Annotated in this window: 97 protein-coding genes and 2 pseudogenes (2 of these 99 only partly in view); 62 read left to right on the forward strand and 37 right to left on the reverse strand. The window is 71.7% G+C overall.

The features are described 5' to 3' along the window. The 10 genes and pseudogenes from scpA to HBH26_RS05655 all read left to right on the forward strand — a co-directional run. A protein-coding gene (gene scpA / locus HBH26_RS05610) for a methylmalonyl-CoA mutase (protein WP_168133633.1) crosses the window boundary here: on the forward strand, positions 1–1,662 show its 3' portion. Its footprint begins 552 nt before the window's first position; only the last 1,662 of its 2,214 coding nucleotides appear in the window; its start codon lies beyond the left edge, outside the window; the stop codon is at positions 1,660–1,662. 92 nt (positions 1,663–1,754) lie between these two features. After that, the gene (locus HBH26_RS05615) at positions 1,755–2,111 is read left to right on the forward strand and encodes a lysozyme inhibitor LprI family protein (RefSeq protein WP_168133634.1); all 357 of its coding nucleotides are present in this window, start codon (positions 1,755–1,757) and stop codon (positions 2,109–2,111) included. Then, positions 2,048–3,115, forward strand: coding sequence for a biotin synthase BioB (bioB, locus tag HBH26_RS05620; protein WP_168133635.1), 1,068 nt, complete (start codon positions 2,048–2,050; stop codon positions 3,113–3,115). The genes HBH26_RS05615 and bioB overlap by 64 nt, the downstream gene beginning before the upstream one ends. Positions 3,116–3,202: 87 nt before the next feature. Further along, positions 3,203–3,349 (forward strand): annotated as a pseudogene (locus tag HBH26_RS20615) (DUF4160 domain-containing protein); the annotation flags it as partial. Next, positions 3,333–3,593 carry a DUF2442 domain-containing protein gene (locus HBH26_RS05630; RefSeq protein ID WP_168133636.1) on the forward strand — a complete coding sequence of 87 codons (261 nt, stop codon included), beginning with the start codon at positions 3,333–3,335 and terminating at the stop codon, positions 3,591–3,593. The pseudogene HBH26_RS20615 and the gene HBH26_RS05630, both read left to right, overlap by 17 nt. A gap of 20 nt (positions 3,594–3,613) precedes the next feature. Beyond that, positions 3,614–5,719: an acetyl-CoA carboxylase biotin carboxylase subunit gene (locus tag HBH26_RS05635; RefSeq protein ID WP_168133637.1), complete on the forward strand. Its 2,106-nt coding sequence runs from the start codon at positions 3,614–3,616 to the stop codon at positions 5,717–5,719. 195 nt (positions 5,720–5,914) lie between these two features. After that, a complete protein-coding gene (locus HBH26_RS05640; RefSeq protein ID WP_168133638.1) occupies positions 5,915–7,393 on the forward strand; it encodes an efflux transporter outer membrane subunit in 1,479 nt (492 codons plus the stop codon). Beyond that, the gene (locus tag HBH26_RS05645) at positions 7,393–8,796 is read left to right on the forward strand and encodes an efflux RND transporter periplasmic adaptor subunit (RefSeq protein ID WP_168133639.1); all 1,404 of its coding nucleotides are present in this window, start codon (positions 7,393–7,395) and stop codon (positions 8,794–8,796) included. Before HBH26_RS05640 ends, HBH26_RS05645 begins: the two co-directional genes overlap by 1 nt. A 122-nt stretch (positions 8,797–8,918) precedes the next feature. Further along, entirely contained in the window at positions 8,919–9,632 is a 714-nt protein-coding gene (locus tag HBH26_RS05650) for an ABC transporter ATP-binding protein (RefSeq protein WP_168133640.1), read from the forward strand. 133 nt (positions 9,633–9,765) lie between these two features. Then, positions 9,766–10,974, forward strand: a complete 1,209-nt coding sequence (locus tag HBH26_RS05655; protein ID WP_168133641.1) for an ABC transporter permease — start codon at positions 9,766–9,768, stop codon at positions 10,972–10,974. 7 nt (positions 10,975–10,981) lie between these two features. On the opposite strand, the gene HBH26_RS05660 is transcribed toward HBH26_RS05655, so the two are convergent. Continuing rightward, positions 10,982–12,547 carry a long-chain-fatty-acid--CoA ligase gene (locus tag HBH26_RS05660; RefSeq protein ID WP_168133642.1) on the reverse strand — a complete coding sequence of 522 codons (1,566 nt, stop codon included), beginning with the start codon at positions 12,545–12,547 and terminating at the stop codon, positions 10,982–10,984. 180 nt (positions 12,548–12,727) lie between these two features. Between HBH26_RS05660 and HBH26_RS05665 the strand changes: the two genes are divergently transcribed. The 9 genes from HBH26_RS05665 to HBH26_RS05705 all read left to right on the forward strand — a co-directional run bounded on the left by HBH26_RS05665 (position 12,728) and on the right by HBH26_RS05705 (position 24,597). Beyond that, a complete protein-coding gene (locus tag HBH26_RS05665; protein ID WP_239024598.1) occupies positions 12,728–14,458 on the forward strand; it encodes a DUF1800 domain-containing protein in 1,731 nt (576 codons plus the stop codon). Positions 14,459–14,472: 14 nt separating this feature from the next. Next, on the forward strand, positions 14,473–15,861 hold the full coding sequence (locus HBH26_RS05670; protein WP_168133644.1) for a DUF1501 domain-containing protein: 1,389 nt from the start codon (positions 14,473–14,475) through the stop codon (positions 15,859–15,861). A gap of 42 nt (positions 15,862–15,903) precedes the next feature. Then, on the forward strand, positions 15,904–17,904 hold the full coding sequence (locus HBH26_RS05675; protein WP_168133645.1) for an ATP-binding protein: 2,001 nt from the start codon (positions 15,904–15,906) through the stop codon (positions 17,902–17,904). Between the two features lie 91 nt (positions 17,905–17,995). After that, positions 17,996–18,913 (forward strand): cytochrome c oxidase subunit II, encoded by a 918-nt coding sequence (gene coxB / locus HBH26_RS21150; RefSeq protein ID WP_338057256.1) that lies wholly within the window; start codon positions 17,996–17,998, stop codon positions 18,911–18,913. After that, positions 18,910–21,435, forward strand: coding sequence for a cytochrome c oxidase subunit I (ctaD, locus tag HBH26_RS05685; protein ID WP_168133646.1), 2,526 nt, complete (start codon positions 18,910–18,912; stop codon positions 21,433–21,435). Before coxB ends, ctaD begins: the two co-directional genes overlap by 4 nt. Then, a complete protein-coding gene (locus HBH26_RS05690; protein WP_168133647.1) occupies positions 21,432–21,836 on the forward strand; it encodes a hypothetical protein in 405 nt (134 codons plus the stop codon). The genes ctaD and HBH26_RS05690 overlap by 4 nt, the downstream gene beginning before the upstream one ends. Continuing rightward, positions 21,833–22,384 carry a cytochrome c oxidase assembly protein gene (locus HBH26_RS05695; RefSeq protein ID WP_338057257.1) on the forward strand — a complete coding sequence of 184 codons (552 nt, stop codon included), beginning with the start codon at positions 21,833–21,835 and terminating at the stop codon, positions 22,382–22,384. The genes HBH26_RS05690 and HBH26_RS05695 overlap by 4 nt, the downstream gene beginning before the upstream one ends. Next, entirely contained in the window at positions 22,381–23,466 is a 1,086-nt protein-coding gene (locus HBH26_RS05700; protein ID WP_168133648.1) for a c-type cytochrome, read from the forward strand. The genes HBH26_RS05695 and HBH26_RS05700 overlap by 4 nt, the downstream gene beginning before the upstream one ends. Before the next feature lie 24 nt (positions 23,467–23,490). Beyond that, positions 23,491–24,597, forward strand: coding sequence for an S-(hydroxymethyl)glutathione dehydrogenase/class III alcohol dehydrogenase (locus HBH26_RS05705; protein ID WP_168133649.1), 1,107 nt, complete (start codon positions 23,491–23,493; stop codon positions 24,595–24,597). A gap of 191 nt (positions 24,598–24,788) precedes the next feature. Here HBH26_RS05705 and HBH26_RS05710 read toward each other — a convergent pair whose 3' ends face one another. The 3 genes from HBH26_RS05710 to HBH26_RS05720 are packed head-to-tail and all read right to left on the reverse strand — an operon-like array spanning position 24,789 to position 28,317. Next, the gene (locus HBH26_RS05710) at positions 24,789–25,976 is read right to left on the reverse strand and encodes an acyl-CoA dehydrogenase family protein (RefSeq protein ID WP_168133650.1); all 1,188 of its coding nucleotides are present in this window, start codon (positions 25,974–25,976) and stop codon (positions 24,789–24,791) included. Then, positions 25,973–27,004 (reverse strand): acyl-CoA dehydrogenase family protein, encoded by a 1,032-nt coding sequence (locus HBH26_RS05715; protein WP_168133651.1) that lies wholly within the window; start codon positions 27,002–27,004, stop codon positions 25,973–25,975. Before HBH26_RS05715 ends, HBH26_RS05710 begins: the two co-directional genes overlap by 4 nt. Then, on the reverse strand, positions 27,004–28,317 hold the full coding sequence (locus tag HBH26_RS05720) for a flavin-containing monooxygenase (protein WP_168133652.1): 1,314 nt from the start codon (positions 28,315–28,317) through the stop codon (positions 27,004–27,006). The genes HBH26_RS05715 and HBH26_RS05720 overlap by 1 nt, the downstream gene beginning before the upstream one ends. A 99-nt stretch (positions 28,318–28,416) precedes the next feature. On the opposite strand from HBH26_RS05720, the gene budC reads away from it, so the two are divergent. From budC to HBH26_RS05735, 3 genes are read left to right on the forward strand one after another with little or no spacing between them, the layout of a single operon-like run. Next, on the forward strand, positions 28,417–29,193 hold the full coding sequence (gene budC / locus HBH26_RS05725) for a meso-2,3-butanediol dehydrogenase (protein WP_209308356.1): 777 nt from the start codon (positions 28,417–28,419) through the stop codon (positions 29,191–29,193). Then, entirely contained in the window at positions 29,193–29,501 is a 309-nt protein-coding gene (locus HBH26_RS05730) for an EthD family reductase (protein ID WP_168133653.1), read from the forward strand. Before budC ends, HBH26_RS05730 begins: the two co-directional genes overlap by 1 nt. Further along, positions 29,498–30,391: an alpha/beta fold hydrolase gene (locus HBH26_RS05735; protein WP_168133654.1), complete on the forward strand. Its 894-nt coding sequence runs from the start codon at positions 29,498–29,500 to the stop codon at positions 30,389–30,391. Before HBH26_RS05730 ends, HBH26_RS05735 begins: the two co-directional genes overlap by 4 nt. A 60-nt stretch (positions 30,392–30,451) precedes the next feature. Here the strand turns inward: HBH26_RS05735 and HBH26_RS05740 are convergent, their stop codons facing one another. After that, complete coding sequence (locus HBH26_RS05740; protein ID WP_168133655.1) at positions 30,452–31,078, reverse strand: opacity protein; 627 nt, start codon at positions 31,076–31,078, stop codon at positions 30,452–30,454. Between the two features lie 219 nt (positions 31,079–31,297). Next, entirely contained in the window at positions 31,298–31,627 is a 330-nt protein-coding gene (locus tag HBH26_RS05745; protein ID WP_338057258.1) for an HNH endonuclease, read from the reverse strand. Between the two features lie 102 nt (positions 31,628–31,729). Between HBH26_RS05745 and HBH26_RS05750 the strand changes: the two genes are divergently transcribed. Together HBH26_RS05750 and HBH26_RS05755 are read left to right on the forward strand one after the other, a co-directional pair. Further along, positions 31,730–31,912 (forward strand): hypothetical protein, encoded by a 183-nt coding sequence (locus HBH26_RS05750; protein WP_168133656.1) that lies wholly within the window; start codon positions 31,730–31,732, stop codon positions 31,910–31,912. Continuing rightward, positions 31,909–32,169, forward strand: a pseudogene (locus HBH26_RS05755) (type II toxin-antitoxin system RelE/ParE family toxin); the annotation flags it as partial. The gene HBH26_RS05750 and the pseudogene HBH26_RS05755, both read left to right, overlap by 4 nt. Before the next feature lie 76 nt (positions 32,170–32,245). Here the strand turns inward: HBH26_RS05755 and HBH26_RS05760 are convergent. After that, the gene (locus HBH26_RS05760) at positions 32,246–33,304 is read right to left on the reverse strand and encodes a ribonucleotide-diphosphate reductase subunit beta (protein WP_168133657.1); all 1,059 of its coding nucleotides are present in this window, start codon (positions 33,302–33,304) and stop codon (positions 32,246–32,248) included. A 48-nt stretch (positions 33,305–33,352) separates the two neighbouring features. Next, positions 33,353–33,568: a hypothetical protein gene (locus tag HBH26_RS05765; protein WP_168133658.1), complete on the reverse strand. Its 216-nt coding sequence runs from the start codon at positions 33,566–33,568 to the stop codon at positions 33,353–33,355. A gap of 62 nt (positions 33,569–33,630) precedes the next feature. Here HBH26_RS05765 and HBH26_RS05770 point away from each other — a divergent pair, with 62 nt between their 5' ends. Next, positions 33,631–33,888, forward strand: a complete 258-nt coding sequence (locus HBH26_RS05770; RefSeq protein WP_168133659.1) for a DUF2171 domain-containing protein — start codon at positions 33,631–33,633, stop codon at positions 33,886–33,888. Positions 33,889–34,261: 373 nt separating this feature from the next. Here the strand turns inward: HBH26_RS05770 and HBH26_RS05775 are convergent, their stop codons facing one another. Continuing rightward, positions 34,262–36,157, reverse strand: coding sequence for a ribonucleoside-diphosphate reductase subunit alpha (locus HBH26_RS05775; protein ID WP_168133660.1), 1,896 nt, complete (start codon positions 36,155–36,157; stop codon positions 34,262–34,264). A gap of 470 nt (positions 36,158–36,627) precedes the next feature. Here HBH26_RS05775 and HBH26_RS20390 point away from each other — a divergent pair, with 470 nt between their 5' ends. Beyond that, the gene (locus HBH26_RS20390; RefSeq protein ID WP_209308357.1) at positions 36,628–36,957 is read left to right on the forward strand and encodes a hypothetical protein; all 330 of its coding nucleotides are present in this window, start codon (positions 36,628–36,630) and stop codon (positions 36,955–36,957) included. Here HBH26_RS20390 and HBH26_RS05785 read toward each other — a convergent pair. Continuing rightward, a complete protein-coding gene (locus tag HBH26_RS05785; protein ID WP_209308358.1) occupies positions 36,936–37,832 on the reverse strand; it encodes a class I SAM-dependent methyltransferase in 897 nt (298 codons plus the stop codon). The genes HBH26_RS20390 and HBH26_RS05785 overlap by 22 nt on opposite strands. Before the next feature lie 44 nt (positions 37,833–37,876). Here HBH26_RS05785 and HBH26_RS05790 point away from each other — a divergent pair, with 44 nt between their 5' ends. The 4 genes from HBH26_RS05790 (at position 37,877) to HBH26_RS05805 (ending at position 43,303) form a co-directional block, all read left to right on the forward strand. Beyond that, positions 37,877–38,749, forward strand: a complete 873-nt coding sequence (locus tag HBH26_RS05790) for a glycosyltransferase family 2 protein (protein ID WP_209308359.1) — start codon at positions 37,877–37,879, stop codon at positions 38,747–38,749. Beyond that, positions 38,728–39,690 (forward strand): glycosyltransferase family 2 protein, encoded by a 963-nt coding sequence (locus HBH26_RS05795; RefSeq protein WP_338057259.1) that lies wholly within the window; start codon positions 38,728–38,730, stop codon positions 39,688–39,690. The genes HBH26_RS05790 and HBH26_RS05795 overlap by 22 nt, the downstream gene beginning before the upstream one ends. Before the next feature lie 183 nt (positions 39,691–39,873). Next, positions 39,874–41,943: a right-handed parallel beta-helix repeat-containing protein gene (locus HBH26_RS05800; RefSeq protein WP_168133661.1), complete on the forward strand. Its 2,070-nt coding sequence runs from the start codon at positions 39,874–39,876 to the stop codon at positions 41,941–41,943. 136 nt (positions 41,944–42,079) lie between these two features. Beyond that, on the forward strand, positions 42,080–43,303 hold the full coding sequence (locus tag HBH26_RS05805) for a polysaccharide pyruvyl transferase family protein (RefSeq protein WP_168133662.1): 1,224 nt from the start codon (positions 42,080–42,082) through the stop codon (positions 43,301–43,303). Positions 43,304–43,384: 81 nt separating this feature from the next. Here the strand turns inward: HBH26_RS05805 and HBH26_RS05810 are convergent, their stop codons facing one another. The 8 genes from HBH26_RS05810 to HBH26_RS05845 all read right to left on the reverse strand — a co-directional run bounded on the left by HBH26_RS05810 (position 43,385) and on the right by HBH26_RS05845 (position 55,406). Beyond that, entirely contained in the window at positions 43,385–44,332 is a 948-nt protein-coding gene (locus tag HBH26_RS05810) for an SMP-30/gluconolactonase/LRE family protein (RefSeq protein ID WP_168133663.1), read from the reverse strand. Then, the gene (locus HBH26_RS05815) at positions 44,332–45,423 is read right to left on the reverse strand and encodes a Gfo/Idh/MocA family protein (RefSeq protein WP_168133664.1); all 1,092 of its coding nucleotides are present in this window, start codon (positions 45,421–45,423) and stop codon (positions 44,332–44,334) included. Before HBH26_RS05815 ends, HBH26_RS05810 begins: the two co-directional genes overlap by 1 nt. 114 nt (positions 45,424–45,537) lie before the next feature. After that, positions 45,538–46,845: a xylose isomerase gene (xylA, locus tag HBH26_RS05820; RefSeq protein ID WP_168133665.1), complete on the reverse strand. Its 1,308-nt coding sequence runs from the start codon at positions 46,843–46,845 to the stop codon at positions 45,538–45,540. Then, entirely contained in the window at positions 46,842–48,293 is a 1,452-nt protein-coding gene (gene xylB / locus HBH26_RS05825) for a xylulokinase (protein ID WP_168133666.1), read from the reverse strand. The genes xylA and xylB (HBH26_RS05825) overlap by 4 nt, the downstream gene beginning before the upstream one ends. A 48-nt stretch (positions 48,294–48,341) precedes the next feature. Further along, positions 48,342–49,427 (reverse strand): glycoside hydrolase family 43 protein, encoded by a 1,086-nt coding sequence (locus HBH26_RS05830; RefSeq protein ID WP_168133667.1) that lies wholly within the window; start codon positions 49,425–49,427, stop codon positions 48,342–48,344. 83 nt (positions 49,428–49,510) lie between these two features. Then, complete coding sequence (manD, locus tag HBH26_RS05835; protein WP_168133668.1) at positions 49,511–50,722, reverse strand: D-mannonate dehydratase ManD; 1,212 nt, start codon at positions 50,720–50,722, stop codon at positions 49,511–49,513. An 8-nt stretch (positions 50,723–50,730) separates the two neighbouring features. Continuing rightward, positions 50,731–53,067: a glycoside hydrolase family 3 N-terminal domain-containing protein gene (locus HBH26_RS05840; RefSeq protein ID WP_168133922.1), complete on the reverse strand. Its 2,337-nt coding sequence runs from the start codon at positions 53,065–53,067 to the stop codon at positions 50,731–50,733. 29 nt (positions 53,068–53,096) lie between these two features. Beyond that, positions 53,097–55,406 (reverse strand): glycoside hydrolase family 3 N-terminal domain-containing protein, encoded by a 2,310-nt coding sequence (locus HBH26_RS05845; protein ID WP_168133923.1) that lies wholly within the window; start codon positions 55,404–55,406, stop codon positions 53,097–53,099. Positions 55,407–55,579: 173 nt separating this feature from the next. Here HBH26_RS05845 and HBH26_RS05850 point away from each other — a divergent pair, with 173 nt between their 5' ends. The 5 genes from HBH26_RS05850 to HBH26_RS05870 all read left to right on the forward strand — a co-directional run bounded on the left by HBH26_RS05850 (position 55,580) and on the right by HBH26_RS05870 (position 63,696). Next, positions 55,580–57,694, forward strand: coding sequence for an alpha-glucuronidase family glycosyl hydrolase (locus tag HBH26_RS05850; RefSeq protein ID WP_168133669.1), 2,115 nt, complete (start codon positions 55,580–55,582; stop codon positions 57,692–57,694). 41 nt (positions 57,695–57,735) lie between these two features. Further along, positions 57,736–58,800: a LacI family DNA-binding transcriptional regulator gene (locus HBH26_RS05855; RefSeq protein ID WP_338057260.1), complete on the forward strand. Its 1,065-nt coding sequence runs from the start codon at positions 57,736–57,738 to the stop codon at positions 58,798–58,800. Positions 58,801–58,883: 83 nt separating this feature from the next. After that, positions 58,884–60,653 carry an IlvD/Edd family dehydratase gene (locus HBH26_RS05860; RefSeq protein WP_168133670.1) on the forward strand — a complete coding sequence of 590 codons (1,770 nt, stop codon included), beginning with the start codon at positions 58,884–58,886 and terminating at the stop codon, positions 60,651–60,653. A gap of 11 nt (positions 60,654–60,664) precedes the next feature. After that, entirely contained in the window at positions 60,665–62,125 is a 1,461-nt protein-coding gene (locus tag HBH26_RS05865) for a sugar porter family MFS transporter (protein WP_168133671.1), read from the forward strand. Further along, the gene (locus HBH26_RS05870) at positions 62,122–63,696 is read left to right on the forward strand and encodes a DUF5597 domain-containing protein (protein ID WP_168133672.1); all 1,575 of its coding nucleotides are present in this window, start codon (positions 62,122–62,124) and stop codon (positions 63,694–63,696) included. Before HBH26_RS05865 ends, HBH26_RS05870 begins: the two co-directional genes overlap by 4 nt. A 136-nt stretch (positions 63,697–63,832) precedes the next feature. On the opposite strand, the gene HBH26_RS05875 is transcribed toward HBH26_RS05870, so the two are convergent. From HBH26_RS05875 to HBH26_RS05885, 4 genes are read right to left on the reverse strand one after another with little or no spacing between them, the layout of a single operon-like run. After that, entirely contained in the window at positions 63,833–64,723 is an 891-nt protein-coding gene (locus HBH26_RS05875) for an SMP-30/gluconolactonase/LRE family protein (protein ID WP_168133673.1), read from the reverse strand. Further along, positions 64,707–65,489, reverse strand: a complete 783-nt coding sequence (xylB, locus tag HBH26_RS20620; protein ID WP_338057263.1) for a D-xylose 1-dehydrogenase — start codon at positions 65,487–65,489, stop codon at positions 64,707–64,709. Before xylB (HBH26_RS20620) ends, HBH26_RS05875 begins: the two co-directional genes overlap by 17 nt. Positions 65,490–65,503: 14 nt before the next feature. Then, entirely contained in the window at positions 65,504–66,622 is a 1,119-nt protein-coding gene (locus HBH26_RS20625; RefSeq protein WP_338057264.1) for a fumarylacetoacetate hydrolase family protein, read from the reverse strand. Then, positions 66,619–68,670, reverse strand: coding sequence for a GDSL-type esterase/lipase family protein (locus HBH26_RS05885; protein ID WP_168133674.1), 2,052 nt, complete (start codon positions 68,668–68,670; stop codon positions 66,619–66,621). The genes HBH26_RS20625 and HBH26_RS05885 overlap by 4 nt, the downstream gene beginning before the upstream one ends. Positions 68,671–68,814: 144 nt before the next feature. Here HBH26_RS05885 and HBH26_RS05890 point away from each other — a divergent pair, with 144 nt between their 5' ends. Genes HBH26_RS05890 through gmk form a run of 3 tightly spaced genes read left to right on the forward strand, consistent with a single transcriptional unit; the run spans position 68,815 to position 70,730 of the window. Further along, positions 68,815–69,204, forward strand: a complete 390-nt coding sequence (locus HBH26_RS05890) for a VOC family protein (RefSeq protein ID WP_168133675.1) — start codon at positions 68,815–68,817, stop codon at positions 69,202–69,204. After that, positions 69,204–70,034, forward strand: coding sequence for an S-formylglutathione hydrolase (gene fghA, locus HBH26_RS05895; protein ID WP_168133926.1), 831 nt, complete (start codon positions 69,204–69,206; stop codon positions 70,032–70,034). Before HBH26_RS05890 ends, fghA begins: the two co-directional genes overlap by 1 nt. A gap of 45 nt (positions 70,035–70,079) precedes the next feature. Next, a complete protein-coding gene (gene gmk / locus HBH26_RS05900; protein WP_168133676.1) occupies positions 70,080–70,730 on the forward strand; it encodes a guanylate kinase in 651 nt (216 codons plus the stop codon). An 89-nt stretch (positions 70,731–70,819) separates the two neighbouring features. On the opposite strand, the gene HBH26_RS05905 is transcribed toward gmk, so the two are convergent. The 3 genes from HBH26_RS05905 to HBH26_RS05915 are packed head-to-tail and all read right to left on the reverse strand — an operon-like array spanning position 70,820 to position 72,356. Next, positions 70,820–71,497 (reverse strand): ATP12 family protein, encoded by a 678-nt coding sequence (locus tag HBH26_RS05905; RefSeq protein ID WP_168133677.1) that lies wholly within the window; start codon positions 71,495–71,497, stop codon positions 70,820–70,822. Beyond that, positions 71,494–71,703 (reverse strand): hypothetical protein, encoded by a 210-nt coding sequence (locus tag HBH26_RS05910; RefSeq protein WP_168133678.1) that lies wholly within the window; start codon positions 71,701–71,703, stop codon positions 71,494–71,496. Before HBH26_RS05910 ends, HBH26_RS05905 begins: the two co-directional genes overlap by 4 nt. Continuing rightward, on the reverse strand, positions 71,700–72,356 hold the full coding sequence (locus HBH26_RS05915; protein ID WP_168133679.1) for an HAD-IA family hydrolase: 657 nt from the start codon (positions 72,354–72,356) through the stop codon (positions 71,700–71,702). Before HBH26_RS05915 ends, HBH26_RS05910 begins: the two co-directional genes overlap by 4 nt. 151 nt (positions 72,357–72,507) lie before the next feature. On the opposite strand from HBH26_RS05915, the gene HBH26_RS05920 reads away from it, so the two are divergent. Continuing rightward, positions 72,508–72,708, forward strand: coding sequence for a hypothetical protein (locus HBH26_RS05920; RefSeq protein ID WP_168133680.1), 201 nt, complete (start codon positions 72,508–72,510; stop codon positions 72,706–72,708). Positions 72,709–72,734: 26 nt separating this feature from the next. Here the strand turns inward: HBH26_RS05920 and HBH26_RS05925 are convergent, their stop codons facing one another. Both HBH26_RS05925 and HBH26_RS05930 read right to left on the reverse strand, forming a co-directional pair. Then, positions 72,735–73,193, reverse strand: a complete 459-nt coding sequence (locus HBH26_RS05925; protein ID WP_168133681.1) for a group I truncated hemoglobin — start codon at positions 73,191–73,193, stop codon at positions 72,735–72,737. 1 nt (position 73,194) lies between these two features. After that, positions 73,195–74,079 (reverse strand): DUF3034 family protein, encoded by an 885-nt coding sequence (locus HBH26_RS05930; protein WP_168133682.1) that lies wholly within the window; start codon positions 74,077–74,079, stop codon positions 73,195–73,197. 87 nt (positions 74,080–74,166) lie between these two features. On the opposite strand from HBH26_RS05930, the gene HBH26_RS05935 reads away from it, so the two are divergent. Next, positions 74,167–74,757, forward strand: a complete 591-nt coding sequence (locus HBH26_RS05935; protein ID WP_168133683.1) for a cupredoxin domain-containing protein — start codon at positions 74,167–74,169, stop codon at positions 74,755–74,757. Next, complete coding sequence (locus tag HBH26_RS05940; protein ID WP_168133684.1) at positions 74,754–77,051, forward strand: putative bifunctional diguanylate cyclase/phosphodiesterase; 2,298 nt, start codon at positions 74,754–74,756, stop codon at positions 77,049–77,051. The genes HBH26_RS05935 and HBH26_RS05940 overlap by 4 nt, the downstream gene beginning before the upstream one ends. A gap of 113 nt (positions 77,052–77,164) precedes the next feature. On the opposite strand, the gene HBH26_RS05945 is transcribed toward HBH26_RS05940, so the two are convergent. Continuing rightward, positions 77,165–77,935, reverse strand: a complete 771-nt coding sequence (locus HBH26_RS05945; protein ID WP_168133685.1) for a sulfite exporter TauE/SafE family protein — start codon at positions 77,933–77,935, stop codon at positions 77,165–77,167. Between the two features lie 149 nt (positions 77,936–78,084). On the opposite strand from HBH26_RS05945, the gene gnd reads away from it, so the two are divergent. The 4 genes from gnd to HBH26_RS05965 are packed head-to-tail and all read left to right on the forward strand — an operon-like array spanning position 78,085 to position 80,985. After that, a complete protein-coding gene (gnd, locus tag HBH26_RS05950) occupies positions 78,085–79,068 on the forward strand; it encodes a phosphogluconate dehydrogenase (NAD(+)-dependent, decarboxylating) (RefSeq protein WP_168133686.1) in 984 nt (327 codons plus the stop codon). Beyond that, entirely contained in the window at positions 79,068–79,901 is an 834-nt protein-coding gene (locus HBH26_RS05955) for a Cof-type HAD-IIB family hydrolase (RefSeq protein WP_168133687.1), read from the forward strand. The genes gnd and HBH26_RS05955 overlap by 1 nt, the downstream gene beginning before the upstream one ends. Further along, complete coding sequence (locus HBH26_RS05960; protein ID WP_168133688.1) at positions 79,902–80,648, forward strand: HAD-IIB family hydrolase; 747 nt, start codon at positions 79,902–79,904, stop codon at positions 80,646–80,648. Positions 80,649–80,658: 10 nt separating this feature from the next. Further along, complete coding sequence (locus tag HBH26_RS05965; RefSeq protein WP_338057265.1) at positions 80,659–80,985, forward strand: hypothetical protein; 327 nt, start codon at positions 80,659–80,661, stop codon at positions 80,983–80,985. A gap of 15 nt (positions 80,986–81,000) precedes the next feature. Here the strand turns inward: HBH26_RS05965 and HBH26_RS05970 are convergent, their stop codons facing one another. Beyond that, on the reverse strand, positions 81,001–81,423 hold the full coding sequence (locus tag HBH26_RS05970) for a nuclear transport factor 2 family protein (RefSeq protein ID WP_168133689.1): 423 nt from the start codon (positions 81,421–81,423) through the stop codon (positions 81,001–81,003). Between the two features lie 163 nt (positions 81,424–81,586). Between HBH26_RS05970 and HBH26_RS05975 the strand changes: the two genes are divergently transcribed. Further along, positions 81,587–82,189: an anthrone oxygenase family protein gene (locus HBH26_RS05975; RefSeq protein ID WP_168133690.1), complete on the forward strand. Its 603-nt coding sequence runs from the start codon at positions 81,587–81,589 to the stop codon at positions 82,187–82,189. An 11-nt stretch (positions 82,190–82,200) separates the two neighbouring features. On the opposite strand, the gene HBH26_RS05980 is transcribed toward HBH26_RS05975, so the two are convergent. Genes HBH26_RS05980 through HBH26_RS05995 form a run of 4 tightly spaced genes read right to left on the reverse strand, consistent with a single transcriptional unit; the run spans position 82,201 to position 86,992 of the window. Beyond that, the gene (locus HBH26_RS05980) at positions 82,201–82,995 is read right to left on the reverse strand and encodes an inositol monophosphatase family protein (RefSeq protein ID WP_168133691.1); all 795 of its coding nucleotides are present in this window, start codon (positions 82,993–82,995) and stop codon (positions 82,201–82,203) included. Continuing rightward, positions 82,988–84,334: a TldD/PmbA family protein gene (locus HBH26_RS05985; protein WP_168133692.1), complete on the reverse strand. Its 1,347-nt coding sequence runs from the start codon at positions 84,332–84,334 to the stop codon at positions 82,988–82,990. Before HBH26_RS05985 ends, HBH26_RS05980 begins: the two co-directional genes overlap by 8 nt. Before the next feature lie 49 nt (positions 84,335–84,383). Next, on the reverse strand, positions 84,384–85,304 hold the full coding sequence (ubiA, locus tag HBH26_RS05990; protein ID WP_168133693.1) for a 4-hydroxybenzoate octaprenyltransferase: 921 nt from the start codon (positions 85,302–85,304) through the stop codon (positions 84,384–84,386). A gap of 17 nt (positions 85,305–85,321) precedes the next feature. Continuing rightward, on the reverse strand, positions 85,322–86,992 hold the full coding sequence (locus HBH26_RS05995; protein ID WP_168133694.1) for a hypothetical protein: 1,671 nt from the start codon (positions 86,990–86,992) through the stop codon (positions 85,322–85,324). Positions 86,993–87,318: 326 nt separating this feature from the next. Between HBH26_RS05995 and HBH26_RS06000 the strand changes: the two genes are divergently transcribed. From HBH26_RS06000 to HBH26_RS06015, 4 genes are all read left to right on the forward strand, one after another. Further along, positions 87,319–87,720 (forward strand): DUF2147 domain-containing protein, encoded by a 402-nt coding sequence (locus HBH26_RS06000; RefSeq protein WP_168133695.1) that lies wholly within the window; start codon positions 87,319–87,321, stop codon positions 87,718–87,720. A gap of 7 nt (positions 87,721–87,727) precedes the next feature. Continuing rightward, complete coding sequence (locus HBH26_RS06005; protein WP_168133696.1) at positions 87,728–87,889, forward strand: hypothetical protein; 162 nt, start codon at positions 87,728–87,730, stop codon at positions 87,887–87,889. Further along, positions 87,886–88,629, forward strand: a complete 744-nt coding sequence (locus HBH26_RS06010; protein WP_168133697.1) for a 16S rRNA (uracil(1498)-N(3))-methyltransferase — start codon at positions 87,886–87,888, stop codon at positions 88,627–88,629. Before HBH26_RS06005 ends, HBH26_RS06010 begins: the two co-directional genes overlap by 4 nt. 297 nt (positions 88,630–88,926) lie before the next feature. Beyond that, complete coding sequence (locus HBH26_RS06015) at positions 88,927–90,300, forward strand: glutamate--cysteine ligase (protein WP_168133698.1); 1,374 nt, start codon at positions 88,927–88,929, stop codon at positions 90,298–90,300. On the opposite strand, the gene HBH26_RS06020 is transcribed toward HBH26_RS06015, so the two are convergent. Continuing rightward, positions 90,279–91,574: a methyltransferase family protein gene (locus HBH26_RS06020; protein ID WP_168133699.1), complete on the reverse strand. Its 1,296-nt coding sequence runs from the start codon at positions 91,572–91,574 to the stop codon at positions 90,279–90,281. The genes HBH26_RS06015 and HBH26_RS06020 overlap by 22 nt on opposite strands. Positions 91,575–91,624: 50 nt before the next feature. Beyond that, positions 91,625–93,031, reverse strand: coding sequence for an FAD-binding oxidoreductase (locus tag HBH26_RS06025; RefSeq protein WP_168133700.1), 1,407 nt, complete (start codon positions 93,029–93,031; stop codon positions 91,625–91,627). 117 nt (positions 93,032–93,148) lie between these two features. Between HBH26_RS06025 and HBH26_RS06030 the strand changes: the two genes are divergently transcribed. From HBH26_RS06030 to HBH26_RS06085, 12 genes are all read left to right on the forward strand, one after another. After that, positions 93,149–94,372 carry an NAD(P)/FAD-dependent oxidoreductase gene (locus HBH26_RS06030; protein WP_168133701.1) on the forward strand — a complete coding sequence of 408 codons (1,224 nt, stop codon included), beginning with the start codon at positions 93,149–93,151 and terminating at the stop codon, positions 94,370–94,372. Positions 94,373–94,424: 52 nt separating this feature from the next. Further along, entirely contained in the window at positions 94,425–97,496 is a 3,072-nt protein-coding gene (locus HBH26_RS06035) for a PAS domain S-box protein (protein ID WP_168133702.1), read from the forward strand. A 143-nt stretch (positions 97,497–97,639) separates the two neighbouring features. Continuing rightward, positions 97,640–100,966, forward strand: a complete 3,327-nt coding sequence (locus HBH26_RS06040) for a M10 family metallopeptidase C-terminal domain-containing protein (protein ID WP_239024601.1) — start codon at positions 97,640–97,642, stop codon at positions 100,964–100,966. Positions 100,967–100,994: 28 nt separating this feature from the next. Further along, on the forward strand, positions 100,995–102,392 hold the full coding sequence (pelG, locus tag HBH26_RS06045) for an exopolysaccharide Pel transporter PelG (protein ID WP_168133703.1): 1,398 nt from the start codon (positions 100,995–100,997) through the stop codon (positions 102,390–102,392). Further along, the gene (locus tag HBH26_RS06050; RefSeq protein ID WP_338057266.1) at positions 102,389–103,246 is read left to right on the forward strand and encodes a glycoside hydrolase family 191 protein; all 858 of its coding nucleotides are present in this window, start codon (positions 102,389–102,391) and stop codon (positions 103,244–103,246) included. Before pelG ends, HBH26_RS06050 begins: the two co-directional genes overlap by 4 nt. Before the next feature lie 61 nt (positions 103,247–103,307). After that, on the forward strand, positions 103,308–104,918 hold the full coding sequence (locus tag HBH26_RS06055; RefSeq protein WP_168133704.1) for a tetratricopeptide repeat protein: 1,611 nt from the start codon (positions 103,308–103,310) through the stop codon (positions 104,916–104,918). Then, a complete protein-coding gene (locus HBH26_RS06060) occupies positions 104,915–106,384 on the forward strand; it encodes a hypothetical protein (protein WP_168133705.1) in 1,470 nt (489 codons plus the stop codon). The genes HBH26_RS06055 and HBH26_RS06060 overlap by 4 nt, the downstream gene beginning before the upstream one ends. Next, positions 106,381–107,313 carry a hypothetical protein gene (locus HBH26_RS06065; RefSeq protein ID WP_168133706.1) on the forward strand — a complete coding sequence of 311 codons (933 nt, stop codon included), beginning with the start codon at positions 106,381–106,383 and terminating at the stop codon, positions 107,311–107,313. The genes HBH26_RS06060 and HBH26_RS06065 overlap by 4 nt, the downstream gene beginning before the upstream one ends. Further along, positions 107,310–108,110: a hypothetical protein gene (locus HBH26_RS06070; protein WP_168133707.1), complete on the forward strand. Its 801-nt coding sequence runs from the start codon at positions 107,310–107,312 to the stop codon at positions 108,108–108,110. Before HBH26_RS06065 ends, HBH26_RS06070 begins: the two co-directional genes overlap by 4 nt. After that, positions 108,107–109,576, forward strand: a complete 1,470-nt coding sequence (gene pelF, locus HBH26_RS06075) for a GT4 family glycosyltransferase PelF (protein ID WP_168133708.1) — start codon at positions 108,107–108,109, stop codon at positions 109,574–109,576. The genes HBH26_RS06070 and pelF overlap by 4 nt, the downstream gene beginning before the upstream one ends. Before the next feature lie 103 nt (positions 109,577–109,679). Then, entirely contained in the window at positions 109,680–111,992 is a 2,313-nt protein-coding gene (locus HBH26_RS06080; protein ID WP_168133709.1) for a TonB-dependent receptor, read from the forward strand. Between the two features lie 32 nt (positions 111,993–112,024). Then, a complete protein-coding gene (locus tag HBH26_RS06085; protein ID WP_168133710.1) occupies positions 112,025–113,677 on the forward strand; it encodes an alkaline phosphatase D family protein in 1,653 nt (550 codons plus the stop codon). Here the strand turns inward: HBH26_RS06085 and HBH26_RS06090 are convergent. Together HBH26_RS06090 and HBH26_RS06095 are read right to left on the reverse strand one after the other, a co-directional pair. Next, positions 113,620–115,152, reverse strand: coding sequence for a sensor histidine kinase (locus tag HBH26_RS06090; protein WP_168133711.1), 1,533 nt, complete (start codon positions 115,150–115,152; stop codon positions 113,620–113,622). The two genes, HBH26_RS06085 and HBH26_RS06090, sit on opposite strands and share 58 nt — an antisense overlap. After that, a protein-coding gene (locus tag HBH26_RS06095; protein ID WP_168133712.1) for an alpha/beta fold hydrolase crosses the window boundary here: on the reverse strand, positions 115,139–115,343 show its end. Its footprint extends 599 nt past the window's final position; only the last 205 of its 804 coding nucleotides appear in the window; its start codon lies beyond the right edge, outside the window; the stop codon is at positions 115,139–115,141. The genes HBH26_RS06090 and HBH26_RS06095 overlap by 14 nt, the downstream gene beginning before the upstream one ends.

Consider the following 115,343-nt stretch of genomic DNA (forward strand, 5'->3'; position numbering starts at 1 on the left):
GCCTTCTTCATCGTCGCCGGCGAGGAGCAGGGCGTCTCGCGCGAGAAGCTGGACGGCACCATTCAGAACGACATTCTGAAGGAGTTCATGGTCCGCAACACGTACATCTACCCGCCCGAACCGTCGATGCGGATCATCAGCGACATCTTCGCTTATACCTCGGCGGAAATGCCGAAGTTCAACAGTATCTCCATCTCCGGCTACCACATGCAGGAGGCCGGGGCGACGCAGGTGCAGGAGCTGGCCTTCACCATCGCCGACGGCATGGAATATGTGAAATACGGCGTCGCCAGCGGGCTGGATATCGACAAGTTCGCGGGGCGCCTGTCGTTCTTCTTCGCGATCGGCATGAACTTCTTCATGGAGGTGGCGAAGCTGCGCGCCGCGCGCGTGCTGTGGCACCGCGTCATGACGCAACTGGGTGCGAAGGACGAGCGGTCGAAGATGCTGCGCACGCATTGCCAGACCAGCGGCGTGTCGCTGACCGAGCAGGACCCGTACAACAACGTCGTGCGTACCACGATCGAGGCGATGGCGGCGATGCTGGGGGGCACGCAGAGCCTGCACACCAATGCGCTGGACGAGGCGATCGCGCTGCCCACCGATTTCTCCGCCCGTATCGCGCGCAACACGCAGCTGGTGATCCAGGAGGAGACCGGCATGTGCAACGTCGTCGATCCGCTGGGCGGCAGCTATTACGTCGAGGCGCTGACGAAGCGGCTGGTGGACGAGGCCTGGGCGATCATCGAACGGGTGGAGCGCGAGGGCGGCATGGCCAAGGCGGTCGCGGCGGGCTGGCCCAAGGCGATGATCGAGGAAGCCTCCGCCGCGCGCGCCGCCCGGGTGGACCGGGGCGAGGACGTGATCGTCGGCGTCAACAAGTACCGGAAGGACAACGAGGATCCGATCGAGATCCTCGACGTCGACAACCACGCCGTGCGCGAGGCGCAGATCCGCCGCATCCAGCGAGTGAAGGCGGGGAGGGACGAGGACGCCTGCCAGATGGCGCTGGCCGCACTGCGCGACGGGGCGGCGGGCAAGGAGAACCTGCTGGCGCTGGCCGTCGAGTGCGCCCGCGCGCGCGCGACGCTGGGCGAGATCAGCGCGGCGATGGAGGTCGCCTTCGATCGCTACGGCACGCAGCCGACGCCGGTGAAGGGCATCTACGGCGGGGCGTATCGCGAGGATGCGCGCTGGGCGCGATTGCTGCGCGGCGTGGAGGCGGTGGAGCGGCGGCTGGGTCGCCGCCCGCGGATGTTCGTCGCGAAGATGGGACAGGACGGGCACGATCGGGGGGCGAACCTGGTCAGCTCGATGTTCGGCGACCTGGGCTTCGAGGTGGTGCCGGGACCGCTGTTCCAGACGCCGAAGGAGGCGAGCGAGCTGGCGCTGGACAGGCAAGTCGACGTGGTCGGCGCCTCCAGCCTGGCCGCCGGGCACAAGACGCTGATCCCCGAGCTGATCGGCCACCTGCGCGACGCCGGGCGGCCGGATATCAAGGTGGTCGCGGGCGGGGTGATCCCGGCGCAGGACTATCAGGCGCTGTTCGACGCGGGCGTGCAGGCGATCTTCGGCCCCGGCACGAACCTCATCAAGGCGGCGGAGGATGTGCTGCGGCTGCTGGGCCACAACATGCCGCCCGAAGAGGAGGAGGCGGCGTGATGCGTCCCCACTTCCGTCACGCCGGGCCTGTACCGGCATCCCGGGCCGCGAGCGCCGGCGTTCCTGGCTCTGGATGCCGGCACAAGGCCGGCATGACGTCACTGGCACTGGCCCTCCTCCTCGCCAATCCCGCCGCGGCGCAGACGCAGGCGCAGATGAATGCCGATGCCGGCGCGGCGTGGAAGCGCGCGGATGCGACGATGACGGCGCAGTGGAAGCGCACCTACGCGCGGATGAAGGGGCGCGAGAGGACCGGGGACGGCTTCGCCTATGCCGCCGCGCTGCTGAACGCGCAGCGCGCGTGGCTGAAGTTCCGCGACGCGCATTGCCTGATCGCGGCGGCGGAGTTCCACGGCGGGTCGCTTCAGCCGATGGCGCGGGCGCAATGCCTGGCCGCGATCACCGACGAACGCACGAGACAATTGAAGGGATTGATGTGGCAGCGTTGAACACGGACGGCACCAGGAACGACTGGACGCGGGCGGAGATCGCTGCGCTGTTCGACCTGCCGTTCACCGACCTCGTCTTCCGCGCCGCCGAGGTCCACCGCGCGCATCATGCGGCGGGCGAAGTGCAATTGTGCACGCTTCTCTCCATCAAGACCGGCGGCTGTCCGGAGGATTGCGGCTATTGCTCGCAATCCGTTTCGGCCGACAGCGGCGTCAAGGCGACGAAGCTGATGGACGTGCGCGCGGTGCTGCAATCCGCGGCGCAGGCCAAGGATGCCGGATCGCAGCGCTTCTGCATGGGCGCGGCGTGGCGCAATCCCAAGGACCGCGACCTGCCCGCCATCGTCGAGATGGTGAAGGGCGTGCGCGCGATGGGGATGGAGACGTGCATGACGCTGGGGATGCTCCAGCCGCACCAGGCGCGTGCCCTCGCCGAAGCGGGGCTCGACTATTACAACCACAACATCGACACCTCGCCCGAGCGCTACGGCGAGGTCATCACCACGCGCACCTTCGGCGAGCGGCTGGAGACGCTGGAGCACGTGCGCGCCGCGGGCATCAACGTGTGCTGCGGCGGGATCGTCGGCATGGGCGAGACGCGGGAGGATCGCGTCGGCTTCGTCCACGCGCTGGCCACGCTGCCGCGGCATCCGGAGAGCGTGCCGGTCAACGCGCTGGTGCCGGTGAAGGGTACGGTGCTGGGCGACATGCTGGCCGACACGCCGCTGGCGAAGATCGACGACATCGAGTTCGTGCGGACGGTGGCGGTGGCGCGGATCACGATGCCGCTGTCGATGGTGCGCCTGTCCGCGGGGCGCGAGAGCATGAGCGAGGCGACGCAGGCCCTGTGCTTCCTCGCCGGCGCGAACTCGATCTTCACCGGCGACAAGCTGCTGACTGCCGGCAACCGCGGCGACGACGCCGACGCGGCATTGCTCGCGAAGCTGGGCGTGGTGGCGATGCGCGGCGAGGAACCGATGCGGGCGTGCGAGGCGGCGGAATAATGCCGACGGTGCTGCGGATCGGCCCGTTTTCGCTTCTACTTCTACAGCCACGAGCCGAACGAGCCGCCGCACGTCCACGTCGATCGTGGCGAGGCGACGATCAAGATCTGGCTCGACGTGGTGGAGGTCGCGAAAAGCCGCGGGTCCCGGGCGCACGAGATCAATGGCATCCTCGACTTGGTCGCGGGACATCGCGAGACGCTGCTGGAGGCGTGGCATGAACATTTCGGCTAGGATCACCGACGAGCGCGTTCTCGACGTGCGCTTCGACGAGGCGAGCGTGATCGTCGACCTGATGGATGGACGGACCATCTCGGCACCGCTCGCCTGGTATCCGCGTCTGCTGAGAGCGACGCCCGACCAGCGTTCGCGTTGGGAGAAGGCGGGTGCGGGTTTCGGCATCCACTGGCCGGATGTGGAAGAGGACCTCAGCACCGAGGGCCTCCTGCGCGGCGCACCCGCACCGCACGCTGCCTGAAGCGACGAGGGAAAAGACAGATGTTCAAGAAGATCCTGGTCGCCAACCGTGGCGAGATCGCGTGCCGGGTGTTCCGCACGGCGAAGAAGATGGGGATCGCGACCGTCGCGGTCTATTCCGACGCCGACGCGCGCGCGCCGCACGTGCTGATGGCGGACGAGGCGGTGCGGCTGGGGCCGGCGCCCGCGGCGGAGAGCTATCTGAAGGCGGAGCTGATCCTGCTCGCCGCCAAGGAGACGGGCGCGGACTGCATCCATCCCGGCTACGGCTTCCTGTCCGAGCGCGAGAGCTTCGCGCGCGCCTGCGCGGAGGCGGGCATCGCCTTCGTCGGTCCGCCGCCGAACGCGATCGCGGCGATGGGCGACAAGATCGAGTCGAAGAAGCTGGCCAAGGAAGCCGGCGTCAACGTCGTACCCGGCTTCCTCGGCGAGATCGCCGACACCGACGAGGCCGTCAGGATCGCCACCGACATCGGCTATCCCGTCATGATGAAGGCCAGCGCCGGCGGCGGGGGCAAGGGGATGCGGCTCGCCTACAGCGAGAAGGACGTGCGCGAGGGGTTCGAGGCGACCAAGCGTGAAGGCCTCGCCAGTTTCGGCGACGACCGCGTCTTCATCGAGAAGTTCATCGAGAGCCCGCGCCACATCGAGATCCAGGTGCTGGGCGACCAGCACGGCAACACCGTCTACCTCAACGAGCGCGAGTGCAGCGTGCAGCGCCGCCACCAGAAGGTGGTGGAGGAGGCGCCGTCGCCGTTCGTCACGCCCAAGATGCGCAAGGCGATGGGCGAGCAGGCGGTCGCGCTGGCCAAGGCGGTGGGTTACTACAGCGCCGGCACGGTCGAGCTGATCGTCAGCGGCGCCGACACGACGGGCGAGAGCTTCTACTTCCTCGAGATGAACACCCGGCTGCAGGTGGAGCATCCGGTGACGGAGGAGATCACGGGCCTCGACCTGGTCGAGCAGATGATCCGCGTCGCGGCGGGCGAGAAGCTCGATTTCACGCAGAAGGACGTGAGGATCCATGGCTGGTCGGTCGAGAACCGCGTCTATGCCGAGGATCCGTACCGTGGCTTCCTGCCCAGCATCGGGCGGCTCGTGCGCTACTCGCCGCCGGCGCAAACCCTTCGAGATGCCGCTTCGACAGGCTCAGCGGCTCCTCAGGGCGAACGGAAAAAGTGGTCCGTTCGTGCTGAGGAGGGGCTGAGCGCAGCCGAAGCCCCGTCTCGAAGCACCGATGCGCGCATCCGCGTCGACGACGGCGTGCGCGAGGGCGGCGAGGTGTCGATGTTCTACGATCCGATGATCGCGAAGCTCGTCACCTGGGCGCCGACGCGCGAGGCGGCGATCGACGCCCAGGTCGCCGCGCTCGACGCCTTCGAGATCGAGGGGCCGGGCACCAACCTCGATTTCCTCTCCGCGCTGATGCAGCACCCGCGCTTCCGCTCCGGCAACATCACGACGGGCTTCATCGCGGAGGAATATCCCGACGGCTTCCACGGCGCGCCCGCGTCGGAGGAGACGGTGCGCGCGCTGGCGGGGATCGCCGCCTTCGCCGCGACGGCGGAGGCGGATCGCGCGCGGCGGATCGACGGGCAGCTCGGCCGCCGGCTGCGCCCGCCCGCGGACTGGGTGGTGCGGATCGGCGGCACCGACCACGCCGTCACCGTGTCGCCGGACGCGCTGGTGGTGGACGGCGCGGAGCTGCCGCTGGCGATGGAATATACGCCCGGCGACCGCGTGGTGGTGGCCGAGCCTGTCGACGAAGACGGCGAGCCGCTGACGGTGAAGCTGCGCCGCACGCACACCGGATTCGAGCTGAACGCGCGCGGGGCGAGCCACAAGGCGCGCGTGCTGCCGGCGCGGGTGGCGCCCTTCGCGCAGCACCTGAAGGAGAAGGTGCCGCCCGACCTCTCCAAATTCCTGATCGCGCCGATGCCCGGGCTGCTCGTCCGGCTGGACGTGCAGGCGGGCGACCGCGTCGAGGCGGGGCAGGCGCTGGCGGTGGTCGAGGCGATGAAGATGGAGAACATCCTGCGCGCGGAGAAGAGCGCGACGGTGAAGACGGTGAACGCCGCCGCGGGCGAAAGCCTGCAGGTGGATCAGGTGATCCTGGAGCTGGAATAGCTTCAGAGAGCCGTTCGCGCTGCAGGCTTTCCGGTGCTCCCGCGCAGGTGGGAGCCCAGGGCGGCTGGCGACATCGTTCGTGACCCTGGGCTCCCGCCTGCGCGGCAGCACCGGGTGGATCGAGCGACTGCCGCGCGACACTTTGCGACACAAATCCGCTGGACGGCGGCGGGTGTGCTGCCGCAACAAGGCACCATGTCGCGTCGCTACGCCCTCATCGTGCCGCTCGTTCTCACCGGTTGTACCGTCGGTCCCGACTACAAGCCGCGCAGCGCCGCGGAACTGGGCGTGCCCGGGAGCTATTCGGTGCCGGCCGCGCCGACGCCGCAGGACCTGACGCGCTGGTGGGCGAGCTTCGACGATCCCGTGCTTGGCCAGCTGGTGGAGCAGGCGGCGGCGGCGAACCTCGACCTCGACCAGGCCACCGCCCGGCTGCGACAGGCGCGCGAGGCGCTGGTGCAGAATCGCGCGGACCTGCTGCCCAGCGTCAACGGATCGGGCGGGTTCAGCCGGTCGGAGACGCTGCGCGGCGGCGGGCAGACGATCACCTTGCCCGACGGCACGGTGCAGAACGTCGGCGGCGGTGGAGGCAGCAACTTCTCGCTGGGCCTCGACGCGCAATACCAGCTCGGCCTGTTCGGCGAGGTGCGCCGCACCGTGGAGGCGAGCCGCGCGCAGTACGAGGCGAGCGGCTACGACTATGCCACCACGCTGCTGACGGTGGAGCAGGAAGTCGCGCGCAACTACGTGCTGGCGCGCCTCTACCAGGCGCAGCTCGCCAACGCGCGCGCCAGCCTCGCCTTGCAGGACGAGAACCTGGAGATCGCGGGCTTCCGCGTGCAGGCGGGGCTCGTTTCCTCGGTCGATCAGGAGCAGGCGCGGGTGCAGCGGGCGCAGACCGCGGCGAGCGTACCGAACATCGAGCAGCAATATGCCGCCGCGGTGGCGCGCCTGGGCGTGCTGACCGCGCAGGCGCCGGGCGCGCTGCGGCAGGCGATGGCCGCGCCGCGGCCCGTGCCGAACGGTCCGGCGAGCGTGGCGGCGGGCATTCCTGCCGACGTGCTGCGCCGCCGGCCGGACGTGCGCGCGGCGGAGCGCGCGCTCGCGGCGGCGACCGCGCAGATCGGCGTGGCGCAGGCGGCGCTCTATCCCAATCTGGCGCTCACCGGGCGGATCAACACCAATGCCGGCGCCATCGGCGGGCTGCTCGACACCGTCACCGGCGGGCTGTTCGCCGGGCTGACGCAGGCGATCTTCAACGGCGGCCGGTTGCAGAGCCAGGTGCGCTCGCAACGCGCCGCCGCCGACCTCGCCTTCGCGCAGTACAAGGGCACGATCCTTACCGCGCTGGAGGATGTGGAGAACGCGCTGGTCGCGCTGGACGCCGCGCGCCGCCGCGAGCGCGAGTTCGCCACCGCGCTGACCGCCGCGGACGCCGCCGCGCTGCTGGCGCGCAGCCAGTATCGTAGCGGCCTCACCGATTTCACCACGCTCAGCCAGCAGGAGGCGGCGCTGCTGACCGCGCGCAACGGCGCGGCGCAGGCGCGGGGCGATGCCGCCACCGCGCTGATCCAGCTGTTCGGCGCGCTGGGCGGCGGCTGGGACGTCGATGCGCTGCCCGAGGCGCCCGAGAACGGCGCCACCCGCCCGACTTTTGCCAAAGAGACCCGCTGATGGCCGACGAGAACCTGGACGACTTCCTCGGTGCGAAGCCGGTGCCCGCGTGGCGGCGGCGGCTGAAATGGCCGCTGGTCGCGATCGGCGTCGTGCTGCTGGCGCTGCTCGCCTGGCGGCTGTTCTCCGGCGAGGCGAAGACCGAATATGCGACCCGCGCGGTGGAACGCGGCAACCTGACCGTCACCGTCTCCGCCACGGGGAAACTGGCGCCGACGAACCAGGTGACGGTGGGCTCGCAGCTCTCCGGCCTCGTCACCCGCGTGGTCGTCGACGTGAACGACCGCGTCACCGCGGGCCAGCCGCTGGCGCTGATCGATCCCGAGCAGATCGACGACCAGATCCGCGCCGGTCAGGCGACGCTCGCCGCGAACGAGGCGCAGGTGAACCAGGCGCGCGCCACCGTGGCGGAGGCACAGGCGCAGCTGGCGCGGCTGGAGGAGGTCTATCGCCTGTCCAACCGCCGCGTGCCGTCGGAAACCGAGTTGCAGACGGGTCGCGCCAATGCGCAGCGCGCGGTCGCGGCGCTGCGCGTGGCGCAGGCGAACGTCACCGCGGCGCGCGCGCAGCTGTCGCAGTCGCAGACGCAGCGCGCGCGCGCGATCATCCGCTCGCCCGTCAACGGCGTGGTGCTGGCGCGGCAGGTGGACCCGGGCCAGACCGTCGCCGCCTCGTTCAACACGCCGACCTTGTTCGTCATCGCCGAGGACCTGAGCGCGATGAAGCTGGAGGTGGCGATCGACGAGGCCGACGTGGGTGAGGTGAAGGTGGGCCAGAAGGCGACGTTCACCGTGGATGCCTTCCCCGGTCGCCGCTTCCCCGCGGCGATCACGCGGGTCGACCTCGGCTCCAACCTGACCGTCAGCAATGCGACGGCGAGCAGCAGCGGCACGTCCGGCACGACCAGCACGACGGGGCAGGTCGTCTCCTACGCCGCGGACCTTTCCGTCGCCAATCCGAACGAGGAACTGCGCCCGGGCATGACCGCGACGGCGGACATCGTGACGAGCGACAAGCGCAACGTGCTGCTGGTGCCCAACGCCGCGTTCCGCTTCAAGCCGACCAGCGGCGCGGGCGGCGACGCGGGCGGCGGCATCGCCGGTTCGCTCACCTTCCGCCCGCGGCGCGGCGCGGGGCAGGAGCGACAGGCGACGGTCGGCCGCGGCGCGACGCAGACGGTCTACGTGAAGGGCGCGGACGGAACGCCGCAGGCGGTGCAGGTGACGACGGGCGACACCGACGGTTCGGTGACGGAGGTGCTGTCGGGCGGGCTGAAGCCGGGGATGCAGGTCATCACCGGGCAGCTGGCGGGCGCGGGTGACGCGGCGGGCGGCGGCGGCGCTGGCGGCGGCTCGGGCGGCGGGCAGCGGCGGCAGCGGCAGGGGGCGGGCGGTGGTCAGTGACGCCGTCCTGGCCTTCTCCCCGTGCTCCCGCGAAGGCGAAAGCCCGAGATCCCGTGCATCAACGTTCGTTGTCCGGCATGACCCTGGGTTCCCGCCTCCGCGGGAGCACAAGGTAGCGCGATATGGCTGATCCGCTCATCTCGCTTCGCGGCGTGACCAAGGTCTACGGCGAGGGCGCGACGCAGTTCCGCGCGCTGAAGGGCATCGACCTCGACATCGCGGGCGGCGATTTCGTCGCGGTGATGGGGCCGTCGGGCTCGGGCAAGTCGACGACGATGAACATCCTGGGCTGTCTCGACGTGCCGAGCGGCGGCACCTTCCTGTTCCGCGGCCACCACGTCGAGACGCTGGACCGCGACCAGCGCGCGCTGCTCCGGCGGCGCTACCTCGGCTTCGTGTTTCAGGGGTTCAACCTCTTGAGCCGCACCACCGCGCTGGAGAACGTGGAGCTGCCGCTGCTCTACCGCGGCGACGAGAAGAAGGCGCGGCGTGCCACCGCCATGGCCGCGCTGGAGAAGGTGGGGCTGGACCGCTGGTGGGACCACACGCCGGCGGAACTGTCCGGCGGGCAGCAGCAGCGCGTGGCGATCGCACGCGCGATCGTGACCAGTCCCGACGTCCTGCTCGCCGACGAGCCGACCGGCAATCTCGATAGCGAGCGCTCGGTGGAGATCATGGAATTGCTCACCGGCCTCAACCGCGACAGCGGCATCACCGTGCTGATGGTGACGCACGAGCCCGACATGGCGGCGTTCGCGCGGACGGTGATCCACTTCAAGGACGGGCTGGTCGAGCGGATCGAGCAGGGGCACCGGCAGGGCGAGGCGGTGGCGTGAGGCGGGCCGCGTTCCCCTCGTCCGTCATGTCGGGCTCGTCCCGGCATCGAGGGCGCCGCAATCCCACGCCGGGTCGGTGCGCGCAGCCCTGGGCCCGGGGACGGGCCCGGGAGGACGAAGGTGGAGGTGGAGAATGCTAGGCACCACCTTCCTCCTCGCGCTGCGCTCGATCGCGCGGCACAAGCTGCGCTCGTTCCTGACGATCCTGGGCATCATCATCGGCGTCGGCGCGGTGGTGACGATGGTGACGCTGGGCAAGGCGACGACCGCGCAGGTGCAGCAGAACATCTCCGCGCTGGGAACGAACATCCTTCAGGTGCGGCCCGGCCAGGGCTTCGGCCGTGGGGGCGGGGGGCCGCGCCCGCCCGACTTCGACGAGAGCGACGGCCCCGCCATCGCCGCGCAGGTGGCGGGCGTCACCGCGGTCGCGCCCCAGGCGCAGGCGACCGCGACCGCGATCTACGAGGGCGCGAACTGGTCCACCACGGTTCAGGGGACGACCAACGACGCCTTCACCGTGCAACCCTGGCCGCTCGCGTCGGGCCGCTACTGGAACCCGGCGGAGGAGCAGGCGGGCAAGGCGGTGTGCATCATCGGCAATACCGTGCGTACCAACCTGTTCCGCGGCGGAGAGGCGGTGGGGCAGCGGATCCGCGTCGGCAACATCAGCTGCGACGTGATCGGCGTGCTGACGACGCGCGGGCAGGCGGGGTTCGGCGGCGATCAGGACGACGTGGTCATCATGCCCATCAAGGCGGTGCAGCGCCGCTTCGTCGGCAATCGCGACGTGCGGCTGCTGCTGGTGGGCACCGATCAGCGCTATTCCAGCGCGGCGATCCAGGCGTCGCTGAAGGACCTGCTGCGCGAGCGGCGGCGGCTGGAGCCGGGGCAGGACGACAATTTCTTCGTCTTCGACACCAAGCAGATCAGCGACACGCTCTCGAGCACCACCACGCTGCTGACGCGCATCGTGACGGCGGTGGCGGGGATCAGCCTGCTGGTCGGCGGGATCGGCATCATGAACATCATGCTGGTCAGCGTGACCGAGCGCACGCGCGAGATCGGCATCCGCCTCGCCATCGGCGCGGTGGCGCGCGAAGTGCTGCTGCAATTTCTCGTCGAGGCGGTGGTGCTGTCGATGCTGGGCGGGCTAATCGGGCTGCTGGTGGCGCAGGCGGCGATCGGCGCCTTGTCCTGGGCGGGCGGATTGCCGTTCCTCTTCGTGCCGGAGATCAACGTGATCGCCTTCGCCATCTCCGCGGCGATCGGCGTCGTCTTCGGCTATTTTCCGGCGCGGCGGGCGGCGGGCCTCAATCCCATCGACGCGCTTCGGCACGAATAGGCACGCCTCACCCCACGGCGCGGCCGTGTCCTGCCCAATAGGGCGCGCGCAGTTCGCGGCGCAGCACCTTGCCCGACGGGTTGCGCGGCAGCGCCGCGACGAAGTCCACCGACTTTGGAGCTTTGTACCCGGCGATCCGCTCGCGCGCCCAGGCGATGACCGCGTCGGCGTGCGGCGGCTCTCCCGCCGCGGGGACGATCAGCGCCTTCACCGCCTCGCCCCAGCGCGGGTCGGGCACGCCGATCACGGCCACGTCGACGACGCCGGGGCAGCCCGCGATGGCGTTCTCCACCTCGGCCGGGTAGACGTTCTCTCCGCCGGACACGATCATGTCCTTGATCCGGTCGTGGACGTGGAACAGCCCGGCGGCGTCGCGATAGCCCGCGTCGCCGGTGCGCAGCCACCCGCCCGCCAGCGTCTCCGCGGTCGCCTCGGGCCGGTTCCAATAACCCTTCATCATGATGTCGCCGCGGATCGCGATCTCGCCGATCTCGCCGTCGGCGAGGAACTGCCCGTCCATGTCGAGGATGGCCATCTCCACGCCCGGCCACGGCTTCCCGCACGAGGTGAGCGCGCCCGGCGAGTCGTGGTCGCCCGGCGATAGCGTGCTGCCCGCGCCCGCCGATTCGGTCATGCCGTAGAATTGCACGAAGCCGCAGCCGAAGGCCGCGCGCGCGCGCCGCAGCGTCGCCTCCGCGATCGGCGAGGCGCCGTACGAGATGGTCCGCAGCGCCGGGAAGGACGCGCCCTCGATCGCGGGTGATTGCAGCATCATGCCGATCAGCGCGGGCGCGAGAAACGTCTGCGCCACCCGCTCGCGCTGCATCGTCGCGATCGCCTCCGCCGGCGCGAAATCCTTCACCAGCACGATGCGTCCGCCCTGCGCCAGCCCGGTGAACGACAGGTTGGTGCCCGCCACATGGAACAGCGGCATCACCGTCAGCACCGCGTCCCCTGCCGCGCAGGCGAAGCCCTCCACCTGCGTCGCCAGTTCGAGGAAGCGGCGATAGGTCCAGTTGGTCAGCACCACGCCCTTGGGCAGCCCGGTGGTGCCGCTGGTGTAGAGCTGGAGCACGTCGTCTTCCAGCCGCGGCGCCTCGGCCGGCGCGGTCGCGGGTGCGTCCGCCAGGAAGGCGTCGAGCCGTTCGAACGCGGGATGCGCGCCGTACAGCGCCACCAGCCGCGGCGGTGACGCGAGGTCGGCGATCGCCGAGAGCGCCGTGTCGAAGAAGTCGGCACCAACGAACAGCAGGCGCGGCGCGGCGTCGGAGAGGATGAAGCCCACTTCGCGCGCGGTCAGGCGGCAGTTGATCGGCGCCAGGCACGCGCGTGCCAGCGCGGCGCCGAAGAACAGCGGGTACCAGCCGTCGTGATTCTTGCTGAGCACGCCGACGCGATCGCCCGCGACGACGCCGGCGGCGCGCAGCGCGTGCGCCACGCGGTTGCTGGCCGCGTCGAGCGCCGCGTAGCTGGTGTCGCGCCCCTCGAAGGAAACCGCGACGGCCGCGCCGCGAACGCGCGCCTGCGTCGCCGGAATGTCGGCCAGCGTGCGGATCGCCGCGAGATCGATCATGCCCTCTCCCCTTCGCTTCCTGTCGGCGGGAGGATGTCCGAACGCCCCGCGCCTGTCCATCCGGCGCGGAATTGATGGTTAGCGAACGGTCAACGAGCCTGTCGCAACGGCCCATTAACTACAGCTGCGCTAATGCAGGTCCACCGAAGGCGGCGGCGCTTGGCCGGGCGCGATCGTGGGATGACGACAGTGTTCGACGAGGAAGAGACGCTGCCTCGCGCGGCGGCGGAGCCGTGCGCCCCGCCCGCGGAGGGCCGGAACAGGAACGCGGGCGCGATCGGCGCGGCGCTGTTCCTCGCCGCGTGCGGTGGCGAGAGCGCGGGTGGCGGCGGCGATCAGCCGGTTGCCGCGGCGCCGGCGCCCGCACCGTCCACGCCGATCGTCGTCGTGGAGGCCAAGCCGACCGCGGCGGAGGCGAGCCGCTTCCTCCACCAGGCGACGATGGGCGCCACGCGCGAGCAGATCGATGCGGTGATGGCCAAGGGCTATGCCGCCTGGCTGGACGAGCAGTTCGCCACGCCACGCGACACCTCGCATTGGGACTGGCTGGTCGCGGGCGGCTTCAACGTCATCGGCAACCAGTACAACGAGGCGGGTTTCGACGCGACGATGTGGCGGCAGCTGATCGCCGATCCGGCGCAGCTGCGCCAGCGCGTGGGCATGGCGCTGCTGGAGATCCTGGTCGTCGGCGTCGCGGGCATCGGGGGCAATTTCCGCCAATTCGCCATGGCGGCCTATGTCGACATGCTGCTGGACAAGGCGTTCGGCAATTATCGCGACGTGCTGGAGGCGGTGACGCTCAGCCCCGCGATGGCCACGTTCCTGACGTTCATGGGCAACCGCAAGGCGAACGCGACGACGGGCGCGATGCCCGACGAGAATTACGCGCGCGAGCTTCTGCAGCTGTTCACCATCGGCCTGCAGCAGCTGAACATGGACGGCACGGTGAAGATGTCGGGCGGCGTCGCGCTGGAAACGTACGGCAGCGCCGACGTGTCCGGCCTGGCGCGGGTGTTCACCGGGCTGAACTGGGCGTCGAGCGACAGCAGCACGCCCGAACGGACGCGGATGCCGCTGGTGATGAACGCCTCCTGGCACGAGGCGGCGCCGTCCAGTTTCCTCGGCACCACCGTGTCGGGCGAGGGGATGGCGGCGATCCGCAGCGCGCTCGACACCATCTTCGCGCATCCCAACGTGCCGCCGTTCGTGTCGAAGCAGCTGATCCAGAAGCTGGTCACTTCCAACCCGTCGCCCGCCTATGTCGCGCGCGTGGCCGCGGTGTTCGCCGACAATGGGGCGGGTGTGCGCGGCGACCTGAAGGCGGTGGTCCGCGCGATCCTGCTCGACGCGGAGGCGCGCGGGGCCGCGGTGCCGGCCAGCACCACCGCGGGCAAGCTGCGCGAGCCGATCATGCGGCTGACCGCCTGGGCGCGCGCGTTCAAGGTGTCCTCGCCCTCGAACGCCTGGGCGTTCGGCGACACCTCCGCGGTCACCAACCGGCTGGGCCAGTCGCCCGGACGCAGCGGCAGCGTCTTCAACTTCTTCCGCCCCGGCTACGTGCCGCCGGCGACGCGCCTGTCCGACGCCGGCATGGTCGCGCCCGAGTTCCAGCTGGCGAACGAGCAGTCGGTGGTCGGCTACGTCAACTACATGCAGATCCTCGTCGGCATGGGCGCCGGCGACGCGAAGGCGGATTATGCCGCGATGCTCGCGAAGGCGGGCGACAGCGCCGCGCTGGTGGCGGAGGCCAATCTGCTGCTCGCCGCCGGACAGCTCTCCGCCGCCGCGGTGCAGACCATCCAGGGCGCGGTGGACAGCGTGTCCACCACCGCCGCCAACGGCCCGATCAACCGCGTCGGCATCGCCGTCCTGCTGACGCTCGCCGCGCCTGACTTTCTGACGCTGAAGTGAACCCGGGAATCGACATGAGCCAGTTCCAGCACGATCAGTCCCGCCGCGCCTTCCTGCAACGCTCGGCCGCGCTCGGCATGGCCGGGGTCGCCGCGCCGTTCGTCACCAGCCTGGGCGCGATCGGCGAGGCCGCGGCGGCGACCGCCAGCGACTACAAGGCGCTGGTCTGCGTCTTCCTGTACGGCGGCATGGACTATGCCAACACGCTCGTCCCCTACGACCAGGGCAGCTACGACCTGTATCAGCGCGCGCGGCAGAACATCGCGCTGGGCCGCGACGCGCTGGCCGCCACCGCGCTGTCGCCCGCCGTCGCGCTGCCCGACGGGCGGCAATATGCGCTGGCGCCCACGATGGCGTCGCTGAAGCCGCTGTTCGACGCGGGCCGCGTGGCGGCGGTGCTGAACGTCGGCACGCTGGTGCAGCCGACGACGAAGGCGCAATACCAGGCCAGATCGGTGAAGCTGCCGCCCAAGCTGTTCAGCCACAACGACCAGCAGAGCTACTTCATGGCCTCGCAGCCGGAAGGTGCGACGTCGGGCTGGGGCGGGCGCATCGGCGACGTCTTCCAGAACGGCAACGGCAACGCGACGCTCACCTGCATCAACGCCAGCGGCAATGCGGTATACCTGACCGGGCGACAGGCGATCCAATACGCTACCGGCACCGGCGGCCCCGTGGCGCTGTTGAACAACGCGTCCACGCTCTACTCCTCGGGCGCGGCGCAGCAGGCGCTCAAGTCGCTGATGACGACGCCGCCCGCGCACCTGATGGCGGCGGAGCACGCCACGCTGTCGAAACGCGCGCTGGACACCTATGCCACGATGGCGAGCGCGCTGTCGTCCGCGCCGGCGAGCCAGTTCACGCTGTTCCCGTCGGGCAACGCGCTGGCCGACCAGCTGAAGATGGTGGCGCGGATGATCTCCGTCTCCTCCGCGCTGGGTGCCAGGCGGCAGGTGTTCTTCGTGTCGATGGGCGGGTTCGACCTGCACGACAAGCTGGCGACGCAGCACCCGGTGCTGATGGGCCGCGTCGCCGATGCGATCCGCGCCTTCCACGACACCACCGAGGCGCTGGGCGTCGCCGACAAGGTGACGGCCTTCACCGCCTCCGATTTCGGCCGCACGCTCGTGTCCAACGACGACGGATCGGACCACGGCTGGGGTTCGATGCACTTCGTCGTCGGCGGCGCGGTGAAGGGCCGGCGTTTCTACGGCACGCCCCCGGCGATCGGCAACGGCACCGCGGACGACGTGGGACAGGGGCGGCTGCTGCCGACGATCGCGGTGGACCAATATGCCGCCACGCTGGCCAGCTGGTTCGGCGTCTCCGCAGGGGAGATGGCCACCGTGCTGCCCAACATCGGCAATTACGATGCCTCCGCGCGCAACCTGGGCTTCGTCTGATCCGCGCTTGATTTGAGTCAGTCGCGCGCCGACACGGGCGCGATGACCCCGCCGCACGACTCGCCCCCGGCCGCGCGCGGCACGGACGCCCCGCTGCCCAGGTTCGACCGATATCGGGCGCTGTTCGACGCGATGGACGAGGGGTTCTGCATCATCCGCTTCCTCGACGGGCCGCACGGTCCGCTCAGCGACTATGTGCACGTCGAGGCGAATGCCGCCTATGCCGCCAATGCGGGGATCCCGAACGTGGTGGGCCAGCGCCTGCGCGAGATGGTGCCGGACGAGGCGGACGCCTGGGTCGCGCGCTACGGCGAGGTGCTGCGCACCGGCCGGTCGATCCGGTTCGAGCAGGAACTGGTGGCGACGGGGCGCTTCCTCGACCTGTCCGCCTTCCGCATCGGGCCGTTCGAGGACCGGCTGGTCGCCGTCTTGTTCAAGGACGTGACCGAGCGCCGCCGGGCGGAGGAGGCGCTGGAGGCGCGGGTGGCGGCGGCGCTGGCGGAGCGGCGGCTGCTGGCCGAGCTGGTGGAGGGCACCGATGCCTTCGTCCAGGTGATCGACATGGACGGCCGCTGGCTGGCCATCAACCGCGCCGCGGCGGCGGAGCTGGAGCGGATCTTCGGCATCCGGCCGGCGGTGGGCCTGCGCGCGCTGGACCTGCTCGCGGACCGGCCGGACCATGCCGCACAGGTCGCGGCGGTGTGGAACCGCGCGCTGGCGGGGGAGGCGTTCGTCGCCACCGCCACTTTCGGCGACGAGGCGCGCGAGCGCCGCACCTACGAGATGCGGTTCAACGTCCTGCGCGACGACAGCGGGCGACAGACCGGCGCCTATCAGTTCGTCTACGACGTCATCGATCGCCTCGCCGAGCAGGCGCGGCTGGCGGAGGCCGAGGAGGCGCTGCGCCAGGCGCAGAAGATGGAGGCGGTGGGGCAGCTGACCGGCGGGCTGGCGCACGATTTCAACAATCTGCTGGCCGGCATCTCCGGCGCGCTGGAGATGATCGGTGTGCGCATGGCGCAGGGGCGCGGCGCCGATGTGGAGCGCTACCTCGCCGCCGCGCAGGGTGCCACCCGCCGCGCCGCCGCGCTGACGCACCGTCTGCTCGCCTTCTCGCGCCGGCAGACGCTGTCGCCCACCGCCACCGTCATCAACCGCCTCCTGCCCGACCTGGTCGAGCTGGTACGCCGCACCGTGGGGCCGCAGTTCGAGGTGGAGACGGTCGCCTCCGCGGGGCTGTGGACGGCGCTGGTGGATGCCAACCAGCTGGAGAACGCGATCCTCAACCTGTGCATCAACGCGCGCGACGCGATGCCGCACGGCGGGCGCATCACGATAGAGACCGGAAACAAGTGGATGGACGCGCGCACCGCGGCGGAGCGCGGGCTGGATCCCGGGCAGTACGTCACCGTTTCCGTCAGCGACACCGGCACGGGCATCGCCAAGGACGTGATCGATCGCGTCTTCGACCCCTTCTTCACGACCAAGCCGATCGGCGAGGGCACCGGCCTTGGCCTCTCGATGGTCTACGGGTTCGCGCGGCAGAGCCACGGCCATGTCCGGCTCTATTCGGAACTGGGGCAGGGCACCACCGTCTGCATCTACCTGCCCCGCCACTTGGGTGCGGAGGACGAGGCGGCGGACGTCGGCACGCTGCCGCTGGTGGAGGGGGAGGAGCGGCACGGCACGATCCTGGTCGTGGACGACGAGCCGACCGTCAGGATGCTGGTGGTCGATGCGCTGGCCGACCGCGGCTATGCCTGCATCGAGGCGGCGGACGGGCCGAGCGGGCTGCGGCTGCTGGAGGCGGCGGAGGGCGTCGACCTCGTCATCACCGACGTCGGGCTGCCGGGCGGGCTGAACGGGCGGCAGGTGGCCGACGCGGCGCGCGCGATGCGTCCGGGGCTGAAGGTGCTGTTCATCACCGGCTACGCGGAGAATGCGGTGCTGAACCACGGCCATATCGAGCCGGGGATGGAAGTGCTGACCAAGCCGTTCGCGGTGGAGGAACTGGCCAGCCGGGTCGCCCGTCTGCTGCGCTGAACCGCGTCATTTCATTGCTGCGGGAACCGTAGCGCTTGCGAAACTTTCCGGTGTTCGTGGGGGACGTTTTTCATTCGGATCGGGCTTCGTCGTGAAAGCGGGACCGCAGTCCGCCTTCGCGACGTTCGGCGCGGAGGCGGAATATCTCGCGCGGCTGACGTGGTGGATGGTCGGTGGCGCGGTCGTCATCGCCGCCGTCGTCGCCGCCATGTTCGTCGTCGCGATCCGCTCGCCCGAGGGTGCGATCGGCGATCGCGGCGGCCGGCGGCTGCTGATGATCGCGGGCGGCCTGGTGCCCACGATCGTCCTCTTCGCGCTGCTGGTGACGACGCTGCCGGCGATGCGCCCGATCCGCGCGGAGGCGGGCGACCTGCGCGTGCGCGTGACGGGGGAGCAATTCTGGTGGCGCGTGCGCTACCAGCCCGCGGGCGCCGCGGCGGTGGAGACCGCCAACGAGGTGCGCGTGCCGGTGGGCCGCACCACCGTCTTCGACCTCGCCGCCGGCGACGTGCTGCACAGTTTCTGGATCCCCGGCCTCGCGGGCAAGGTCGACATGGTGCCCGGGCGGACCAACCGGCTGGTGGTGCGCGCCACGCGGGCGGGGCGGTTCCGCGGGCAGTGCGCGGAGTTCTGCGGGTTGAGTCACGCGCTGATGGCGTTCGACGTCGTCGCGATGGAGCCCGCCGCCTTCGATGCGTGGCTCGCGGCGCGCCGCGCCCCCCCGGCGGTGGTGGCCGACGCGGGGATGCGCGCGTTCGACGCGCACGGCTGTGCCGCCTGCCACCGCGTCGCCGGCACGCGCTTCGCGGGGCAGATCGGGCCGGACCTCTCGCACCTCGCCGCGCGCGCCACGCTGGGCGCGGGCATCCGGCCGATGACGCGCGCCAACCTGATCCGCTTCACCCGCGCCGCGCCGGACGTGAAGCCCGGCGCGCGCATGCCCGCCTACGACGACATGACCGACGCGGACGCCGTGGCGATCGCGCGCTGGCTGGAGACGCTGAAATGAGCCTCCACGCGCAGGACGATCCGCAGCTGCGCGCCGCGCAGGAAGAGCGGCTGCGCGCCACGTGGAAGCCGCCGCAGGGCCTTTTCCTGCGCTGGACGGACACGAACAACAACCGCGTCGGCGTGTGGTACACGCTGACCGCGTTCGGCTTCATGCTGTTCGCCGGCGTGCTGGCGCTCATCATGCGCACGCAGCTCGCCGTGCCCGACAACGACCTGGTCAGCGCGAACGGCTTCAACCAGCTGTTCACGCTCCACGGCTCGATGATGATGTTCCTGTTCGCCGTCCCGATGTTCGAGGCGGTGTCGATCATCCTCCTGCCGCAGCTGCTGGGCGCGCGCGACCTGCCGTTCCCGCGGCTCTCCGCCTTCGGCTATTGGTCGTTCCTGATCGGCGGCGTGTTCGTCTCGGGCTCGATCTTCTTCAACGCCGCGCCCGACGGCGGCTGGTTCATGTACCCGCCGTTCACGACGCGCACCGACCTGTCGGGCCTGGGCGCCGATATCTGGATGCTCGGCCTCTCCTTCATCGAGGTGTCGTCGGTCGCGGCGGCGGTGGAGCTGATCGTCGGCGTGCTGAAGTGCCGTCCGCCGGGAATGCGGCTCAATCTGATGCCGCTCTACGCCTGGTACATCCTGGTCGTGGCGGTGATGATCCTGTTCGCCTTCCCGCCGCTGATCGCGGGCGACATCCTGTTCGAGCTGGAGCGGCTGCTCGGCTGGTCGTTCTTCGATCCTGCGAAGGGCGGCGACCCGATCCTGTGGCAGCACCTGTTCTGGATCTTCGGCCATCCCGAGGTCTACATCGTCTTCCTGCCCTCGATCGCGCTGTTCGCGATGATCGTGCCGACGTTCGCGCGGCGTCACCTGCTCGGCTATCCGTGGATCGTGCTGGCGGCGGTGGGGACGGCGTTCCTATCGTTCGGCCTGTGGGTGCACCACATGTTCACGACGGGCCTGCCGAAGATCAGCCTGGCCTTCTTCTCCGCCGCGTCCGAAGCCGTGGCGATCCCCACCGGCATCCAGATTTTCGCCTTCATCGCGACGCTGTGGGCGGGCCGCGTCGTCTGGTCGGTGCCGCTGCTCTACGCGGTGGGGTCGATCGCGATCTTCGTCATCGGCGGGCTGACCGGCGTGATGGTGGCGATCGCGCCGTTCGACTGGCAGGCGCACGATACCTATTTCGTCGTCGCGCACCTCCACTACGTGCTGATCGGCGGCACGCTGATCCCGCTGTTCGGCGGCCTGTATTATTACTGGCCGCTCATCACGGGAAAGAAGCTGTCCGACCGGATCGGGCGCACCGCCTTCTGGTTCCTGTTCGCCGGCGCGAACCTCACCTTCTTTCCCATGCATTTCAGCGGGCTGATGGGGATGCCGCGGCGCGTGTTCACCTATCCGAGCGAGCTGGGCGTCGACGGCTTCAATCTCGCCTCGACGATCGGCGCCTATGTCTTCGCCGCCGGCGTGCTGCTGGTCTGCATCGACCTCGCGCTCAGCCCGCGGCGCGCGAAGGCGGAGCGCAATCCGTGGGCCGCGGGCACGCTCGAATGGCTGGCGCATCCCGACGACGAGGATTGGGGCATCCGCTCCGTGCCGCTGATCGAGAGCCGCTACCCGATCTGGGACCAGAAGGATTTCGTCCGCAAGGTGGACGAGGGCCGCTTCTTCCTGCCCGACGCGGAGGAGGGGCGGCGCGAGACGATCGTGACGACGGTGCTGGACGCGCGGCCCTTGCAGGTGCTGCGGCTGGGCGGCCCGTCGTGGAAGCCGATGGCGACCGCGGTGGCGCTGGGCAGCGTGTTCATCCTGACGACCTATCACCTCTACTGGTGGTCGCTGGTCGGCGCGGTGGCGACGCTGGCGATGGTGCTGTGGTGGCTGTGGAGCGGCACCGCGGAGATACCGGAGAAGGACGAGAAGCCGATCGGCCACGGCATGACGCTGCCGCTGTACCTGTCCGGGCCCTCCGCCAGCGGCTGGTGGGCCATGTTCATCACGATGATGGCGGACGCCACCGCCTTCTCCGGCCTGGTCTTCGGTTATTTCTTCTTCTGGACGCGGCACGAAGACTTTCCGCCGTCGGGCGTCGGGATGGACGGGCCGGGCGCGTTCTGGCCGATGGTGGCGCTCGGCGTCTCGCTGGCGAGCTGGGCCGCGACGGTGGCCGCGCGCGAGGTGCACGCACGCGGCGGCGTTTCCGCGGCGCGCGCGCTGCTGGCGGCGGGGGCGCTGCTGTCGCTGGCGGCGGTGGGCGCGGGGCTGGCGGGGCCGTGGACGACGGGGCTGGAGCCCAAGCTCCACGTCTATCCCGCCATCGTGTGGACGCTCGCGATCTGGACAAGCGCGCATTCGGGCGTCGGCGCGATCTGTCAGCTCTATGCGCTCGCGCGCAGCCTGGCCGGTCGCACCACGCCGCGCCACGACGCCGACGTGCGCAACATCACCGTCTACCACCATTTCCTGGCCATCACCGCGATCGTCACCTACCTGACGATCGGCCTGTTCCCGGGGCTGGCATGAGCGAGGAGACGCCCGGCCGCCTCCACCACGGGCTGCGCGCGCGCATCCTCGAACTGCGCGTCACCTTGTGGACGCTGATCGTCCCGCCGACGGTATGGGCGGTGCATTTCCTGTTCTGCTACCTGTGGGTGGCGATCAGCTGCGCGAAGATGGGCGGCTTCCCGCGCTTTCCCACCGCCTTCGTCGCCGGCACCGCCGCTGCGATCGCGGTCATCCTCGCCTCCGGCGTGATCGCCTGGGTGCAGGCGCGCCGCCCCGGCGACCCGCCGCCGCACGACCAGAGCACCGACACGGACCGCACCCGCTTCCTGGCGGTGGCGACGCTGCTGCTGGCGGCGCTGAGCGCGGTGGGCGTCGCCTTCACCGCGGCGCCGGCGCTGATGCTGACGGACTGCCGGTGACCGCGGCGGGCGTCCTCCTCGCGCTGGCGGCGACGGCGCTGGCCTTCGCCGGGCTGGGCATGACCGGGCACATGGCGGCGCACATGGCGGCGGTGGCAATGGCGGCGCCGGTGATCGCCCTCGCGTTTCCCGCCTCGCGCCCGGCGCGCTCGCCGTTGCTGTTCGCCATGATCGAATTCGCGATCGTCTGGTCCTTCCACCTTCCCGCCCTGCGTCACCTCGCCGACACGTCCGCCGCCGTCGCGCTGGCGGAGCAGGCGCTGTTCCTCGCCGTCGGCGTCGCGCTGTGGCGCGCGGCGCTGGCGCGACCGGGGGAGGGGGTGGCGGCGCTGCTGCTGACGTCGATGCACATGACGCTGCTGGGTGCGCTGATCGCGCTGGCGCCACGGCCGCTCTACGCGATGATGGCGATGCATCCCGCCCCGGGGCTGGACGCGCTGGCCGACCAGCAGCTGGGCGGCGTGGTCATGCTGATCGTCGGCGGCGCCAGCTACTGCCTGGGCGGGCTGTGGATGCTCGGCACGCTGTTGAGGATGCGCGCGGCATGACGATCCGGATCACGTGGATGCGCATCGTGCTGGCGCTGGTGGGTGCGGTGGCGGCGGCGCTGCTCGTCTCCTTCTCCGGCGTCATCACCGTCGCCGCATCGTCGGGCCATTGGGCGGTGACCGACTGGTTCCTGCACTGGACGATGCGCAATTCGGTGCGCACCCATGCCTTTCTCGAAGGCGAGACCTCGCCGGTCGCCCGCGACGGCGACCTTGTCAGCGCCGCGGGGCATTTCGCCGCCGCCTGTTCCAGCTGCCACGGCGCGCCCGGCGTCCGTCCCTCGCCGGTGATGCAGAAGGCGATGCCGCCCGCGCCCGACCTGACGCGGCTCGACCCCGGCAAATATTCCGATCGAGAGCTGCACTACATCCTGACGCACGGCGTGAAGATGACGGGCATGCCCGCCTGGGGCAGCGCGCACCCGCGCGGGGACGAGGTGCGGCGCATGGTCGCCTTCGTGCGTCTGCTGCCGCGGCTGGATGCGGCGGGCTATCGCGCGCTATCGGGCATGGCGACCGGCGCGGGGACGGTCGGCGCGAAGGGCATCGCGGGCGGCACGATGGAAGGCTGCGTCGCCTGCCACGGCAACGACGGGCGCGGGCGCGGGCAGCGCGACATCCCCGTCCTCGGCGGGCAGGATCCGGCCTATCTCGCCCGCGCGCTGGCGGACTATGCCGCCGGCCGCCGGTCCAGCGCGGTGATGCAGAACGCGGCCGCCCGGCTGACCGCGGCGGAGCGCGAGGCGCTGGCGCGGCACTTCGCCGCGATGCCCGGACTTGCGCCCGGGCTCGGTGCCGCTCCCGCCGGCGGCCCGCGCGCCGCCGCGCTGGTGACGCGCGGCGACGCCGCGATCCAGCTGCCCGCCTGCACCTCCTGCCACGCGCCGGGCAAGCGCGCGCCGGTGCTGGCGGGGCAGCGGCCCGCCTATCTCGCGCAGCGGCTGCGCGACTGGCGCGGCGAGAAGGAAGTGGTCGACGCGCGCAAGCCGCAGGAGGTGATGCCCGTCATCGCGCGCCGCATACCCGAGGAGATGATCGATCCCATCGCCCGCTACCTTGCCGGTACGGGGGCGAGGCCGTAACCGGCGCGTCGAAGGAGATCGCGCATGAAGACGAGAGCCGCCGTCGCGTTCGAGGCGAAGAAGCCGCTGGAGATCGTCGAACTCGACCTCGACGGTCCGAGGGCGGGCGAGGTGCTGGTCGAGATCATGGCGACCGGCATCTGCCACACCGACGCCTATACGCTCGATGGCCTCGACAGCGAGGGGCTGTTCCCTTCCGTGCTCGGCCACGAAGGGGCCGGCGTGGTGCGCGAGGTGGGCGCTGGCGTCACCAGCGTGGCGCCGGGCGACCACGTCATCCCGCTCTACACGCCCGAATGCCGGCAGTGTAAGTCGTGCCTGTCGCAGAAGACCAACCTGTGCACCGCGATCCGCGCGACGCAGGGGAAGGGCCTGATGCCCGACGGCACCACCCGCTTCAGCTACCGGGGGCAGCCGATCTTCCACTACATGGGCTGTTCCACCTTCTCGAACTTCACCGTCCTGCCCGAGATCGCGGTGGCCAAGATCCGCGCCGACGCGCCGTTCGACACCAGCTGCTACATCGGCTGCGGCGTGACGACCGGCGTGGGCGCGGTGGTGAACACGGCGAAGGTGCAGCCGGGCGACGTGGTGGTCGTCTTCGGCCTCGGCGGCATCGGCCTCAACGTCATCCAGGGCGCGAAGCTGGCGGGCGCGAAGATGATCGTCGGCGTCGACATCAACGGCGATCGCGAGGAATGGGGCCGCCGCTTCGGCATGACGCATTTCGCCAATCCGCGGAACGTGGCCGACATCGTGGCGCACATCGTCCAGCTGACGGACGGCGGCGCGGACTACAGCTTCGACTGTACCGGCAACACCGACGTGATGCGCCAGGCGCTGGAATGCTGCCACCGCGGCTGGGGCACCAGCGTGGTGATCGGCGTGGCGGAGGCGGGCAGGGAGATCAGCACGCGGCCGTTCCAGCTCGTCACCGGCCGCAACTGGCGCGGCACCGCGTTCGGCGGCGCGCGCGGGCGGACGGACGTGCCCAAGATCGTCGACTGGTACATGGACGGGATGATCGAGATCGACCCCATGATTACCCATCGGCTCACGCTGGACGAGATCAACAAGGGGTTCGACCTGATGCACGCGGGCGAGAGCATCCGCAGCGTGGTGGTGTACTAGACGCCACCCCTTGATCTGAGGCGCCTCCCGGGAAAGGGCCGGTGTCCAGTTGGGGGACGATCGCGAAAAGCGTTGCGCTTCGTCACCACGACGTTCCCGACTAAACCCCGGCGTTCACCGGGGGGGGGGGGGGGAGGCGACATGGGTGATCCGGCCGCGTGGATCGGGTTGTTGCCTGCCTCACCCAGCCTTCATCCCGCCTTCACCTCGCGGAACGGCACCGTCCGGTCCACCTCCGGCTCCTTGGGCAGGCCCAGCACGCGCTCGCCGATGATGTTGCGCTGGATCTGGTCGGTGCCGCCGCCGATCGACGTGAAATAGGCGTTCAGCGCCAGGAAGTTCGCGTCCTCCGCGCGCGGGTGCTCGGGTCCCTCCAGCAGGCTGCCGGCGCGCAGCAGCATCGTCCTCACTCGCGCCTCCTCGTGCAGGATGCGGCTCATCGCCAGCTTGCCGAGCGACATGATCGCCGAGGAGCTGCCCTGCGCCAGTTCCGCCTTCGCCCGCCGCGTGTTGAGCGCGTTCAGCGCGCGCCAGGCGATCGCCTGCGCCACCTGCTGGCGCACCACCGGCTCGTCCAGCCGGCCGGCCTCGCGCGCCAGGGCCAGCAACGCCAGGTCGCCCTTCGCCCCGCCCGCGCCAGACCGCGGACCGCGCGCGCGGTCGCCCATCACCGACCGTTCGTACGCGAGCGCGGTCTGCAGCACGCTCCACCCGCCGTTCAGCGGGCCGAGCAGATGGTCCTCGGGCACGAAGGCGCCGTCGATGAACACCTCGTTGAAGTGCGCCTCGCCGGTGATCTGGTGCAGCGGGCGGACGGTCACGCCGTCCTGCTTCATCGGCAGGAAGAAGAAGCTGATGCCGCGGTGCTTGGGCACGTCCCAGTCGGTACGCGCGATCAGCATGCCATAGTCGGCGACCGCCGCGCCCGAGGTCCACACCTTCTGCCCGGTGACGCGCCAGCCGCCCTCCACTTTGTCCGCGCGCGTGCGTACCGCGGCGAGGTCGCTGCCCGCGCCCGGCTCCGAGTAGAGCAGGCACATGCCGACCTCCCCCGCCAGCAGCTGCGCGACGATGGTGCGGCGGAACTCGCCCGTCGCATGCGCCAAGGCGGTGTTCGCCCACAGGTTGGTGCGGTCCTGCCCGGCCCCCGGCGCGCCGGCGCGGGCGAAGGCGGCCTCCACCAGCCGTCCTTGCGCGTCGGACAGGTCGCGCCCGTGCCATGCCGCGGGCCAGCGCGGCACCGCCCAGCCGGCGTCGCGCACCTCCGCCAGCCAGACGCTGCGCGGATCGCGGCCGAAGCTCTCGTGATGCGGCTCCGCCCCCGTCCAATGCGCGGCCAGCCACGCCTCGACCTCAGCGGTCAGCTGCTCGTCGGTCATGCCTGCTCCTCCAGCGCGCTGAGGTATCGCTCGCGCCACCAATCGCTATCGCCGTACAATTGCGCGCCCGATCGCGCGCGCCGCAGGTACAGGTGCGCCGGGTGCTCCCAGGTGAAGGCGATGCCGCCGTGCATCTGGATCGAGTCCGCCGCGACGCGCACGAAGGCGTCGGCACAGGCGAAGGCGGCGAGCGCCACCGCCGCTTCCCCGCCGGGCGCGCCCTCGTCCACCTGACGCGCCGCGTCGCGTGCCGCGCTGGTGGCGCTCTCGCTTTCCAGCAGCAGGTCGGCGGCCATGTGCTTCACCGCCTGGAAGCTACCGATCGCGCGGCCGAACTGGTGCCGCTCGCGCGCATAGTCGACCGTCATCTCCAGCAATCGTTGCGCCGCCCCCGCCTGCTCGCCGGCCAGCGCGACCAGCGCCACGTCGCGCGCCCTTGCCGCGGCGGCCGCGTCCGCGACCTGCCGCGCCGGCGCGTCGAAGGCGACGTCGGCCAGCCGCCGGGTGCGATCGAAGACGGGTAGCGGCACGACCCGCGCCGGCTCGGAGAGGAACACGCCGTCTCCGGTCACGAGCAGGATCGCGTCCGCCACCGCCGCGTCGGGCACGAACCGCGCCGTGCCGGTCGCGCGCGCGCCGGCGACGCGCACGTCGCCGCCGCTCCAGTCGAGCGCGCCGGCGAAGGCGACCGCCGCCACCCGCTCGCCCGCCGCCAGCGCCGCCAGCAGCGGCTCGCCCGTGCCCGCCAGCGCGGCGGCGGCGACCGCGCCGGACAGCAGCGGCGCAGGCAGCAGCGCCGCGCCCGCCACCTCCAGCACGCGCTCCAGCTCCACCGCGCCCAGGCCCAGCCCGCCCGCCGCCTCGTCCACCGTCAGCCCGGTCACGCCCAGCCCGGCGAGCGCGCGCCACAGGTCGGCGTCGTGGCCCGTCTCGCTCGCCATGATGCGGCGCACGTCCGCTTCGGCGCAGCGGTCCGCCAGCAGCCGCGCGACCGGTTCGACCAGCGCGGCGATCTCGTTCTCCTGCATCACGCCGCCATCTTCCGCGCCCGGCCAACGCCGCGCGCGATCTCGCGCTTCAGGTCGGCGACGTAGCGGGTGAAATCGACCTGGATGGTGTGCCGCGTCGACGGGTAGTAGCCGCCGAGCTCCGCCTCCTCGTCCGCGGCGGTGATGCGGCGCATCTCGTCCGCGCCCGGCAGCGCATAGCGGCCGGCGAGGTATGCGGCGGCAAGCTTCGCCTGCTGCTCGGCGAAGTTGACGAGCGTCGGCAACGCCTGCGCCAGGCCCATGAAGAACAGGTCGTCCACCCCGGGGATCAGCATCCGCTTGAACAGCGGGAAGCGGTTGTCCGCGCCGGGACGCAGCGCCGGATCGTCGAAGAAGGGGAAGCTGATGCGATAGCCGGTGGCGTAGACGATCGCGTCCACCGCCTCGACGCTGTCGTCGTCGAAGCGGACGTTGCCGCCCTCCAGCCGCGCGATGTTCGGCTTGAAGCGGATGTCGCCGCAGCTGGCGCGCGTCAGGAACTCGCCGGAGACCGACGGGTGCGCGTCCAGCGGCTCGTGGTCGGGCGCGGGCAGGCCGTAATCCTCCATCCGCCCGACCATCCGTCGCACCGCGCGCCGCGCCAGCGCCTTGCCCAGCCGGCGCGGCATCCACGCCGGCATCGCCGATTTGTCGAGCGGGCGTCCCGCGACCATCTTCGGCAGCACCCACACCCCGCGCCGTGCGGCGACGAACAGCTTCGATGCGACGTGGCGTTGCGACAGCTCGCTGGCGATATCCATCGCGCTGTTGCCCATGCCGACGACCACCACGGTCTTCCCGCGCAGGTCGACGGGATCATAGGGGGTGCGGTAATCGTGCGCGTGGAAGTGCGCGCCGTCGAAGCGGCCGGGGTAATCGGGGATCTTCGGATCCCAATGGTGGCCGTTGCACACGAACAGCACGTCGTACGCGCGCGTCTCCCCGCTGGACAGCGTCACGTCCCATCCGCCGCCCGCACGCCGCACCGCGTGCGTCACCTCCGTGTCGAAGGTGATGTGCTCGCGCAGGCCGAAGTGGTCGACGTAGCCGCGGAAATACTCGATCAGCTGGGCGTGGCTGGGAAAGTCGGGCCACTCGGCCGGAACCGGATAATCCTCGAACGCCAGCCGCCACTTCGATGTGTCGATGTGAAGGCTCTGGTAGCAGGCGGAGCGGCCGTTGGGGTTGCGGTAATACCAGTTGCCGCCGACGTCGTCAGACATCTCGAAGCAGTCGAAGGCGATCCCCTCGTCCTTCAGCCGCTTGGCAGTGGTGAAGCCCGAACAGCCCGCGCCGATGATGCACGCCCGCATATGTCCTCTCCCGGCCCCGTCTTGCCGCGCGGCCATAACGAAAGTTATGATGCACGGCGCGCGACGGCGAATCAACTGCGACGCGAGGAGAGGGCCGGCATGATGCGGTTCGAGGGGAAGGTGGCGATCGTCACCGGTGGCGCGTCGGGCATCGGCGCGGCGACCACCCGGCTGCTGGCGCGCGAGGGTGCGCGCGTGATGGTGGCCGACCTCGACGGGGATCGCGCCTGGGCGCTGGCGGCGGAGATCGGCGGCACCGCGCACGCGCTGGACGTGGCGGACCGCGCCGCGGTGGAGGCGCTGGTCGACGCGGCGGTGGCGGCGCACGGGGGGCTCGATATCCTGGTCAACAACGCCGGGATCGGCAGCTTCGGTCGCACGCCGGACATGGATCCCGCGGCGTGGGAGCGGGTGATCGCGATCGACCTCCACGCGGTGTTCTACGCCTGCCGCGCCGCACTGCCGCACCTGATCGCGGGGCGCGGCGCGATCGTGAACACCGCCTCGATCTCGGGTCTCGCCGGCGACTACGGCTTCGGCGCCTATGCCGCGGCGAAGGCGGGGCTCGTCAACTACACGCGCACGCTGGCCCTGGACCACGCGCGCGACGGGGTGCGCGCCAACGCGCTGTGCCCGGGGCTGATCGACACGCCCCTGACGGCCGGGGCCGCCGCGGTGCCGGGCCTCGGCGAGCGATGGCACGATGCGGTGCCGATGGGGCGCGCGGGCACGGCGGAGGAGATGGCGGCGGCGATCGCCTTCCTCGCGAGCGACGCGGCCAGCTACGTCACCGGCGCGGTGCTGGTGGCGGACGGCGGGATGACCGCCTGGACCGGGCAGCCCAACCTGCTGCGCGCGATGGAGGGAGTGGCGTGATGGTGACGATGACGGTGGTCTATCCCTACGATGCGGACAAGCCGTTCGACGAAGGGTATTTCGCGTCCACGCACGTGCCGCTGATCCGCGAGGTGTGGGGCGATGCGGTGACGGGCGTCACCGTCCACCACGCGCTGGCGGGCCTGTCGGGCGACCCTGCCTTTGCAACGATCGCCCAGGTCGAGTTCGCCAGCATGGAAGCGTTCCAGCAGTCGATGGCGCACCCGCGCGCGGCCGAGGTCCAGGCGGACGTTTCCAATTACGCCGGCGTGATCCCCTCCATCCAGCTCAGCCGGAAAGTGGCATGACGCCGAGCTGGACGCCCGATCCGGCGAGCGGCATCCGCGTGCGCGAGGTGGCGGCGAACGGCCTGTCGTTCGAGGTGGCGGAAGCGGGAGAGGGCGACCATCTCGCGCTGTGCCTCCACGGCTTTCCCGAACTGAACTTCTCCTGGCGCGAGCAGATGCCGCTGCTGGCAGCCAAGGGCTATCGCGTGTGGGCGCCCAACCAGCGTGGCTATGGCGCGTCCTCCCGGCCCGAGGGAGTGGAGAATTACAGCGCGGACCGGATCGTCGCGGATGCCGCCGCGCTGTTCGACGCCAGCGGCGCGGCGAAGCTCACCCTCGTCGCGCACGATTGGGGCGGGGCGATCGCGTGGATGTTCGCGATCAACCGCGTGCGCCCGGTCGAGCGGCTGGTCGTCATGAACCTGCCCCATCCGATGCGCTTCGCCGCCGCGCTGAAGCATTGGCCGCAGCGGCGGCGCAGCTGGTACATGGCGTTCTTCCAGCTCCCTTGGCTGCCTGAACGCGCGATGCTGGCAAACGAGGCGGCCGCGATCCGCGGCGCGTTCCGCGGGATGGCGGTGGACAAGTCGCGCTTCGGCGACGACGTGCTCGACGTTTACGCCCGCGCCGCGCAGCGCCCTGGCGCGATGACCGCCATGGTCAACTGGTACCGCGCCGCCGCGCGCCATCGCGACCGCATGAAGCTGGCGAACGGCGGCAGGGTGGACGTGCCGACGCTGATCGTCTGGGGGGAGGAGGACACGGCGCTGGGGCTGGAGACGCTGGATGGCACGGAGGCGCTGGTCGGCGACCTCACCATCCGCCGCCTGCCGGGCGTGTCGCACTGGGTGCAGCAGGAAGCGCCCGAGGCGGTCAATACGATCCTCGCCGAGTGGCTGCCGGTCGCCTGATGCGAAAAGGGGCGGCGCCACCCGGCACCGCCCCTTCCGGTTCCCCTTTCGAACCGGCGATCAGAAGTGGGCGACGACGCCCAGCGTGGGCCGGAAGCTGTTCACCCAGCCCAGGCTCTGGACCTCGCCGCGCAGGCGCAGACCCGAATTGCCGGTGATGCCGCCGAGGCCGATGTCCTTCGGCCCGACCTCGAAGCCGACGCCGTAGGTGACGTCGTTATAGTCGCGGTCGGTGTTCACGCGCTTGGCGAAGTTGACCCACTGGTAGCCGACCTTGCCGTAGAACAGCCCGCTCTCGCCCGCGCGCAGGCCGAAGCGGCCGGCGGCGCCGTACTGCCAGTCGATGTCGCCCGACACGCCCTTCGCGACGTTGCCCTCGGCGCCGATGAAGAAGGCGCCCAGCGGCACGTTGGCGCCGACGATCCCTTCGACCAGCGAGCCGTTCAGCTTGTTGCGGCGATCGACGCCCGGGATGCCGGCGTCGTTGGGCTCGCTGTCGAACTGCTCCCAGCCGCCGCGGATCGCCACGTACGGCTCGATCCCGAACGCCTTCGTGCCGTCCGGCGCGGTCGCGCCCTCGCTCTCGTAGGGGGCGGGGGCCTGATCGGCCGGCATGTCCTGCGCCATGGCGGGAGCGGCGAACAGCGAAGCGGCAGCGGCGACGGCCGCCAGGGTGAGCGTACGCATAGAGGTGTTCCTTTGTCTCTCGTGATCGGCGGCGGTGCATCCTTCGCCCGGCCTTTCCGATGCGTGGCTCAATGCCGGTCGATCGCGGAGGTTGCGTCGCAACCGGACGAAAGTCGCGGAAATCCGCCATTGTTGCATCGCGGCAACGCTTTCTGTCAGCGAGATGAACAAGGCTGCCGCATTGCCGCCGCATGGCAACACCCACGCCACGCGAGCGCCTCAATCGCGCTCCCGCATGCGCCGCGTCGGGGCGTGGAAGTCGGGCGGCTTGCCCGCGACGAAGGCGCGGAAGCGCGCGAGCGCGGGGAGCTCGCGGATCGCCGCGATGCTGCCCGCCTTCGCCAGCGCGGCGTTGGACGCGGCGGCGTGGATCGCGCGGTGGCAGATCGGGTGGACCGCTACCGTTGCCGTCCCGCCCTCGCTCTTGGGCACGACATGGTGCCACTCGACACGGCTGCCCAGCGCGCGGTCGCACAGCGCGCAGGTGGAAGGCGCTCCCTCTCGCTGCGCCAGCACCGCCGCCGCGGCGAGCCCGGCCCTGCGCTTCACTCGTCCGCCCATGCCGCGCGAGATGGGGAGGGCGGGGACGTGACGGAAGAGAATGGAGGGCCGTCTTCGGACAAGGCGTGTCTTCTGCCCGCCGGAAGCGTTATGATCGGCGTGATGAGGCCGGGTGTCGATATGCACGAGAAGCTCGATGCGAACGCAGGGGCGCCCGCCGACCAGGATCTTGACGCGTTCGTGCGCGAGAAGTTGGCTCGTGGACGAGAGCAGAGCCGCGATCGCTCGACGATGATCCCGATCGAGCGAGTCTTGAGCGACCTGTCGGCTTGAACGTCAGCTTTACGCCGCAGGCTTATGACGATCTGCGCGTCATCCGGGATTGGGTGGCGGAAGGTAGCGGGAGAGCGGCCGATCGCGTCGTCGCACGCATCGTGCAGACAGCGATGATGTTCGGCCAATTTCCGCTGCTCGGCCGTGCCGGTCGGGTCGACGGGACGTGGGGATTCTCCGGCGTGCGCTTGCCTTACCTCATCGTCTGTCCGGTCGTGTCAGAAAGCGAGATCGACGTCCTGACGATCGTCCACACGCGCCGCCGTTATCCCGGCAGTGGCTGGTCGGCGTGGCCGGCACCGCCGGCCTCGCCGAATCGTCACCCGTCGCGCCTCACTCCGCCGCTACGCCCGCGCGCGAGAACATGTCGCCCTCGCCGGTGTCGGCGTCCTCGTTCGCCGGCTTCGCGCCCTTGGCCTTCTGCCGCTTGTCGAACGAATCCCATACCTCGTTCCACTGGCCCCGCGTCGCGGCCTTCGAATATTCGGTCGCGCGCGTCTCGAAGAAATTGGCGTGCTCCACGCCGTTCAAGAGCGGGGTGAGCCAGGGGATCGGGTGCTCGTCGATCATGTAGATCGGCTTCAGGCCCAGCTGGCCCATGCGCCAGTCGGCGATGAAGCGGATGTACTTCTTGATATCCTTGGGCGTCATGCCGTTCACCGGTCCCATCTCGAAGGCGAGATCGATGAAATTGTCCTCCAGCCGGATCGTCGTCTGGCACACGTCGGCGATGTCGTCCTTCACCGCCTTGGTCAGGCAGTTGCGCTCCTTGGTGAAGGTGTGGAACAGCTTGATGATACCCTCGCAATGCAGGCTCTCGTCGCGGACCGACCAGCTGACGATCTGCCCCATGCCCTTCATCTTGTTGAAGCGCGGGAAGTTCATCAGCATCGCGAAGCTGGCGAACAGCTGCACGCCTTCGGTGAAGCCGCCGAACATCGCCAGCGTGCGCGCGATGTCCTCGTCGCTGTCGACGCCGAAGTTCTGCAGATAGTCGTGCTTGTCCTTCAGCTCGCTATATTCGAGGAAGGCGCCGTACTCGCTCTCCGGCATCCCGATCGTGTCGAGCAGGTGGCTGTACGCCGCGATATGCACCGTCTCCATGTTGCTGAACGCCGTCAGCATCATCTTGATCTCGGTCGGCTTGAAGACGCGGCCGTACTTTTCGTGGTAGCAGTCCTGCACTTCCACGTCCGCCTGGGTGAAGAAGCGGAAGATCTGCGTCAGCAGGTTGCGCTCGTGGTCGCTCAGCTTCTGCGCCCAGTCGCGGCAATCCTCGCCCAGCGGCACTTCCTCGGGCAGCCAGTGGAGCTGCTGCTGGCGCTTCCAGAACTCGAACGCCCAGGGGTATTCGAACGGCTTGTACTGCTTGGAGGCGAGAAGGAGGGACATGGGGTTACTCCGCTGGAACAGGGAAGATAGGAAGGAACGGGGTAGAATTCACGGCGAGGCGCTCCACTGCCACATGGCGGCGGCGCTCATCCCCAGCACCGCGCCGCCGGACAGCGCCATGATGCCGGTCATGCGATAGGCGTAGGTGCGCCCCGGCGAGAGCGGGCGGCGCAGCTGGAACAGCATCCACGCGCCGGCCAGCGCCAGCACCGCGGCGACCGCGAACATGATCGCGCTCTCGAGTGGGAGGGTGTCGATACTCATGCTACGCATCCAATCGCCGGTCGTGTCGTTGTGGTGCCGAACCGAGCAACGGAGGAACGACGATGAGCACGCACGACCACAGCAACATCAAGGAGCACATGACCGTCGTCGGCGCCGACGGCGTCCATGTCGGCACGGTCGATCATGTCGACGGCGAGCGGATCAAGCTGACGAAGAACGATAGCCCCGCAACCGAGGACGGGCAGGGCGCCAAGCACCATTATCTTCCCGCCGGCCTGGTCGCCACGGTGGAGGGCGACACCGTCCGCCTGTCGGCGACCGCGCAGAACGCGGTCGACATGTTCGAAGAGGCGGAGTGAGGTACGGGCGGCCGCCGTCTGCCTAAGCAAACCGGGCACTCGCCGCGTCGGGCGGCGGGACCGGCCCAACCGGTCACGTCCAACGACGCGGCCCCGCGCAGAACGCGATGAAATCCCGGTCCGCCACGTGCGGGCCGGGATTTTTCGTGTCTCGCGTAAGGCGCTCGCGCTCATCTTCATCCCGTCGTCCCTGCGCGGCAGGGATCTATCGCCGTTTTCGCCGAGCGCCATCGCGCGCCGGGAGAGACATGGGCCCCTGACTTCACAAGGGTCAGATCTGGCATCGCCACGCCGTCAGACGTGACGAGCTACGCTCGTCCCGCTGCCCGCCGTGGCGTCTCCGCCTTTGCTGGCACAAAGCCGGTGCGCCCGCTCACTGGCACGCCAGGCATTCGTCGTAGTCCGTCGTCTCGCCGAACGCGAACTTCGGCTTCTCGATCGTGTTGTCGCTCTCCACCCCGCCGGCGAAGCCCGCGCGCTGCACGCTCTTCGAGCGCAGATAGTAGAGCGACTTGATGCCCAGTTCCCACGCGCGGAAGTGGAGCATGAGGAGGTCCCACTTCTCCACGTCCGCGGGGATGAACAGGTTCAGCGACTGCGCCTGGTCGATGAAGGGCGCGCGGTCGCCGGCCAGCTCCAGCAGCCAGCGCTGGTCGATCTCGAACGAGGTCTTGAAGCAGTCCTTCTCCTCCTGCGACAGGAAGTCGAGGTGCTGCACCGACCCGCCGTGCTCCAGGATCGAGTTCCACACCGCGTCGGAATTCTTCGACTTCTCGACCAGCAGCCGCTCCAGGTACGGGTTCTTGACCGCGAACGAACCCGACAGCGTCTTGTGCGTGTAGATGTTGGCCGGGATCGGCTCGATGCAGGCGCTCGTGCCGCCGCAGATGATGCTGATCGACGCGGTCGGCGCGATCGCCATCTTGCAGGAAAACCGCTCCATCGCACCGATCTCCGCCGCGTCGGGGCAGGGCCCGCGCTCGTGCGCCAGCAGCATCGACGCTTCGTTCGCCTGCGCCGCGATGTGCCGGAACATGCGCAGGTTCCAGCTCTTCGCCATCGCCCCCTCGAACGCGATCCCGCGCGCCTGGAGGAACGAGTGGAAGCCCATCACGCCCAGGCCGACGGAGCGCTCGCGCGCCGCGCTATAGGCCGCGCGCTCCATCCCCGGCTCATGCCGGTCGATGTAATCCTGCAGCACGTTGTCGAGGAAGCGCATCACGTCCTCGACGAAGCCCTTCTCGTCCTTCCACTCGTCCCACGTCTCCAGGTTGAGCGAGGAGAGGCAGCACACCGCGGTGCGGTCGTTGCCCAGGTGGTCCTTGCCGGTCGGCAGCGTGATCTCGCTGCACAGGTTCGACGTCGACACCTTCAGCCCCAGCTCGCGGTGGTGGCGCGGCATGTTCCGGTTCACGTGGTCGGCGAAGACGATGTACGGCTCGCCGGTGGCCAGCCGCGTCTCGACCAGCTTCTGGAACAGCGCGCGCGCGTCCACCGTGCCGCGCGCCGACTGGTCCTTGGGGCTGCGCAGCGTCCATTCCGCGCCGTCGCGCACCGCCTCCATGAAGGCGTCGGGGATCAGCACGCCGTGGTGCAGGTTCAGCGCCTTGCGGTTGAAATCGCCCGAGGGCTTGCGGATCTCCAGGAACTCCTCGATCTCGGGATGCGAGATGTCGAGGTAGCAGGCGGCCGAGCCGCGGCGCAGCGACCCCTGGCTGATCGCGAGGGTCAGCGAGTCCATGACGCGCACGAAGGGGATGATCCCGCTGGTCTTGCCGTTCAGGCCCACCGGCTCGCCGATGCCGCGCACGTTGCCCCAGTAGGTGCCGATGCCGCCGCCACGGCTGGCCAGCCACACGTTCTCGTTCCAGGTGTCGACGATGCCGTTCAGGCTGTCGGGCACCGAATTGAGGTAGCAGGAGATCGGCAGGCCGCGCCCGGTGCCGCCGTTCGACAGCACCGGCGTCGCCGGCATGAACCACAGCTTCGAGATATAGTCGTACAGCCGCTGCGCGTGCGCCGCGTCGTCGGCGTAGGCGCTGGCGACGCGGACGAACAGGTCCTGGTAGCTCTCGCCCGGCAGCAGGTAGCGGTCCTTCAGCGTCTCCTTGCCGAAGTCGGTCAGCAGCGCGTCGCGGCCGTGGTCCACCTCCAGCGCGAAGGGGCGGCGCGCGCCATCGGGCGCGTCGACGCCCGTCGCGCTCCCCGTCGTCTCCGCGGTCATCGTCTCGCTGGTCATGGCTTCGCTGCCCGTGTTGCTGAAATCCATCGCCGCGGCGCTCCTCAAACGTTCTCAATCGGTTCCGAATCGCGGCCGCTTTGCGCACCCTACACGGGTCTGCCGCCCGGCAGAACAAAAAGCGACCATCGAGGCCGGGCGAACCCGCGGCAGCGACCGCGTCGGCGTGGTCACGCCGCGCTGTCCGCTACCACAATTTGGGTCCGCCCCCGAACCAACCGCTACAGATTGTGCAAAACCGCAGCGGCAAGCAAGAGCGTATCCGGCCCTTTCACCATTCGGTTCGCCGCACCCGCGCCGCGGCTCGTCAGGCACGTCTACGGCGACGCGCGGACTTCCGCGGGCTGCGCGATATGCAAGGGAACAGGGCGCGAACGAAAATATTTCGCGGTGGATCGATCCGCCTGCCGGGCGATGGGTCCGAACCGGATGCGGTCCGCCACCCGCCGCATCATCCTGGCGCTACCTGCCTCCGCTTTCCATCCACGGGAGGCGACATCATGGCGAAGCGATCGAGCGGGATCCGGTTGACGAAGAAGCAGGCGCGCATCGTCCTGGGCATGGTGGCGCGGGGCGACCGCAACCATGACGTCGCGGCCTGGTACGGCGTCAACCAGGGGCGCATCGCGGAGGTGAAGAAGGGCGAGTACGGCACGCTCGATCCCGCGCCCGAGGCCGACCTGCCGCCCTCCGGCCCGCCGGGCGTGAAGGGCCGTCGCCTGCGGGCTGCGGTGCGCAGCGCGGTGGCGCTGCTGGCGGGCGGCGACGCGGGCAGCGCCCTCACCGCGCTCAACACCGCCTGCGTCGACTATGACGCGGACGAGCGGTAGCGCCGGTCGGGTCCGGCGGGATAGTCGCCGGGTCGCTCCAGTGCGCGGCGGCACGGCGGGATCCATTGCAGCCGCGGCGGGCCGTCGTGCTCCTTCAGCCACACGAACCAGGCGTAGCCGGTCGCCGTGGTCGCCTTCGCGTCCAGCCGGCCCTTCACCATCGGCACGCGCTCGACGAACTGCGCGAAGCGCGCCGGTGGACGCTCGCGGAAGATGCCATGGTAACGGCCCGCGCTCTCGAGGAAGACGGTGCGCGCCAGGATGGCGACGCCGCGGCGCGCGACCTGCAACGATCGCGACACGAATTCCTCCGCCAGCCGGAAGGGCGGGTTCGTGATCACCCAATCGACCTGCCCCACCTCCACCGGGTGGACGACGAAGTCGCGCACCTCGCCGAAACCGTAGTCGTGGGCGTCGGCGGCGCGGACCTCGGCGAAATACTCACGCAGCACCCGCGCCATGTGCCCCGCCCCGCAGGCGGGTTCGAGGCAGGTCATCGCACGCGTCTCGCCGGGGATCACGTGCTCCATCAGCGCCCGCGTGGCCCAGGGCGGGGTCGGGAAATCGTCCGGACTGTCGGCCGGCTCTACCCGCTGCGCCATCACGGCGTGGGAAGTGTTCTGCATCGTCGCGCCCCCGCTGATCGCACCCTGCTGGCCGCCGCAGGATAGGGGCGCGAGGCCCGCGGGGGAACGGGCGCGCCGCTCCTCCTGCCGGGGACTCGAATCCGCTCGCCGCATGGCGGGCCGGAACAGGACGCTGGACACGCCGTCCGCCGCTCGGCAGACCGGCGCGCAGGCGGACAGGGCGGGCAGGGCGGAGACGAGGATGCGGAACCCGGCGGGGCAGGAGCCCGGCAGCGCGCACCGGCGCATGCCCGATGCCGCGCGTCCGCCGTGCCGCCGGGGACGCGCCGCGCATGGATGATCGCGTCAGCATCGTCGTTCCGCACTACGACGACCTCGACCGGCTGGACCTGTGCCTCGCGTCGCTGGCGGCGCAGACGCTGCCGCGCGAGCGGGTGGAGATCGTCGTGGCGGACAATGGCTCGCCGTGCGGGGAGGCCGTGCTGCGCGACCGCATCGCCGGGCGCGCCGCGCTGACGATCTGCCGCGATCGCGGCGCCGGGCCGGCGCGCAACGCGGGCGTCGCCGCGTCGCGCCACCCGCTGCTCGCCTTCATCGACAGCGACTGCGTGGCGGCACCGGGCTGGCTGGCGGGCGGGGTGGCGGCGCTGGCGCGCGCGGACCTCGTCGGCGGACGCGTCGACGTGTCGGTGCGCGCGCCCGGCCGGCGTAGCGGGGCGGAGGCGTTCGAGCAGGTCTTCGCCTTCGACAACCGCCGCTATGTCGAGCAGCTGCACTTCAGCGTCACCGCCAACCTGTTCACCCGCCGTGCGGTGTTCGACGCGGTCGGCGGGTTCCGGACCGAGGTGGCGGAGGACCTCGACTGGTGCCGCCGCGCCGTCGCGGCGGGCTATCGGCTCGCCTACGCCGACGATGCCGCCATCCGGCATCCCGCCCGTGCCGACTGGGCGGAACTCAAGCGCAAGTGGCAGCGCCTCCAGCGCGAGGCGCATGCGACGACGCTCGAGCGGCGCGGCGGCGGCGTGCGCTGGCTGGCGCGCAGCTGGGGGCTGCCGCCGTCGATCCTGCTCCACGCGCCGCGGGTCTGGCGCGCCGCCACGCTGGACAATCGTGTCGAGCGGTGGCGCGCGCTGGCGACGCTGGCGCGGTTGCGGCTGTGGCGCTTCGCCGACGCGCACCGGTTGTGGCTGGGACGATCGCGGTGACGAGCGGCGCGCCCGTTCACGTGGCCGTCTGCCTGGTCGGCTTCCGCAACCCCGGCGACATCGCCGGCGCGCTGGCGGCGCTGGCGCGCTCGACGCACGCCGATTTCGACGTGGTCGTGTGCGAGAACGGCGGCGCGGCGCATCGCGACGCGCTCGCGCGCCAGGTCGGCGGCGCGCTGCCGGGCGGGCAGGGGGTGGAGGTGCTGCCCTTCGATGGCAATTCGGGCTACGCCGGCGGCAACAACCGCTGCATCGCCGCCCGCCCGGACGCGGGCGCGTGGTGGATCGTCAATCCCGATGCGCGCCCGGCACCCGACGCCATGGCGCTGCTCCTCGCCGCGCTGGCGGACGGGCGTGCCGACGCGGTGGGCGGCACGCTGCTGGGCGACGACGGACGGGTGCAGGCCTATGGCGGCCGGTGGGAGCCGCGGATCGCGCGCGCGGTCTCGATCGGCAAGGGCGAGCGCTTCGATCCGGCGGCGGCGCCCGAGGCGGCGGCGCTCGACTATATTCTCGGCGCCTCGCTGATGGTCACGCCGCATTTCCTTCTCGTCGCCGGGCCGATGCGCGACGATTACTTCCTCTACGGCGAGGAAGTGGAATGGTGCCTGCGCGCCCGGGCCCGCGGGCTGCGGCTGGGGATCGAGCCGCGCGCGGTGATCGCGCACGCGCAGGGGACGACCACCGGCGACGGCGGCGCCTTCTCGCGCCGGCCGCGGCTGCCGGTCTACCTCGACCAGCGCAACAAGGTGCTGATCCTGCGCGACACCGGCGCCTCGATGCCGTGGCTGCGCGCGCTCGGCAGCCTGGCTGCGCTGGCGGCGCGGTCGGCGCGCCATCGCGGCTGGCGGCAGTTCGGCTACGGCGTGGCGGGCTGGATCGACGGGCTGCGCGGACGCCGCGGCATCCCGGGCTGGCTGCCGCCCTCGTCCGACGCCTGACACGCCCGCCCGCGTCGGCGATCCCTTCGACCAAGGTCTCAGCCTCCGCGCCCGGTAAGTCGGGGGTTTCGCGCGCGTTAACCCACTTCGACAGGCACGGCGCAACGGCCTGCCCCGTAATTGTGGCTGCGACGAAAGCGCGGTTTTCCCCCTCCCGCGCTACCCAGGCAAGGATCGCGGTTCGTGGCCAACTATTCCGTAAACACTGTCGGGCAGCTGACGGCAGCCCTCGCCCGTGCGAAGTCCGGCGACACCGTTACCGTCGCGTCCGGCACCTATTCGAACGTCAAGATCAGCAACCTGAAGATTGCCGGAAACGTGACGATCGTGTCGGCGGACGCGGACAAGCCCGCCGTCTTCACCGACCTTTCGGTGAAGAACAGCAGCGGGCTGACGTTCCGCGACCTGGACTTCGCGTCGAATGGCAAGATGTACGGCTTCCAGGTGAACAACTCGTCGAACATCGTGCTGGACAAGCTGCACGTCCACGGCTCGCTCGACGGCGACGTCAGCAACGACACGGGCCTGATGATGGTGCGCGGCAGCTCGAACGTCGCCGTCACCAATTCGGAGTTCCAGCAGGCCTGGCTCGGCCTGTCGTTCCTCGACAACGACGGCCTGACAGTCACCGGCAACAACTTCCACGACATCCGCACCGACGCCGTGCGCGGCGCGGGCACGTCCAACGTCGTCATCTCGAACAACTATTTTACCGACTTCTATCCCCGCTGGGGCAACAGCTCCGCCGACGGCGACCATCCCGACGCGATCCAGCTGTGGACGGCGGGCGAGACGGAGAGCGCGCGCAACATCACGATCACCGACAATGTCATCGTGCGCGGCAACGGCGATCCGATGCAGGGCATCTTCGTGACCGATCAGATGGGGAACCTGCCCTACCAGAACGTGACCGTCACCGGCAACACGATCGTCGGCGGCATGGGCAACGGTATCGCCGTCATGAGCGCCAACGACGTGACCATCGCGAACAACAATGTGATCGCGATCGACGGACAGAAATCGAATATCCGCGTCGACAAGCTCACCAATGCAACCGTGACCGACAACGAGGCGACCGGCTTCATCTACACGGCATCGCCGACGGTGGTGAAGAAGGGCAACGTGCTGGCGGAGGCGATCAGCGCCGACGTCGGCAAGGCGTTCGCGATGCAGCTGGGCGGGCTGGGCAAGGCGGCCGGGGCAGCGAGCTTGAACGTCAGCCTGCGCGCGGTGCTGGCCGACGCCGACCTGACGGTGTCCCCCTCCGCGCTGGCGTCGAAGCATGCCGGCGGGATGGCGAGCCGCGCCGACGTGCTGGTCGCGCAGATGGTGAAGCTGCTCGGCTACGTCGACGAGCCGGGCGAGCGCACCTTCGCCGAACAGCTGGTGACGGGCACGGCGGGCGACGATCGCCTGTCCGCCACCGCCGTCGGCAACAGCCGGGTCGAGGGCGGCGCGGGCGACGACGTGCTGACCGGCGGGACCGCCAACAGCCACACGCTGGTCGGCGGGGCGGGCGACGACACCTATGTCATCCGTGCCGCGGTCAACACGATCGTCGAGACCGCGAACGGCGGCAGCGACACCGTCAACGCCTATATCGACTACACGCTGGGCGCGCATGTGGAGAACCTGCGGCTCCTCGCCACGGGGCTGACCGGCACGGGCAACGAGCTGAACAACGTCATGACGGGTTCGGCCGGCAACGACATCCTGTTCGGCATGGCCGGCAACGACACGCTGCGCGGCGGCGAGGGCAACGACCGGCTGGATGGCGGCGCGGGCGACGACAGCCTGCGCGGCGACGCGGGCAACGACTGGCTCAACGGGGGCGACGGCAACGACACGCTGAGCGGCGGCGAGGGCGACGACATCCTGATCGGCGGCGCGGGCAAGGACGTCCTCGAAGGCGGCGCGGGCATGGACACGATGACCGGCGGCGCGGGGGCCGACATCTTCCGCTTCCGTCCGTCGGACGTGGCGGCCGGCGGGCGCGACGTCATCACCGACTTCCAGCGCGGCACCGACAAGATCGAGCTGAGCCTCATCGACGCCAAGGCGGGAACGGCCGCCAACGACGCCTTCTCCTTCATCGGCACCGCGGCCTTCTCGAAGAAGGCGGGCGAGCTCAGGTTCGAGAAGGTGGGCGGCGACAGCATCGTCCACGCCGACACCAACGGCGACGGAGTGGCCGACTTCTCGATCGTGCTGAAGGGGATCGGCGCGCTGGCGGCGAACGACTTCACGCTCTGACCGTCGCGCCGCACACGCGACACCGACGCCGCCCCCGGTTGCGACCGGCGGGCGGCGTCTCTACAAGCGCCGTTCCTTCCCGGGCAGGCCGCAATGGCCGCCCCTCCCGCACCCCCGCCCTGGAGACGCGACAGCGATGACCGCGACGCCGACGCCGCACGACCCGTCCCCCGCCGCTGCCGCCGGGGGGGTGCCCGTGCGGATCGGCCTGCTGTTCCACTCGCTCACCTCGGGCAATCTGGGTGTCGGTGCGCTGACGCTGGCGAACATGGCGATCGCCGAGAAGGCGGCGCGCGCGGCGGGGCTGGACCCCACCTTCGTCTCGATCGGCATGGACGATCGCGACGCGCCGGAACTGGGCGGCGGACGCGTCGCGACGGTGACGATCAACTCCCGCTCGCTGGTGTCGCCCGGCGGCCTGTGGCGCGCGTTCGGCGGGGTGGACGCGGTGCTCGACATCAGCGGCGGCGACAGCTTCGCCGACATCTACCATCCGCGCCGCTTCTTCTTCGTGTGGTCGACGAAGCTGATGGTGCTGGCGCGGCGCGTGCCGCTGATCCTGCCGCCGATGACGATCGGGCCGTTCGAACAGGCGAAGTACCGCAAGCTCGCGGGCTTCATCATGACTCGCGCGCGCGCCACCGTCGCACGCGATCCGCAATCCTTCGCGGTGGCGCGGCGGCTCGCCCCGCGCGCCACGGTGGCGCAGGCGGCGGACGTGGCGTTCGAGCTGCCGTACGACAGCCGCGCGGCGGAGCGGGGCGGCGCGACGCTGCGCGTCGGCGTCAACGCCTCGGGCCTGCTGTTCCACGAGGCGGAGACGGGCAGCAACCGCTTCGGCCTGTCGATCGACTATGCCGCCTACACCCGCCGCCTGATCGAGGCGCTGATAGCGCGCGGCGCGCAGGTGCACATCGTCACGCACTGCTACACGAGGAAGCAGCCGCAGGACGACGACAGCCGCCGTCCCGACCTGCTCGCCAGGGAATATCCGCAGGCCATCCGCGTGCCCGACTTTCCCGATCCGGTCGCGGCGAAGAGCTACATCTCGTCGCTCGACTTCCTCGTCGCCGGACGGATGCACGCCTGCATCGGCGCCTATTCCTCCGGCACGCCGGTGGTGCCCGTCGCCTACAGCCGCAAGTTCGGCGGGCTGTTCGGCATGCTGGGCTACGACACGATGATCCCGGTCACGGGCATGACCGACGACGAGGCGCTGGCCTTCACGCTCGACGCGCTGGACCGGCGAGGGGAACTCGCCGCGAAGGAGGCCGAGGGCATGACGCGCGTGTCGGCGATGCTGGACAGTTACCGCGACATCCTCGGCGACCTGTTCCGCGACCTGAAGGCGCGGCGGTGATCGCGCTCCCGCGAAGGCGGGAGCCCAGGGTCTGATGCGCCGCATGCGTGGCTCCGGGCTCCCGCCTTCGCGGGACCGCGATCACCGCCGCATCGCCACGCGCAGGATGCGGTCGTCCGCGGCCAGGTACATCGCGCCGGGCGCGAAGGCGACGTTGGCCATCGGCCGGTCGTGGCGGATGCGGCCGAGCGATCGCGCCTGCGCGTCGAGGATGACGATCCCGCCCGGCGCGCTGCAGAACAGCAGGCCGTGCGCCGCCTTCATCCCGTCGGGCAGCCCAGGGCCCGGCCAGCCGCTGGCGTCCAGGAAGACGCGGCGGTTCGTCGCGCGGCCGTCCTTCCAGTCGTAGCACCAGATCCGCGGCGCGGCCTCGTTGCTCTCCGCCACGTAGAGCCGGCCGTGCGCCAGCGCGATGCCGTTGGGGCGCGACAGCGTGCCGTCGAGCAGGGTCACGCCGCCGTCCGGCGTCACGCGGTAGACGCCGTTGTGCTCCAGCTCCTTCAGCGGGGAGGCGTCGCCCCCGGTCAGGCCGTAGGGCGGGTCGGTGAACAGGATCGCGCCGTCGGCGTCGACGACCAGGTCGTTGGGGCTGTTGAGGCGCTTGCCCCCGAAGCAGTCCGCCAATGTCGTCACCGCGCGCGTGGCGGGATCGACCGCGATGATCGCGCGCAACCCGCTGTGCGCCGCCAGCACGCGCCCGCGCGCGTCGCTGGCGAGGCCGTTGGTGCCGCCCTCGCGCACCAGCTGCGCATCGAGACCCGGCGGGGCGGGGAGGAACAGCGACACGCCGTCCCGCGGCGACCAGCGGCGGGTGATGCCCGCGGGCGGATCGGAGAAAAGCAGGTGGTCGCCCATCCACAGCGGCCCCTCCGCCCAGCGGATGCCGCTCGCCACCGTCTCGAACGCCGGCGCCGCGGGAAACAGCCGGTCGAGCGCCCGCGAGCGGCGTTCGAAGCGGGGCAGGGCAGGAGCTGCCGCCGCGACCAGCGCGCCGGCCGTGCCCGCGAGCAGCGTGCGGCGGCCGATCATCACAGCGTCACCCGCCGCCCCTCGCGCGCGGAGCGATAGATCGCCTCGATGATGCGCAGGTCCTGCAACCCCTCCTTGCCGGAGACGATCGGCTCGCGGTCGGCGAGGATGCATTCGGACAGATGGTCCAGCTGCCCCGCGAACTGCGTGGACCGCGGGCCGGGCGGGGGCGTCACCTCGCGGTCGCGGCCGTTCTTGCCGGTCCACATCTTCTGCCCCTCGTATCCGGTGGCGGGCTCCAGCTCGATCCGTCCTTCCGTCCCGGCAAGGAAGATGCGGTTCTGACTGGCGGAGTACATCGTCTGGCACCCCGCCATCGCGCCGGAGGGAAACTCCATCGTCCAGGCGAGCAGGTCCTCCACCGTGCGGAACCGCGGATCGCGGCGGTCCGTGCTCTCCGTGGCGGAGACGGCGACCGGCTCCTCCCCGGTCATGTAGCGCGCGGCCTGGAGCGCGTAGATGCCGATATCCATCAGCGATCCCCCGCCCGATCGCGCCCGGTCGAGCCGCCAGACCGAGGGATCGCGCATGACGAAGCCGTGCTCGGACCGGACGTAACGGATCTTCCCCGCCGCGCCGCTCCTCGCCAGCCGGATCGCTTCCATGTTGTGCGGCTGGAAGCGGCTGCGATAGCCGATCATCAGCTTGCGGTTCGCGCGCGCGCACGCCGCGATCATCTGCTCGCACTCCGCCGCGGAAACCGCCATCGGCTTCTCGCACATCACGTGCTTGCCCGCCTTGGCCGCGCGGATCGTGTACTCGGCGTGCATCGAATTGGGCAGGATGACGTAGACGATGTCCACGTCCTTGTTATCGGCGATGCGGTCGAACGTCGTATAGTCGTAGATGCCGCTTTCCGGCACGCCGTATTTCCTCGCCCATTCCGTCGCCTTGGCGCGGTCGCCGCTGACCAGCGCGGTGACGCGGCTGGTCGAGCAATTCGCGAACTCGGGCAGGATGCGCCCGGCATAACCGCCCAGGCCGACGATGGCGTAGCCCAGCTTGCGCCGCGGCTGCGCGAGGGCGGGAGCGCCGAGGGTGAGGGCGGCGGCGCCTGCCACCAAAGAGCGTCGGTCGATCGTGCCCGTCATTCTCACCTCCCATCGCATTCGTCATCCCGGCGCAGGCCGCAGATCCAGAGCCAGACGATGCAACGCTCGTGCGACAACTCTGGACCCCAGCCCGCGCGGGTGGAAAGAAGGGTATCAGATGAAGCGGTTGACGATATTCTCGATCCGCTCCTGCTTGCCCGACCGCGGGCGGGGATCGATCGCGCGCTCGACCGCCAGGTCGGCGATGCCGGCCAGGTCGCTCGCGCGCACCTCGCGCCCGAACTCGCCCTGCCATCCGGCGTAGCGCTCCGCCTTGATCGCATCCAGCCGGCCGTCTTCGATCAGGGCGGCGGCGTTCAGCAGGCCTTTCGCCACCACGTCGATGCCGCCGATATGGCCGTGGAACAGGTCCTCCGCGTCGATCGACTGGCGCCGCACCTTCGCGTCGAAGTTGAAGCCGCCGGTGGTGAACCCGCCCGCCCGCACGATTTCCAGCATGGCGAGCGTCAGCTCTTCCACCGAATTGGGGAATTGGTCGGTGTCCCACCCGTTCTGCGGGTCGCCGCGGTTCGCGTCGATCGAACCGAAGATGCCGAGCGCGCCCGCGGTCGCGATCTCGTGCTCGAAGGTGTGGCCGGCCAGCGTCGCATGGTTCGCCTCGATGTTGACGCGCACCTCGTCTTCCAGGCCGTAGCGCTTCAGGAAGCCGTACACGGTGGCGGTATCGAAGTCGTACTGGTGCTTGGTGGGCTCGTGCGGCTTGGGCTCGATCAGGATCGTGCCGGTGAAGCCGATCTTGTGCTTGTGCTCGACCACCTTCGTCAGGAACGCGCCGAAATTGTCGAGCTCCGTCTTCATGTCGGTGTTCGCCAGCGTCTCATAGCCCTCGCGACCGCCCCACAGCACGTAGTTCGCGCCGCCCAGCCGATGCGTCGCCTCCAATGCGTCGCGCACCTGCATCGCGGCGAAGGCGTAGACCTCGGGATCGGGATTGGTCGCCGCGCCCGCGGCGAAGCGCGGGTGCGAGAAGGCGTTGGCGGTGCCCCACAGCAGCTTGCGTCCGGTCGACGCCTGCAATTGCTCCAGATGGTCGACCGCCTCGGCGAGATAGCGGCGATGCTCCGCGACCGAGTTCGCCTCCGCCATCACGTCCACGTCGTGGAAGCAGTAGAAGGGGATGTCGAGCTTCTGGAAGAAGTCGAACGCAACCTCGCGCTTGGCCTTCGCCGCCGCGCTGTCGTTCGCGCCGCGGTGCCACGGGCGATCGAACGTGCCCGCGCCGAACACGTCGCTGCCCGGCCAGCAGAAGGTGTGCCAGAAGCAGGCGGCGAAGCGTAGATGGTCCTCCATCCGCTTGCCCAGCACGACCCGGTCCTTGTCGTACCAGCGATAGGCCAGCTCGTTGGTGCTGTCCGCACCCTCGTACTTGATCGTCGGAATCGCGGCGAAATAGTCGGTCATGCTCGGGTCCTGTTCGGCGTGATGCGGGGATAGGCGTCGACGAAGCGGGCGCGCTTGGGCGCGAGCCGCTCGGCGAGGAGGGGGTCGGCGGCGATCGTGTGGCTGACGGGCGGGGGAACGCAGACGTCCGCGGGGGCGCCGCCGTCGACGGCGATCTGCGCCAGCCGCGCGGCGCCCAGCGCCGGGCCGACCTCGCCACCGGAAAGATAGACCAGCTCGACGCCCAGCGCCGCCGCGATCGTCTGCCCCCAGTAGCGCGAGCGCGCGCCGCCGCCGATCACGGACAGTCGATTGACCGTCGTCCCGGCGTCGCGCAGCGCGTCGAGGCCGTCGGCCAATGCGAACGCCACGCCTTCCAGCACCGCCTGCGCCAGCCGCTCGGGCGAGGTGTCGTGGTCGAGGCCGAGGAAGCCGCCGCGCACCTCGGCGTCGTTATGCGGCGTCCGCTCGCCGGAAAGATAGGGGAGGAAGATCTCCGGCCCGCTCGCCGGCCCCGCCGCCTCCGCGCGCGCGAACAGCTCGGCCGCGCCCGCCGCGCCGGTCAGCCGCGCGACCCAGTCGATGCAGGCGGCGGCGGACAGGTGGACGCTCATCTGGTGCCACAGGCCGGGCAGGCAGTGGCAGAAGGCGTGGACCGCGCGCGCCGGATTGGGACGGAAGTCCTTCGTCGCGACGAAGATGACACCCGACGTGCCGAGCGACAGCAGCGCGTCGCCGTCCGTCACCACGCCCACGCCCGCGGCGCCCGCGGCGTTGTCGCCGCCGCCGCCCGCCACCGGCACGCCCGCCATGCCCCACGCCTCCGCCACCTCGGCACGCAGCGTGCCGGTGACGGCGACGCCCTCCACCGCGCGCGGCATCTGCGCGCGGGACAGCCCGGTGGCGGCGAGCAGCGCGTCGCTCCAGTCGCGCTTCGCGACGTCGAGCCACAAGGTGCCCGCCGCGTCGGACACGTCGCTCGCCTTCTCGCCCGTCATCCGCAGGCGGACGTGATCCTTGGGCAGCAGCACGGTGCGGACCTTCGCGAAGGTCTCCGGCTCGTGCCGCCGCACCCACGCCAGCTTGGGCGCGGTGAAGCCCGGCATGACGAGGTTCCCGGCAATGCCGCGGAAGTCCGCCGCCGCGTCCAGCTCCGCGCACTCGGCGTGGCTGCGCCCGTCGTTCCACAGGATCGCGGGACGCAGCGGGCGGTCGTCCTCGCCCAGCAGCGTCGCGCCGTGCATCTGCCCCGCCACGCCCACGCCGCGCACCGCGCGCCGCACGTCGGCGGGCAGCGCGCGCACCGCGGCGTCGGTCGCCTGCCACCAGGCATCGGCATCCTGCTCGGACCACAAGGGGTGCGGTCGCTGCACCGTCAGCGCCGCGACGCCCTGCGCCACGACGGCGCCGCGCTCGTCGAGCACCACCGCCTTCACGCCCGACGTGCCGATATCGATGCCGAGGAACATCGGGTCAGTCCCTCTCGGCCGTGGTACAGAGGCGGGGCGAGGGCGCCATCACTTGACCAGCGGATCGATCGTGCGGATCGTGCCGTCCGCGTTGTACGTCAGCTCCGTCATCTTCACGTTGCGCAGCCGCGTCTGTCCCGACAGCTGGCTGTCGGCGTAGAACAGCCACCACTTGCCCTGCCACTCGACGATCGAGTGGTGCGTGGTCCAGCCGACGACGGGTTCGAGGATGCGGCCCTGGTACGTGAAAGGGCCGTAGGGCGAGTTGCCGATGCCGTAGACCAGGTAATGCGTGTCGCCGGTCGACCAGCTGAGATAGTATTTGCCCTGGTACTTGTGCATCCACGCCGCCTCGAAGAAGCGGCGGTCGGTGTCGCCGCCCAGGATCGGCTTGCCCGCCTTGTCGACGATCTGCACGTCGCGCGGCGCGTGCGCGAACTGCTTCATGTCGGCGGACATCATCGCGATCTTGGGCGCCAGCGCGGGCTTGTCCGGCGCGTTCAGGTCGGTCTTCGAGCCGTTGGGATCGTAGGTTCCGCTCGTGTTGCGCTGCAGCTGGCCGCCCCAGATCCCGCCGAAGATCATGTAGCTCTTCGCGTCCGTGTCGGTGAACACCGCGGGATCGATCGAGAAGCTGCCCTTGATCGGCGCCTTTTCCGGCACGAAGGGGCCGACCGGCGAACGGGACGTGGCGACGCCGATGCGGAACGCGCCCTGGCGGTCCTTGGCGGGGAAATAGAGGTAATAGGTGCCGTTCTTGAACGCCGCGTCGGGCGCCCACGCCTGCTTCTCGGCCCAAGGCACGTCCTTCACGTCCAGCGCGACCGGGTGGATCGTCACCTTGCCGCCGGGCCGGTCCATGCTGAGCACGCGATAGTCGCGCATCTCGAAATGGCCGCCCAGATCGTCCTCCGGCGCGGGACCGTCGATGTCGTGGCTGGGATAGATGTACAGCTTGCCCGCGAAGACGTGGGCGGAGGGGTCCGCGGTGTAGATCTCCGTCACCAGCGGCTGCGACAGGTAGCGGCGGCCATCGGGTGCGCGCGGTTCCGGCGCGGTCGCGGGGGCGGTCTGCGCGGTGGAGGCGCCGGCGGTCAGCAGCATGAGGGTGGCCAAGGTCGCGCGAGCGCGCATCGTCTCTCTCCCGTGAGTCTGGCCGTCGACGGCCTATGGCGTTACCGATAGCGCTAACAACATGGATACGGCAAGAGCCCGCGTCACCAGTTGAACAGCGTGCCGTCCTCCAGCCGGTTCACCGGCAGATAGGCGCGCCTGTACTCGTATCCCGCGGCCAGCTCCTCGTCGATGTCGACACCCAGTCCCGGCGCGTCGCCGGGGTGCATCATGCCGTCTGCGAAGGAATAGCCGTGCGGGAACACCGCGTCGGTCTCCTCCGTGTGCGGCATATGCTCCTGCACGCCGAAATTGGGTACCGACAGGCCGAAGTGCAGCGCCGCCGCCATCGTCACCGGCGACAGGTCCGTGGCGCCGTGGCAGCCCGTGCGGACCTGGTACAGGTCGGCCAGCGCAGCGACGCGGCGCAGGTGGGTCAGGCCGCCGGCGTGGACGACCGTGGCGCGGATATAGTCGATCGACTGCGTCTCGATCAGCGTCTTGCAGTCCCAAATCGAGTTGAACACCTCGCCCACCGCGATCGGCGTCGTCGTGTGCCGGCGGATCAGCGCGAAGCCGTCCTGGTTCTCCGCCGGGGTCGGATCCTCGATCCAATAGGGGCGGTACGGCTCCAGGTCGCGGCCCAGCCGCCCGGCCTCGATCGGCGTCAGCCGGTGGTGGACGTCATGGAGCAGGTGGACGTCCCAGCCCAGCGCGTCGCGCGCGGCGGCGAACAGCTCGGGCACGACGCGCAGGTACTTCTCGGTCGACCACATGGCCTCCGTCGGCAGATTCGCGTCGGCGGGTTCGTAGCGCTGGCCCGGCTTCGCGACGCCGTAGGTGGAGGAAAGGCCGGGGACGCCGCATTGCAGCCGGATCGCCTTGTAGCCCTTGTCGCGCTCGGCCAACGCGACGGCGATCGTGTCCTCGATCGAGGTCCCGTTGGCATGGCAATAGACCATGCACCCCTCGCGCGCGGCGCCGCCCAGCAGCTGATAGACCGGCAGCCCCGCGATCTTGCCCTTGATATCCCACAGCGCCACGTCGACCGCGGCGATCGCGGTCATCGTCACCGGCCCGCGCCGCCAATAGGCGCCCTTGTACAGATACTGCCAGATATCCTCGATCCGGTGCGCGTCGCGCCCGATCAGGCAGGGAACGACGTGATCGGCCAAATAGCTCGCCACCGCCAGCTCGCGTCCGTTCAGCGTCGCGTCGCCGACGCCGGTGGTGCCGTCGTCGCACTCGATCTTCAGCGTCACGAAATTGCGCCCCGGAGAGGTGACGATGACGCGGGCGGCGACGATCTTGGGCATGGGGGTCCTCAGGCGATCTCGAGCGTGACGGTCTGCAGGTCGACCGAATTCGGTCCGACCATAATGTCGAACAGGCCGGGTTCGACCACTTCCTCCATGTCCGCGTTCCACAGGGCGAAGGTGTCGCTGGCGAGCGTGAAGCTCACCTCCTTCGCCTCGCCGGGGGCGAGGGTGACGCGCTGGAAGCCCTTCAGCTCCTTCACCGGCCGGGTGATGCTCGCCTCGCGGTCGCGCAGGTACAGCTGCACCACCTCGTCGCCTGCGCGCGCGCCGGTGTTGCGCACGACCGTCGTCACGGTCACCTCGCCCGCGATGCCGATGCGCGGCGCCGACAGGCGCGGCGGATCGATCGCGAACGTGGTGTAGCTGAGGCCGTGGCCGAACGGGAACAGCGGCGTCGGGTCGCCGATCACGTAGCCGCGCCCGGCGGAGGGCTTGCGGTTGTACGTCAGCGGCACCTGGCCCGCGTCGCGCAGCACGGTGACGGGCAGCTTGGCGCCGGGGTTCACCGCGCCGAACAGCGCGCGCGCCATCGCGGTGCCGCCCTCCTGCCCGGGGTACCAGCATTCCAGCACCGCATTGGCCCTGGCCATCACCGCCGGCCAGGACGGCGGGCGGCCGTTGATGGCGCAGACTACTATGGGTTTGCCCAGCGTGTGCAGCGCGTCGAACAATTCCCGTTGCTCGCCGACCAGGTCCAGGCTGGTGCGGTCGCCCAGGTGGTTCTTCGCGAAGCCCTCGCGGCTGGTCTGCTCGGTATCGCCGATCGCCAGCAGGATCACGTCGCAGCGCTTCGCCGCTTCCACCGCCTCCGCGATCAGCGCGCGGTTCTTCGCCGGGTCGGCCAGCAGCACCTCGTCCACCGAGCGGTCCTCGCTCCGCGTGATGAACACGCCCTGCGCGTGGACCACCTCCGCCTTGCCGGCGAGATGCGCGCGCACGCCGTCCAGCAGCGACACGGCGTGGCGCGGCGCCCCCGAATAGCCGCCGAGCCGCGCGATGGCGGCGTTGGGGCCGATCACCGCCACGCGCCGGTGCGCGCCGGGCGCCAGCGGCAGCGTGCCGTCGTTGGTCAGCAGGCACAGCGACTTCTCCGCCGCCGCCAGCGCGAGCGCGCGGGCCTCGTCGTTGCCGGTCAGCCGCGCGGCGGCGCGTGCGTCATAGGGCCTGTCCTCGAACAGTCCGGCGCGGAACTTCAGCGCCAGCATCCGCGCGCAGGCCGCGTCGACGGCCGCGCGCGACACCGTGCCCGCGCGCACCTGATCGGCCAGGGTGCGATAGGAGATGCCGTCGGGCAGCTCGCTGTCGACGCCGGCGTGCAGCGCCTGCCGCGCGCAATCGGGCAGGTCGGCGGCGACGTGGTGGATCTTCTGCAACTCGTCCACCGCGCCATAGTCGCTGACGATCGCGCCGCCGAAGCCCCACTCGCCGCGCAGCACGTCGGTGAGGAGCCAGCGGTTGGCGTGGCTCGGCAGGCCGTCGATCTCGTTGTACGAGGGCATGACGGCGGCGATCCCGGTGCGCGTCACCACCGCCCGGAACGGCGGGAAGAAGAATTCGCGCAGCTCGCGCTCGCCCAGCGGCGCCTGGCCGATGTTGTTGCCCGCCAGCGGCTGGCCGTGGCCGGTCATGTGCTTCAGCGTGGCGAAGACGTGGCCGGGGGGCAGGGTGGTGCCGGTGCCGCCCTGCAACCCCGTGACCGACGCGACGCCCATCTCGCCGCACAGGTACGTGTCCTCGCCGAACGTCTCCTCGATCCGGCCCCAGCGCGGATCGCGCGCGATATCCACCACGGGCGACAGCGCCAACACGCTGCCGTGCGCGCGCACCTCTCGCGCGGTCACTTCCTGCATCCGCCGCATCAGCTCGCGGTCGAACGCACCCGCCATGCCGATCGCCTGCGGGAACATGGTGGCGTCGGGCGCCATGTAGCCGTGCAGCGATTCCTCGTGGAACAGGATCGGGATGCCCAGTCGCGTCTCCTCGCGCGCCCATTTCTGCGCGGCATTGACGAAGGCGATGGTGGACGCCGCCCCGCGCCAGCGCGCGCCCGTGCCCCCCGCGACCACCGCCGCCTGCGGCCCGCCGCGCCGGTCGGACGGGCGGGTAATCTGTCCGATCCCCTGCGGGTAGGCGGCGCTCGCCTTGGCCGGCGCGAAGTCCAGCCCGTCCATGACGTCGGCCTTGGTCGCCCACAGCGCGGTCATCTGCGCGACCTTCTCCTCCAGCGTCATGCGGCCGATGAGGTCGGCGACGCGCAGGTCCACCGGCGCGCGCGAGTCCTGGTACACGGGCGCCGTCGCCGCGGCGGCGCGAAGCGGGAGGAGGCTCGCCGCGCCCGCCATCAGGAAGCGGCGGCGGTTCACCCCGGCCCTCACTTCGTCACCGTCAGCGTGGCGGACTTCAGTTCGACCGAGTTCGCGCCGGCCATGATCGTGAACGTGCCGGGTTCCACCACGCGCTTCATGTCGCGGCTCCACAATTGCAGGGCATCGGGCCCGATGTCGAAGGTGACGGTGCGCCGCTCGCCGGGCGCCAGCGTCACGCGGCGAAAACCCTTCAGCTCCTTCACCGGGCGCGTCACCGACGACACGTCGTCGCGGATGTAGAGCTGCACCACCTCGTCGCCTGCGCGCGCGCCGGTGTTCGCGACGTCGACGGACACGGTGACGTGCCCCGCCGGGCCGATCGACGCCGCCGACAGCCGCGGCGCGCCCACGTCGAAGCGGGTGTAGCTGAGGCCGTGGCCGAACGGGAACAAGGGCGCCGTGGTATCGAACAGATAGCCGCGATGCGCCGATGGCTTCACGTTGTAGAAGATCGGCAGCTGGCCCGCGTTGCGCGGGATCGTGACGGGCAGCTTGCCGCCGGGGTTCACGTCGCCGAACAGCACGTCGGCCATGGCGTTGCCACCCTGCTCGCCCAGATACCAGCCCTCGACCAGCGCATCCGCCTGCTCGGCGATGGCGACGGTGGAGGCGGGGCGGCCGTTGATGAGGACCACGGCGATCGGCTTGCCCAACGCCTTCAGCGCGTCGAACAATTCCTGCTGCTCGCCGACCAGGTCCAGGCTGGGGCGATCGCCCAGGTGCTTGGGATCCCAGCCCTCGCGACTGGTCTGCTCGGTATCGCCGATCGCCAGCACGATGCGGTCCGCGCCCCTGGCCGTTTCCACCGCTGCGGCGATGCGGCGGCGGTTGGCGGCTGGGTCGGCCAGCGTCACCTTGTCCTCCCACCAGTCGTCGCCCTCGGTGATCCTCACCCCCTCGGCATGGACGATCCGTGCGCGCTTGCCGACCTTCGCGCGGATGCCGTCGAGGATCGAGACGGTGACGGGCGGCTGGCCGTAATAGCCGCCCAGCCGGGCGACCGCGGCGTTGGGGCCGATTACCGCGATCGTGCCCTCCGCCTTCAGCGGCAGCATTCCCTTGTTCGTCAGCAGCGTGATCGACCGCGCCGCGGCGGTGCGCGCCAGCGCGCGCGCGGCGGGCGTGTTGGTCACGCGTTCGGCCGCCGCGGGATCGGCATAGGGCCGCTCGAACAGCCCGGCGCGCATCTTCAGCGTCAGCATGTGCCGCGCCGCGCGATCCACCGCCGCCTCGCGCACGCGGCCCTCGCGCACCGCCTTCACCAAGGTGGCATAGGCGGTGCCCTCGGGCAGGTCGGCATCCACCCCCGCGTCGATCGCGCGCGCCGCCGCCTCGTCCAGCGTGCGCGCGACGTGGTGGATGCTCTGCAACTGGTCGATCGCGTAATAGTCGCTGACCACGGCGCCGCGATACGCCCACTCGCCGCGCAGCACGTCGCCCAGCAGCCAGCGGTTGACGTGGCTCGGCACCCCGTCGACTTCGTTGTAGCTCGCCATCACCGCCGCGATGCCGGTGCGCGTCACCACCTGCTCGAACGGCGGCAGGAAGAACTCGCGCAGCTCGCGCTCGGCCAGCGGGGCGGGGGCGATGTTCTGCCCGGCCTCGGGCTGGCCGTGCCCGGTCAGGTGCTTCAGCGTGGCGAAGACGCGGCCCTCGCCCAGCCGGGCGGTCGGCCCGCGTCCCTGCAATCCCTCGACCGCGGCGACGCCCATCTCGCCTACCAGATAGGGATCCTCGCCGAACGTCTCCTCGATCCGGCCCCAGCGCGGGTCGCGCGCGATGTCGACGACCGGGGTCAGCGACAGCTGCACGCCGCGCGCCCGCGTCTCGCGCGCCGTCACCTCGTTGACGGCGCGGACCAGGTCGGGATCCCAGCTGGAGGCGAGCGCGATCGCCTGCGGGAAGCTGGTCGCCCCCTTCGCGGCCAGGCCGTGCAGCCCCTCCTCGTGGAACAGGATCGGGATGCCCAGCCGCGTGCGCTCCACCGCCCAGCGTTGCAGGCGGTTGACGTATTCCGCGGTCGCGCGTGGCCCCCGCCCGGGGTTGGTACGCGGGCTGCCCGCGCCCCCCGCGTCGGACGGGCGCGCCACCTGGCCCAGCCCGTTCGGATAGGCGGCGCTCAGCGCGGCGGGGGAGGGTGCGGCGCCCAGCGCCTTGCGCGCCTCCCAGATCGTCGTGATCTGCGCGACCTTCTCCTCCAGCGTCATGCGACGCAGCAGGTCCTCCACGCGCGCTTCCACCGGCGCGGCGGCATCCTTGTAGAGCGGGGCCGCCTCGCGCGCCGCGGTCGTCCTGGGCGCGGCGGTCGCGGCCATGGCGACGCCGCCCGCCAGTGCGCCGGCCAGCAGCCATGCCGTGCGTCGAGCCATCCCGCGTCCATCCTCTCGCGATCCGCGCGCCTTCGCGGGCGCTTGTTGTCGATAGCGCTACCATGCTAACCCTGCGGTCGGCTTGTCAAGCTGATAGACCGGCCCACGGAGGAGAGGACATGAGGACGCCCGCGATCTGGCTCGCCATCCTGTCGGCGCTCGGCCTCGCCGCGCCGGCCGCGGCGGAAGACGGCTACGACCTGTGGCTGCGGCACCGCCCGCTGGCCGACGCGCCCGCGCTGGCGGTCGAGGCGGCGGAGGCGGACGCCACCGTCCGGCTCGCGGCGCGGGAACTGGAACGCGCGGCGGCGGGGTGGCGCGGCGGCGCGGCGCCCGCGGTCTCCGCCCGCGCGCTGCTGATCGGCACCACCGCCTCGCCCGCCATCGCCGCGCTGCGCCTGCCGCTGGCGAAGCTGGGCGAGGACGGCTTCGTCATCCGCTCGGCGAGCGTCGGCGGGCGCGCCACCATGGTGATCGCCGCCAATCGCCCCGTCGGCGTCCTCTACGGCGCCTTCGCGCTGATCCGGCGGGTGGAGCAGGGCGAGGCGATCGACCGCATCGCGGTGCAGGATCGCCCGCGCGTGGCGCTCAGGATGCTGAACCATTGGGACAATCTCGATCGCCACGTCGAGCGCGGCTATGCCGGCCAGTCGATCTTCGACTGGTGGCGGCTGCCCGACCGGGTGGACCCGCGGCTGACCGACTATGCCCGCGCCAACGCCTCGATCGGCATCAACGCCGCCGTCCTCAACAACGTGAATGCCAAGGCGGACAGCCTCACCGCGCCCTATCTGGCCAAGGCGGCGGCGGTCGCCGACGTGCTGCGGCCGTGGGGCATCCGCACGTTCCTGTCCGCGCGCTTCTCCGCGCCGATCGAATTGGGCGGGCTGAAGACCGCCGACCCGCGCGATCCTGCGGTGGCGGCGTGGTGGCGCGCGAAGGCTGACGAGGTGTGGCGCGCCATTCCGGATTTCGGCGGCTTCCTGGTGAAGGCGAACAGCGAGGGGCAGCCCGGGCCGCGCGACTATGGGGCGAGCCACGCCGACGGCGCCAACATGCTCGCCGCCGCGGTCCGCCCGCACGGCGGCACCGTCGTCTGGCGCGCGTTCGTCTACGCCGACACCGATCCCGCGGACCGCGCCAAGCAGGCGTGGACCGAGTTCCGGCCGCTCGACGGCAAGTTCGCCGACAACGTGCTGGTGCAGGTGAAGAACGGCCCGCTCGATTTCCAGCCGCGCGAACCCTTCCACCCGCTGTTCGGCGCCATGCCGAAGACGCCGCTGGTGGCGGAATTTCAGATCACCAAGGAATATCTCGGCTTCTCCACCCATCTCGCCTATCTCGGCACGATGTGGTCGGAGGTGCTGTCCGCCGACACCTTCGCGAAGGGCAAGGGCTCGACCGTCGCGAAGGTGGTCGACGGGTCGCTGGAGGGGCACCGGCTGACCGGCATCGCCGGGGTCGCCAACATCGGCACCGACCGCGACTGGTCCGGCTCGATTTTCGACCAGGCGAACTGGTATGCGTTCGGCCGGCTGGCGTGGGATCCCGCCGCGGATCCCGCGGCCCTCGCGCGCGAGTGGGCGGCGCAGACCTTCTCGCCCGCGGTCGCGGCGCCCGTGGCGGCGATGATGATGCCCTCGCGACAGGCGGTGGTCGATTATATGACGCCGCTCGGCCTCGCGCACCTGATGGGCACCGGCCATCACTACGGCCCGGCGCCGTGGGTCGCCGATCTCGCCCGGCCCGAATGGAACCCGGTCTACTACCATCGCGCCGACGCCAGGGGGATCGGCTTCGACCGGACGCGCACGGGCAGCGACGCGGTGGCGCAATATGCCCGCCCGCTGGCGCGCCGCTTCGCCGATCCGAGGACGGTGGGCGAGGATTACCTGCTGTGGTTCCACCACTTGCCGTGGGATTACCGGATGCCGGAAGGCGGCACCTTGTGGCAGGCGCTGGTGCGCCGCTACGATCGCGGCGTCGCCGCCGTCGGCACGATGCGCGCGCAGTGGCAGGCGCTCCGGCCGGACATCGACGCCGAGCGCTTCCGCGTCGTGTCGGACGACCTCGCCGTGCAGGAGCGCGAGGCGCGCTGGTGGCGCGACGCCTCCGTCGCCTATTGGACCAGCATCAACGGCCTGCCGCTGCCCGCCGGCGCGGCGGCGCCCGCGGACACGCTGGATCATTACAAGTCGCTGTCCTTCCCCTACGCGCCGGGGCAGGGGAAATAGGGTGATTGCGTCGGAGCAACGATCGTGAGAACCAACGCGCCGTGAGCCGCCGTCCCTCCCGCCGCCAGACCAACCTGCCCACCATCGCCGACGTGGCGCGCGCCGCGGGTGTGTCGGCGATGACGGTCAGCCGCGTCATCAACGGCGAGAACAACGTCCGCCCGGCGACGCGCGACGCGGTGAACGCCGCGATCGCCGCGCTGGACTATTCGCCCAATCCCGCCGCGCGCAGCCTGGCGGGGGCAGGGCAGCTGCGCATCGCGCTGCTCTATTCCAACCCCAGTGCCGGCTTCCTGGGCGAGTTCCTGGTCGGCACGCTGGAGCAGGCGGCGCGCGCCGACGTGCAGCTGATCTTCGAAAAATGCGAGATCGGCGACCACGAGCTGGAGGTGACGCGTGACCTGATCGCGCGCGGCGTGGACGGCGTCGTCCTGCCCCCGCCGCTGAACGAGAGCGCGGCGGTGCTGGACCTGCTGTCCGAAGCGAAGGTGCCCACCGTGCTGGTCGCCAGCGGGCAGCCGCCGGAGCATCTGATCGCGGTCAGCATCGACAATCGCGAGGCGGCGTTCACGATGACGCAGCACATCCTGGCGCTCGGCCACCGCCGCATCGGCTTCATCGAGGGCGACGCGAACCAGGCCGCGAGCGCCGCCCGGCTGGAGGGGTATCGCGCCGCGCTGGCGACGCAGGGCATCGCCTTCGATCCGGCGCTGGTGGCGCGCGGGCTGTTCACCTATCGCTCCGGCCTCGACGCGGCGGAGGAACTGCTCGACCGCGCCGACCCGCCCACCGCCATCTTCGCCAGCAACGACGACATGGCCGCCGCCACCGTAGCGGTGGCGCATCGCCGCGGGCTCGACGTGCCGAGCGACATCACCGTCTGCGGCTTCGACGACACGCTGCTCGCCACCGCGATCTGGCCGGAGCTGACGACGATCCACCAGCCGATCGCCGACATGTCGCGCGCCGCCATCGCGATGCTGGTCGCCGCGATCCGCCGCAAGGAGCCGGCGAAGGGCGTCGACCACCGCCTGCTGGACTTCACGCTGATCCGTCGCCAGTCCGACGCCGCCCCGCGCCGCCGCCCGCGCACCGTGGCGTCTTGACTTTGTCCCCGCGCGGGGCATGGTAGCGATATCAATGTGACCGGCGACGACCAACAGGGACGGGCCGGTCGGGAGAGGGTCGCTTGGATCGTTCGCCGCACCGCCGTTTCCGCTCGCGCGACTGGTTCGACGATCCGTCGCGGTCGGACATGACCGCGCTCTACCTCGAACGCTTCATGAACTACGGCCTGACGCCGGCGGAGCTGCGCTCGGGCCGGCCGATCATCGGCATCGCGCAGACCGGCAACGACCTGTCGCCCTGCAACCGCATCCACGTCGAGCTGGCGCGTCGCGTGCGCGACGGCATCCGCGACGCCGGCGGGGTGGCGATGGAGTTCCCGGTCCACCCGATCTTCGAGAATTGCCGCCGCCCCACCGCGGCGCTCGACCGCAACCTCGCCTATCTCGGGCTCGTCGAGACGCTGTACGGCTACCCGATCGACGCCGTGGTGCTGACCACCGGCTGCGACAAGACGACGCCGTCCGGCATCATGGCCGCCTCCACCGTCGACATCCCCGCCATCGTCCTGTCCGGCGGCCCGATGCTGGACGGCTGGCACGAGGGCGAGCTGGTCGGTTCGGGCACCGTCATCTGGCGGAGCCGGCGCAAGCTCGCCGCGGGCGAGATCGACGAGGAGGAATTCCTCCAGCGCGCCTGCGACAGCGCGCCCAGCGCGGGCCATTGCAACACCATGGGCACGGCCAGCACGATGAACGCGGTGGCGGAGGCGCTGGGCCTCTCGCTTACGGGCTGCGCCGCCATTCCGGCGCCGTACCGCGAACGCGGGCAGATCGCGTACGAAACCGGGCGCCGCATCGTCGAGATGGCGTACGAGGACCTGCGCCCGTCGCGGGTGCTGACGCGCGACAGCTTCCTGAACGCCATCCGCGTCGTCACCGCGATCGGCGGCTCCTCCAACGCGCAGCCGCACATCCACGCCATGGCGCGCCACGCCGGGGTCGACCTCGCGCCCGGCGACTGGATGGAGCACGGCTACCGCCTGCCGCTGCTGGTCGACGTGCAGCCCGCCGGCCGCTTCCTGGGCGAGCGCTTCCACCGTGCCGGCGGCGTGCCCGCGGTCATGGCGGAGCTGCTGGCGGCGGGGAAGCTGGCGGGCGAATGCCTGACGGTGACGGGCCGCACGCTGGCGCAGAACCTGGCCGGCCGCGTCGCCTCCGATCGCGAGGTGATCCGTGCGTGGGACGATCCGCTGAAGGAGGACGCGGGCTTCCTGGTTCTTTCCGGCAACCTCTTCGATACCGCGATCATGAAGACCAGCGTCATCTCCGACGCCTTCCGCGCGCAATTCCTCTCCGACGGCGACGCGTTTGAGGCGCGCGCGATCGTGTTCGACGGGTCGGACGACTACCACCACCGCATCAACGACCCCGCGCTCGACATCGACGAACGGTGCATCCTCGTCATCCGCGGCGCCGGGCCGATCGGCTGGCCGGGCTCGGCGGAGGTCGTCAACATGCAGCCGCCCGACCATCTGATCCGCCGCGGCATCATGGCGCTGCCGACGCTCGGCGACGGGCGCCAGTCGGGCACGTCGGACAGCCCGTCGATCCTGAACGCCAGTCCGGAGAGCGCGGCCGGTGGCGGGCTGGCGTGGCTGCGCACCGGCGACACGATCCGCATCGATCTTCGCGCCGGCACCTGCGACGCGCTGGTGGCGGCGGACGAGATCGCGCGCCGCCGCGGCGAGGCACCGCCGCCGGTGCCGCAGAGCCACACGCCGTGGGAAGAGCTGTACCGCGAGAAGACGGGACAGCTGGCCGACGGCGCGATACTGGAGTTCGCGGAGAAATATCGCGGCATCGCGGCGCGGACGCCGCGGCACAATCATTGAGGGAGGGGTTCGTGGCAGGATTCGGTTCGGATACGGGGGCGCCGCCCAGCGCGGTTCCCGAAGGGGCGGCCAACGTCGGCTTCATTGCCGCCATCGTGGCCGTGGCGACGATCGGCGGGCTGCTGTTCGGTTACGACAGCGGCGCGGTGAACGGAACGCAGCCGGGGCTGAAGGCGGCGTTCGCGCTGGACGAGGCGGGGCTGGGCTTCACCGTCGGCTCGCTGCTGATCGGTTGCTTCATCGGCGCCTTCTTCGCCGGCACGCTGGCCGACAGGGCCGGGCGGCGCAACGTCATGCGGCTGGCCGCGGTGCTGTTCCTGGGCGGTGCGCTGGTGCAGGGGCTGACCGCCGACCACACGGTCTTCGTCATCGCGCGCATCGTCGGCGGCATGGCCGTGGGCGCCGCGTCGGTGCTGTCGCCCGCCTATATCTCCGAGGTCGCGCCGGCCAACATCCGCGGACGGATGACGACGGTGCAGCAGATCATGGTCATCACCGGGCTGACCGCGGCATTCGTGGTCAACTATTTCCTCCAGCAGGCGGCGGGCAACGATTCCACCGCCGAGCTGTGGGGCACCGGCTATGCCGCCTGGCGATGGATGTACCTGATGCAGGCGGTGCCCGCCGCGGTGTTCCTGGTGGCGCTGTTCTTCATCCCGGAGAGCCCGCGCTTCCTGGTCGCCAAGGGCCGGCACGACGAGGCGGGCGGGGTGCTCACCCGGCTGTTCGGCGAGGCCGTGGCGCGCGCCAAGCTGGAGGAGATCCGCGGCAGCTTCTCCGCTGACCACCGCCCGCGGCTTTCGGACGTGCTGACCCCGCCGGGCGGCACCGGTTTCCTCGGCATCCGCGCGGTGGTGTGGGCCGGGTTGCTGCTCGCCGTGTTCCAGCAGCTCGTCGGCATCAACGTCATCTTCTACTACGGCGCGACGCTGTGGCAGCTCGCCGGCTTCACCGAAGGCGACGCGCTGCTCATCAACATCGTGTCGGGCGCGGTGTCGATCGCGGCGTGCTTCGTCACCATCGCCGTCATCGACAAGATCGGGCGCAAGCCGCTGCTGCTGATCGGGTCGGCGGGCATGGCGGTCACGCTGTTCGTGATGGTCTACGCCTTCAGCCACGGCACGCTCGATCCGACCGGCAAGCTGGTCCTGTCGCAGCAGCTGGGCGTGATCGCGGTGGTCGCGGCCAACCTCTACGTCATCTTCTTCAACGTCAGCTGGGGCCCGGTGATGTGGGTGATGCTGGGCGAGATGTTCCCCAACCAGATCCGCGGCTCCGCGCTTGCCGTCTGCGGCTTCGCGCAGTGGTTCGCCAACTACCTGATCGCACAGAGCTTCCCGGTGATGGCCGCCGGGCTGGGCCTGGCCGCCAGCTACACCTTCTACGGCGTATGCGCCGCGATCAGCTTCGTTCTCGTCCGCCGCTTCATCCACGAGACGAAGGGCAAGGAACTGGAGGAGATGGCGGGATGATCCGGCGCCTGTTCGCGGCGGCGGCGCTGCTTTCCACCGTCACCGCCGCGCAGGCGCAAGGATCGGCGGCGCCGGCGCCGCTGCCCCGGCTGGTCGACGCGCACGGCGCCCGCCAGCTGGAGGTGGACGGCCGGCCGTTCCTGATGCTGGGCGGCGAGCTGGCCAATTCCAGCGCGTCCGACCGCGGCTACATGGCGGCGCGCTGGCCCGCGCTGGCCGCGATGAACGTCAACACCGTGCTGATGCCGGTCAGCTGGGAGCTGATCGAGCCGGCGGAGGGCCGCTTCGACTTCGCCATGGTCGACGGCCTGCTGGCGGACGCGCGCGCGGCCAAGCTGCGCGTGGTGATCCTGTGGTTCGGCAGCTGGAAGAATTCCATGTCCAGCTACGCCCCCGCCTGGGTGAAGCGCGACGAGCGCCGCTTCCCGCGCGCGCGCACCGCCGACGGCACGCCGCTGGAGATCCTCTCCCCCTTCGTGCCCGCCAATGCGACGGCGGACGCGCGCGCCTTCGCCGCGCTGATGCGGCACCTGAAGCAGGCGGATCCGCAGCGCACCGTGCTGATGGTGCAGGTGGAGAACGAGATCGGGATGATCCCGGAGGCGCGCGACCGCTCCGCCGCCGCCGACCGCGCCTTCGCCGCCCCGCTGCCCGCCGCGCTGGGCAGGCGCGGCAGCTGGACGCAGGCCTATGGCACGGGCGCCGACGAGGCGTTCATGGCGTGGCATTTCGCGCGCTATACCGACGTCGTCGCGCAGGCGGGGCGGCGGGAATACGGCATCCCGCTCTACGTCAACGCCGCGCTGCCGCGGCCAACCGCGGTGCCGGGCAAGGGCTATCCCGCCGCCGGCCCGCTGCCGCATCTGGCGGAGCTGTGGACCAAGGGCGCGCCGACGATCGACTTTCTCGCGCCCGACATCTATTACCCGAATTTCGTCGAGTGGACGCGGCGGTACGCGGCGCTGCCGCGCAACCCGCTGTTCATTCCGGAGGCGGGCCAGTCCGGCGCCGCCGATGCCACCGGCAACGCACTGTTCGCGATCGGCGCGCTCGACGCGATGGGGTTCAGCCCCTTCTCGATCGACACGATCCCGGCGGAGGGCGGCGCGCGGCTCGCCTCGCTCTACCGCCTGCTGGACGGGCTGTCGCCGCTGATCCTGGCGCGGCAGGGCACCGACCGGCTGTGGGGCGCCCGCGCGCCGATCGCCTTCGACGGCACGGCGGATCTTGCCGACCAGACGACCGTCATGGCGGGCTATCGCCTGTCGCTGCGCTTCACCGATCCGTGGACGCCCAAGGAGAAGCAGCAGCCCGCCGAGCACGGCGCGATCGTGCTGGCGACGGGGGAGGGCGAGTATCTGATCGCGGGCCGCGGCGTCACCGTCACCTTCGCGCCCGCGGACGGCAGGGGGGTCGCCGGGATCGAGGCGGCCGACGAGGGCCGGATGGAGGCGGGCCGCTTCCTTGCCGAGCGCCGCATGAACGGCGACCAGACCCACCAGGGCCGCCACGTCCGCCTCCCGCCGGAGGAATTCACGGTGCAGCGGGTGAAGCTGTACCGCTATCGGTGACGGGCAGCGAACGTCGCGCATCGCCTTTGACTGCGCTCAGGCCGAACCGAGGTGGGATCGCCCGCCCCCGATACCCCCCGTTCGTGCTGAGCGAAGTCGAAGCGCAGCCACCGGCACCCCTAGCCTTCGACTGCGGTCAGGCCGGACCGAACCCTGCCAGCGTCGCCATCGACACGCGCGGCAACGGCATCCCCGCCACCCCGGCGTCGAACGCGAACAGGTCGCCCGCGTGCGGCTGTGCCGCCAGTGCCGCCGCCGACAGCCCCTTGCGCGCAGTCGTGGCATAGGCGGTGCGCAGGCCCGCGCCGCCGAACGCGATCTTGGTGACATTGGCCGCCGGCAGCGGCACCGTCGCCAGCAGCGTGCCGTCGGGTGCGTAGCGGCGCACCTCGCCGCCCGCGAACAGCCCGATCCACAGGCACCCCTCCGCGTCCAGCGTCGGCCCGTCCGGATAGCCGTCGCGCGGGTCGATCCGCGCCAGCACGCGGGTGCCCGTGACCGCGCCGCCCGCGTCCATGTCGCTCGCGAGCACCAGTCCGGCGAGCGTGTCGTGGTGGTAGAGCGTGCGCCCGTCGGCGCTGACCGCGGGGCCGTTGGTGATGCACACGCCGTCGATCACCCGCGCGATGCCCCCCGCGTCGGCGCGGTAGATCGCGCCGCTCGGCGCGTCCTCCGCATCGTCCATCGTGCCGAACCAAAGCCGCCCCGCCGCATCGACGGTGGCGTCGTTCAGGCGGTTGCCCGGCCGGTCGGCCTCCACCGCGGCCAGCAGCGCGAAGCCGCCCGTCGCCGGATCGAAGCGATGCAATCCGCCCTTCACCCCGGCAACGATCGACCCGTCCTCCGCCGGCAGCACCCAGCCGACCTGGTCCGGCGCGCGCCAGCGGTTCAGGGTGGCGGACGCCGGATCGAAGCGCAGCACCGCCGGCGCCTTGATGTCGACGAACCACAGGGCGTCGTCGAACCAGGCCGGCCCTTCGCCCAGCGTGGCCGCGACGCGCGCGACGGCTTCAGCGCCAGCCGGCATCGACGAAATAATTGTGGCCGGTACAGAAGCGCGCGTCGTCGCTGGCCAGGAACAGCGCCATGGCGGCGATGTCCGCGGGCTGGATGCGCCCGTCCATGCATTGCGCGGCGACGATCTCCGCCTCGCCCTCGGGCGTGTACCATTTCTCCTGCCGCGGCGTCTGCACGTTGCCCGGTACGATCGTGTTCACGCGGATCCCCTGCCGGCCCAGGTCGCGCGCCAGGCTGCGCGTCAGCCCCTCGATCGCGGCCTTGGCGGTCTGGTAGAGGATCAGGTCGGGCAGCGCGAGGTGCCAGCTGATCGACCCGAAGTTCAGGATCGCGCCGCCGCCCGCGCGCGCCATCGCCGGCACCACCGCCTGCGCCGCGAAGAACTGGTGCCGCAGGTTCACGTTCATGCGCTCGTCCCAATAGGCCGGCGTCACGTCGGCGACGGCGTGGCGGTCGTCGTTGGCGGCGTTGTTCACCAGCACGTCCACGCCGCCCAGCGCCTCCTCCAGCGCGCCGAACGTGTCCTTCAGCGCGTCGATATCGGTCAGGTCCAGCGGGCGGAAGATCGGCGCCGGGGCGTCACTGCCGGAAAGCCGCGCCGCCAGCGCCTCGCCCGCGTCCTGCTGGATATCGACGAAGGCGACGCGCGACCCTTGCGCGACGAACGCCTCGACCAGCCCGGCGCCGATGCCCGATCCGCCCCCGGTCACGATCACCTTCTTGCCCGCCAGGCTGGGATAATGCGCGCGTGCGCCGCCCGTCGTCGTTTGCAACACGTCCGAGTTCCCCTTCACAGCAGGCCGCGCCGGGCCAGGTTGCGCATCAGCCCGGCGATCCCAAGCGTCCACGCCGGCGCCGCCTTGGACGTCGTCACGCGGTTCACCAGCCGGCCCAGCCGCGGTTCGGCGATCGTCACCACGTCCCCCTCGGCATGGGTGAAGCCGCGCCCGGGCTCGTCGCGGTCCTGCTTGGGCGCGAACAACGTGCCGCAGAACAGGACGAAGCCGTCGGGATAATGATGCTCGCTCAGCGCCTGGCGCGCGAGTTCCGCGGGATCGCGGCTGATCTCGCGCATCGAGCTGGTGCCGTCCAGCCGATAGCCGTCCGCGCCGTCGATGGTCAGCGTCACTTCGGCCGCGCGCACGTCGTCCAGCGAGTAGCCGCCGTCGAACAGGCGGATCAGCGGGCCGAGCGAGCAGGAGGCGTTGTTGTCCTTCGCCTTGCCCAGCAACAGCGCCGACCGCCCCTCGAAATCGCGCAGGTTCACGTCGTTGCCCAGCGTCGCGCCGACGATCGCGCCGTCCGCGGCCACGACCAGCACCACCTCCGGCTCGGGATTGTTCCACGACGAATCGCTGCGCACGCCCACCATCGCGCCGTAGCCGACCGAGGAGAGCACCGGCGCCTTGGTGAAGATCTCCGCGTCCGGCCCGATCGCGACCTCGAGATATTGCGACCAGAGGCCGTCCTCGATCAGCGCCGCCTTCAGCGCCGCCGCCTCCTCCGACCCCGGCGTGACGGAGCGCAGGCCCCCGCCGATCCGCTGCTCCAGCCGCGCACGCACGCCCGCGGCGGCGGTGGCGTCGCCGCGCGCCGCCTCCTCGATCACGCGCTCCAGGGTGGAGACGGCGAAGGTGACGCCCGCCGCCTTCACGCATTGCAGGTCGATCGGCGCCAGCCACTCGCCGTCCAGCGCCGCGGCGTCGCCGATCGCCTCGCCTGCGTCGGCGTCGAACGCGCGGGCGGCGACCAGCTCGGACACGGTCGGCGCCACGCGGGACATGTCGTGCGCGACGCCGCCCGCCACCAGCACGGGCGTCGGCCCCTGGCCGCGGTCGATGCGGCCGAGCCACAGCCCCTCGCGCCAGTCGGCGGACAGGTCGGTCGCGGGATCGAAGGATGAGGTCACTGGCACAGCTTTCCGAAATCGATGGAAGGAAGCGCGGCGGCGGGCGGGACCACGCCCGCCTCCGCCGCGGAACGCGCGAGGTCCGGCGAGGGCCCCGGCATCGCCGGATCGTTGGCGGCGGCGTAGACCGGATCGGCCTGCGCCGCGTCGAGCGCGACGAAGCGGAAGCCCATCGCGCGGTACAGCGCCAGCGTGCGCGGCAGCATCCGCGCGTCGAACGCGCCGACGTGCATCAGCAGCACCAGCGGCACCTCGCGCCCGTACAGCGCCCGCATCCGCGCGCGCGCGGACTCGGCGTCCAGCCGCACCGCGGCCAGCCAGTGCCGCTCCAGCGCGGCGACCCCGGCGGCGTCGCGCTTCGCCATGCAGCGGGCATAGGGATCGTTGTAACTGTAGTCGGCGAAACTCGCCGTCACCGCCGCGATGCGATAGCCGCGCTCCGCCAGCACCGCCCGCGCCGCGTCGCGCCTCGCCGCCGTCGCGCCCTCGGAGAGATAGGGATAGCGGAACCAGCGCGCGCTGCTGCCGACCGCGGCCTCGTTGCGGACCAGCTGGTCGCGAAAGCCGCCGCCGTTCAGTTCGTCCACGCCGCGATGCTCGTAGCCGTGGTTGCCGATCGGAAAGGCCGCGCGCCACGCCGCGGTGGCCGCTGCCGCGTCGGCGTCGCCCACCTGGCGCGCGCCGTTGATGAAGCCGTGCGCGGGTGCCCCCGCCGCCTTCAGCGCGGCGACCAGGTCGCGCATCACCCCCGCGCGGGTGGCGCCGGGCGGCAGCGCGCCGTGGACCGGGATGTCGTCGAAGGTCAGCGCGATCGACGGCCCCGGTTCCGCCCGCGCCGGCAGCGGTCCGGCGATCAGCGCCAGCGGCACCGCGCGCGCCATCGCGGCGAAGCCCGCGGCGGAGGGGTGGAGGTGGTCGCCCGAATCATACGCCGGCGCCAGCCGGTCGGGCCGCGCCGGATCGCGCAGCGCGGCGTCGAAATCGATCACCGCGTCGAACGTGCCCGACTGGCGGATGAAGGCGTTCACCGCCTGCCGGTCCGCCTCGTTCGCGGCATCGGCGTGATAATAATCGTTGCCGACGAACGGCATCACCGTGCCGCCGATGATGCGGATGCCGTGCGCGCGCGCGCGGCGCGCGATCTCGACGTAGCCGGCGGTGATGCGGCGGACGAGCGCGGCGTGCTCCGCCGGGGTCGCAGGCTTCTCGCGCGTCAGCGTGCCCAGGTCGTTGATCCCCTCCAGCACGATCGCGACCTTCGTCCCGCTGCGCGCCACCACGTCGCGGTCGAAGCGCGCGAGGAGGTTGGGGCCGAGCCCGTCCAGCGTCACCCGGTTGCCACCGATCCCGGCGTTCACGACACCCCAGCCGGCGAGCGCGGTGGAGCCGCGCAGCCGCGCGGCGAGCACGTCGGTCCAGCGCGTGTTGGTGTCGGGCGCCACGCCGTAGCCGTCCGTGATCGAGTCGCCGATCGCGACGATCGTGCCGGCGGCGGACGTGCGGGCCGATGCCGGGGCGGACACCTCCACGTCGGCGATGGCGAACCAGCGCGGCACGCTCGTCCCCCCCGTCGGCGTGGCGGCGTCCACCTGGTCGCCCGGCGCCACGATCGTCGTCGCGCGCGCGCCGGGATGGCCGGTGCGCAGGTCGCCGGGGCGGGGCAGGTGGAGGGAGATGGTCAGATCGCCGCCGCGCGGAATCGACACCGCCGCCTCGTCCGAATAGACCTCGGCGCCGGGCGGGATGTCGGTCGACGGCCGTCCCGCGAAGGTGAGCGGCACGTCGGCGGCCCGCGCCTTGGCGAGCGTCAGCGGCGCGCGCCCGAACGCATTGGAGAAGCGCACCCGCACCCGCTCGCCGCCTGCGGCGACACGCACCGTCTGTCGCACGGTGACGCCGCGGTCGCCGCCCAACGCGGGCAGCGCGTCCTTGTCCTCCAGCGACAGCTGCGACGTGCCCCAGGTCGCGATCCAGCGCGGGCTGCGCTCCGCCGCGTGCGCCGGCAGCGCCAACGCCGCCGCGATCCCGATCGCTTGCCCGAGCCGCATGTATCCCCTCCGTTTGGATAGCGCTACCATGCGGCAAATCCGCTCCTCGGGCAAGTCGTTCGTCGGCTCCGGCCGGCGAGGGCCTTGCCGCCCGCCACGCTCTGCCGCACAGGAGGCGAACAACAGAATGATGGGGAGAGGACGATGTACAGTCACATGATGGTCGGCTCGAACGACCTGCAGCGGTCGAAGTCCTTCTACGACGCGCTGTTCGGCGCGATGGGCGGACGCCCGGCGATCCAGGACGAGAAGGGCCGCCTGATCTACATGCACAACGGCGGGCTGTTCCTGGTGACGGCCCCGATCGACGGCCAGCCCGCGACCCACGCCAACGGCGGCACGATCGGCTTCGCCGTGGACGGGCCGGAGCAGGCCGATGCCTGGCACAAGGCCGGGGTTGAGGCCGGCGGCACCGCGATCGAGGACGCGCCCGGCGTGCGCTCCGCCTCGTTCGGCGACCTGTACCTGGCCTATCTGCGCGATCCGGACGGGAACAAATTGTGCGCCATGCACCGGATGCCGGCCGCGGCGTGATGGAGACCGTCTCCCTCTCCCGCGCGCATGGCGGCGCGCAGGGCGTCTATCGCCACGACAGCCGCGTCACGGGCACCCCGATGACCTTCTCGGTGTTCGTGCCCGCGCATGAGGAGGGGGAGCGGCTGCCGGTGCTGTGGTTCCTGTCGGGCCTCACCTGCACCCACGCCAACGTGACCGACAAGGGCGAGTATCGCGCCGCCTGCGCGCGGGAGAAGGTGATCCTCGTCGCGCCCGACACCAGCCCGCGGGGCGAGGGCGTCGCCGATGCCGACGCGTGGGACATGGGGCAGGGCGCCGGCTTCTACGTCGACGCGACGCAGGCGCCCTGGGCGCCGCACTTCGCGATGTGGTCTTATGTCACGCAGGAGCTGCCCGCGCTGGTCGCGGAGCATTTCCCCGTCGACATGGAACGGCAGGGGATCACCGGCCACTCGATGGGCGGGCACGGCGCGCTGACGGTCGCGCTGCGCCATCCTGGCCGATACCGCAGCGTCTCCGCCTTCGCGCCGATCGTCGCGCCGACGCAGGTGCCCTGGGGCAAGGCGCTCGACGCCTATCTCGGCGACGATCGCACCGCGCAGCGCCGCCACGACGCAGTGGCGCTGATCGGCGACGGCGCGCGGCTGCCCGACCTGCTGGTCGACCAGGGCGACGCAGACCCGTTCCTCGCCGAACAATTGCGCCCCGCGCTGCTGGAGGCGGCGTGCCGCGACGCGGGCATCGCGCTGACGCTGCGGATGCAGCCGGGCTACGACCACGGCTACACCTTCGTCTCCACCTTCATGGCCGATCACCTGGCCTGGCACGCGGCACGGCTGCGCGGGTAGCACGCAGAGGTTGACGCGGCGCGGGGTCGCGGGCCATCAGCCCGCATGGACGCCGCCATCCCGCCCGACCCGCACAGCTTCCGGCGCCGCGGAGTGCTGTTCGTCCTCTCCTCGCCGTCGGGCGCGGGCAAGTCGACGATCGCGCGGCTGCTGCTCGCCGCCGAGCCGGAGCTGTCGCTCTCCATCTCCGCCACCACCCGCGCGATCCGCCGCGGCGAGGAGGACGGGCGCGACTATCACTTCGTCACGCTCGACCGCTTCCGCGAGATGGCGAAGGCGGAGGAGTTCCTCGAATGGGCGCACGTCTTCGACCAGCGCTACGGCACGCCGCGCGCGCCGGTGGAGGCGATGCTGGCGGCGGGCAAGGACGTGTTGTTCGACATCGACTGGCAGGGCGCGCAGCAGCTGCACCAGATCGCCGGCGGCGACGTCGTGCGCGTCTTCATCCTGCCGCCGTCGATGGAGGAGCTGCGCCGCCGGCTGGAAGGCCGCGCCACCGACGCGCAGGAGATCATCGACCGCCGCATGGCCCGCGCCGACGCGGAGATCAGCCACTGGGACGGCTACGACTACGTCCTCGTCAACGACGACGTCGACGCATGCTTCGCCCACGTCCGCACCATCCTGGCGGCGGAGCGGCTGAAGCGCTCGCGGCAGACCGGCCTGATCGGCTTCATCCGCAAGCTGCGCCGCTAATAGCCTCCCCCGCACGGGGAGGGGGACCATGCGCAGCATGGCGGAGGGGGAGCGCCACGAAGCGCAGCCCTCCGCCAGCGGGGACGACGTCAGCCGCCCAGCAAGCGCAGGAACGTGACCGCCGCGTCATAGTCGCGCCGCTTGGCCTCCATCGCCTCGGTCGCCAGCGCGTCCTCGCCCCATTGCTCGGCCTGCCAGTCCTCGTCGACGTGCGCGGCGCGCCACAGCGTGTCGGCGTCGGCCGCGCCCTCCGCCAGCGCCAGCGCGCCCACCAGCGTGCCCGTCAGCGTCACCAGCTTCGACAGCGCCACCAGTGCGAAGGCGTCGCGGCTCGCCACCGCCTCGGCCAGCCGCGCCACGGTGGCGGCGGGCTGGGCGTGGTGCATGACGCCTGCCACCGGCTCGAAATGCACGTCGTAGCGCTTGCGTGCCCAGTCGAGCAGCGGGTCCCATGCCGCCGCCTGCCGCGCGACGAGGTCGGCGGGCGCGTCGGCGCGATAGTAGAGGAGGTCGCTCTCGCCGTAGCGCGCCGTGTCCGCCGCCGTGCCCGCGCCGACCCGGTCGATCGCGGCGTTGGCCAGGCCCGTCAGCGGCATGGCGCGCGGGTCCAGCGTGTCGCCGACGCCGCGCCACTCCGCCGCCACCGCCTCGGCCAGCGCGGCGGTGGGCAGCGCCAGCGGGGTCCGGCCGGGGGTGCGCACGGGGCGATCGTCCAGCCGCACGACCCCATCGGCGTCGATGCCCACGTCCTTCCAGAACCGCTTCACTCCGGCGTCCTCCACCGCCGTGCCAGCGCGCGCGGCACGGTCGCGATCATGAACAGCGCGGCGGCGACGATGGCGACGCCCAGCGCCTTCGTCGGCCAGTCGTGCGCGCGGCCCAGCAGAACGACGCCCAGGATCGCGCCGAACGTGCCCGCCAGCCGGGTGGCGACGATCGCCAGCCAGCGCGGCCGCGCCGGATCGCCGCTCACGCCAGGCACGCCGCGATCTGCGCGCCCGTCCGGGCGATCGCCTGCGCGCCCGCCGCGCGCAGCGTCGCCTCGTCGTGATAGCCCCAGGTGACGCCGACCGCGCGCACGCCCGCGGCGCGCGCCATCGCCATGTCGTAGCTGGTGTCGCCGATCATCGCGGTCATATGGGGCAGCGCGCCCGCTTGCGCCATGGCCGCCTCCAGCATCGCCGGGTGCGGCTTGGACGGGTGCCGGTCCGCGGTCTGCAGGGTGACGAACCGGTCGGAAAGGCCGTGGTGCGCCAGCAGGTGCGCCAGCCCGCGGTCCGACTTGCCGGTGGCGATGCCCAGCAGCCAGCCGTCCGCCGCCAGCGCGTCCAGCGTCGCGGCCAGCCCGTCGTACAGCGGCTCCGCGTCCAGCTCGCCCGCCGTCCTCATGCGGAAGAACGCGGCCTTGTAGTCCGCCGCCAGCGCGCGGTGCAGCGCCGCGTCCGCCTCGGGCGAGAGCGCCGCAACCGCCTCCACCAGGCTGAGGCCGACGATGCCGCGGATCGCCTCGCGCGGCGGAACGGGCAGCCCGCCCGCGGCATAGGCGGCCTCCATCGCGCGGCAGATGTTGGCCTGCCCGTCGGAAAGGGTGCCGTCGCAGTCGAACACGGCCAGTCGGATCGTCATCGCCCCGTCCGTAATCGGCGGGCCGTGGGACGCAAGCGGCGAGGGGCGCGTTAACGGATTTGTAGGCCGCCGCCGATATGGTTAACGGGAGAGGCGATCGCCGGGGGGCGATGGCGCCAAAGGGTTTCTTTCAGGAGCGGGCGGGGTTTTTATGCTGGGTGCGGTGGTCTTCACCTACGGAATGCTGATGAGCTTCGTGCTGTCCGGCGCGTCGCGCAACGCGAGGGCGCAGCGGCCCAATCCGCCGATGCTGCAATATGTCGGCTACGTCCTGCTCGGCACCACCGCGGCGGCGTCGGCGATCCTGCTGGGCTACGCCGCCTGGGGCCTCGCCACCGACCAGGTGCTCTGACGGTTTCCGGCGGACGGTGCGGCGCCTCAGCGCTGCACCACGTCCCGCCGCATCGGCGCCAGCTTGGCGAGGAAGCGGTTCTGCGCGTGGAAGGGCACGCCCTCCGCACGCATGGACGCCTGCAGGTTCTCGATCAGCGCGCCCATATCGGCCTGCTGCACGCCCATGTCCTTGTGCGCGTCGCGCATCGTGCGGCCGGTGTAGTCGCATCCCCCGCCCAGCACGTGGCAGAAATGCTCGCGCAGCACGCGGCGCAGGCGGACCAGGTCGTGCCCCTTGAAGATGTCGGCGATGCGCGGGTCCTTCTGCACCCGGTCGACCATCCCGTCGACGACGCGGCCGACTCCCTCCCTGCCGTGGAAGGCGCGCCACAGCGCCGGGTCGCGGATCGGCGTGGTGCCGGCGTTGGCGTTCGACACCGGATAGGGATCGACCGGCTCCTCCGCCGGAACGGCCTGCAACAGCAGCGCGAGCGCCAGGATCATCTCAGAAGGCTCCTTGGATCGAGAGAAAGGCGCCGCGCTGGTCGCGCACGGTCGCGATGTCGCCCAGGTCGACATAGGCCGCGGTGACGGACAGGTGGCGCGTGACGGCCAGCGCGGCGAAGGCGTCCCACGCATCCTGCTCGCGCGCGAAGCCCAGATTGTCCGGTTTGGACCGGTATTCGGCGCCGACGACCAGCCGCCGGCTCAGCATGTACGCGGCCGACCCCTCCGCCTGCACGCCGTGCCCGGCGCGCCGGTCGCCGCCGAAGCCGAGCAGGCCGAACTGGTTCGCCTTCGTCCACCGCAGCGTCCCGTCCAGCAGCAGGCTGCGCGCCAGCAGCAGCTTGGTCGCGGCGACGTAGACGTCGGTGCCGCGGCTCGCGCGCGCGCCGACCGCGCGGACGGTCGCGCCGCGATCGTTGATGCGGTGCTGCACGCCGATCGCGATCTGCGGAAGCCACCGGTCCTGGTCGAACACCGCGTCTCCCGCCACGCGCAGCTTCGCGCCGATCACGTGCTGGCGGAAGGTGAAGCCGCGCCCCAGCCCCAGCGCCGCGCCCGCCGCGCGCGTGTCGAAACTCTGCCGCGCGTAGGACAGCTCCACCCGGTCGTTGACGCCGATCGCGGCGCCGGCGGTCTCCAGGTCGAAGTCGGGCAGCGCCACGAGAGTCGCATGGCCCGCGCCGCCGATGCCGTCCCGCGTCTCGTTGCCGGCGACCACGGCCCAGGTGGCGAGCCCGCCGCCCGCGCTCCCCTCCACCGTGCTGACGCCGTTGGTCAGCAGCAGCTTGCCGCCCGACCGGCGGTTCCTCGCCTCGGCGGGCGGGGCGGTGGCGGGCAGGACAAGGGCCGCCGTCATGGCGGAAAGCAGCAGGGGCCGGATCATCGCCGCGCTGTGGCACCGGATTGGCAAATTTGCCGTTAACGATGAAGCCTTTACCGCTCGGAAACCCGGCGCGGCCTAGGAGGCGTCATGCGCCAACTCCCCGTCCTGCCGCTCGCCTTCCTTCTCCTCGGCGCGCCGGCGGCCGTGGCGGCGCCGGTGGTGGTGCAGGTGCAGGCGGCGGACGGCACGCCGCTCCCCGGCGCGGTGGTGACGCTGACCATGCCGGGCGTCGCGCCGCCGGTGCCGCGCGGCCCCTATGTGATGAAGCAGCAGAACATCGCCTTCGCGCCGCACGTGCTGGTCGTGCCGGTGGGCGCGTCGGTCAGCTTTCCCAACCTCGATCGCGTCCGCCACCACGTCTATTCCTTCTCCGCGCCCAAGCGGTTCGACCTGAAGCTCTACGGGCGCGAGGACGACCGCAGCATCGCCTTCGACCGCCCGGGCGCGGTGGCGCTGGGGTGCAACATCCACGACGCGATGAGCGGCGTCGTCTTCGTCACCGCCACCCCCTATGCCGCGGTCACCGACGCCGACGGCCGCGTGCGGATGGACGCGGGCGCCGGGCGCGGCGTCCTCGCCGTGTGGCACCCGTCGATCCGCGCCGCCGGCAACACGCTGTCGCAGCCCGCGACGGTGGCGGGGTCGGGGCTCGCGACCGTGCTGCGATTGCGGCGATGATCGCACCCGTTCCCGCCTTCCGTTCGCTGCGCACGCGGATCACCGTCCTCTACGCCGGGCTGTTCACGCTCGGCCTGGTGGCGCTGGCGATCACCGCGCAGTTGACGATCCGGCAGGGCGCGCGCCGCACCGCCGCGGCGGAACTGGCGGCCAGCGGCACCGTGTACGACCGGCTGTGGCAGGTGCGCGCGCGCTCGCTCGCCAATGCCGCCGACGTGGTGGCGCGCGACTTCGGCTTCCGCTCTGCGGTGGCGACGCACGACGTGGCGACGATCGCCTCCGCGCTCGACAGCCTGCGCGAGCGGGCGGAGGTGCCGCGCGCGGTGCTGATCGACACGGACGGTGGGGTGATCGGCGACGCCGGCGCGCTGCGCGGCGCGATGCCGGCGGTCGCCGCGACGGTCGAGCGCGACACGGTGATCGCCCACGACGGCCGGGTCTATCGCGTCGTCACCGCCCCGGTGCTGGCGCCGCTGGAGATCGGGCGGATCGCCTTCATCGTGCCGCTCGGCGATCGCGAGATGGCCGCGCTGGAGAAGCTGTCGGCGATCCCGCTTAACGCCACCATCGTCACCCGCCGCCGCGGCGCGTGGAGCGATGGCGCCACCTCCGTTCCGCTGGCGGTGCCGCCCTCGCGCGTCGCCACGCTGGACACCGCGGATGGGCAGAGCTTCGCCATGCTGAAGCCGCTGCCCGGGCCGGACGGGCGCGCGCAGGCGGCGCTGCTGCTCAGCTATCCGATGGCGCGCGCAATGGAGGCCTATCGCTCGATCCAGGTCGGCCTCGTGCTCGCCGGCATCGCCTGGCTGCTCGCGATCGTGCTGGGCAGCGGTCGGCTGGCGCGCGGCATCGCGCGGCCGATTGCGGCGCTCGACCGCGCCGCGCGGCGGCTGGAGGACGGCGAGCGGACCGAGGTAGCGATCGAGACCGAGGACGAGATCGGCCGTCTCGCCCGCTCGTTCAACCGCATGTCCCACGGCATCAAGGAGCGTGAGGAGCGGATCACGCACCTCGCTTTCCACGACGGGCTCACCGATCTGCCGAACCGCACCTTCTTCCACCAGTCGCTCGACCAGGCGGTGGCGCGCGCGGGGCGCACGGGGGAGGAACTCGCCGTGCTCTGCCTCGACCTCGACGGATTCAAGGGGATCAACGACACCCTCGGCCATCCCGTCGGCGACGGCCTGCTTCGCCGCGTCGCACGGTTGCTGGACGAGATGGCGGAGGACGCCATGGTGGCGCGGCTGGGCGGCGACGAATTCGCCATCGTCGTCGCCGAGGCGGAGGATCGGGGGCGCGCCCGCCGGCTCGCGCAGGCGATCCTGGACGCGCTGATCGAGCCGCTGGACGTCGCCGGCCATGTCCTGCCGATCGGCACCAGCATCGGCATCGCGCTGTTCCCCGCCGACGGCACCAGCGCGGAGACGCTGGTGAAGAACGCCGACCTTGCGCTGTATCGCGCGAAGCAGGACGGGCGCGGCGGCTATCGCTTCTTCGAGCCCTCGCTGGACGAGGCGGCGCGCCGGCGCCGGCAGATCGAGACCGACCTGCGCATCGCGATCCGCAGCGGGCAGCTGCAGCTGCACTTCCAGCCGATCGTCGCGGCGGGCGATGCGCGCATCAAGGGGTTCGAGGCGCTGCTGCGCTGGCCGCATTCGGAGCGCGGCTTCATCCCGCCGGTGGAGTTCGTGCCGGTGGCGGAGGAGACCGGGCTGATCGTCGCGATCGGCGAGTGGGTGCTGCACGAGGCGTGCCGCGTCGCCAGCCGCTGGCCGGAGGACATCCGCGTCGCCGTCAACGTCTCGCCGATCCAGTTCCGCGCGCCCGGCTTTCGCAACGTGGTGCTCCAGGCGCTGGCGCGCAGCGGGCTGTCGCCGAACCGGCTGGAGATCGAGATCACCGAATCGGTGTTCCTCGACGGGCAGGACCACGTCCAGCAGATGCTGCACATGCTTCGCGCGATGGGCGTGCGCGTCGCGCTGGACGATTTCGGCACGGGCTATTCCTCGCTCAGCTATCTTCGCTCCTTCCCGTTCGACAAGATCAAGATCGACCGCTCCTTCGTCACGAACATCGCCGACGATCCCAGCGCCGCGGCGATCGTGAAGGCGATCGTCGATCTCGCCACCGCGCTGGAGATGGAAACGACGGCGGAGGGCGTGGAGAACGACGGCCAGCTGGCGCAGCTGGAGCAGCAGGGGTGCAGCACGCTGCAGGGCTTCCTGTTCGGCCGTCCGCTGACCATCGACGCCGCCACCGACCTCCTGCGCGCCGCCCGCGCCGCCGCCGCGTAGGTTGCCGTCACCGTTCGTGCTCGTCTCGAAGCATGGCCAGCCATCCTCCGAGACGCCGTTTCGGCAGGCTCGACGGCTCCCCGGGACGAACGGGAGCGAGGTGACGACGCGCCCTACACCAGCAGCCTGACGCCCACGACCAGCAGCACCAGCGCCAGCGCCGGCGTGACCACCCGGTCCGACACGCGCGCCGCCAGCGTCGACCCGATCGCGACCCCCGGCACCGATCCGGCCAGCAGCGCGCCGAGCAGCGCCAGGTCGATGTTGCCGATCATCGCGTGGCCGATGCCGCCGATCAGCGCGACGGGCACCGCGTGCAGGATGTCGGTGCCGACCAGGCGCTTGGGCGTCAGCCGCACCGGGTAGAGCAGCAGCAGCAGCGACGCGCCCAGCGCGCCCGCGCCCACCGACGTCAGCGTGATGAGCGCCCCCAGCAGCGCCCCCGCCGCCACCGTCAGCGCCGGCTGCCAGCGGCGCAGGCCGCCGCCGTCGCTGCGTGCGGCCCGCGCGACCAGTCGCGCGCGGAACGGCGTGAACAGCGCCGACAGCACCAGCGCCGCGCCCAGCACGGTGACGATCAGCCCGCCCTTCTCCGCCGCGCGATGGTGCGACCACAGCCACCACAAGGTCGCCAGCGTGGCCGGGATGCTGCCCAGCCACAGCCGCCGCGCCACCTGCCAGTCGGCATTGTCGTGGCGGTGGTGGATCGCGCCGCCCACCGTCTTCGTCACCGCGGCGAACCACAGGTCGGTGCCGACCGCGGTGGCGGGCGCCACGCCGAACAGCAGGATCAGGATGGGGGACATCAGCGATCCGCCGCCCACGCCCGTCACGCCGACGACCAGGCCGACCAGCAACCCCGCCAGCGCGCTCAACCACTCCATTCGTCGCCCCCCGGGTATGCGGCGCCGTCATGCGGCGGGAGGGGCGGGCAGGGCAAGCAAGCATGTCTTGCCCGCGCGTTGCCCGGGCCTTGGCGGAACCTTGCCGGGCAGGTGGCGATTGAGCGCGCGAGCGGTGGAGGACACGAAGCATGAAACTGGCGATGATCGGCCTCGGCCGGATGGGCGGCAACATGGCGCGCCGGCTGATGGCGGCGGGGCACGAGATCGTCGCCTTCGACCGCGACGCCGACGCGGTGGCGAAGCTGGCGGCGGAGGGCGCGATCGCGGCGACCTCGCTCGACGACGTGCGCGCCAAGCTGGAACAGCCCGCGCACTGGTGGATCATGCTGCCCGCGGGCGAGATCACCGACGCGACGATCGACGCGATCGCCGCGGGCGCGCAGCCGGGCGAGGTGGTGATCGACGGCGGCAACAGCTTCTACAAGGACGATATCCGTCGCGCCAAGGCACTGAAGGAGCGCGGCCTCGACTACGTCGACGTCGGCACGTCGGGCGGGGTGTGGGGGCGTGAGCGCGGCTATTGCATGATGATCGGCGGGCCGGAGGAGGTCGTCGCCCGGCTCGATCCCGTCTTCGCCGCGCTGGCCCCCGGCATGGGCACGATCGACCGCACCCAGGGTCGCCTCGACGGGCAGACCGACCCGCGCGCGGAGCAGGGCTATATCCACGCCGGCCCCGCGGGCGCGGGGCATTTCGTGAAGATGGTCCACAACGGCATCGAATACGGCCTGATGCAGGCCTATGCCGAGGGTTTCGACATCCTGAAGGGCAAGGCGTCGGACAAGCTTCCCGAGGACGAACGCTACGACCTGAACCTCACCGACGTCGCCGAGGTGTGGCGGCGCGGCAGCGTGATCTCCTCCTGGCTGCTCGACCTCATCGCGCTGGGCCTCGCGAAGGATGCGAAGCTGGAGCAATTCTCCGGGCACGTCGCCGATTCGGGCGAGGGGCGCTGGACCGTCGACGCCGCGATGGAGGAGGCGGTGCCCGCGCACGTGCTGACGACGGCGCTGTTCGCCCGCTATCGCAGCCGGGTGGAGAACACCTTCGGCGACAAGATGCTGTCGGCGATGCGCTTCGGCTTCGGCGGCCACGTCGAGATCCCGCAATAGTGGTCGCCGCGGGTCACGGGCGCATCCGCCTCCTCGTTTCCGACCTCGACGGCACGCTGGTCGACGCGCACAAGCGCCTGACCCCCGGCACGATCGCGGCGGTGGCGCGACTGCGCGCGGCAGGCGTCGGCTTTACCGTCATCAGCGCGCGGCCGATGTCGGGCATCGTGCCGCTGCTCGGCCCGCTGGCGCTCGACGGGACGGTCGCGGCGTTCAACGGCGGGATCCTGTTCCGCCGCGACGGCACGGTCCTGTCGCGCGAGACGATCCCGCCCGCGGTCGCGCGCGGCGTGATCGCGATCGCGGCGGGGAAGGGCGTCGACACCTGGGTCTTCGCCGACGACCGCTGGTACGCCACCGACGGCCACGGCCCGCACACCGACAGCGAGCGCGTCAGCTCGGCGCAGGAACCCGTCGTCGTCGCCGACCTTTCTCCCCTGCTGGAGCGCGCCGACAAGATCACCTTCGTCAGCGACGATACCGCGCGGCTCCACGCGCTGTATGAGGCCTGCCGCAACGCGCACGGCGACGCCGCGACGATCGCGCAGTCGCAGGCCTATTACCTCGACGTCACCGCGCTGGCGGCGAACAAGGGCGACGGCATCGCCGCGCTGGCGCAGGCGAGCCGCGTCCCGCTCGACCAGGTGGCGGCGGTGGGCGACCAGGCCAACGACCTGCCGATGCTCGCCCGCGCCGGCCTGCCGATCGCGATGGGCAACGCGCCCGACGCGGTAAAGGCGGCGGCGCGCGACCGCGGCGGCCACGTCACGCTTGCCAACGACCGCGACGGCGTCGCACACGCGATCGACACCTACATCCTCGGAGATCAGTGAATGAAGAAGCTCGTCGCCTTCGACCTCGACGGCACGCTCGCGCTCAGCAAGCAGGCGGTGCAGCCCGACATGGCGGAGACGCTGGCCGACCTGCTCCAGGTCGCCGACGTGGCGGTGATCTCCGGCGGCGACTGGCCGCAGTTCGACAAGCAGATCGCCCAGAACCTGCCCGCGCGCGCGGACCTGTCGCGGCTGTGGATGATGCCGACGACGGGCACGAAGCTGTTCGTCCACCGCGACGGCGCGTGGCAGACCGTCTATGCCGAGCTGTTCGACGAGGCCGAGAAGCAGAAGATCATCGCGGCGTTCAACGACAGCCTGGAGGCGACCGGCTTCACGCCCGAGCAGACCTGGGGCGAGCGGATCGAGGATCGCGGCTCGCAGATCACCTTCTCCGCACTGGGTCAGCAGGCGCCGATCGAGGCGAAGGAACATTGGGATCCCAAGTTCGAGAAGCGCAAGGTGATCCAGGCGGACCTGCGCCAGCGGCTCCCCGGCCTCGCCATCAACATGGGCGGTGCCACCTCGATCGACATCACGCGCGAGGGCGTGGACAAGGGCTATGGCCTGCGCAAGCTGGCGGAGCACAGCGGCTACGCCATCGCCGACATGCTGTTCATCGGCGATGCGATCTTCCCCGGCGGCAACGACTATCCGGCGAAGGAGGCGGGCTGCGACGTGGTGAAGGTTCGTGATCCGGCGGAGACCATCAGCGTCGTGACCGCGATCGTCGCCTGTCAGAAGTGATACCGACGACGTGATCGACTTCCCCGGCCTCTACGCCCGTTTCATCACGTGGATCGGCGACGGCACGGGTCTGTCGGACACGATCCTGCACATCCACGCCGGGATGGCGGTGCTGATCGCGGCACGGGTGCTGACGGCGCGCGGGCTGGGGACGTTCATCCCGTTCTGGTTCGTCGTCGCGGCGGAGGCGGCGAACGAGGTGCTGGATCGGATGCACTATGGCAGCTGGCGCTGGTGGGACACGGGGCCGGACATCGCCAACACCTTGTTCTGGCCGCTGGTGCTGTCGATCGGCGTCCGGCTGCGGCCGATGCCGGCGCGGGACCGGCGGCGGTAGGCGGGCCGGTCGCCGTCAGAAGCCGGAGGTCGGCGTCGTCTGCTGGACGACGAGCTGCCAGCGACCGTCCCGCCGGATCAGCACGTCGGTGAACCGCAGGTACATCTCGCCGTAGCGGCCGAAGGCGGTGCCACCGAGATGGTCGACGCCCGTCACCACCGCCGTGTCGCCGTAGACCGCGATGTCGAGCGGGCCGTGGTGGATGAACTTCGGCTTGATCTTGCCGGACTTGAACAGCGCGATATCCGCGGCGCGCGACTGCACCTTGCCGTCCATTCCCTGGATACGCCCCTCCGCCGCGTAGAAGCGTTCGAGGAAGGCGGTGTCGCCCGCGATCCGCGCCTTGCGCCAATCGTCCTCCGCCCGGGCGATCTGCCGTCGCGCGGCATCTTCTGTCTGCGCCGCGGCGGGCAGGCTGGTCGACATGGCCAGCGTCATGACGATGGATCCTAGGGGTCGCATACCGGGGCACCTCCGCGACACAGCGTACAACGGCGATCGATCGCCCGCCAGTCGGCCGCGCGATCGGTGGACGCCACGGTCGGATTGCCTTCGCGGCCGTGGTGGCGGATGATCGAGCCGACCGGTGGAAGGGAGCGGCATGACGCGCAGGCGAGGCATCACGCGGGCGTTCCTTTGGCTGGCCGTTCTGGCGGGCGGGCCGCTGCTCGGCGCCAAGCTGTTCGATCTCCTCGTGCTGGCCGGCGCATGGAGCGCGCATCCGCCCGCGTCGCTCGCCATGATGCCTTACGGCCAACAATGGCCGGTCGACACCGGAGTCTTCTTCATCCCGCTGTCGGCGGCGATGCTGGTGGCGGGGTTCGGCGCGCTGGCGGCCGGGTGGCGCACCCCGTGGCACTATCGCTGGCTGCTCTGCGTGCCCTCCATCGGTATCCTGCTGCTGCTGATCCTGACGGTGGTCGCCTTCTGGCCGATGAACGCCGCGCTCTACTATCACGGCATCGGTTCATCCAGGGACACCATCTCCGACGCGCAGTCGGTCGCGATGGCGCGGCGCTGGGTCATGCTCGATTGGGTCCGCGTCGCGGGCGCGGGCGCCGCGTTCGTCACACCGCTGCTCGCGTTGACGCGGCCCTGGCCCTCGGCCGTCGCGCCGCGGGACCCGCCCGTCGTGCGCGCGATGCTCGCGCTCGCGCTCCTGGCTGTGGCCGGGTTCGTCGTCTGGTTCGTCCGCGGCCTGTAACGGTCCGCCCGCTACCCCATCGCCACGCGCGCCCGCTCGGCGAGATGCGCCACCGCCGCGTCGTGGATGCCGGCGGTGCTCACGATCACGCCGAACGCCCGCGGGTCCGCCTTGTTGAACGCCAGCGTCCCGCCGATCGCGTCGGTCGCCGCCGCCCCCGCCTCGGTCGCGATCAGCACGGCGGCGGCGATGTCCCATTCGTTGCCCCAGCGCAGCGTCGCGACCAGGTCGGCGCGGTCGTCGGCCACCATCGCCATGCGCAGCGCGATCGAATTGGGCTTCTCCACCGCGGTCAGCAGCCGGTCCGCCTTGGGCAGCGCGTCGACCGGTACGCGCGCGCCCGCCAGCACGCGGCGGTCGCCCGCGCGCAGCGCCGCGCCGTTCAGCGTCGCGCCCCGGCCCGCCGAAGCGCGCCACGCCTCGCCGCGTGCCGGCGCCTCCAGCACGCCCAGCACGGGCTGGCCGTGATCGATCAGCGCGATCGACACGCACCAGCCGGGCCGCCCGCGGATATAGTCGCGCGTGCCGTCGATCGGATCGACCACCCACACCCGCCCGGCCGTCAGCCGGTCGGCATTGTCCGCCGTCTCCTCGGACAGCCATCCCGCGTCGGGCAGCAGCGCGGAGAGGCGCGCGCGCAGCATCCGGTCGATGTCGAGGTCGACCTCGCACACCGGGCTGCCGGGCGATTTTTCCCATCGCGCGAAGTCGGTGCGCCAGCGGGCGAAGGCCAGCGCGCCCGCCTCCTCGGCGATCCCGGCCACCGCGTCGGCGAGTTCGGCGGGAACGGCGGCGGCCTCAGCCACCCGCCACCGTCATGCCGTCGATCCGCAGCGTGGGCGCGTTGATGCCGTAGCGGAAGGAGAGGTCGTTGGCCGGCGTCAGCGCGCCGAACATCGCGATCAGGTTGCCCGCGATCGTGAACTCCGCGATGGCACCGGTGATCTCGCCGTCCTCGATCAGGAAGCCCGACGCGCCGCGGCTATAGTCGCCCGTCACCGGGTTCACGCCCTGGCCGATCAGTTCGGTGACGTAGACGCCGCGCGCGATGTCGCCGATCAGCGTGGCGACCGGCACCTTGCCCGCCTCCATGTAGAGGTTGCTGGTCGTCACGCCCGGCGCGCCGCCGATGCCGCGCGCGGCGTGGCCGGTCGGCTCCAGTCCCAGCTGCCGCGCCGACGCGCTGTCGAGCAGCCACGTCTCCAGCATCCCGTCCTCCACGATCGCCACCGGACTGACGGGCAGGCCCTCGCCGTCGAACGGCCGACTGCGCAGCCCGTGCGGCCGGTGCGGGTCGTCGCGCACGCACACGCCCGGCGCGAAGACGCGGGTGCCCAGCGCGTCGAGCAGGAAGCTGGTCTTGCGCGCGATGGCCGATCCCGCGATCGCACCCGACAGGTGGCCGAGCAGCCCGGCGCCGACGCGCGGATCGAACACCACCGGCATCGCGCCCGAGGCGACCTTGCCGGGATCGAGCCGCGCCACCGCCCGCTCGCCGGCGCGGCGGCCGATGTCCGCCGGCGCGTCCAGCCGGTCGCGGTGGCGCGCGGAATGGAAGTCGTAGTCGCGCTGCATCCCCGCGCCGGTGCCCGCGATCACGCTGGCGGACACGCCGTAGCCGGTGGTGCGATAGGCGCCCGCGAAGCCGTGGCTAGTCGCCAGCGCCCACACGCTGGCGGAGGCGGACGCGCCGCCGCCCTCGCTGTTGCTGACGCCGGGGACGGCGCGCGCGGCCTCCTCCGCCTCCTCGGCGGCGGCGCGCAGTTGCTCGGGCGACACCTCGCCCGCGTCGGCCAGGTCCAGCAGCGGCGGCGCGCCGTGCATCAGCCGCTCCTGGGGCGCGAGCCCTGCCCAGCGATCCTCCGGCGCCTCGCGCGCCATCGCCACCGCGCGCTCGGCCAGCGCGGCCAGCGCGGCGGGCGACAGGTCGGTGGTGGAGACGCTGGCGGAGCGCTGCCCGACGAAGACGCGCAGCCCCAGCTCCTCCGATTCGCTGCGGCCCACGTCCTCCAGCTTGCCCAGTCGCACCGACACTTCGGTCGCGGCGTCGGCGGCGAACACGGCGTCGGCGGCGTCCGCGCCCGCGGCGGTGGCACGGCGGACGATGTCGTGGGCGCGTTCCTGCGCCTGGTCGGTGGTCAGCATCGGGCGGACTTAGGGCGTGTGCCCGGCGTCAACAAGCTGCGGTGTCGGACTAGAGCGGCGTCCCCACCGCCGCGCAGGCGAGGAAGACGAGCAACCCGGTGAACCGGTTGGCGCGGAACCGCCGCAGCGCGCCGGCCCCCGCCCTCACATCGGCATCATCGGGCGACAGCGTCGCTACTTGCCAGAACAGGTGCGCCGCCGCGGGCGCCAGCGAGAGGAAGACGAGCGGATCGGCGCGCACCTGCCACAGCGCGGCGCCCCACAGCGCCAGCGCCAGCGCGTAGCAGGCGGCGACGCCGCCGCGCACGTGCGCGCCCAGCCGCAGCGCGGAGGAGCGGATGCCGACCAGCGCGTCGTCCTCCCGGTCCTGCAGCGCGTAGATCGTGTCGTACCCGACGACCCAGAACACGGTGCCCGCGTAGAGCGTGAGGCCGGGCAGCGTCGGCGATCCCCACGCCTCGGTCCACCCGACCAGCGCCGCCCAGCTGAACACCAGCCCCAGCCACGCCTGCGGCCACCAGGTGATCCGCTTCATGAACGGATAGGCCGCCACCGGCGCCAGCGCCGCGAGCGACACCAGCGCCGCGGGCCACCGCAGCTGGAGCAGGACGAGAAGCCCCACCAGGCACAGCAGGACGAGCCAGATCCACGCCGAGCGCAGCGAGATGGCCCCGCTCGCCAGCGGCCGGTCGCGCGTGCGGGCGACCTGCGCGTCGAGGTCGCGGTCGACGATGTCGTTGTAGACGCATCCCGCGCCGCGCATCGCGACGCTGCCGAGCAGCAGCCACGCGATCAGGTCCCACCGCGCCACCACGCCCCCGGCCAGCGCCACGCCCCACGCGCCGGGGAAGAACAGCAGCCACCAGCCGATCGGCCGGTCGAACCGCGCCAGCAGCGCGAAGCCGCGAAGGCGGGGCGGCAGGGCGGCGACGAGCCCGCGGGCCTCGCTGTCGGGAACGATCGCGGTCATGATGAGCGCGCCCTAGCCTACATCCCGAACATCTTCATCCCCGCGTCGATCATCCCCTCGATCCCCCGCGCCGGTCCCTTCGCGCGCCGCCCCGCGAACGGCGCCTCCTCCACCACCAGCACGCCGTCGCCCGCCGCGACGCGGTCCTTCAGCAGCGATTCGCGGCCGAGCAGGTAGGGCCAGAACGTCTCCGCCCGCGTCACCGAATAGGCGAGGTCGGCGGAGAAGCCGACCAGCTGGTCCTGCCCGAACACGCGCCCCCGCTCGGCCCGCTCCACGCGGATGCCGCGCCCGCCCTTCACGACCAGCCGCGCCGGCCCGTGCAAGACGAGGTAGCGCAGCTGCAGCGTCAGCCAGGCGTTCAGCGAGAACAGCCGCCAGTGGCTGGAAACGCGTAGCGGGCGCCCGATCGGCTGCGCCACCGCCGCCAGCGCGCGCGGGTGGAGCACGCAGGCGCCGCCCTCGGGCAGCGCCAGCACCGTCACCTCGGCGAAGGGATCGCGCGTGGCGGACACCGTCGTCACCTCGCCCGCGCCGCGGATCCGCGTCAGGAAGGTCAGCCCGGTGGCGATGCTGGCGACGGGGTGGCGCCAGTCGAGCAGCCACTGCGTTCCCTTGGCGCCGGCCTGGCTGGTGGTCTGCAGATAGTCCTGCCGCACCAGCAATTCCCACCCCTCGTCCAGCCGCACGCCCACCGACGTCGCGGAGCGCTCCGCCGGCGCGATCGCGACGCTACCTCCCGGCACCCGCACGCGGATCGCCGCCCGCCGCATCGCCAGCGGGGCGAGTACGTAATAGCAGAACAGCCGGATCAGCAGCGGCGTCAGCAGGATCAGCAGCAGCGCCGCCCCGGCGGCGCGCAGCGCGCGTGGTACCTCGTTCGCCTCCGCCCAGGCGCGCGCGCGGTGGATCAGGTTGCCGCTCAGCGCCTTCGCGCGGTCGTCGGTCAGCGCCCGGTACGCCGCCGCCGCCTCCGCCATGCCCGCCTCCGCCGCGCGCGTCGCGGCCAGCGTCGCGCCGCGCGTCCGCTCCAGCGCGGCGACGCTGGTGCCCGCGCGGGTGCGATAGCCGCGCGCGACCGCGATCACCGCCTCCTCCTGCCGCAGCCGCCCACCCTGCGCCACGTCCGGCAGCATGTCGCGCCGCATCGCCTCGCGCCGCGCCGCCGCCTGCGCCTCGAAGGCGCTCGCCTGCGCGATCACGCGGCGGTGGCGGGCGATCGCGGCATCCACGCTCTCCCCCGGCTTGCGCGCGTCCACGCTGGCGAGCAGCGCGTCGAGCGTCGCGATCTCGCGCGTCAGCAGCGTCGCCGCGAAGCACGCACGGCGGTTCGCGATCACCCGGTCGGCGCCGCCGGTCAGCAGCGCGGCCACGTCGCTGCCGCAGGAACCGGCCACCGCGGCGCGGTCCCGCACCGCGGCATCGCGCCGCGCGACGATCGCCTCGCGCCCCATCGTGCCGGCCGCGGCGATCCGTGCGTTGGCCGCGTCGATCCCGCCGCTCGCCGCGGCGGACAACTCCGCCCGCCCCGCCTCCAGCCGCCGCGCACTGTCGCTCAGCGCAGTGAAGCTCTCGAACGAGGGATGCGCCCAATGGTAGAAGAGGATCGCGGCGAACAGCGCCAGGAACAGCAGCCCCTTGCGCGCCAGCCACCTCAGGAACCCACCGATCGCCGCCCTGGCCCCCACCTCGCCGCCCGACGCGACGCGCGCCCCCCCCCCGCGGGGGCCAGCACCTCGCGCGACGCTGCGAGGACGGTCGTTCAAGCGCAGGCCGGGGGGGGGGGGGGCGGCGTGTCGACCGGCTCCGAGCCGTCGGCGGCGGCCTCAGGACGCCTCCAGCATGTCAATGCCGCCCGACCGATGCGAGACGCTCCCGCGCACACACCTTCTCCGCGCCTCCGCGCCTCCGCGTGAACCACCCTTCTTCGCGTCCCCGCGCCTTCGCGCGAAGCGGGCTCGCGGCCCGCCGTCCCCGCCTTACCTTCGCCCCATCCCGCGCCTATCTTCGCGCCATGCGGATCCTTCCTCTCCTCGCCGTCCTGCTCGCCACCCCGGCCGCGGCGCAATCCTCGCCGTTCGCCGGCACGTGGCGCAACGCGGGCGACAGCGTGCGCATCCGCGTGGCGCCGTGCGGGGCGGGGCTGTGCGGCACCGTGGTCGCGGCGAGCGACAAGGCGAAGGCGGATGCGGCGGCGGGCGGCACGCCGCAGCTGGTCGGCACGCCGCTGCTGCGCGATTTCCGCCGCGCGCCCGACGGCGGCTGGGCGGGGACGGTGCTGGTGCCCGACCTCGGCACCGAGGTGGCGGGCACGCTTGCGCTCGCCGGGCGCGACACGCTGGTCGCCACCGGCTGCCTGTTCGGCACGCTGGGCTGCAAGGAGCAGCGCTGGACGCGGGTCCCCGCGTCGAAGTGACGCGCCGATGATCCACCTGTCCGTTGCGATCGGCCGCTTCTTCGAAGCGCTGCTGTTCGCCTTCCTGCGCGTGGCCGGGATGGTGACGGGGCTGGTGCTGGCCATCGCGCTGGCGGGCGCGCTGCTGTTCCTGGTCGCGCGGCTGCTGCTGGCGCGGGGGCGGCGATGAGCGGCGCCACGCCCGCCTGGCCGCCGCGCTCCACCCCGCGGCTGTTCGTCGAGGCGCCGCTCGCGCCCGGCCCGCTGGCGCTGTCCGGCCCGGCGGCGCACTATCTCGTCGGCGTCATGCGGATGAGGCCGGGCGATCCGGTGAAGCTGTTCGACGACGTGACGGGGGAGTGGCTCGCCACCGCCTCCCATGTCGGCAGGCGCGACCTGACGCTGGACGTGGCCGAGCGGCTGCGCGAGCGCGAGGCGGTGCCCGACCTGTGGCTGCTCGCCGCGCCGCTGAAGAAGGGCCGCGTCGACTGGATGGCGGAAAAGGCGTGCGAACTGGGCGTCGCGCGGCTGGTGCCCGTGCTGACGCGCCGGACGGTGGTGGACCGTCCCAACACGGACCGCCTGCGCGCGCACATGGTGGAGGCGGCGGAGCAATGCGGCCGCACCGCCCTGCCGCAGGTGGCCGAGCCGGCGAAGCTGGCGGCCCTGCTGCGCGACTGGCCGGCGGAGCGCGCCTTGTTCTTCGCCGACGAGCAGGGCGGCGCCCCCGCGCTGGAGGCGATGCGCGCCCGCCCCGGCCCGGCCGCGGTGCTGATCGGCCCGGAAGGCGGCTTCGACGACGAGGAACGCGAGGCGGTGCGCGCGCTGCCGCAAGCGGTGGGCGTGTCGCTCGGCCCGCGCATCCTGCGCGCGGACACCGCGGCGGCGGCGGCGGTGGCGCTGTGGATGGCGGCGGCGGGGGATTGGTAGCGCGGGGCGGACGGGTTGCGCTTCTTTCCCGGAAGGGATCGAACAGCGGGAAACAAGTTGCGGAGGCGAAGCCGTCGCTTCATGCCCCTTAGCCTCAACCACACCCAACGCCAGAAACGCGTCCGAGGCGCCGATCCGTCGCGTGGCTGCCGCCCCACCGTCGCGCCACCGTCGCCAACCCGCCGCGTCCCCGTCGCCTCCGCCGCCAAAACGCGCAGGCGCCTCAACCTCCTCAACATTCGCGCGCACCTTTGCGTCCCCCTAGCGCACCCGTTCATCCCCGCGTAAGGCGCGCAAATGACGACCAGGACGGTTTCATCGAGCAACTCGCCGATCATCGAATCGCGCGACCAGCTGATCGCCCACTTCGCCTCCGGCGAGAAGCCGGCGGAGCGGTGGCGCATCGGCACCGAGCACGAGAAGTTCGTCTATGCGGTCGCCGACCACCATGCCCCGTCGTGGGACGAGAAGGGCGGCATCCGCGACCTGCTGGAGGCGCTGGTCCCGCACGGCTGGCGCCCGGTGGAGGAGGGGGGCAAGATCATCGCGCTCACCGGCGCGGACGGATCGGTCAGCCTGGAGCCGGCGGGCCAGTTCGAGCTATCGGGCGCCCCGCTCGAGAACCTGCACCAGACCTGCGCGGAGACCGGCCGCCACCTGGCGCAGGCGAAGGCCGCGGGGGAGGCGCTGGGCATCGGCTTCCTCGGCCTCGGCATGTGGCCGGACAAGACCCGGGCCGAGCTGCCGATCATGCCCAAGGGCCGCTACGACATCATGCGCCGGCACATGCCGCGGGTCGGCTCGCTCGGCCTCGACATGATGCTGCGCACCTGCACGATCCAGGTGAACCTGGATTATGCCGGCGAGGCGGACATGGCGAAGAAGTTCCGCGTGGGCCTGGCGCTGCAACCGCTCGCCACCGCGCTGTTCGCCAATTCGCCGTTCACCGAAGGGCGGCCGAACGGCCTGCTCTCCTTCCGCTCGCACATTTGGTCGGATACCGATCCGGCGCGCACGGGGATGCTGCCGTTCGTGTTCGAGGACGGCTTCGGCTACGAGCGCTACGCCGATTACATGCTCGATGTGCCGATGTACTTCGTCTATCGCGAGGGCCGCTACATCGACGCGGCGGGATTGAGCTTCCGCGATTTCCTGCGCGGCGAGCTGTCCGTCCTCCCGGGCGAGAAGCCGACGCTCGACGACTGGAACGACCATCTCTCCACCGCCTTCCCCGAGGTGCGGCTGAAGACCTTCCTCGAGATGCGCGGGGCGGACGGCGGGCCGTGGAACCGCATCTGCGCGCTGCCCGCGCTGTGGGTGGGTCTGCTCTACGACGATGCCGCGCTGGACGCCGCGTGGGACCTGGTGAAGCACTGGACGCTGGAGGAGCGGCAGGCGCTGCGCGACGCGGTGCCCCGGCTCGGGCTCACCGCGCCGGTGCCGGGCGGCGGGACGCTGCGCGACGTGGCCGCGCCGGCGCTGGACATCGCGCACCGCGGCCTCGCGGCGCGGGCGCGGCACAATGCGTCGGGCGACGACGAGACCGGCTTCCTCGACCCGCTGCACGAGATCGTACGGACGGGGAAGGTGCCCGCGCAGCGCCTGCTGGACCGCTATCACGGCGCCTGGAACGGCGACGTGTCGCGCGTCTACGCGGAGGAGAGCTTCTGATCCTGCCCCCGTGCCCAGCGCCAGAACCGCGGCACCGCGCCGCGCCGTTCCATCCACTCGCTGTAGGCACGATAGGCCGGGTCGGATGACAGGTGCCGTTCCTCCGTCTTCGCGCGCCAGTAATAGACGCCGCTGACGACGCCGAGCAGGATCGTCGCCCGCGCGGCGTCGACCAGGCTGCCGGTGGACAGGACGGGAACGGTGGAGATCCACCAGAACAGGTTCTTGCTGAGATAGGCCGGGTGCCGCGACCAGGCATAGGGACCGTGGGTCAGCACGCCACGGTGGGTCAGGTTGGAGAAGCGCAGGCCGAAGGCGACGGTGGACCAGGCGTAGATGGCGGTCAGCAGCACCAGGACGGCCCCGGTCGCCGCGAGGAGCAGCGGGTGCCCCGCCAGCCAGTGGCTCCACTCCGCGGTGCCGGGGCGATAGTCGAACGGCCGCCCGTCATCCATCATGATGAAGGGGGGGTAGCAGATCAGCGCCGCAGTCCAGGCGGCGGCGTGCGGGTTGGCGCTGCGGATGTGCGCGTCCAGCGGGCGCAGCGTCAGCAGGTAGCCGACGCAGGCGAAGGCGACGTCGACGACGAACATCAGCGTGATGAGCCAGTTGGCGAGGCTCACCGGATCGCCGAGCGCGGAGGAGAGGTCCGCTCGCACGAAGTCGCCGAACCCGCCGGGCGCGATCGCGATCATGAAGGCGAGGAAGAAGCCCTTCACCGCCCAGCTCCGCGCATGCGCCGCCACCGCCTGCGCGTCGAGCGGGGCGAGCCCGGTCAGCCAGGCGCCCAGCGCCCACGCCCCGTCCCGCGGCTCCACCAGGTGGCGGTCCAGCCACAGCACGTAGGGGATGGAGAGGACGAAGAGGATGGGCGCCGCCGCGCCCAGCGCGGCCATCGCGAAGGTGTACGGGCCATCCCAGTAGAAGCGGAAGGTCGCGTAGACGAGCGCGATCGCGCCCCAGGTGAACCACAACCCCGCCAGCTTCACGCAGGACACATCGATCGCCTCCCGCCACGGCCGCGCCACCGTCCAGTCGATGCCGGTGGAGGCGTGCCGGTGGACGCGGTCGACCAGCAGCGACCACAACACCATCGGCACCCCGCACGCCGCGATCCCGGCCAGCGCCGCGTACGGCCCGTCCATGCCGTGGTGCCGCGCCAGCGCGATCCACGCCGCCAGTCCTGCCAGCCCGGCCATCCCCACGCCGTGCGACACCGCCGACGCCGGGCGGGGGTCGATCGCGGCGTGATGCAGGCGGCGGTCGTGGAACATGCGCGCCGGGGTAGCGGCGCAACGGTGAGGATGGGGTTAAGCGCCCGGCGTCACGCCTCGGCGCGGAAGATCTTGCCCGGGTTCAGGATGTCGCCGGGATCCAGCGCGCGCTTCACCGTCCGCATCAGCGCCACCGCATCGCCCAGCTCCGCTTCCAGCCAGTCCTGCTTGCCGATGCCGATGCCGTGCTCGCCGGTGCAGGTGCCGTCCATCGCCAGCGCCCGCTCCACCAGCCGCGCGTTGATCCGCGCCACCTCCTCGAACTCCTCGGGCCGGGCGGGGTCGATCGAGAAGATGACGTGGAAATTGCCGTCGCCGACATGGCCCAGGATGGTGGCCGGCACGGACCCCGCGTCGATGTCCGCGCGGGTGGCGAGGATGCACTCGGGCAGGCGGCTGATCGGCACGCACGCGTCGGTGGTCCAGCCGACCGCGCCGGGGCGCATGTTGATCGCGGCGTAATAGGCCTCGTGCCGCGCCTTCCACAGCCGCGCGCGCTCCTCCGCCAGGTGGGAGAAGGCGAAGGCGCCGCCGCCGTTCGCCTCCGCCAGCGCGGCCACGGTCTCCACCTGCTCCGCCACGCCGGCGGGCGAGCCGTGGAATTCGAAGAACAGCGTCGTCACTTCGGGCAGCGCCATCGCCGACCAGGCGTTGACGGCGGCGATCTGGCGATCGTCGAGCAGCTCCACGCGTGCCAGCGGCACGCCCGACTGGATCGACTGCACCACGGTATCGACCGCTCCCTGCAGGCGGTCGAAGCCGCAGACCGCGCTGGTGATCGTCTCCGGAATGGGGTGGAGGCGCAGCGTCACCTCGGTGATGATCCCCAGCGTCCCCTCGCTGCCGACGAACAGCCGGGTCAGGTCGTAGCCGGCGGCGGACTTGCGGGCGCGCCGCGCGGTGCGGATCACCTGCCCGTCCGCGGTGACGACGGTGAGCGACAGCACCGCCTCGCGCATCGTGCCGTAGCGCACCGCATTGGTCCCGCTCGCCCGCGTCGCGGCCATGCCGCCGATGGTGGCGTTGGCACCGGGATCGATCGGGAAGAACAGGCCGGTATCGCGCAGGTGCGCGTTCAGCTCCTCGCGCCGCACGCCGGCCTCCACCGTGCAGTCGAAGTCCTCCGCGTTGACGGCCAGGATGCGGTTCATCTTGCCCATGTCGATGGACACGCCTCCGCGCACCGGCAGCGCGTGCCCTTCCAGCGAGGTGCCCGCGCCGAACGGCACGACGGGCACGCCGTAAGCGGCGCACAGCGCGACGCAGTCCGCCACGTCCTGCGTCGTCGCGGCGAAGACGACGGCGTCGGGCAGCACCTCCGCGAAATGCGCCTCGCTCTGCCCGTGCTGCCGCCGCATGCTCTCCGAAAGGTGGCATTCGAAGCGGAAGCGGTCGCTCAGCGCCTCGACGAAGGCGGGGGCGAGCGGCGCGCGGGCAGGGTAGGTGGCGTGGTGCATGGCCGATCATAGCCGCTCCGGCGCGGATTGCGGAAGATGCGCCTCGACCGGTGCCGTCCCTTGTTGGTCCGCCGGGCAGTCCCTAGGGGATGCCGCGAACGAAGCGCGGGAGGGGGCATGGAGCGGTACGACGTCGTCGTGGTGGGCGCGGGGCACGGCGGCGCGCAGGTGGCGATCCAGCTGCGGCAGGCGAAGTTCGCCGGGTCGATCCTGCTGGTGGGCGACGAGCCCGAGCTACCCTATGAGCGCCCGCCGCTGTCCAAGGAATATCTCGCCGGCGACAAGCCGTTCGAGCGGCTGCTGATCCGGCCCGCTGCCTTCTGGCAGGAGCGCGCGGTGACGGTGCGTACCGGCACCCGGATCGCGTCGGTGGATGCGGCGGCGCGGCAGGTAACGACGCAGGCCGGCGAGGCGATCGGCTACCGGCAGCTCGTGTGGGCGACCGGCGGCGCGCCGCGGCGGCTGGGCTGCGAGGGCGCGGACCTGGTCGGCGTGCATACGGTGCGCACCCGCGCGGACGCGGACCGGATGCGCGACGAGCTGACCACCGTCGAGCAGGCGGTGGTGATCGGCGGCGGCTATGTCGGGCTGGAGGCTGCGGCGGTGCTGGCGAAGGCGGGCAAGCGCGTCGTGCTGCTGGAGGCGCTGGACCGCGTGCTCGCGCGGGTGGCGGGCGAACCGCTGTCGCGCTTCTACGAGGCGGAGCATCGCGCGCACGGCGTTGACCTGCGGCTGTCGGTGCAGGTCGCCTGCATCGAGGGGCGCGACGGGCGCGTCGCGGGGGTGCGACTGGTCGACGGCGGCGTGGTGCCCGCGCAGCTGGTGGTCGTGGGCATCGGCATCGTCCCCGCGGTCGCGCCGCTGCTGGCGGCGGGGGCGGAGGGCGGCAACGGCGTGGCGGTGGACGCGCAGTGCCGCACGACGCTGGCCGACGTCTTCGCGATCGGCGACTGCGCGCTCCACGCCAACCGCTTCGCGCCCGCGGGAGCGATCCGGCTGGAATCGGTACAGAACGCCAACGACCAGGCCATGGTGGTGGCGAAGACGATCATGGGGCAGGCGACGGAATATGATGCGGTGCCGTGGTTCTGGTCGAACCAATACGACCTGAAATTGCAGACGGTCGGCCTGTCGACCGGCTATGACGAGGTGGTGGTCCGGGGCGATCCCGCCACGCGCGCCTTCTCGCTGCTCTATCTGCGCGGGGGCAGGGTGATCGCGCTCGACTGCGTCAACGCGGTCAAGGATTATGTGCAGGGCCGCAAGCTGGTGCTGGAGCGCGCCGCGGTCGCCGCCGACCGCCTCCGCGACGCCGCCGTTCCGCTGAAGGAGATGGCCTGATCCTCCTGACACCCTTGTTGACACAGAACTTTACGATCCGCACGACCGCGTGATGGCCCAACGATCGTCGCGCAACATCTCCCTGCCGGCCGAGCTGGACGCCTATATCATCGAGCGGCTGGCCACGGGCGAATATGGCAACGCCAGCGAGGTGGTGCGCGCCGGACTGCGGCTGCTGCGCCGTCAGGACCGGGATGCCGGCGTCGCGGCCGACTGGCCGAGGGGAGGCGGCGAGTGCGGCGCAATAGTGCGCGACACGGACTGGTCTCGAACCGCGCTCGGTCCGATCGCGCACTGGTCGGCGGAGCTGCGCGCGACCGTGTCGAACGTGGTGAACTCGCCCGTGGCGAAAGTGCTGATGTGGGGCGCGGACCACATCATGATCTACAACGACGCCTATCGCGAGGTGGCGGGAACCAACCATCCGCGCGCCATGGGCGGAACGGTGCCGGGGATCTGGCCGGAGATCTGGCAATGGAACCGAGCCGTGCTGGAGGCGGGGTTCCGCGGCGAGACGCTGTCCTATCGCGACCAGGTGCTGACGCTGAACCGCGGCGGCGCGGCGGCGGAGATCGTCTTCGACCTGTTCTACACGCCGGTGTTCCAGGCCGACGGCAGTGTCGGCGGCGTGCTGTGCACCTGCGTCGACAACACCGCGCGCGCCATGGCGGAACGTGCGCTGTCGGCGAGCGAGGCGGAACTGCGCGCCGTCACCGACGCCATGCCGGTGCTGGTGTCCTTCATCGACCGCGACCACGTGTTCCGCTTCGCCAACCGCCACTACGTCGAATGGTTCGGCCTGGCGCCCGACCAGGTGGTGGGCCGCCACGCGCGCGACGTGATCGGCGAGGAGAACTGGCGCCACCGCCGCGACCTGATGGACCGCGCGCTGGCGGGCGAGACGATCGATCACGATGCGGTCATCCTGAACGGCGCGGGCGAGGAGCGGCGCGCCAACGTCCGCTACCTGCCGCGCCGCGACGGCGGGGGGCGGATCACCGGCTTCCAGGTGCTGGTGATCGACCTGGAGGATCGCGCCCGGCGCGAGGAGGCGTTGGCCGCCAGCAACAGCCGCTTCCGCGCCGCGATGGACGCGATCCACGGCGTCCTGTGGACCAATTCCGCCGATGGCCGGATGCTGGGCGAGCAGCCCGGCTGGGCGGCGCTGACCGGCCAGTCATTCGACGAGTATCAGGACCATGGCTGGGCCGCGGCGGTGCACCCCGACGACGTGTCGGGCACGATCGCCGCGTGGGAACGCGCGGTGGCGGCGCGCACCATGTTCCAGCACGAGCACCGCGTGCGGCGCCACTGCGGTGGCTGGCGCACCTTCGCGATCCGCGCACTGCCGATCGTCGACGACAAGGGCGTGCTGACCGAGTGGGTGGGCGTGCACACCGACATCTCGCACCAGCGCGCGGCGGAGCAGGCGCTGCGCGACCATGCCGAGGAGCTGGAGCGCGAGGTGCGCCATCGCGAGCGCGCCGAGGTGCAGCTGCGCGAGCTGAACGAGACGCTGGAAACGCGCGTGATCGCCGAGATCGCCGACCGGCGCGAGGCGGAGGTGAAGCTGGCGCGCGCGCAGAAGATGGAGGCGGTCGGCAAGCTGACCGGCGGCGTCGCGCACGATTTCAACAACCTGCTCCAGGTCGTGTCGGGCAACCTGCAATTGCTGGCGAAGGACGTGGCCGGCAACGCGCGCGCCGAGCAGCGCGTCGTCAACGCGATGGCGGGCGTTACGCGCGGCGCACGGCTGGCGGCGCAGCTGCTCGCTTTCGGCCGGCGCCAGGCGCTGGAGCCGAAGGTCGTCAACATCAGCCGTTTCGTGCGCAACATGGACGACATGCTGCGCCGCGCGCTGGGCGAGGCGATCGAGATCGAGACGGTGGTCGCCGGCGGGCTGTGGAACACCTTCATCGATCCCGGCCAGGTCGAGAACGCGCTGCTGAACCTGGCGATCAACGCGCGCGACGCGATGGAGGCGAAGGGCGGCGGCAAGCTGACGATCGAACTGGGCAATGCGGCGCTCGACGACGACTATTGCCGCCGCCACCCGGAAGAGGTGCGGCCCGGCCAGTATGTGATGCTCGCGGTGACCGACACCGGCAGCGGCATGGCGCCGGAAGTGATCGCGCACGCCTTCGAGCCGTTCTTCACGACCAAGGGCGAGGGCAAGGGGTCGGGCCTGGGCCTGTCGATGGTCTACGGCTTCGTGCGCCAGTCCGGCGGACATGTCGCGATCTATTCCGAGCCGGGGTTCGGCACCACGATCCGGCTGTACCTGCCCCGCGCACTGGAGGCGGAGGACCTGGAACTCGCCCCCGCTGCCGGCCCGGTGGTGGGCGGAAGCGAAACCGTGCTGGTCGTGGAGGACGACGACGAGGTGCGCGCCACCGTCGTCGAATTGCTGGCCGACCTCGGCTATCGCGTGCTGAAGGCGGTGGACGCGGCCAGCGGACTGGCGGTGATCGAGAGCGGGGTGAGGATCGATCTCCTCTTCACCGACGTCGTCATGCCCGGCCCGCTGCGCAGCCCCGAACTGGCGCGCATCGCGCGGCAGCGGCTGCCGGGAATCGCCGTGCTGTTCACGTCCGGCTACACGGAGAATTCCATCGTCCATGGCGGCAAGCTGGACACCGGCGTCGAGCTGCTGTCGAAGCCGTACACGCGCGAGGCGATGGCGCGGAAGATCCGCCACGTGCTGTCGCTGGCCGCGCCCGGTCAGCCCGCCGGCACGCCGCGGCTGACGGTGTTGCTGGTGGAGGACGAGCCGGCGATCCGCGCCGGCAGCGCGGAGGCGCTGACCGAGGCGGGGCATCTGGTGGTGGAGGCGGGCAGCGCGGAGGAGGCGATGGCCGCGTTGCAGACCGCGCCGGTCGACGTGCTCGTCACCGACCTGCACCTCCCCGGTTCCTCGGGCGGGGAACTCGCGCGGCGGGCGCGCGACCTGCGCCCCGCGATCGGCGTCCTGCTCGCCACCGGCGACCCGCTGGCGGCGCAGCACGCCGTGCCCGATCGCGGACTGCTGCTCGCCAAGCCCTATGCGCGCGCCGCGCTGCTGGCGGCGGTAAGGGATGCCGCGGCGGAGGCGATGCTTGACGAAGTGGGCGAACGAACGAAGTAAACGTCCCGTATCGGGACCGGCTTCATTTGCGCTTCTTTAAGGCTTTCGAATGCGCGAGCATGGCCGTTATTGCGCCGTAACGGCGTGAGGCTTGGTCGATTCGATCCCGTCCGCCGGCATTCTATCTGTCCGGGGGGACGACCATGGTGACCATCGACGGCCAGCTGAACGACTGGACGCTGGCCGACCGCATCGATCGCGGCGCCAATGCGGGCTACGCGATCTATGCGAGGAGCCAGGGCAGCGACATCATCTTCGCGCTGACGGCCCCTCAGGCGATCGGCGCGAACACGACGGCGTGGCTGAACACCGACCGCAACACCGCGACGGGCCACCAGATCTTCGGCTTCGCGGGTGGGGCGGAATTCAACGTCAACGTCGGCGCTGACGGACGGGTGTCGCTGTTCGCCGGCGCGGCGGGGCAGACGCCGGTGGTGGAGGGGCTGGCCGCGAGCTGGTCCGCGGATCGCACGATCCTCGAGTTCGCGGTGCCCAAGGCGGCGATCGGCAATCCCAATGCGGTCGACACGCTGTACGACGTCAACGACAACGTCTTCCTGCCGGGCAGCTACTCCGATCCGGGCTTCACCGTCTTCAACGACACCGGCGTGCAGGCGGATCCGGCGACGCGGATCGCGATCGTCTACTCGGAATCGACGGCGAAGAACTATTTCAGCGAGACCGCCTATTCGCAGCTGTTCATGGCGGCGCAGAGCCAGGCGATCCAGGCCGGCGTGCCCTTCGACATCCTGACCGAGGCGGACCTGACCAGCCTGGCCACGCTGGCAAAGTACGACAGCATCGTCTTCCCCTCGTTCCGCAACGTGGAGGCGGCGCAGGCCAACACGATCGCGCAGACGCTGGAGCAGGCGACAAAGCAGTTCGGCATCGGGCTGGTCGCGGGGGGCGAGTTCATGACGAACGACGCCGCGGGCAATGCGCTGGCGGGCGACAGCTACGCGCGGATGAAGCTGCTGTTCGACGCGACGCGGGTGACGGGCGGCACCGGCGACGTGACGCTGAAGGCGACCGACGCGGCCGGGCTGGTGCTGGACGGCTATGCCCAGGGGCAGACGATCCGCAGCTACACCGGCGTGGGCTGGAATGCCTTCGCCAGCGTCAGCGGCACCGGCACCACGATCGCGACGGAGACCGTGGGCGGGCAGGATTACGCTGCCGCCATCGCGACGAAGACCGGGGGGCGCAACGTCCTGTTCTCGTCCGAGGCGGTGATGGCGGACGCCAACCTGCTGCAGAAGGCGATCGACTACAGCGTCAACGGCAGCGGCCTGTCCGTCGGCCTGCAGATGACGCGCGACGCGGGCCTGGTCGCCGCGCGCGTGGACATGGACCAGAGCCAGGAGAGGATCGAGGTCAATCCGGACGGCACCGCACCCGGCATCTACGACAAGCTGCTGCCCACGCTGGCCGAGTGGAAGGCGGCGTACAACTTCGTCGGCAGCTACTACGTCAACGTCGGCAACGATGCGGCAGGCGGGCAGGAGACCGACTGGGCGGTGTCGCTGCCGGTCTACAAGTCGCTGATCGACATGGGCAACGAGCTCGGCTCGCACAGCTACACCCATCCGGAGAACACGAACCTGCTGACGTCGGCGCAGATCGCGTTCGAATTCGGCGAGGCGCGCCGCGTGCTGGAGCAGAAGCTGTCCGCCTATCTCGGCAAGGCGACCGGCGTCGGCGGCACCGCGGTGCCCGGCGCGCCGGAGCAGATCGCGACCAGCCAGGAGATACTGAAGCACGTCGATTATCTCAGCGGCGGCTATTCGGGCGTCGGCGCGGGCTACCCCAACGCCTTCGGCTTCATGACGCCCGGCAACGCCGCGGACGGCAAGGTCTACCTTGCGCCGAACACCGCGTTCGACTTCACGCTGATGGAGTTCCAGAAGAAGACCGTGGCCGACGCCGAGGCGGCCTGGGCAACGGAGTTCGCGCAGCTGACCGCCAACGCGGACGCACCCGTGGTGGTGTGGCCGTGGCACGATTACGGCCCTACCGCCTGGAGCAGCGACGGCGCCTCACCCTACGTGAAGCAGATGTTCACGAACTGGATCGCGCGCGCGGCCGACGCGGGCATGGAGTTCGTGACGCTGGCGGACCTCGCAGCCCGGATCACGGCGTTCGACGCGACCACGATCGCCTCCAGCGTGGCCGGCGACACGATCACCGCCACGGTTTCCGCCAATCCCGGCACCTTCGCGCTCGACGTCGACGGGCAGGGCGGCAAGGTCATTCAGAGCGTCGCCGGCTGGTACGCCTATGACAAGGACAAGGTCTTCCTGCCACAGGCGGGCGGAACCTTCGTCGTCACCATGGGGGCGGTCGCCGACGACGTGACGCGGATCACCGAGCTGCCGATGCGCGCGTCGCTGGTGTCGCTGAGCGGCGACGGGCGCGATCTTTCCTTCACGCTGGCCGGCGAGGGCAGGGTGGTGGTGGACGTGAAGGCACCCGGCACCGACTGGGTCACCTGGTCCGGCGCGTCGAAGGTGAGCATCGTCGGCGAGGTCCTGACGCTGGACGTCGGCGCGGCGGGGACGCACGCAGTGAGCGTCGGGCATCAGGCCAATGTCGGCCCCGTCATCACGTCGCTGGGCGGGGGCAACACCGGCAACGTGTCGATCGCGGAGAACAATGCCGCGGTCGGCACGATGGCGGCCACCGACGCCAACATCGCCTGGGGCGACAGCGTCAGCTGGTCGATCGCCGCGGGTGGCGACGGCGCGCTGTTCGCGATCGACGCGAAGACCGGTGCGCTGCGCTTCCTCGACGCGCCCGATTTCGAGAAGCCGCTCGACGCGATCAACCGAGACAGCATCTACGACGTCACCGTCGTCGCCACCGACGCGAAGGGCGCGAGCGACAGCCAGCTGGTCTACGTCACCGTCACCGACGTGGTCGGCATCACCCGCACCGGATCGCTGTTCGGCGACAGGATGGCCGGCACCGGCGAGCAGGACACGCTGGACGGCAGCTGGGGCAACGATACGATCCAGGGGCTGGGCGGCAACGATCGGCTGTTCGGCGGCTGGGGCAACGACACGATCGACGGCGGCGACGGCGACGACCTGATCGTCGGCGGCTGGGGAACCGACCGGATGACGGGCGGCGCGGGACGCGACACCTTCCGCTTCGAGAGCTGGCTGGACACCGGTACGCTGTCCTCGCTGCGCGACGTCATCACCGATTTCCGACCCGGCGAGGACCGGATCGACGTGTCCGCGATCGATGCCAACGGATCCGTCTTCGCGCGTGGCGACCAGGCGTTCGCGCTGTTGCAGCAGCCGGGCGCGGCGTTCACCGCCGCGGGGCAGCTGCGCTACAGCTACCAGACGGTCGGGGGCGTCGATTACACGATCGTCGAGGGGAATACCGACGGCGACCGGTCGGCGGAATTCGCCATCGCGCTGATCGGCCGCCACATCCTCTCCGCCAGCGACTTCATTCTTTAACCGGCCGCCGGCTACGGACGATGGAAGGATGGCGGGCGTAGGATTCCAGCTGGCGCGCATGGCGCGGGACGGTGGCGTCGGCGGGATCGCCGGCGCCGCGCTGCATGGGGCTGCCATCAGCGCGGGGCCGTGGCTCGTGACCGCCGCGGCGATGACGGCCTTCGACGCGTGGACCGCGGCGCATCTCGCCGCGGACGGCGCGCGGATGGTGCAGACGGTGCTGGTCTACGCCTTCAGCCTGTCCGCGCTGGTGGCCGCGCCGATCGGTGTCGTCGCGACCCGGCTGGTCGCCGACCGGCTGTTCGCCGGAGAGATGGAGCGCATTCCCGGCATCATCGTCGCGGCGCTCGCGGCCGGCGGGGCGGCCGGGCTGTCGCTGGGCGCGCTGCTGTTCGCCGGGCCGGCCGCGCTGCCGCCCGCGCCGGCGGTCGCGGGGGCGGTGACGCTCGCCTGGCTGGCGCAGGTGTGGATCGCCGCGCCGCTGCTGACCGCGCTGCGACGCTATCGCGCGGTGCCCGCGGCCTATCTCGTGGGGGCGGGGCTGGCGGCGGCCGTCCTGCTGCTCGCCGCTCCGCGTGACGCCGTGACCGCGCTGGTCGTCGTGGCGGCGGGATGCGGGACGACGCTGGCTGCCATCGCGGTGCTGCTGCGGCGGCACTTCCCGCACCCCGCGGTGCTGCCCGCGCGCGACGTGCTGCCGCCGCGGCTCGCGTGGCTGGTGGCGCTGTCGGGCGTGGCGGGCGTGGCGGCGATCTGGATCGACAAGTGGCTGCTGTGGCACGCGCCGGGCAGCGCGGCGGTGCTGGGTGCGCTGCGGCTGAACCCGATCAACGACCTCGGCAGCTTCCTGGGCCTGCTGACGATGGTGCCGGGGCTGACGCTGGTGCTGATCGTGGGCGAGACGCGGTTCGACGTAGCGTTCGGCAACCTGATGGCGCGCTGCACCGGGACGTCATCGCTCGATCGGATCGAGGAGGCGCATCGCGAGCTCGTTTCGACGATGCTGGCCGCGCTGCGGCTGCTGGTGCTCGTCCAGGCGATCGTCGCGGCGCTCGCCTGGGTGCTGGCGGTGCCGCTGCTCGACCTGATCGGCGCGGACGTGCGCGCCATCTTCGCCTTTCGACAGACCGCGGCGGGAGCCGTGTTCCACCTGCTGGCGATCGCCGCGACGGTGGTGCTCGCCTATTACGACCTGTTCGGCCGCATCCTGCTGACCTGGGCCGCCTTCGCCCTCGCCAGCGCGGCGGCGACGCTGGGGCAGTTCGACGCCGGCTTCGCCGCAGACGGCTGGGGGTATATGTCGGGCGCGATCGTCGGCGCGGCGGTGGGCGTCGCGCTGGCCGGGGAGGCGACGGCGAACCTCGTCTACCTGCTGTTCGTCGGCAACAACCCGGCCGTGGTCGGCCCCGGCGGACGCGTGCTGTGAGCGGGATCTGGAGCCGCCGCGGGGCGATGGCGCTGGGACTGGGCGCGGCGGCGCTGGGGTTGGGCGGAGCTGCCGATGCCGGTCCCTTGGACTGGGGCATCGACTATGGCGCGGCGACCGATCCGGCGACCGCACGCCGCTACCGCCTGCTGGTGCTGGAGCCCGATCACGCCCGGCCGATCGCGCCGCTGCGCGGGGCCGGGGCGACGCTGCTCGGCTACGTCAGCTTCGGCGAGGTGGAGCGGCAGCGGCCCTACGTGGCCGCGCTCGAGCGCGCCGGCGCGCTGCTGGCGCCGAACCCGAACTGGCCCGACGCGCGGCTGGCCGACCTGCGCCATCCGCTGTGGCGCGCGACGCTGATCGACACGGTGATCCCGGCGATCCTCGCCCAGGGGTATGACGGCATCTTCGTCGACACGCTCGACAATGCCGAGGCGCTGGAGGCGCGCGAACCGGGCGCGATGGCCGGCATGGTGGCGGCCGGTGCCGCGCTGATCGCGGCGGTGCGCGCGCGCTTCCCGCGGATGCGGATCATGCTGAACCGCGGCTACGCCGCCTTGCCGCAGGCGGCGGCGCACGTCGACCTCGTGCTGGCGGAGGCGATGGCGACGCGGTGGAGCTTCGCCGCGCGCCGCTACGAACGGCTGAGCGACGACGACTGGGCGTGGCAGGCGACCCGGCTACGCGCCGCGCAGGCGCGCAACCCCGCGTTGCAGGCGATGACGCTGGATTACTGGGACCCGGCCGACCCGCGCGCCGTGGCGGCGCTCTACGCCCGCGAGCGGGCGGCGGGGTTCCGCCCCTATGTCGCAACGCTGGCGCTGGACCACCTGTTGCCGGAGCCGCGCGCGTGACGCGGCTTCGCACCGCCGCGCTGCCGGTCGCCGCGGGCTGCGCGCTGCTGGCGGTGAGCTGGTGGCTGCTGCCGGGGCGCGGCGAGGTGGCGACCGCCGCCGCACGCGCCGCGCCGGCGCCGGTGGTGCGGGCGGTGCCGCCCGCGGCTCCTCCCTCCGGTCCCGCCACGCCGCGCTGGCGACGCTGGTGGCGAGCGCGGATGCCGCGGCGCTGGCGCGCGAGACCGCGCGGCTGGCGGCGGCGGGCGTGCCGGTGTCGACGCAGCAGGTGGCGTGGGACCTGAAGGCGGCGGGGCGCGCGATGGTCGCGCTCGACTATCTTGCACTGCGGCCCGACGGTGCCACGGCGGCGACGTGGCGGCTGCGGGTCGAGCTGGCGCGGTCCGCCGACAGACCCGCCGCGGTGACGGCGCTGCTGGAGACGGCGGCACGCCGGCCCGGCACCGCGCCGACACAGGACCTGATCGAGGCGGCCTATCAGGCGCAGCGGCCGGACTTGGTCGCCGCGGCGATGATCGCCGGCGTCGTCCCGCCGATGGAGGCGGCGCCCGGCGTCGATCTCGTCCGCCGGCTGGATGCGGCGCGGCGCCACGACCTGATCGCGCAGCTGGACGCTGCCGTGCCCTCCGACTGGCCCGCGCGGGATCCCTGGCTGGCGATGCGCGTGGCGATGCACGCGAACGACCGCGCCGCCGCGATGCGCGCCGCCGCGCTGTTTCCTCCCGGCCAGCGCGACGCCGCGCGCGAGGCGGTGCTGACCCGCGCGGGCGACCAAGCGGCGCTGCGCGCGCTGTGGCTCGCGCAGGCGGCGCGACCGGGCGCGGACCGCGCGGCACTGGCGGAGCGATTGCTGGCGGCGGGATGGCGCGAAGACGCGAGGGCAGTGCTGCGCGCGGCCGCCACCGGCGGGGCGGACGAGCGCGTCGCGCGGCGGCTGCTGTTCCTGATGGGCCCGCGACCGGAGGCGGAGGACCTCGCCTGGCTGAGGCGGCGGGCGGCGACCGACGCCGGCTGGCTCGCCGCCTATGCCGAGCGCGATCGACCCGCGGCGGCGCTCGCGTTCCTCGCCACGCATCCGCTGGCGGCGACCACGCCGGTGCTGCTGATGCGGCTGCGATTGGCGCGCGCGACGGGCGATGCGGCGGCGGGACGGACGGCGCTGGCGACGCTGCTGGACGGACGGCCGCTCGACGCGGAGACGCTGCGCCGCGCCGGTGCCGACCAGCCGCGTGGTCTTCCTCCCGCTCTGGCGGAGGCGCTGACCGCGCGCCGCATCACGGCGGGCGTCGCCGCGCCGGACGAGGCGAGGGATCTCGCCTGGTCGGCGTGGAACCGCGGCGATGCGGGGGCGGGGGAGCGCTGGCTCACCGCGCTGCTGCGCATCGCGCCCGAAGATGCCGGCGCGCTGCGGCTGATGGCCGACGTGCAGGCGAGGCGCGGGGGCGCGAAAGCGGCGCGGCCGTGGCTCAATCGCGCGCTCGCCGCCACGCCCGAGCCGTCTCGCGAGCGGGCGGAATTGCTCGACCGCCTGGGCCGCCGCGACGAGGCGCTCCTCATTTTGGCGGGCCTGCGTGCCGACGCGCCGCGCGACCGGGCGCTGGCGGCGATGCACGCGCGGATCCTGCTGGCGGCGGGGCGGCCGGGGCAGGCGCGCGCGGTGCTGGCGCCGTGATCGCGCTGGCGTTCCTGATGGCGCAGGCCGTCCCGACGCTGGCGGTCGCGCCCGCGATCTACGCCGACGCGGACCTGAGCCGCGGTGCCGCGCGGCTGGCCTGGCCCGCGGGGACGCGGCTGTCGGTGGCGGAAGCGGAGGGCGAAGTGATCGCGCGCTTCGACCGCGCGCTCGCGCCGCACGAGGTGGAGGCGTTCCGCGTCGCCGCGGGCGAGGCGCTGGAGGATCTGCGCTGGAACGACGACAGCCTGGTGCTGCGCGCGGCGCCCGGCTGGACGATGCGCTGGCGCCGCGAAGCCGTCGCGCTGGCCGTGGATTTCGTTCCGCCACCCGCCGATGCCGCCCCGGCGGCGGACGACGACGGCGCACTGGACGCGGAGATGGCGATGGTGGAGGCGGATGCCGCCGCCGGCTATCCCGGCCGCGCGCGGCGTCGCGCGACGGCGCTGGCCGCTGCGCATCCCGGCGACCGGCGCGTCGCGCGACTGGTCAGCGACGCGCGCGCGGCGGACGGCGATACGGTCCACGCGGCCGAGGGCTATCGCGCGCTCGCCGCCGACGATCCCGCGGCGCGCCGGACGATGGCGCAGCGCCGCGGCACGGTGGCGGCGAGCGCGATCGCGCGCGACGGCGGCGACCTGTCGCAGGTGGAGGCGGGCGCGCGCGCGGACGTGGCGATCGACGCGCGCTGGACTGCCGGTGCCGGGGTGCGCCGCATCGCGACGCGGATCGACAGCGCAGGCGGTCGGCAGGACACGGGCTCCACCGTCGTCGACGCCGCACTCGGCATCGCGCTGGAGGGCGCGGCTCGCGCGCAGGTGCTGCTCGCCTCCGCCATCGACGACGACGTCACCGGGGGCGGGGTGCGGCTGGTCGCGGGATCGGCGGAGGCGCAGTTGCGCGCGCTGGTCGTCTTTCACATGCCCGATTTCTCCACCGGGGCGCAGGCGCTGCGGGGCGGGCACCTGTCGCGCGTGCTGCTGGGCGGCAGCTATCGCCTGTCGCCCGACTGGGTCGTGCAGGGCGACGCGGGCTGGCACCGCTACGGCCTGGCGGGCGAGGGCGCGGCGGCGGACAGCGTGGTGGTGGCGGGCGGGATCGACCGGCTGCTGCGCCGCGGCGTGCCCAGCATCGGCGTCGGATACCGGCTGGAGGCGGAATATGTCCGCCGGCTGCGACGCGACGCCGCGGGCACCGCGATCGTGCCGCTCGCCACGCGGGAGAACCATAGCGTGCAGGGGACGGTCAGTGCGGCGCTGGGCGGCGTCCAGTGGAGCGGGCAGGCGGGCTACACCGTCGATCGCTTCGGCGGCAACGGGCCGACCGCGGGCATCGGCTTCAACGCCGCCATGGGCGACGGATGGCGCGTCGATGGCGGTGGCGGCGTCACCTCCGTGTCGCGCCCCGGCTTCTCCGGCACGCAAGTCTACGGGCGGGCGCAGGTGACGCGGGGGCTGGGGTGGTGAGGCGCTGGCGGGGCATCCTGCGCGTGGCGGCGGAGATGGCGGCGATGTTCGCGCTGCTGTTCGCGGCGGACCAGTGGGTGACCGGCGGGCGCGCCTTCGCGAGCGTCGCGCCCAACCCGCTGTGGCTGCCGGTGCTGGCCTTCGCCATGGCGTATGGCACCGGCGCCGGCGTGGTCGCGGCGGCGCTGGCGGGGGCTTACTGGCTGCACGGCGCGGGCGCGACCGTCACCGACGCGGACTATCTCGACCGGCTGCTCCACCTGTCGCTGCCGCCGCTGATGTGGTTCGTCGGCGCGGGCGTGGTGGGCGAGGTGACGCTGGCGCGCGGGCGGCGCGCCGGCTGGCTGCGGCGGCGTGTGGAGGCGGGCCAGCGCGACCTGCGCCGGCTGGGCGCACAGGTGGACGACCTGCTGCGCGCCAACCGCGCGTTGCAGGTGCGGCTGGCGACCGGAGCGGGTGCGAGCGGCCGGATCGTCGCGCTTGCCAGCGGTCTGGGCGCGCGCGACCCGGCGGCGCGGCGCGACGCGATCTGCGCGCTGATCGCCGAGGCGGCGGGGACGAGCGATTTTACCTGCTACCTCCCAGCGGCGGACGGCGGCGCGCGGGCCTGGCTGCGCGGCGCCGCCGCGGGCGCGCGGGCGGAGGCGCTGGCCGAGCCGCTGGTCGGCATCATCCGCAAGCGCGCGGGGTTGCTCCACGTCGGGCGCCGGGCAGACCGCGTGCCGTTGCAGGGCGTCGGCGTCGCCGCGGTGCCGCTGCGTGCGGCGGGCAGCGGCGAGATGATCGGCGTGCTGGTGCTGCACGACCTGCCCTTCGCCGCGCTGGACACGTTCGGCCTGGCCGCGCTGGCGGAGATCGGCGACTGGCTGGCCCCGTTGCTGGGCGAGGCGCCGCGGGTGGCGCGCGGCGGGGTGGAGCTGGTGGCGTGAAGCGGGTGCTCGCCGCGGCGGCGGCGCTCGATGCCGCGCTGCTGCTCGCGCGACCCTGGCCGCGCGCGGCGATCGCGGCGCACGTGGTGCTGACGCTGGCCGCGGGGCTGCTGTGGCTGCGCGCGCCGCGGCCAGGCGTCGCGGCAGCCATCGCCGTGCCGCTGGGGCCGGTCGCGATGCTGGCGGCGCAGCTGCTGTCGCGCGCGCAGAAGGGCGAGGGGATCGCGCCGCCGCGGGCCGGAAACGCGCCGACCGCGATGGGGACGGTCGGGCGGCTCCTCGATGGTCGCGTGCGCCCGGTCGCGCCCGAGGCGCTGGGGTCGCTCGCCCTGGTGCTGCGCCACGGCGACATCGCCGCGCGGCGCAGCGCGCTGGAGGCGGTGGTGCGCTCGTTCGAACCCGCGCTGTCGCCGCTGGTCGCGCAGGCGCTGAGCGATCGCGACCAGACGATCCGCGCACTGGCCGCGGCGGCGGCGGCGCGCGTGGTGCAGAACCTGGCCGTCGCGCGCGCGCGGTTGGAGGCGCGCGTCGCCGCCGGGGAAGACGGCGCGCGCGACGCGCTCGCCGCGCTGCTGGGCGATCACGCGCGCGACAACGTGCTGCTATCCGACACGCAGCGCACGCAGCTGCGCGTCGATCTTCTCGCGCTGTTGCCCGCCGACCGACCGGCCGCGGTCCGTCGTGCGGAGGCCGCCTGGGCCACGGGAGATTACGCGCGACTGGACGCACTGGTCGAGGCCGACCTGGGGCAGGAACTGGCCGGCATACGCGGCTGGTGGCGCGCGGAACGGACATGACGCAAGAGGTCGAGGCGGACGTCTGCCTGATCGTCGAGGGCGCCTATCCCTTCGTCGTCGGCGGGGTCTCCGCCTGGTTGCAGGACCTGATGGAGAACCTGCCCGGCGTGACCTTCGCCATCGTCGCGATCAAGGCCGACGGCGATCCGCAGCCCGCCCGCCTGACGCCGCCCCCCAACGTCGTCGGCATCACCGAACTGGCGCTGGCGCCCGACACGCAGATGCCGCGCCGGATCGACGATGCCGCCGCGGCGTCGATCGCCGACGCGCTGGTCCGCTTCCTCGCCGGCGGCGGGGTGGAGACGCTCCATGCGCTGATCGACCGCGTCGGCGCGATGAAGGGGGTGCCGCGCGCGGGCGACATCATGGCGCATCCCGCGGTGTTCGCGCGGCTTCAGCGCTTCTACCGCGCGATGCTGCCGAACGCGTCCTTCCACCATTATTTCTGGGCGATGCGGGTGCTGCTGGGCGGTCTGCTCGCGGTGCTGACGGGGCCGCTGCCGCGCGCGCGGGTCTATCACACCATCTCCACCGGATTCGCCGGGTTGCTGGCGGCGCGCGCCGCGCGGCAGACGGGGCGCCCGGCGTTCATCACCGAGCACGGCATCTACCTGCTGGAGCGGCAGATCGAGGTGATGATGGCGGACTGGATCGGCGATCAGGTGGATACGGGGCTGGAACTGGATCGCAGCGTCCGCGACCTGCGCGACCTGTGGGTGCGCGCGTTCACCAGCTACGCCGGCGCCTGCTACGAGGCGTGCGACCCGATCGTCGCGCTCTACGGCGACAACAATGCGGTGCAGCGACGCCTGGGCGCACCGCCGCAGCGGGTGCGCGCGATCCCCAACGGCATCGACGCGTCGCGATTCGACGACCTGGCCGATATGCGCGATCCGGCCGCGCCGCTGGTCGCGCTGCTCGGCCGCGTGGTGCCGATCAAGGACGTGAAGACGTTCGTGCGCGCCGCCGCCCTGGTCCACGCCGAACGGCCCGACGTCCGCTTCGCGGTGCTCGGCCCAGCGGACGAGGACGCGGGCTACGCCGCCGAGTGCGCCGCGCTGGTCGCGCAGCTCGGCATCGGCGACGTCTTCTCGTTCGAAGGGCGCGTACGAATCGACGAGTGGCTGCCGCGGGTGGACCTGCTCGTCCTCACCAGCCTGTCCGAGGCGCAGCCGCTGGTCATCCTGGAGGGGGGCGCGTGCGGCATCCCGGTGGTGGCGCCCGACGTGGGCAGCTGCCGCGAGATGATCGAGGGCCGCGGTGGCGCAGACAGCGACTACGGGGGCATCGTCACGCCGCTGGTGAATCCCGGCGCGACCGCGGCGGCGATCCGGCGCGTCCTGTCAGAGCCGGGATTGCGTGACCGCATGGGACAGGCGATGCGCGCGCGCGTGCTGCGCGACTATGACCACGCGACGATCATCGGCGCCTATCGCGACATCTACCGGGCGCTGGCGCGCGGCTGACGAGAACTTTCTGCCGGTGACGCCGAACCGCCATCGAAGTGTCGCACGAGCGTAACGACGGGCGACCAACAGCCCCCTCGATCACAGAACATCGGGGGACATCATGACGTTGCGCCATTCTTTCGCGTGCCTGCTGCTCGCGTCCACATCGCTCGCCGCACAGCCCGCGCTGGCGCAGGCGTCGGTGCAGGAACCGACGCGGGCGGGCGATGACGACCTCGTCGTCACCGCACAGAAGATCGAGCAGCGCGTATCCGACGTGCCGATCACCATCTCCGCGCTGACGGGCGCGCGCATCGCCGAGCTGGGCGTCGGCGACCTTGACGAATTGTCGAGCTACGTGCCCGGCCTCAACGTGCAGGAGCAGAGCGCCAACAACCCCGGGATCGTCATTCGCGGCATCACCAGCGACAGCGGATCGGCACAGCAGGGGCCGCGCGTCACGCTCTACTACAACGGCGTCGACATCTCGCGGTCGCGCGGATCGTACCAGGCGATCTACGATCTGGAGCGGGTGGAGGTCATCAAGGGGCCGCAGGCGACGTTGTTCGGCACCGCCAGCGCGGTCGGCGCGATCAGCCTCACCTCCGCGCGGCCCAAGTCCGGATTTTCCGCTGCGCTGACGGGTGGCTACGGCAACTTCGAGTCGACGCTGCTGTCGGGCTTCGTCAACGGCGGCAACGACACGATCGCCGGGCGCGTGGCGTTCGAGTGGAAGACGCGCGACGGCTACGTCGAGAACCTGTCGCCGCGCCAGCGCCGCGACCTGTACGCGCAGGACCAGCTCGGTATCCGCTCCTCGCTGCGCTGGACGCCGAGCGATGCGTTGACGGTGGACCTGATCGGCACGTACGACCGGCAGGACAACGGCGGCACGCCGTTCGTCAGCCGCGCGCTGCCGACCGAGGACGGGCCGGGCAACCCCTTCGGCCGCGCCAACCTGGGCGGGTCGCCGCTGTCCGCGCAGGTGCTGGGCGCACCGCAGCTGGGCCTCAAGCGCGAGGTGTACGACGCCAATCTGACCGTCGCCTACGACCTGTCGCCCGGCCTCACCTTCACCACCGTCAACGGCTATCGCGAGTTCGACAGCCTGGAGATCTTCGACGCGGACGGCTCCGCGGCCTGGTATCTGGAGTTCGGCGAGCTCGCGACCGGCTGGCAGGCGAGCCACGAGGGGCGCTTCTCCTACGCCGATCCGCGATGGCGCGCCGCGTTCGGCTGGAACGTGTTCGTCGAGCGCGGCAAGCAGAACGTGCCCTTCTCGTCGGAGGAAGGCACCTTCCTGCAATGCGCCGCGCGGGTGATCCCCGGCCTGCCGTGCATCGATGCCGCGGGGGCGGTGCAGGCGGCGCGCGCCACTGCGCTGTTGACGGGCGGGCGACTGTCGCAGGTGCCGTACAGCTCGGTGTTCGAGAACCAGGGGCGCAACGACAGCTACTCGGTCTTCGCCGATGCGACCTACATCCCCGTGCCCGCGCTGGAGCTGACCGCGGGCGCGCGGCTGCTGATCGAGCAGCGGCGGTCGGGCTTCTTCGCGCGCGTGCCGCGCCCACTGCTGAACCCGACGGCGACCTCGCTGATCCCGGGCCAGGTCGACACCGGCGGGCAGACGTTCGAGGCGGTGCGCAGCTTCGCCGCGGTGCTGCCGCGCTTCAACGCGCTCTACCGCCTCAATGACGACGTCAACGTTTTCGCCACCGTGTCGAAGGGGCGCCGCTCGCCGGTGGTGCAGTTGAACGCCGCGCTGGCGGGCGGGCGCGCGGTGCCGAACCTGCAGCTGGTGCCTGAGGAGAAGGTGTGGAACTACGAGGCGGGGCTGAAGGGGCGCCTCGGCATCGCGTCCGGCTCGCTCGGCGTCTATTATCAGAAGTACGACGGCTTCCAGGTGAGCGTCGTCGGCACCGACGGCGTCGCGCGCACGCAGAGCGCGGGCACGGCGAGCAATCTGGGCGTGGAGGCGGAGCTGAACGTGCGGCCGACGCGCTGGCTCTCCGTGTTCGGTAACGTCGGCTATATCGACGGCGGCATCGACCGGGGCAACAATTTCGCGCCCGCCTTCGCCGGCGCGCGCTTCCGCCTGCAACCGGAATGGCAGGCGGCGGGCGGCCTGACGATCGACGCGCCGCTGGGCAGGGGCATGCGCCTGTTCGCGACGCCCAGCATCACCTATCGCAGCCGCATCTTCTTCGAGGTGCCGAACAACCCGGCGATCGCGCAGGGCCCGGTGACGCTGGTCAACGCGCGCGCCGGCGTCGGCTTCGGCGACGGGCGCTACGAGGTGGCGGGCTTCATCCGCAATGCCTTCGACCGTGACTATCTGCTGGACGCGGGCAATACCGGGGGCGGGTTCGGCATTCCCACGTACATTCCGGCGGAGCCACGCTTCTACGGCGTGCAGCTGAGCGCGCGTTACTGAACCGGGGCAAGGGAACAAAGGGAGAGGGAGCGATGACGATCGATCGTCGCGGCGCGCTGGCGCTGCTGAGTAGCGGGGCGGCGCTGTCGCTGCCGGGTGGCGCCGCGGGGCAGGGGGCGGACGCCCGCTTCGCGCACGGCGTCGCCAGTGGCGATCCGGCCGCGGACGGCGCGGTGATCTGGACGCGCGCGACCGTCGCAGGGGGTGGCGACGCGCCGCTCGACTGGCACGTCGCCACCGCGCCCGATGCCGCGCCGGTGAAGACCGGCCGCGTGATCGCGCGCGCGGCGGCGGACCATACGGCGAAAGTGGAGGTGGGCGGGTTGAAGCCGGGGAACGAGTACCACTATTGGTTCACCTCCGGCGCCGCGCGCTCGCCGGTCGGCCGCTTCCGCACGCTGCCGGTGGGCGCGGCGCAGGAGCTGGTGCTGGCAGTCGCTTCGTGCCAGCTCTACCCGGGCGGGTTCTTCAACGCCTATGCCGACATGGCGGCGCTGCCGCGGCTCGACGCCGTCGTGCACCTGGGCGACTATATCTACGAATATGGCGAGGACGGCTACGGCGGCGACATCGGCAAGCGGCTGAACCGCGTGCCCGATCCGACGCACGAGATCCTCACGCTGGCCGACTACCGCCGCCGCCACGCGCAGGTGAAGGCGGATGCGGACATGCAGGCGGCGCACGCGCGCGCCGCGTTCATCTGCGTCTGGGACGATCACGAGGTCGCCAACGACGGCTGGATCGGCGGTGCGGAGAACCACGACCCAGCGACCGAGGGCGACTGGAAGGCGCGCAAGGCCGCGGCGATGCAGGCCTATTTCGAGTGGATGCCGATAAGGGAGCCGCGCCGCGGCACCGCGCGGGAGGCGATCAACCGCAGCTTCGAATTCGGCGACCTCGCCACGTTGGCGATGGTGGAGACGCGGCTGCTCGCCCGCGCCGAGCAGGTCGCGCCCAAGGGGCAGGCGCCGTCGCCCGACCAGTATCGCGCCGCGCTGGCCGAGCGTGCCCGGCCGGACCGCGAGATGCTGGGCGCGGGGCAGCAGCGCTGGCTGGAAGGCGTGCTGACACGGTCGGTGAAGCGGAAGGTGCCGTGGCAGGTGCTCGGCAATCAGGTGGTGATGGCGCGCGTCGCCGGTCCCGATCTCGCCAGGGCGTGGGGCAGCGCGAAGTACGAGGCGACGCTGGCGGCGATGCCTGCGGTCTATCGTGCCCGCTTGACCGAGGCGGCGGCGAGCTATCGCGCCGGCATTCCGTTCAATCTCGACAGCTGGGACGGCTATCCGCCCGCGCGCGAGCGGCTGTACGCCGCCTTCCGCCGCGCCGGCGCGTGGCCCGTGGTGCTGTCGGGCGACAGCCACGCCGCCTGGGCCAACGACCTGTACGACGATGCGGGGCGGCTGGTGGCGAGCGAGTTCGGCGCGACCGCGATTACCAGCCCGTCCTACGGCTCGCTGCTGCCCGGCCTGGGCGCGGTGCTGGCGGCGGAAAACCGCGAGGTCGCCTTCTGCGACCAGGACGCGAAGGGCTACACCGTCCTCACGCTGCGACCCGACCGGGCGGAGGCCGAGTTCGTGGCGGTGTCCACCGTGCTGGCCAGGCCGTTCGCGCGGCGCGTTGTCGCGACCTATCGCATCGCACCCGGCAGCGCGCGCCAGCCGGTGTCGGTTGTGTCCGCCTCCTGACCGCCGCGGGCCTCCTCGGCGGCAGGCAGGTCGACGTGAAAGGTCGCGCCCGGGCCGGCCTGCGCGTCGAGCGCGATCGTACCGCCGTGCGCCTCCACGATCGCCTTGCTGATCGCGAGGCCCAGACCCGTGCCGGTGGTGCCGCCGCGCGGCCGCTGCTCGCCGCGGGCGAAGCGGGTGAACAGCTGGTCGCGGAAGGCGGGGGGCACGCCCGGCCCCTCGTCCGTCACGCCGATGCGCCAGCCGCCCGCGTGCCGCGCGAGCGAGACGGTGACGCGCCCGCCCTCCGGCGAGAATTTGATCGCATTGGAGATGAGGTTGCCGGCCACCTGCAGCATCCGGTCGGGATCGACGCTGGCGGTGGGCGCGTCATAGGGCGCGTCGAGCATCACCGTTGCGCCGTGCCGCTGCGCGAACGGGCGGGCGCGCACGATCGCGTCGGCCAGCAGCAGCGACAGGTCGCTCGGCCGAGGCGCGATGTCCAGCCGCTGCGCCTCCGCCTTGTCCAGGTCGAGCAGGTCGTTGACCAGCAGCAGCAGCTGGCGCCCGTTGCGCAGCGCGATGTCCACCAGCGTGGCGGCATCCTCCGGCAGCGACCCCAGCTTCCCCTCCCCCAGCAGTGTCAGCGCGCCCAGGATCGAGGTGAGCGGCGTGCGCAGCTCGTGACTGACGGTGGAGACCAGTTCGTCGCGAAAGCGCGCGACGCGATGCGCGTCGGTGACGTCGTGGAACAGCCACAGCCGCCCGGTCGGCTCCTCCTCGCGGATCCACTGGCTCTCGACGGTGAAGTGGCGGCCGGCATGGTCGATCGCGAAGGACAGGCTGGCCATCGGGTTCTGCGCCAGCGTCGCGGCCTGCCCGTCACCCTCGCGCGAGACCAGCCGCGCCAGCGACGCGGCGACCGCGCGCTCCGATCCCGCGCCGGGCGGCATGTCCAGCAACTGGCGCGCGCGATCGTTCAGGAATACCTCGATCGTGCGGCCGTCGACGAAGACCAGCGGCAGCGGGAGGCTGTCGATCAGCGCGGCGAGCCGGCGCGAGGCGCCGATGCGGCGCGCCGTGCCGTCCTCGCGGCCGAGCAGCCGGTCGATGAGTTCGGCCCAGCGTGCCAGGGCGGCGGGCGCGACGATGCCGTCGCCGACGCTGGCGACGACCAGGTGGCAGGCGCGCGCGCCGACGGGCGCGGCGGCGAAGCGCGTGGGGCGGGTGCCCAGCATCTCCGTCCAGCCGACCGGCAGCCGGCGCGTCTGCGCGTCGAAGATCACGGGCCGGTCGGCGGCGAGGCCGGGCGGCATCCGGACCGGCTGCCCCGCGGCGATCACGGCGGGCCACGCCTCCTCCACCACCGCGCGCCCGTCCTCCCCAGACACGAGCAGGACGATCCCGCCGGGTACGTCCTGCGCCAGCAGGCGCAGCGCCAGCGCGATCGCCGCGCCGCTGGTCTCGGCCGCCGCGGCCCCGCTAGGCGAGGGCATCGCGCACGGCGCTGCGGACCAGCGCGGGGGAGGAGAGGTGGGGAAGGTGGCCGTCGGCGTCGATCCACACCAGCCGGCTGCCGCCGATGTTGCGGTGCAGGTAATAGGCCGCCTGCGGGGAGACCGCGATGTCGTTGCGCGAGTGGATCAGCACGGTGGGTACGCGCACCTGCGGCAGCAGCGCGCGAATA

The sequence above is a fragment of the Sphingomonas corticis genome, assembly GCF_012035195.1.
Lineage (GTDB): Bacteria > Pseudomonadota > Alphaproteobacteria > Sphingomonadales > Sphingomonadaceae > Sphingomonas > Sphingomonas corticis.

Coding starts and splice junctions, on each gene's coding strand:
- manD (WP_168133668.1), bottom strand. CDS start 50,722: ATGCCCAAGATCGTCGCCGCCCGCGTCATCGTCACCTCTCCGGGGCGC.
- HBH26_RS05935 (WP_168133683.1), top strand. CDS start 74,167: ATGCGCCAACTCCCCGTCCTGCCGCTCGCCTTCCTTCTCCTCGGCGCG.
- HBH26_RS05975 (WP_168133690.1), top strand. CDS start 81,587: ATGACGCGCAGGCGAGGCATCACGCGGGCGTTCCTTTGGCTGGCCGTT.
- HBH26_RS05960 (WP_168133688.1), top strand. CDS start 79,902: ATGAAGAAGCTCGTCGCCTTCGACCTCGACGGCACGCTCGCGCTCAGC.
- HBH26_RS05720 (WP_168133652.1), bottom strand. CDS start 28,317: ATGCGGGCGTGCATCATCGGCGCGGGCTGTTCGGGCTTCACCACTGCC.
- ubiA (WP_168133693.1), bottom strand. CDS start 85,304: ATGACCGCGATCGTTCCCGACAGCGAGGCCCGCGGGCTCGTCGCCGCC.
- HBH26_RS06010 (WP_168133697.1), top strand. CDS start 87,886: ATGAGCGGCGCCACGCCCGCCTGGCCGCCGCGCTCCACCCCGCGGCTG.
- HBH26_RS05750 (WP_168133656.1), top strand. CDS start 31,730: ATGATCGGCGTGATGAGGCCGGGTGTCGATATGCACGAGAAGCTCGAT.
- HBH26_RS06030 (WP_168133701.1), top strand. CDS start 93,149: ATGGAGCGGTACGACGTCGTCGTGGTGGGCGCGGGGCACGGCGGCGCG.
- HBH26_RS05925 (WP_168133681.1), bottom strand. CDS start 73,193: ATGATCCTGGCGCTCGCGCTGCTGTTGCAGGCCGTTCCGGCGGAGGAG.
- HBH26_RS06005 (WP_168133696.1), top strand. CDS start 87,728: ATGATCCACCTGTCCGTTGCGATCGGCCGCTTCTTCGAAGCGCTGCTG.
- pelG (WP_168133703.1), top strand. CDS start 100,995: ATGGCGGGCGTAGGATTCCAGCTGGCGCGCATGGCGCGGGACGGTGGC.
- pelF (WP_168133708.1), top strand. CDS start 108,107: ATGACGCAAGAGGTCGAGGCGGACGTCTGCCTGATCGTCGAGGGCGCC.
- HBH26_RS05890 (WP_168133675.1), top strand. CDS start 68,815: ATGTACAGTCACATGATGGTCGGCTCGAACGACCTGCAGCGGTCGAAG.
- HBH26_RS05735 (WP_168133654.1), top strand. CDS start 29,498: ATGACGCCGAGCTGGACGCCCGATCCGGCGAGCGGCATCCGCGTGCGC.
- HBH26_RS05640 (WP_168133638.1), top strand. CDS start 5,915: ATGTCGCGTCGCTACGCCCTCATCGTGCCGCTCGTTCTCACCGGTTGT.
- HBH26_RS05920 (WP_168133680.1), top strand. CDS start 72,508: ATGCTGGGTGCGGTGGTCTTCACCTACGGAATGCTGATGAGCTTCGTG.
- HBH26_RS06020 (WP_168133699.1), bottom strand. CDS start 91,574: ATGTTCCACGACCGCCGCCTGCATCACGCCGCGATCGACCCCCGCCCG.
- HBH26_RS06090 (WP_168133711.1), bottom strand. CDS start 115,152: ATGCCCTCGCCTAGCGGGGCCGCGGCGGCCGAGACCAGCGGCGCGGCG.
- HBH26_RS05815 (WP_168133664.1), bottom strand. CDS start 45,423: ATGACGGGCACGATCGACCGACGCTCTTTGGTGGCAGGCGCCGCCGCC.
- fghA (WP_168133926.1), top strand. CDS start 69,204: ATGGAGACCGTCTCCCTCTCCCGCGCGCATGGCGGCGCGCAGGGCGTC.
- HBH26_RS06015 (WP_168133698.1), top strand. CDS start 88,927: ATGACGACCAGGACGGTTTCATCGAGCAACTCGCCGATCATCGAATCG.
- xylA (WP_168133665.1), bottom strand. CDS start 46,845: ATGACCGACTATTTCGCCGCGATTCCGACGATCAAGTACGAGGGTGCG.
- HBH26_RS05885 (WP_168133674.1), bottom strand. CDS start 68,670: ATGCGGCTCGGGCAAGCGATCGGGATCGCGGCGGCGTTGGCGCTGCCG.
- HBH26_RS06085 (WP_168133710.1), top strand. CDS start 112,025: ATGACGATCGATCGTCGCGGCGCGCTGGCGCTGCTGAGTAGCGGGGCG.
- HBH26_RS05970 (WP_168133689.1), bottom strand. CDS start 81,423: ATGACGCTGGCCATGTCGACCAGCCTGCCCGCCGCGGCGCAGACAGAA.
- HBH26_RS06080 (WP_168133709.1), top strand. CDS start 109,680: ATGACGTTGCGCCATTCTTTCGCGTGCCTGCTGCTCGCGTCCACATCG.
- HBH26_RS05615 (WP_168133634.1), top strand. CDS start 1,755: ATGACGTCACTGGCACTGGCCCTCCTCCTCGCCAATCCCGCCGCGGCG.
- HBH26_RS05665 (WP_239024598.1), top strand. CDS start 12,728: ATGACGACAGTGTTCGACGAGGAAGAGACGCTGCCTCGCGCGGCGGCG.
- HBH26_RS05790 (WP_209308359.1), top strand. CDS start 37,877: ATGGATGATCGCGTCAGCATCGTCGTTCCGCACTACGACGACCTCGAC.
- HBH26_RS05675 (WP_168133645.1), top strand. CDS start 15,904: ATGACCCCGCCGCACGACTCGCCCCCGGCCGCGCGCGGCACGGACGCC.
- HBH26_RS05730 (WP_168133653.1), top strand. CDS start 29,193: ATGGTGACGATGACGGTGGTCTATCCCTACGATGCGGACAAGCCGTTC.
- HBH26_RS05690 (WP_168133647.1), top strand. CDS start 21,432: ATGAGCGAGGAGACGCCCGGCCGCCTCCACCACGGGCTGCGCGCGCGC.
- bioB (WP_168133635.1), top strand. CDS start 2,048: ATGCCTGGCCGCGATCACCGACGAACGCACGAGACAATTGAAGGGATT.
- HBH26_RS05765 (WP_168133658.1), bottom strand. CDS start 33,568: ATGAGTATCGACACCCTCCCACTCGAGAGCGCGATCATGTTCGCGGTC.
- HBH26_RS05760 (WP_168133657.1), bottom strand. CDS start 33,304: ATGTCCCTCCTTCTCGCCTCCAAGCAGTACAAGCCGTTCGAATACCCC.
- ctaD (WP_168133646.1), top strand. CDS start 18,910: ATGAGCCTCCACGCGCAGGACGATCCGCAGCTGCGCGCCGCGCAGGAA.
- HBH26_RS05775 (WP_168133660.1), bottom strand. CDS start 36,157: ATGGATTTCAGCAACACGGGCAGCGAAGCCATGACCAGCGAGACGATG.
- HBH26_RS05785 (WP_209308358.1), bottom strand. CDS start 37,832: ATGCGCCGGTGCGCGCTGCCGGGCTCCTGCCCCGCCGGGTTCCGCATC.
- HBH26_RS05655 (WP_168133641.1), top strand. CDS start 9,766: ATGCTAGGCACCACCTTCCTCCTCGCGCTGCGCTCGATCGCGCGGCAC.
- HBH26_RS05805 (WP_168133662.1), top strand. CDS start 42,080: ATGACCGCGACGCCGACGCCGCACGACCCGTCCCCCGCCGCTGCCGCC.
- HBH26_RS05850 (WP_168133669.1), top strand. CDS start 55,580: ATGAGGACGCCCGCGATCTGGCTCGCCATCCTGTCGGCGCTCGGCCTC.
- HBH26_RS05870 (WP_168133672.1), top strand. CDS start 62,122: ATGATCCGGCGCCTGTTCGCGGCGGCGGCGCTGCTTTCCACCGTCACC.
- HBH26_RS06040 (WP_239024601.1), top strand. CDS start 97,640: ATGGTGACCATCGACGGCCAGCTGAACGACTGGACGCTGGCCGACCGC.
- HBH26_RS05630 (WP_168133636.1), top strand. CDS start 3,333: ATGAACATTTCGGCTAGGATCACCGACGAGCGCGTTCTCGACGTGCGC.
- HBH26_RS05670 (WP_168133644.1), top strand. CDS start 14,473: ATGAGCCAGTTCCAGCACGATCAGTCCCGCCGCGCCTTCCTGCAACGC.
- HBH26_RS06035 (WP_168133702.1), top strand. CDS start 94,425: ATGGCCCAACGATCGTCGCGCAACATCTCCCTGCCGGCCGAGCTGGAC.
- HBH26_RS05915 (WP_168133679.1), bottom strand. CDS start 72,356: ATGACGATCCGACTGGCCGTGTTCGACTGCGACGGCACCCTTTCCGAC.
- HBH26_RS06025 (WP_168133700.1), bottom strand. CDS start 93,031: ATGCACCACGCCACCTACCCTGCCCGCGCGCCGCTCGCCCCCGCCTTC.
- HBH26_RS05710 (WP_168133650.1), bottom strand. CDS start 25,976: ATGACCGACGAGCAGCTGACCGCTGAGGTCGAGGCGTGGCTGGCCGCG.
- HBH26_RS05810 (WP_168133663.1), bottom strand. CDS start 44,332: ATGATCGGCCGCCGCACGCTGCTCGCGGGCACGGCCGGCGCGCTGGTC.
- HBH26_RS20390 (WP_209308357.1), top strand. CDS start 36,628: ATGGCGAAGCGATCGAGCGGGATCCGGTTGACGAAGAAGCAGGCGCGC.
- gnd (WP_168133686.1), top strand. CDS start 78,085: ATGAAACTGGCGATGATCGGCCTCGGCCGGATGGGCGGCAACATGGCG.
- HBH26_RS05840 (WP_168133922.1), bottom strand. CDS start 53,067: ATGGCGGGCGCGGCGAGCCTCCTCCCGCTTCGCGCCGCCGCGGCGACG.
- HBH26_RS05715 (WP_168133651.1), bottom strand. CDS start 27,004: ATGCAGGAGAACGAGATCGCCGCGCTGGTCGAACCGGTCGCGCGGCTG.
- HBH26_RS05985 (WP_168133692.1), bottom strand. CDS start 84,334: ATGCTGACCACCGACCAGGCGCAGGAACGCGCCCACGACATCGTCCGC.
- gmk (WP_168133676.1), top strand. CDS start 70,080: ATGGACGCCGCCATCCCGCCCGACCCGCACAGCTTCCGGCGCCGCGGA.
- xylB (WP_168133666.1), bottom strand. CDS start 48,293: ATGTTCCTCGGCATCGATATCGGCACGTCGGGCGTGAAGGCGGTGGTG.
- HBH26_RS05645 (WP_168133639.1), top strand. CDS start 7,393: ATGGCCGACGAGAACCTGGACGACTTCCTCGGTGCGAAGCCGGTGCCC.
- HBH26_RS05660 (WP_168133642.1), bottom strand. CDS start 12,547: ATGATCGATCTCGCGGCGATCCGCACGCTGGCCGACATTCCGGCGACG.
- HBH26_RS05845 (WP_168133923.1), bottom strand. CDS start 55,406: ATGGCCGCGACCGCCGCGCCCAGGACGACCGCGGCGCGCGAGGCGGCC.
- HBH26_RS05740 (WP_168133655.1), bottom strand. CDS start 31,078: ATGCGTACGCTCACCCTGGCGGCCGTCGCCGCTGCCGCTTCGCTGTTC.
- HBH26_RS05635 (WP_168133637.1), top strand. CDS start 3,614: ATGTTCAAGAAGATCCTGGTCGCCAACCGTGGCGAGATCGCGTGCCGG.
- HBH26_RS05700 (WP_168133648.1), top strand. CDS start 22,381: ATGACGATCCGGATCACGTGGATGCGCATCGTGCTGGCGCTGGTGGGT.
- HBH26_RS05650 (WP_168133640.1), top strand. CDS start 8,919: ATGGCTGATCCGCTCATCTCGCTTCGCGGCGTGACCAAGGTCTACGGC.
- HBH26_RS05940 (WP_168133684.1), top strand. CDS start 74,754: ATGATCGCACCCGTTCCCGCCTTCCGTTCGCTGCGCACGCGGATCACC.
- HBH26_RS05830 (WP_168133667.1), bottom strand. CDS start 49,427: ATGCGCGCTCGCGCGACCTTGGCCACCCTCATGCTGCTGACCGCCGGC.
- HBH26_RS05945 (WP_168133685.1), bottom strand. CDS start 77,935: ATGGAGTGGTTGAGCGCGCTGGCGGGGTTGCTGGTCGGCCTGGTCGTC.
- HBH26_RS05875 (WP_168133673.1), bottom strand. CDS start 64,723: ATGCCGGCTGGCGCTGAAGCCGTCGCGCGCGTCGCGGCCACGCTGGGC.
- budC (WP_209308356.1), top strand. CDS start 28,417: ATGATGCGGTTCGAGGGGAAGGTGGCGATCGTCACCGGTGGCGCGTCG.
- HBH26_RS05930 (WP_168133682.1), bottom strand. CDS start 74,079: ATGATCCGGCCCCTGCTGCTTTCCGCCATGACGGCGGCCCTTGTCCTG.
- HBH26_RS05705 (WP_168133649.1), top strand. CDS start 23,491: ATGAAGACGAGAGCCGCCGTCGCGTTCGAGGCGAAGAAGCCGCTGGAG.
- HBH26_RS05770 (WP_168133659.1), top strand. CDS start 33,631: ATGAGCACGCACGACCACAGCAACATCAAGGAGCACATGACCGTCGTC.
- HBH26_RS06000 (WP_168133695.1), top strand. CDS start 87,319: ATGCGGATCCTTCCTCTCCTCGCCGTCCTGCTCGCCACCCCGGCCGCG.